Annotated in this window: 80 protein-coding genes, 2 tRNA genes and 2 pseudogenes (1 of these 84 running past the window's edge); 67 read left to right on the forward strand and 17 right to left on the reverse strand. The window is 44.0% G+C overall.

Going from position 1 to position 115,343, the window contains the following annotated elements; genetic code table 11:
* The 31 genes from HA044_RS01420 to rsmA all read left to right on the forward strand — a co-directional run.
* A partial coding sequence (locus HA044_RS01420; protein ID WP_187538583.1) for an SspB-related isopeptide-forming adhesin occupies window positions 1-4,242 on the forward strand: 4,242 nt, incomplete at its 5' end.
* Between the two features lie 520 nt (window positions 4,243-4,762).
* Window positions 4,763-5,629 (forward strand): ABC transporter permease, encoded by an 867-nt coding sequence (locus HA044_RS01425; RefSeq protein ID WP_187538585.1) that lies wholly within the window; start codon window positions 4,763-4,765, stop codon window positions 5,627-5,629.
* Entirely contained in the window at window positions 5,626-6,390 is a 765-nt protein-coding gene (locus HA044_RS01430) for an ABC transporter ATP-binding protein (RefSeq protein ID WP_187538587.1), read from the forward strand. Before HA044_RS01425 ends, HA044_RS01430 begins: the two co-directional genes overlap by 4 nt.
* 999 nt (window positions 6,391-7,389) lie before the next feature.
* Window positions 7,390-7,932, forward strand: a complete 543-nt coding sequence (locus tag HA044_RS01435; protein ID WP_187538589.1) for a hypothetical protein — start codon at window positions 7,390-7,392, stop codon at window positions 7,930-7,932.
* A gap of 205 nt (window positions 7,933-8,137) precedes the next feature.
* Window positions 8,138-9,796 (forward strand): ribonuclease J, encoded by a 1,659-nt coding sequence (locus tag HA044_RS01440; RefSeq protein ID WP_187538591.1) that lies wholly within the window; start codon window positions 8,138-8,140, stop codon window positions 9,794-9,796.
* 70 nt (window positions 9,797-9,866) lie between these two features.
* The gene (locus HA044_RS01445) at window positions 9,867-10,649 is read left to right on the forward strand and encodes an alpha/beta hydrolase family protein (RefSeq protein ID WP_187538593.1); all 783 of its coding nucleotides are present in this window, start codon (window positions 9,867-9,869) and stop codon (window positions 10,647-10,649) included.
* A 469-nt stretch (window positions 10,650-11,118) separates the two neighbouring features.
* Window positions 11,119-11,883 carry a (S)-acetoin forming diacetyl reductase gene (locus HA044_RS01450; RefSeq protein WP_187538595.1) on the forward strand — a complete coding sequence of 255 codons (765 nt, stop codon included), beginning with the start codon at window positions 11,119-11,121 and terminating at the stop codon, window positions 11,881-11,883.
* Between the two features lie 293 nt (window positions 11,884-12,176).
* Window positions 12,177-13,634 carry a glutamate--tRNA ligase gene (gltX, locus tag HA044_RS01455; protein WP_187538596.1) on the forward strand — a complete coding sequence of 486 codons (1,458 nt, stop codon included), beginning with the start codon at window positions 12,177-12,179 and terminating at the stop codon, window positions 13,632-13,634.
* Between the two features lie 259 nt (window positions 13,635-13,893).
* Window positions 13,894-19,536 carry an accessory Sec-dependent serine-rich glycoprotein adhesin gene (locus HA044_RS10090; protein WP_187538598.1) on the forward strand — a complete coding sequence of 1,881 codons (5,643 nt, stop codon included), beginning with the start codon at window positions 13,894-13,896 and terminating at the stop codon, window positions 19,534-19,536.
* A gap of 178 nt (window positions 19,537-19,714) precedes the next feature.
* Window positions 19,715-23,419 carry a KxYKxGKxW signal peptide domain-containing protein gene (locus HA044_RS01465; RefSeq protein WP_187538600.1) on the forward strand — a complete coding sequence of 1,235 codons (3,705 nt, stop codon included), beginning with the start codon at window positions 19,715-19,717 and terminating at the stop codon, window positions 23,417-23,419.
* A 218-nt stretch (window positions 23,420-23,637) separates the two neighbouring features.
* Entirely contained in the window at window positions 23,638-30,126 is a 6,489-nt protein-coding gene (locus HA044_RS01470) for an accessory Sec-dependent serine-rich glycoprotein adhesin (protein WP_187538602.1), read from the forward strand.
* 207 nt (window positions 30,127-30,333) lie between these two features.
* Entirely contained in the window at window positions 30,334-31,338 is a 1,005-nt protein-coding gene (locus HA044_RS01475) for a sugar transferase (RefSeq protein ID WP_187538604.1), read from the forward strand.
* Window positions 31,339-31,564: 226 nt separating this feature from the next.
* On the forward strand, window positions 31,565-32,782 hold the full coding sequence (gene secY2 / locus HA044_RS01480; RefSeq protein ID WP_187538605.1) for an accessory Sec system protein translocase subunit SecY2: 1,218 nt from the start codon (window positions 31,565-31,567) through the stop codon (window positions 32,780-32,782).
* Between the two features lie 8 nt (window positions 32,783-32,790).
* Window positions 32,791-34,380, forward strand: a complete 1,590-nt coding sequence (gene asp1 / locus HA044_RS01485; RefSeq protein WP_187538607.1) for an accessory Sec system protein Asp1 — start codon at window positions 32,791-32,793, stop codon at window positions 34,378-34,380.
* On the forward strand, window positions 34,373-35,917 hold the full coding sequence (asp2, locus tag HA044_RS01490) for an accessory Sec system protein Asp2 (RefSeq protein ID WP_187538609.1): 1,545 nt from the start codon (window positions 34,373-34,375) through the stop codon (window positions 35,915-35,917). The genes asp1 and asp2 overlap by 8 nt, the downstream gene beginning before the upstream one ends.
* Entirely contained in the window at window positions 35,914-36,384 is a 471-nt protein-coding gene (gene asp3, locus HA044_RS01495) for an accessory Sec system protein Asp3 (RefSeq protein WP_187538611.1), read from the forward strand. Before asp2 ends, asp3 begins: the two co-directional genes overlap by 4 nt.
* Before the next feature lie 24 nt (window positions 36,385-36,408).
* On the forward strand, window positions 36,409-38,793 hold the full coding sequence (gene secA2, locus HA044_RS01500) for an accessory Sec system translocase SecA2 (protein WP_187538872.1): 2,385 nt from the start codon (window positions 36,409-36,411) through the stop codon (window positions 38,791-38,793).
* Window positions 38,794-38,804: 11 nt separating this feature from the next.
* On the forward strand, window positions 38,805-40,319 hold the full coding sequence (gene gtfA / locus HA044_RS01505) for an accessory Sec system glycosyltransferase GtfA (RefSeq protein ID WP_187538613.1): 1,515 nt from the start codon (window positions 38,805-38,807) through the stop codon (window positions 40,317-40,319).
* A complete protein-coding gene (gene gtfB, locus HA044_RS01510) occupies window positions 40,303-41,658 on the forward strand; it encodes an accessory Sec system glycosylation chaperone GtfB (protein ID WP_187538615.1) in 1,356 nt (451 codons plus the stop codon). Before gtfA ends, gtfB begins: the two co-directional genes overlap by 17 nt.
* Window positions 41,642-41,842: an accessory secretory system protein Asp4 gene (gene asp4, locus HA044_RS01515; RefSeq protein WP_398588394.1), complete on the forward strand. Its 201-nt coding sequence runs from the start codon at window positions 41,642-41,644 to the stop codon at window positions 41,840-41,842. The genes gtfB and asp4 overlap by 17 nt, the downstream gene beginning before the upstream one ends.
* Window position 41,843: 1 nt before the next feature.
* A complete protein-coding gene (locus HA044_RS01520; protein ID WP_187538617.1) occupies window positions 41,844-42,068 on the forward strand; it encodes an accessory secretory protein Asp5 in 225 nt (74 codons plus the stop codon).
* 254 nt (window positions 42,069-42,322) lie between these two features.
* Window positions 42,323-43,222 carry a TDT family transporter gene (locus tag HA044_RS01525; protein WP_187538619.1) on the forward strand — a complete coding sequence of 300 codons (900 nt, stop codon included), beginning with the start codon at window positions 42,323-42,325 and terminating at the stop codon, window positions 43,220-43,222.
* Between the two features lie 18 nt (window positions 43,223-43,240).
* Window positions 43,241-43,921 (forward strand): CPBP family intramembrane glutamic endopeptidase, encoded by a 681-nt coding sequence (locus HA044_RS01530; protein ID WP_187538621.1) that lies wholly within the window; start codon window positions 43,241-43,243, stop codon window positions 43,919-43,921.
* 75 nt (window positions 43,922-43,996) lie between these two features.
* Window positions 43,997-44,338, forward strand: a complete 342-nt coding sequence (gene rnpA, locus HA044_RS01535) for a ribonuclease P protein component (protein ID WP_187538623.1) — start codon at window positions 43,997-43,999, stop codon at window positions 44,336-44,338.
* A 1-nt stretch (window position 44,339) separates the two neighbouring features.
* Window positions 44,340-45,155 carry a YidC/Oxa1 family membrane protein insertase gene (locus tag HA044_RS01540; RefSeq protein ID WP_187538626.1) on the forward strand — a complete coding sequence of 272 codons (816 nt, stop codon included), beginning with the start codon at window positions 44,340-44,342 and terminating at the stop codon, window positions 45,153-45,155.
* A 15-nt stretch (window positions 45,156-45,170) separates the two neighbouring features.
* A complete protein-coding gene (gene jag, locus HA044_RS01545; RefSeq protein ID WP_187538628.1) occupies window positions 45,171-46,109 on the forward strand; it encodes an RNA-binding cell elongation regulator Jag/EloR in 939 nt (312 codons plus the stop codon).
* Between the two features lie 77 nt (window positions 46,110-46,186).
* On the forward strand, window positions 46,187-46,816 hold the full coding sequence (locus HA044_RS01550) for a ribonuclease P (protein WP_187538630.1): 630 nt from the start codon (window positions 46,187-46,189) through the stop codon (window positions 46,814-46,816).
* 147 nt (window positions 46,817-46,963) lie between these two features.
* On the forward strand, window positions 46,964-47,098 hold the full coding sequence (rpmH, locus tag HA044_RS01555; protein ID WP_187538632.1) for a 50S ribosomal protein L34: 135 nt from the start codon (window positions 46,964-46,966) through the stop codon (window positions 47,096-47,098).
* A 124-nt stretch (window positions 47,099-47,222) separates the two neighbouring features.
* A complete protein-coding gene (locus tag HA044_RS01560) occupies window positions 47,223-47,993 on the forward strand; it encodes a TatD family hydrolase (protein ID WP_187538634.1) in 771 nt (256 codons plus the stop codon).
* Entirely contained in the window at window positions 47,965-48,549 is a 585-nt protein-coding gene (gene rnmV / locus HA044_RS01565; RefSeq protein WP_187538636.1) for a ribonuclease M5, read from the forward strand. The genes HA044_RS01560 and rnmV overlap by 29 nt, the downstream gene beginning before the upstream one ends.
* Before the next feature lie 52 nt (window positions 48,550-48,601).
* Window positions 48,602-49,477, forward strand: coding sequence for a 16S rRNA (adenine(1518)-N(6)/adenine(1519)-N(6))-dimethyltransferase RsmA (gene rsmA / locus HA044_RS01570; protein ID WP_187538638.1), 876 nt, complete (start codon window positions 48,602-48,604; stop codon window positions 49,475-49,477).
* Between the two features lie 238 nt (window positions 49,478-49,715).
* On the opposite strand, the pseudogene HA044_RS01575 reads toward rsmA, so the two are convergent.
* From HA044_RS01575 to HA044_RS01590, 4 genes and pseudogenes are all read right to left on the reverse strand, one after another.
* Window positions 49,716-50,012: pseudogene (locus HA044_RS01575) on the reverse strand (maltose acetyltransferase domain-containing protein); the annotation flags it as partial.
* A gap of 102 nt (window positions 50,013-50,114) precedes the next feature.
* Window positions 50,115-51,368, reverse strand: coding sequence for an AMP-binding protein (locus tag HA044_RS01580; protein ID WP_262407443.1), 1,254 nt, complete (start codon window positions 51,366-51,368; stop codon window positions 50,115-50,117).
* A 1-nt stretch (window position 51,369) separates the two neighbouring features.
* A complete protein-coding gene (locus HA044_RS01585) occupies window positions 51,370-52,473 on the reverse strand; it encodes a thiolase family protein (RefSeq protein WP_187538640.1) in 1,104 nt (367 codons plus the stop codon).
* Window positions 52,473-52,994, reverse strand: a complete 522-nt coding sequence (locus HA044_RS01590) for a MaoC family dehydratase (protein ID WP_187538642.1) — start codon at window positions 52,992-52,994, stop codon at window positions 52,473-52,475. Before HA044_RS01590 ends, HA044_RS01585 begins: the two co-directional genes overlap by 1 nt.
* Window positions 52,995-53,124: 130 nt before the next feature.
* On the opposite strand from HA044_RS01590, the pseudogene HA044_RS01595 reads away from it, so the two are divergent.
* Window positions 53,125-53,942, forward strand: a pseudogene (locus HA044_RS01595) (transposase); the annotation flags it as partial.
* Window positions 53,943-54,137: 195 nt separating this feature from the next.
* Here the strand turns inward: HA044_RS01595 and HA044_RS01600 are convergent.
* Window positions 54,138-54,226, reverse strand: a tRNA-Ser gene (locus tag HA044_RS01600).
* 4 nt (window positions 54,227-54,230) lie between these two features.
* Window positions 54,231-54,313: transfer RNA gene (locus HA044_RS01605), tRNA-Leu, on the reverse strand.
* A gap of 210 nt (window positions 54,314-54,523) precedes the next feature.
* Here HA044_RS01605 and rsgA point away from each other — a divergent pair.
* The 15 genes from rsgA (at window position 54,524) to glnA (ending at window position 69,627) form a co-directional block, all read left to right on the forward strand.
* Window positions 54,524-55,402: a ribosome small subunit-dependent GTPase A gene (rsgA, locus tag HA044_RS01610; protein ID WP_187538643.1), complete on the forward strand. Its 879-nt coding sequence runs from the start codon at window positions 54,524-54,526 to the stop codon at window positions 55,400-55,402.
* A gap of 9 nt (window positions 55,403-55,411) precedes the next feature.
* A complete protein-coding gene (rpe, locus tag HA044_RS01615) occupies window positions 55,412-56,071 on the forward strand; it encodes a ribulose-phosphate 3-epimerase (RefSeq protein ID WP_187538645.1) in 660 nt (219 codons plus the stop codon).
* Window positions 56,064-56,696 (forward strand): thiamine diphosphokinase, encoded by a 633-nt coding sequence (locus HA044_RS01620; RefSeq protein WP_187538647.1) that lies wholly within the window; start codon window positions 56,064-56,066, stop codon window positions 56,694-56,696. Before rpe ends, HA044_RS01620 begins: the two co-directional genes overlap by 8 nt.
* Before the next feature lies 1 nt (window position 56,697).
* Window positions 56,698-57,948: a DNA recombination protein RmuC gene (locus HA044_RS01625; protein WP_187538649.1), complete on the forward strand. Its 1,251-nt coding sequence runs from the start codon at window positions 56,698-56,700 to the stop codon at window positions 57,946-57,948.
* Window positions 57,938-58,882, forward strand: coding sequence for a 3'-5' exoribonuclease YhaM family protein (locus tag HA044_RS01630; RefSeq protein WP_187538878.1), 945 nt, complete (start codon window positions 57,938-57,940; stop codon window positions 58,880-58,882). The genes HA044_RS01625 and HA044_RS01630 overlap by 11 nt, the downstream gene beginning before the upstream one ends.
* A 131-nt stretch (window positions 58,883-59,013) precedes the next feature.
* Window positions 59,014-59,829, forward strand: a complete 816-nt coding sequence (purR, locus tag HA044_RS01635) for a pur operon repressor (RefSeq protein ID WP_187538651.1) — start codon at window positions 59,014-59,016, stop codon at window positions 59,827-59,829.
* Window positions 59,830-59,853: 24 nt separating this feature from the next.
* Window positions 59,854-60,390 carry a hypothetical protein gene (locus HA044_RS01640; RefSeq protein ID WP_187538653.1) on the forward strand — a complete coding sequence of 179 codons (537 nt, stop codon included), beginning with the start codon at window positions 59,854-59,856 and terminating at the stop codon, window positions 60,388-60,390.
* Between the two features lie 202 nt (window positions 60,391-60,592).
* Window positions 60,593-61,006 (forward strand): 30S ribosomal protein S12, encoded by a 414-nt coding sequence (gene rpsL, locus HA044_RS01645; protein ID WP_003003125.1) that lies wholly within the window; start codon window positions 60,593-60,595, stop codon window positions 61,004-61,006.
* Between the two features lie 19 nt (window positions 61,007-61,025).
* Window positions 61,026-61,496: a 30S ribosomal protein S7 gene (gene rpsG, locus HA044_RS01650; protein ID WP_003003105.1), complete on the forward strand. Its 471-nt coding sequence runs from the start codon at window positions 61,026-61,028 to the stop codon at window positions 61,494-61,496.
* Window positions 61,497-61,877: 381 nt separating this feature from the next.
* A complete protein-coding gene (gene fusA, locus HA044_RS01655) occupies window positions 61,878-63,959 on the forward strand; it encodes an elongation factor G (RefSeq protein WP_187538655.1) in 2,082 nt (693 codons plus the stop codon).
* Between the two features lie 539 nt (window positions 63,960-64,498).
* Complete coding sequence (gene gap / locus HA044_RS01660; protein ID WP_187538657.1) at window positions 64,499-65,509, forward strand: type I glyceraldehyde-3-phosphate dehydrogenase; 1,011 nt, start codon at window positions 64,499-64,501, stop codon at window positions 65,507-65,509.
* Window positions 65,510-65,699: 190 nt separating this feature from the next.
* Complete coding sequence (locus tag HA044_RS01665) at window positions 65,700-66,899, forward strand: phosphoglycerate kinase (RefSeq protein WP_187538659.1); 1,200 nt, start codon at window positions 65,700-65,702, stop codon at window positions 66,897-66,899.
* Window positions 66,900-67,280: 381 nt separating this feature from the next.
* Window positions 67,281-67,814, forward strand: coding sequence for an aromatic acid exporter family protein (locus HA044_RS01670; RefSeq protein ID WP_187538661.1), 534 nt, complete (start codon window positions 67,281-67,283; stop codon window positions 67,812-67,814).
* 67 nt (window positions 67,815-67,881) lie between these two features.
* Entirely contained in the window at window positions 67,882-68,241 is a 360-nt protein-coding gene (locus HA044_RS01675) for a MerR family transcriptional regulator (RefSeq protein ID WP_187538663.1), read from the forward strand.
* Window positions 68,242-68,280: 39 nt separating this feature from the next.
* Window positions 68,281-69,627, forward strand: coding sequence for a type I glutamate--ammonia ligase (gene glnA / locus HA044_RS01680; protein ID WP_187538665.1), 1,347 nt, complete (start codon window positions 68,281-68,283; stop codon window positions 69,625-69,627).
* A 357-nt stretch (window positions 69,628-69,984) separates the two neighbouring features.
* Here the strand turns inward: glnA and rnjA are convergent, their stop codons facing one another.
* Together rnjA and HA044_RS01690 are read right to left on the reverse strand one after the other, a co-directional pair.
* Complete coding sequence (gene rnjA / locus HA044_RS01685; protein ID WP_187538667.1) at window positions 69,985-71,667, reverse strand: ribonuclease J1; 1,683 nt, start codon at window positions 71,665-71,667, stop codon at window positions 69,985-69,987.
* 3 nt (window positions 71,668-71,670) lie between these two features.
* Window positions 71,671-71,901, reverse strand: a complete 231-nt coding sequence (locus tag HA044_RS01690) for a DNA-directed RNA polymerase subunit epsilon (protein WP_187538669.1) — start codon at window positions 71,899-71,901, stop codon at window positions 71,671-71,673.
* A 295-nt stretch (window positions 71,902-72,196) separates the two neighbouring features.
* Between HA044_RS01690 and tsaB the strand changes: the two genes are divergently transcribed.
* From tsaB to HA044_RS01730, 8 genes are all read left to right on the forward strand, one after another.
* Window positions 72,197-72,880, forward strand: coding sequence for a tRNA (adenosine(37)-N6)-threonylcarbamoyltransferase complex dimerization subunit type 1 TsaB (tsaB, locus tag HA044_RS01695; protein ID WP_187538671.1), 684 nt, complete (start codon window positions 72,197-72,199; stop codon window positions 72,878-72,880).
* Window positions 72,877-73,314, forward strand: a complete 438-nt coding sequence (gene rimI / locus HA044_RS01700) for a ribosomal protein S18-alanine N-acetyltransferase (RefSeq protein WP_187538673.1) — start codon at window positions 72,877-72,879, stop codon at window positions 73,312-73,314. The genes tsaB and rimI overlap by 4 nt, the downstream gene beginning before the upstream one ends.
* Entirely contained in the window at window positions 73,304-74,314 is a 1,011-nt protein-coding gene (gene tsaD, locus HA044_RS01705) for a tRNA (adenosine(37)-N6)-threonylcarbamoyltransferase complex transferase subunit TsaD (protein WP_187538676.1), read from the forward strand. The genes rimI and tsaD overlap by 11 nt, the downstream gene beginning before the upstream one ends.
* A gap of 508 nt (window positions 74,315-74,822) precedes the next feature.
* Window positions 74,823-81,710 carry a SpGH101 family endo-alpha-N-acetylgalactosaminidase gene (locus HA044_RS01710; RefSeq protein ID WP_187538678.1) on the forward strand — a complete coding sequence of 2,296 codons (6,888 nt, stop codon included), beginning with the start codon at window positions 74,823-74,825 and terminating at the stop codon, window positions 81,708-81,710.
* A gap of 131 nt (window positions 81,711-81,841) precedes the next feature.
* Window positions 81,842-90,508: an SIALI-17 repeat-containing surface protein gene (locus HA044_RS01715; protein WP_187538680.1), complete on the forward strand. Its 8,667-nt coding sequence runs from the start codon at window positions 81,842-81,844 to the stop codon at window positions 90,506-90,508.
* A 316-nt stretch (window positions 90,509-90,824) separates the two neighbouring features.
* Window positions 90,825-91,520, forward strand: a complete 696-nt coding sequence (locus HA044_RS01720; protein ID WP_187538682.1) for an AzlC family ABC transporter permease — start codon at window positions 90,825-90,827, stop codon at window positions 91,518-91,520.
* Complete coding sequence (locus HA044_RS01725; RefSeq protein ID WP_187538684.1) at window positions 91,507-91,833, forward strand: AzlD domain-containing protein; 327 nt, start codon at window positions 91,507-91,509, stop codon at window positions 91,831-91,833. Before HA044_RS01720 ends, HA044_RS01725 begins: the two co-directional genes overlap by 14 nt.
* Before the next feature lie 102 nt (window positions 91,834-91,935).
* Entirely contained in the window at window positions 91,936-92,598 is a 663-nt protein-coding gene (locus tag HA044_RS01730) for a hypothetical protein (protein ID WP_187538686.1), read from the forward strand.
* 372 nt (window positions 92,599-92,970) lie between these two features.
* Here the strand turns inward: HA044_RS01730 and HA044_RS01735 are convergent, their stop codons facing one another.
* The 5 genes from HA044_RS01735 to larA form a co-directional block, all read right to left on the reverse strand.
* Complete coding sequence (locus HA044_RS01735) at window positions 92,971-94,143, reverse strand: NAD(P)/FAD-dependent oxidoreductase (RefSeq protein ID WP_187538688.1); 1,173 nt, start codon at window positions 94,141-94,143, stop codon at window positions 92,971-92,973.
* A 133-nt stretch (window positions 94,144-94,276) separates the two neighbouring features.
* Window positions 94,277-94,990 (reverse strand): D/L-lactic acid transporter LarD, encoded by a 714-nt coding sequence (gene larD / locus HA044_RS01740; RefSeq protein ID WP_187538690.1) that lies wholly within the window; start codon window positions 94,988-94,990, stop codon window positions 94,277-94,279.
* 20 nt (window positions 94,991-95,010) lie between these two features.
* Window positions 95,011-96,312: a nickel pincer cofactor biosynthesis protein LarC gene (larC, locus tag HA044_RS01745; RefSeq protein ID WP_187538692.1), complete on the reverse strand. Its 1,302-nt coding sequence runs from the start codon at window positions 96,310-96,312 to the stop codon at window positions 95,011-95,013.
* Window positions 96,309-97,079, reverse strand: coding sequence for a nickel pincer cofactor biosynthesis protein LarB (gene larB, locus HA044_RS01750; RefSeq protein ID WP_187538694.1), 771 nt, complete (start codon window positions 97,077-97,079; stop codon window positions 96,309-96,311). The genes larC and larB overlap by 4 nt, the downstream gene beginning before the upstream one ends.
* Window positions 97,080-97,087: 8 nt before the next feature.
* Window positions 97,088-98,362: a nickel-dependent lactate racemase gene (gene larA, locus HA044_RS01755; protein ID WP_187538696.1), complete on the reverse strand. Its 1,275-nt coding sequence runs from the start codon at window positions 98,360-98,362 to the stop codon at window positions 97,088-97,090.
* A 160-nt stretch (window positions 98,363-98,522) separates the two neighbouring features.
* On the opposite strand from larA, the gene HA044_RS01760 reads away from it, so the two are divergent.
* From HA044_RS01760 to HA044_RS01775, 4 genes are all read left to right on the forward strand, one after another.
* Entirely contained in the window at window positions 98,523-99,188 is a 666-nt protein-coding gene (locus HA044_RS01760; protein WP_049474659.1) for a Crp/Fnr family transcriptional regulator, read from the forward strand.
* A gap of 1 nt (window position 99,189) precedes the next feature.
* Window positions 99,190-100,038, forward strand: a complete 849-nt coding sequence (gene larE, locus HA044_RS01765; protein WP_187538698.1) for an ATP-dependent sacrificial sulfur transferase LarE — start codon at window positions 99,190-99,192, stop codon at window positions 100,036-100,038.
* A gap of 3 nt (window positions 100,039-100,041) precedes the next feature.
* On the forward strand, window positions 100,042-100,566 hold the full coding sequence (locus HA044_RS01770; protein WP_187538700.1) for a DUF924 family protein: 525 nt from the start codon (window positions 100,042-100,044) through the stop codon (window positions 100,564-100,566).
* Between the two features lie 132 nt (window positions 100,567-100,698).
* Window positions 100,699-101,028, forward strand: a complete 330-nt coding sequence (locus tag HA044_RS01775) for a YbaB/EbfC family nucleoid-associated protein (protein ID WP_316250147.1) — start codon at window positions 100,699-100,701, stop codon at window positions 101,026-101,028.
* 87 nt (window positions 101,029-101,115) lie between these two features.
* On the opposite strand, the gene HA044_RS01780 is transcribed toward HA044_RS01775, so the two are convergent.
* From HA044_RS01780 to HA044_RS01790, 3 genes are all read right to left on the reverse strand, one after another.
* Window positions 101,116-101,709: a 3'-5' exonuclease gene (locus HA044_RS01780; protein ID WP_187538704.1), complete on the reverse strand. Its 594-nt coding sequence runs from the start codon at window positions 101,707-101,709 to the stop codon at window positions 101,116-101,118.
* A gap of 53 nt (window positions 101,710-101,762) precedes the next feature.
* Window positions 101,763-102,257, reverse strand: coding sequence for a DUF536 domain-containing protein (locus HA044_RS01785; protein WP_187538706.1), 495 nt, complete (start codon window positions 102,255-102,257; stop codon window positions 101,763-101,765).
* A 101-nt stretch (window positions 102,258-102,358) separates the two neighbouring features.
* Window positions 102,359-104,647: a Xaa-Pro dipeptidyl-peptidase gene (locus HA044_RS01790; RefSeq protein WP_187538708.1), complete on the reverse strand. Its 2,289-nt coding sequence runs from the start codon at window positions 104,645-104,647 to the stop codon at window positions 102,359-102,361.
* Between the two features lie 221 nt (window positions 104,648-104,868).
* Here HA044_RS01790 and HA044_RS01795 point away from each other — a divergent pair, with 221 nt between their 5' ends.
* The 8 genes from HA044_RS01795 to HA044_RS01830 all read left to right on the forward strand — a co-directional run bounded on the left by HA044_RS01795 (window position 104,869) and on the right by HA044_RS01830 (window position 113,713).
* Window positions 104,869-105,633: a CppA N-terminal domain-containing protein gene (locus HA044_RS01795; protein ID WP_187538710.1), complete on the forward strand. Its 765-nt coding sequence runs from the start codon at window positions 104,869-104,871 to the stop codon at window positions 105,631-105,633.
* A 10-nt stretch (window positions 105,634-105,643) separates the two neighbouring features.
* Window positions 105,644-106,585, forward strand: a complete 942-nt coding sequence (locus HA044_RS01800; RefSeq protein WP_398588395.1) for a serine hydrolase domain-containing protein — start codon at window positions 105,644-105,646, stop codon at window positions 106,583-106,585.
* A 426-nt stretch (window positions 106,586-107,011) separates the two neighbouring features.
* Window positions 107,012-107,890, forward strand: a complete 879-nt coding sequence (gene mvk, locus HA044_RS01805; protein ID WP_187538714.1) for a mevalonate kinase — start codon at window positions 107,012-107,014, stop codon at window positions 107,888-107,890.
* Complete coding sequence (mvaD, locus tag HA044_RS01810) at window positions 107,872-108,822, forward strand: diphosphomevalonate decarboxylase (RefSeq protein WP_187538716.1); 951 nt, start codon at window positions 107,872-107,874, stop codon at window positions 108,820-108,822. Before mvk ends, mvaD begins: the two co-directional genes overlap by 19 nt.
* Window positions 108,812-109,819: a phosphomevalonate kinase gene (locus HA044_RS01815; protein WP_187538718.1), complete on the forward strand. Its 1,008-nt coding sequence runs from the start codon at window positions 108,812-108,814 to the stop codon at window positions 109,817-109,819. The genes mvaD and HA044_RS01815 overlap by 11 nt, the downstream gene beginning before the upstream one ends.
* Window positions 109,816-110,820 (forward strand): type 2 isopentenyl-diphosphate Delta-isomerase, encoded by a 1,005-nt coding sequence (gene fni, locus HA044_RS01820; RefSeq protein WP_187538720.1) that lies wholly within the window; start codon window positions 109,816-109,818, stop codon window positions 110,818-110,820. Before HA044_RS01815 ends, fni begins: the two co-directional genes overlap by 4 nt.
* A gap of 411 nt (window positions 110,821-111,231) precedes the next feature.
* On the forward strand, window positions 111,232-112,893 hold the full coding sequence (locus HA044_RS01825) for a C69 family dipeptidase (RefSeq protein WP_187538722.1): 1,662 nt from the start codon (window positions 111,232-111,234) through the stop codon (window positions 112,891-112,893).
* Window positions 112,886-113,713, forward strand: a complete 828-nt coding sequence (locus tag HA044_RS01830; RefSeq protein WP_187538724.1) for a PrsW family glutamic-type intramembrane protease — start codon at window positions 112,886-112,888, stop codon at window positions 113,711-113,713. The genes HA044_RS01825 and HA044_RS01830 overlap by 8 nt, the downstream gene beginning before the upstream one ends.
* Before the next feature lie 440 nt (window positions 113,714-114,153).
* Here the strand turns inward: HA044_RS01830 and HA044_RS01835 are convergent, their stop codons facing one another.
* Window positions 114,154-115,343: the 3' portion of a hydroxymethylglutaryl-CoA reductase, degradative gene (locus tag HA044_RS01835; protein ID WP_187538726.1), read on the reverse strand. Its footprint extends 85 nt past the window's final position; 1,190 of the gene's 1,275 nt are visible here — the last part of the coding sequence; its start codon lies off the right edge, out of view; it ends in the stop codon at window positions 114,154-114,156.

A 115,343-nucleotide genomic window follows, 5' to 3' on the forward strand; every position in this document is an offset into this window, starting at 1 on the left:
CACGACGGTACAGCTAAGGCCCTTGTAGCAACTGTAGGTACAATCGCTGATAAAGAGTTCAACAACCGTGTCACTCCACCAACAGAACCTAAGTTCCAACCAGAGAAGTATGTATTGAATGCAGAGAAATTCTCAATCACTGATAACAAACTTCTTGATGATGATTCTGAATTGGCTGATAAGTACGCAGATACAAATGCCAACCCATATGTGGATGGTACTGCAAACAACGAAGCTGAAAACATCAATACTAAGACTGTTAACCGTGGCGACAAGTTGGTTTACCAAGTATGGTTGGATACAACTAAATTTGACGCTAACAACAAGGATAACATCCAATCAGTAGGAATCTCAGATGACTACGATGAAGCTAAGTTGGAACTTGACGCTACTAAGATTAAAGCGTATGACTCTGTAACAGGCGCAGATGTAACAACTAAATTCGATATCACTGTGAACAATGGTGTGATTACAGCTAACCTGAAAGATGGCTTCACGAAGTCACTTGGCGACGCTGAAAACACTCAAATCATTGATACAACGAAATTCGCATTTGGACGCTACTACAAGTTCGACATCCCAACAACAGTGAAAGCTGATGTTCCTGGCGGAGTTGATATCGAAAATACAGCGGCTCAAGTTGTAAACTACTACAACCCAACAACTAAGAAAGTTGAAAAACCAAGCAAACCAACTGAAAAACGTGTCAACAACGTACCAGTTGATGTGTCATTCAACTTCACTAAACGTTTGGAAGGCCGTGAACTGAAGGCTAATGAATTCAGCTTCGTGCTTAAAGATTCAACAGGTAAAGTTGTTCAAACAGTAAGCAATGATGCAGCTGGTAACGTTTCATTCTCACCACTCAGCTTCAAGAAGGGTGAAGAAGGTGTACACAACTACACTGTAGAAGAAGTGAAGGGAACAGACGCAACCGTTACATACGATACAATGAAAGCAACTGTAGCAATCACAGTATCACACGACGGTACAGCTAAAGCCCTTGTAGCAACTGTAGGTGCAATCGCTGATAAAGAATTCAACAACCGTGTGACTCCTCCGGAAGAGCCTAAGTTCAACCCTGAAAAATATGTTGTTTCTGAAGCGAAATTCGACGTAACAGGTACAAAACTCGTTGACGATGATAAAGAATTGGCTAATAAGGTTGCGGATACAAACGCTAACCCTTACGCTGATGATGCATCAAACAACGAATTGGAAAACTTGAATACTAAGTCAGTGAAACGTGGTCAAAAACTCTACTACCAAGTATGGTTGGATACTACTCAATTTGACGCAAACAACAAGGATAACATCCAAACAGTTGGTATCACAGATGACTTCGATGAAACTAAGTTGACTGTGAATGCTTCAGACATCAAGGCATACGATTCAGTATCAGGCGCAGATGTTACATCTAAGTTCGATATCTCAATCGCTAACGGTGTGATCACAGCTGACTTGAAAGATGGCTTCACGAAGTCACTTGGCGACGCTGAAAACACTCAAATCATTGACACAACTAAGTTCGAGTTTGGACGCTACTATAAATTTGATATTCCAGCAACAGTGAACGCAGACGTTCCTGGCGGTGTGGATATCGAAAATACAGCAGCTCAAGTTGTAAACTACTACAACCCAACAACTAAGAAGGTTGAAAAACCAAACAAACCAACTGAAAAACGTGTAAATAGTGTTCCAGTTGACATCGAATTCAACTTCACTAAACGTTTGGAAGGTCGTGAGCTGAAAGCCAACGAATTCAACTTCGTGCTTAAAGATTCAACCGGTAAAGTTGTTGAAACAGTAAGCAATGATGCATCTGGTAACGTTAAATTCTCTAAACTTGAATTCAAGAAGGGTCAAGAAGGCGTACACAACTACACTGTAGAAGAAGTCAAAGGAACAGACGCAACTGTCACTTACGATACGATGAAAGCAAATGTAACAGTAACCGTTTCACATGACGGAACTGCTAAACTTCTCGTAGCGAAAGTTGGCGAAATCGCGGACAAAGAATTCAACAATACTGTTCGTCCTCCGGAAGAACCTAAGTTCAACCCTGAAAAATATGTTGTTTCTGAAGCGAAATTTGACGTAACAGGTACGAAACTCGTTGATGATGATAAAGAATTGGCTAACAAGGTTGCGGATACAAACGCTAACCCATACGCCGATGATGCATCAAACAACGAATTGGAAAACTTGAATACTAAGTCCGTGAAACGTGGTCAAAAACTTTACTACCAAGTATGGTTGGATACTACTCAATTTGACGCTAACAACAAGGATAATATCCAAACAGTTGGTATCACAGATGACTACGATGAAACTAAGTTGACTGTGAATGCTTCAGACGTCAAGGCATACGATTCAGTTACTGGCGCAGATGTTACATCTAAGTTCGATATCTCAATCGCTAACGGTGTGATTACAGCTAACCTGAAAGATGGCTTCACGAAGTCACTTGGCGACGCTGAAAACACTCAAATCATTGACACGACTAAGTTCGAGTTTGGACGTTACTATAAATTTGATATTCCAGCAACAGTGAACGCAGACGTTCCTGGCGGTGTGGATATCGAAAATACAGCAGCTCAAGTTGTGAACTACTACAACCCAACAACTAAGAAGGTTGAAAAACCAAACAAACCAACTGAAAAACGTGTAAATAGTGTTCCAGTTGACATCGAATTCAACTTCACTAAACGTTTGGAAGGTCGTGAACTGAAAGCTAACGAATTCAGCTTCGTGCTTAAAGATTCAGAAGGTAAAGTTGTTGAAACAGTAAGCAACGATGCGGCTGGTAACGTTAAATTCTCTAAACTTGAATTCAAGAAGGGTCAAGAAGGCGTACACAAGTACACTGTAGAAGAAGTGAAGGGAACAGACGCAACTGTCACTTACGATACGATGAAAGCGAATGTAACAGTAACCGTTTCACATGACGGCACTGCTAAACTTCTCGTAGCGAAAGTTGGCAATATTGCGGATAAAGAATTCAACAATACTGTTCGTCCTCCAGAAACTCCTGATTTCAATCCAGAGAAATACATCTTGAACGAATCCAAATTCGATCTTACAGGTGTGAAACTTCTCGACGATGATAGTGAGTTGAAGAATAAGGTGGCAGACACAAATGCCAACCCATATGCGGACGGCACTGCCAACAACGAAGCTCAAAATATCAATACGAAGACACTCAAGAAAGGTGATAAAGTATACTACCAAGTATGGTTGGATACAACTAAATTCACTGAAGCACACAATATTCAATCTGTTGGTGTGACAGATAAATATGATAGCGAAAACTTGAATATCAACGTAGCAGATATTAAAGCATACGACTCTATAACAGGAGAAGATGTAACAGCTAAGTTTGACATCAAGCTTGAAAATGGTCTCATCACTGCAACATCTAAAGCAGATCTTACTAAGTCTCTTGGTGATGCAGAAAATACCCAAGTCATCGACACAACTAAGTTGGCCTTTGGACGTTACTACAAGTTTGAAATTCCTGCAGAAATTAAACAAAGTGCACAAGATGGTGTGGACATTGAAAATACTGCATCTCAAACAGTTCACCAATATGACCCAACTCATAAGACAGTGAACAAGCCAAACAAACCAACTGAAAAACGTGTTGTAAATATTCCAGTTAAGGTACAATTCCAATTCACTAAGAAATTGGAAGGACGCACATTGAAAGCTGGTGAATTCAGCTTCGTTCTAAAAGACGAAAAAGGCAATGTGATCGAAACTGTGAAGAATGACGCAGATGGTAAGATTACCTTCTCAAATCTTGAGTTCAAACGTGGTGAAGAAGGAACTCACCTCTACCATGTAGAAGAAATTCGTGGTACAGATTCTAGCGTTGTTTACGATAAGATGGTTGCGACCGTTGGTATCGTGGTGAATAAAGAAGGTAAGGTATTAGTGGCTACTACTAAGTTGCCAGAAGATACAGAGTTTAACAACACTGTTATTCCGCCAACAACACCACCAACACCGCCAACAACACCGCCAACTCCTCCAACACCACCAACAACACCGCCAACTCCTCCAACGCCACCAACAACACCACCAACGACTCCTCCAACACCACCAACACCAACAACTCCACCAGCTCCAGGACTTCCAAACACTGGTGAAGAACAATCAGTATCAGCTGCATTGTTAGGTGCTGCACTTGGTATGGTTGGACTTGCTGGACTTGCAAAACGCAAGAAACGTGAAGACTAAAATTGAGGAGACATCAACAATTTTGTAGATGAGGCGACAATTTTAGATCCAATACGAAGAGGCTTTGCTCGAAAGAGCAGGGCCTCTTTGTTATGGAAAATAAAAAAATATACAGGTAAATAGTGAAATTTTTTAGAAATTCTGTAACTAGTTTCAGAAAATTTTCATTGACTTGTAGGCGATAAAACAGTATACTAGAAAAGCAATTTGAAGTTTCAAACTGCCGGCAACAAGGGGAATGAATCTGCTTTGAATTGGAAAAGAGTAGGGTTTGGAGTGGAAGAACTTCACACCCTTATTGTCGTCAGTTACCCTATTAAATAAAGGTCTGTGATACAAACGCAGGCTTTTATTTTTTTGCATAATTATAAATGTTCACAGAATCCTTTTTTCGTCAGTTTCTCAGTATGATTCTCTTGATTTCGAAAAAGCAGATGTTTCAAGAAATATTGTGAATTTTTTATAGGCTCTCTTCCATATTTATGTTACAATAAAACTACTATTATCGAAGGGAGACACTATGATTAATTCAATTGTTTCACAAGGCTTGATCTGGGCCATTCTTGGTTTGGGGATCTTTATGACCTTCCGAATTCTAGATTTTCCAGATATGACGACAGAAGGTTCCTTCCCGCTGGGAGGAGCGGTGGCGGTGACCTTGATTACCAAGGGGGTCAATCCCTTGGTAGCAACCTTAGCTGCCATTGGAGCAGGGTGTCTAGCGGGACTCGCGACAGGACTTCTCTATACAAAAGGGAAAATCCCCACACTTTTATCGGGGATCCTCGTGATGACATCGTGTAACTCGGTCATTCTCTTTGTCATGCAACGGGCCAATCTGGGGCTTTTGGGTTATAAAAAAATCCAAGATTTTCTTCCCCTTTCCAGTGGTCTCAACGAAATCCTGGTTGGTTTGATCTTTGTGGGTCTCGTGATTCTCGGTTTGATTTTCTTCTTGGATACACGCTTGGGCCAAGCTTATATCGCGACGGGAGACAATCCTGATATGGCGAAAAGTTTTGGGATCAATACGGACCGAATGGAACTGATGGGTTTGGTGATTTCAAATGGAATTATTGCCCTTTCTGGTGCGCTAATGGCCCAGCAAGAAGGCTATGCGGATGCATCACGTGGGATCGGGGTCATCGTTATTGGACTTGCTAGCCTCATTATTGGAGAGGTTCTCTTTTCAAATGTCACCTTGACGGAGCGTCTGCTCAGTATTGCAATTGGTTCCATCGCCTACCAATTTTTGATCTGGGCTGTGATCGCCCTTGGCATCAATACCAGCTACATTCGAATCTTCAGTGCCTTGATCTTGGCTATCTGCCTGATGATTCCAACCTTTAAAGGAAAAATCATGAAAGGAGCGAAATTCAGTAAATGACAGCAGTTGTAGAATTAAAAAATGTAACCAAAGCTGTGAGCAATGGGATGAATGAAGAAAAAGTCATTCTGGATGATGTCTCCTTGGAAATTCGAGAGCATGATTTTATCACGATTTTGGGGGGTAATGGTGCTGGAAAATCAACCCTTTTTAATACGATTGCAGGGACCCTTCCAGTGAGCAGTGGCAAGATCTATATTTTGGGGGAAGATGTGACCAATTACTCTCCTGAAAAGAGAGCCAAGTATCTATCACGGGTCTTTCAAGATCCAAAAATGGGAACAGCACCTCGGATGACAGTAGCTGAAAACCTCTTGGTTGCCAAGTTCCGTGGAGAAAAACGGGGCTTGATTCCGCGTCACTTGGCAAGCTATAAAGAAGAGTTTCAAACAGTTCTTGCTAAGATCGGCAATGGCTTAGAAAAGCATATCGATACAGCGGTTGAATTTCTTTCAGGGGGACAACGCCAGGCGTTGAGTCTGTTGATGGCTACCTTGAAACGTCCAGAACTCTTATTGCTAGACGAACACACAGCCGCCTTGGATCCAAAAACGAGTCAGGCTCTGATGACTTTGACAGATGAATTTGTGAAACAAGACGCCCTCACAGCCCTGATGATCACCCACCATATGGAAGATGCTTTGAAATACGGCAATCGCTTGATTGTCATGAAAGACGGGCACATTATCCAAGACCTCAACCAAGAAGAAAAAGCTCAAATGAACATAGCAGACTACTATCAATTGTTTGAGAAAGAATAAGATACAAAGGGCGTAGCGGGTACAGTCAAAATAGGGAGTAGGACAGAAGCGATATGATTTATGAACGCTTCGTCGTCCTACCCCCACAAGGCTGATTAGGATTTCTTCTGAGCTAATCAAGCGAGAGAAGAAGCCAATCAGCTACTGCGTCTGGAATTTATTGCTATTATAGCTTGCGTTTTTTCACACAGCATTTAGGGCGTGTTCAATTCGTGTAACGGCAAGTACTATGGTACCTTGCCTACACGACCCACTAACTCCTCAGGTGGATGGTATCGATTCACCTTCGTCCTGTCTGTCGCATTCTGCTAAGATGCCGAAGCGGATACAGTCAAAATAGGGAATAGGACAGAAGCGATATGATTTATGAACGCTTCGTCGTCCTACTTCCTTTTTATTTTCTAAAAAACAAATGATAGCTTATAAATATACTATATGGATTGAACGGGTGCTTTATAAAAGGGGAATTCTTATAAATAGTGCTTTAAAAAACCGTATAAAAATAGAAACTAGTTTCAGGTGGAATCGCTTGCTAAAGAGAAGAAGGAGACGTATAATATAAATAGAAGGATAAAGAAGGGACTGGTCACCATGACTGATCAAGATTATTAGTGGTTACTTCGTTTTAGGTCTGTTTTTCTGACATTTGTTGATGCTCTTTTCTAAAAGAGTCGTTGGGCTGTGTATCGAATCGATTGGACAGTCGGGCAAGCCTGCTAAGTTTGTCGGATCATATGAGAAAACGTGGAAATAGTTGGTAGAAGCTTTTGTGAAGGTTTTCAAACTTCAATGTGTCCAATCGAACATTTATTGAAATGTAGGATTGCAAAGAAAACCTCTGGTATTTTACAAAAATACTATTACATGAAATAAACGTCAAAAAACATTGTTGTATTAGCCGAAAGGTTAATGGCACCATGTCGGAAAAACAGACCTGGCCTCTAGTCCCGTAAGACTGGAGGCCCTTCCTATTCGCAAACTCAAAAAGGAGGTGAGAGGATGGGATTGTCGTATGCACAAGACTACAGTTGCAGAGATCATTTTAGAAAGAGAGCGTTGGAGCGCTTTGGAGTGGATGATCAACACCTGAAACGTTGGATCAATCAACACCTGCCCTCTCTCTCGCCTTATGAGAGTGATGTGCTCCAACCTGCTGATACAAAAACTTATGTATCGAGTGATGGTGTTATTTTTGTCTGTAACATCAAAAGCCGAGAATTTATCACTTGTTTTAAGGCAGTGAATTACCAGGAAAACAGTGAGGAAGACGAGGCTTATACAGACATTCATGAAAGCAATGTCTCTGACTTTAAAAAGGATCTCACCCATTTGCTCAATCGCTACCGACTCAAGGAAGCCAAGGAGCTGTTTGAAAATATTGAGGATGATTTAGATGACTTTTATCATCTCTCTCAAGCGGTGAAGACGGGTCAATTGAGTGAGCGCAATTTTAAGCGTCTTGAAGAATTGCTCAGTAAGTTTCATGTGATCAAGGCTGCGATGCGGATCATTGAAAATAAGCGGGGAGATTATCATCTTTAGAGGGTCTTTTCCCCCTAAAAATTGGCGCCTAGAAGCCCTTTCATCTGTTTCAGATGAGGGGGCTTTTTGCTAGGGTGTGTTTTTGAAAAAAATAGAAAAAAATTGTATAATAGAATAGATATGCAAGAATTTGCAAAGCTGTAATTCGACTTGGGCAGCCAAGGACCGTAAGTATTAAAAAATCTATCAATTAAAGGAGAAAACAGTGAGTATTAAATTAGTCACTCTCGGTGGTGTTCGAGAAAATGGGAAAAATCTCTACATCGCTGAAGTAAACGATTCAATTTTTGTCCTGGATGCAGGACTGAAGTATCCAGAAAATGAACAACTTGGGGTGGACGTTGTCATCCCCAATATGGATTATCTTTTTGAAAACAAAGACCGTATTGCAGGCGTTTTCTTAACCCATGGGCATGCGGATGCCATCGGTGCCTTGCCTTACCTTTTGGCTGAGGCAAAAGTTCCTGTGTTTGGAACGGAGCTAACGATTGAGTTGGCCAAGCTCTTTGTCAAAGGAAATGATAGTGTTAAGAAATACAATGACTTCCATGTGATTGATCAAAATTCTGAGATTGAATTTGGAGATGCGGTTGTGTCCTTCTTTCAAACAACCCACTCCATCCCTGAAAGTATTGGTGTTGTCATTGGAACTTCTGAGGGAAATATCGTCTATACAGGCGACTTTAAATTTGACCAAACAGCGAGTGAGTCTTACGCGACAGACTTTGCCCGTCTAGCTGAAATCGGGCGCGAAGGGGTTCTTGCGCTTTTGAGTGATTCGGCCAATGCGGATAGCAAGGTACAGGTCGCTAGTGAGCAAGAAGTCGGCGATGAAATCTTAGATACGATTGCCAACTGGGATGGGCGTGTGATCGTTGCAGCCGTTGCCAGCAACCTTTCTCGGATCCAGCAGGTCTTTGATGCCGCAGCTGAGACTGGTCGCCGGGTCGTCTTGACAGGTTTTGATGTGGAAAACATCGTCCGGACAGCTATTCGCTTGAACAAGTTGTCCCTTGCCAATGAAAAACTCTTGATCAAGCCGAAAGAAATGAGCCGGTTTGAAGATCATGAATTGATCATTTTGGAAACAGGCCGGATGGGTGAGCCCATTAATGGGTTGCGCAAGATGTCGATTGGTCGTCACCGCTATGTGGAAATCAAAGATGGGGATTTGGTCTACATCGTTACAACACCTTCTATTGCCAAAGAAGCCGTGGTGGCTCGTGTGGAAAATATGGTCTACCAAGCAGGTGGGATTGTTAAGTTGATTACGTCTAGTTTGCGCGTGTCTGGCCACGGAAATGCGCGGGATTTGCAGTTGATGATCAATCTGCTTCGTCCGAAGTATCTCTTCCCAATTCAAGGAGAGTACCGGGAGTTGGATGCCCATGCACGGATTGCCATGGAAGTTGGGATTTTGCCTGAAAATATCTTCATTCCAAAGCGCGGTACAGTCATGGAGTATGAAAAGGGAGATTTCGTCCCTGCAGGGAGCATCTCAGCTGGAGATGTTATGATCGATGGGAATGCCATTGGGGATGTGGGCAATATCGTCCTTCGTGACCGTAAAGTCTTGTCAGAAGATGGAATCTTTATTGTAGCCATTACGGTAAACCGCAAAGAAAAGAAGATTATTTCCAAAGCGCACGTGCACACTCGTGGATTTGTCTATGTCAAGAAGAGTCGGGATATTCTCCGTGAAAGTTGTGAATTGGTCAACCAAAGCGTTGAAGACTACCTTGCACAGGACAACTTTGACTGGGGTGAATTAAAAGGATTGGTACGTGATCATTTGTCTAAATTCTTATTTGAACAGACCAAATGTCGTCCGGCGATTTTACCAGTCGTGATGGAAGTGAAATAATAAATGAGATTGAAACACTTGGTGGCCAGAGGCTTGCCGAGTGTTTTTGACAGTAGAAAGAGGAAAGTAAATGGCAGTTATGCAGATTGAGTATTATTCAGAGGCCTTGAAGATGGAGTGGGGTGTGTCCGTTCTTTATCCTGATGCGTCGCGCGTGGAAAATCCAGCAGATAAGGATATTCCAGTTCTTTATCTCTTACACGGAATGAACGGCAATCATCATTCTTGGCTGAAGCGAACCCATGTGGAGCGCATTTTGCGAAATACCAATCTGATCGTGGTCCTACCCAATACCAATAATGGTTTTTACACAGATACGCAGTATGGATACAACTATTACACGGCCATTGCGGACGAATTGCCAGAGACATTAGCCCGTTTCTTCCCTCATATGACTAAAAAACGGGAGAAAACTTTTATCGCAGGCTTGTCGATGGGAGGTTACGGCTCAATGCTCTTGGCTCTCAAGACCAATCGCTTTTCTCATGCGGCGAGTTTTTCCGGTGCCCTGAGTTTCCATGGGATGACCTTTGAAAAGAATGATCTGGAAAAACCGGCCTTTTGGAAGGGGATCTTTGGAGAGGTAAACGATTGGACGACGAGCCCTTACTCACTAGAGTCGGTTACTAAGAAGTTCTCCGATAAAAAGACCAAGCTTTGGATCTGGTGTGGAGAGCAGGATTTTCTCTATGAAGCCAATCAATTTGAGGCTAAGGAATTGGAGAAACTGGGTTTGGATGTCACTTATAGCCACAGCCCAGGCAAGCACGAATGGTTTTACTGGGAACGTGAGTTGGAGCACTTCTTACAAACCCTACCAATCGACTTTGAACTAGAAGAACGGTTAGAATAAGATACAAAGGGCGTAGCGGATACAGTCAAAATAGGGAATTCGACGTAGAATCCAAAAGATTCTAGGAGAATTCATCTTTTTGACACAATCCGCAGCCCGTGTTCAATTCGTGTAACGGCAAGTACTATGGTACCTTGCCTACACGCCTCACTAACTCCTCAGGTGGATAATATCGATCCACCTTCGTACTGTCGCATTTCGTTAAGATACAAAGGGCGTAGCGGATATAGTGAAAATAGGGAGCAGGATAGAAGCGCTTGAATGCAAGCAGGTTTCTATCCTGCTTTTTTGGTGCAACAAAGGGAATTAATTTTTCCTAATCTATTTACCTATAAAAGTCAAGGATTTTGCTTGACTTTTTCTTCACAAAGTTTTAGAATGATAGCGAAATCGTGAAAATGATTTTTGTTGTATGGTGAGTTAGGCCATTGAAGTTACTAACTTTTATAGTGCAATTGGAGGTACAAATATGTCTAAAGTTGCTATTGTTACAGGTGCAGGTCAAGGGATTGGTTTTGCAATTGCAAAACGTTTAGTTCAAGACGGCTTTAAAGTCGGAATCTTGGACTACAATGCAGAAACAGCTGAAAAAGCTGTTGCAGAATTGTCAGCTGAAAATGCTTTTGCTGTTGTAGCAGATGTATCTAAACAAGCAGAAGTTGCTGCGGCCTTCCAAAAAGTTGTTGATCACTTTGGTGATTTGAATGTTGTTGTCAACAATGCCGGTGTAGCACCAACGACTCCACTTGCTACTATCACAGAAGAACAATTCCATCGTACATTTAATATCAATGTCGGTGGTGTGATCTGGGGTGCTCAAGCTGCGCAAGCGCAATTTAAAGCCCTTGGTCACGGTGGTAAAATCATCAACGCCACTTCTCAAGCTGGTGTCGTTGGGAATCCGAACTTGACTGTCTATGGTGGTACTAAATTTGCGGTTCGTGGGATTACACAAACTTTGGCGCGTGATTTGGCTGACTCAGGCATTACTGTCAATGCCTACGCACCAGGTATCGTTAAGACTCCAATGATGTTTGATATTGCCCATGAAGTTGGTAAAAATGCAGGTAAAGACGACGAATGGGGTATGCAAACATTCGCAAAAGACATCACTTTGAAACGTCTGTCTGAACCTGAAGATGTGGCTGCTGCTGTTAGCTTCCTTGCTGGCCCAGATTCAAACTACATCACTGGTCAAACTATCATCGTAGATGGTGGTATGCAATTCCATTAATCAATAAAGAATAGCTAGTTCGCTTGAAGAGGATCCAGGCGAATGGGGGACTAAGATCTATTTTTAAAATAGCTCTCGGTCCCTTTTTTGCGGGGCACGTGATAAGGTTCTCCGTGATGAGGTGCTCCATGTTGAGAAGGTAGAGGGGTTTGTATGTTACTCTATAGGGTTCTGAATCAGCAAGGACTTTCTAAAAGGTCACTTATTCATTTTAGTCTGGCTGTCTTTGTGGTATAATAAGAACGATTGAATAAATGCGCTAGTGATAGCGAACAAGATTATAGGAGAGAAACATGGCAAAAGATATTCGTGTGCGTTATGCACCAAGTCCAACGGGATTATTACACATCGGAAATGCGCGTACTGCATTGTTTAACTACCTTTATGCACGTCATTATGGCGGTACCTTTATTATTCGGATTGAAGATACGGACCGCAAGCGCCACGTCGAAGACGGGGAACGTTCACAGCTTGAAAACCTTCGTTGGTTGGGGATGGATTGGGATGAAAGTCCTGAAACACACGAAAACTATCGCCAATCAGAACGGTTGCCACTTTACCAAAAATACATTGACCAACTCTTGGCGGAAGGGAAAGCCTATAAATCTTATGTAACAGAAGAAGAATTGGCAGCAGAACGTGAACGCCAAGAAGCAGCTGGAGAAACACCTCGATACGTCAATGAATACCTCGGAATGAGCGAAGAAGAAAAAGCAGCCTATGTAGCAGAACGTGAAGCTGCAGGGATTGTTCCAACCGTTCGTTTGGTGGTCAATGAAGCTGGTATCTACAAGTGGCATGACATTGTTAAGGGTGATATCGAGTTTGAAGGGGCTAATGTCGGTGGTGATTGGGTCATCCAAAAGAAGGATGGCTATCCAACTTACAACTTTGCCGTCGTCATCGATGACCATGAAATGAAGATTTCTCATGTTATTCGTGGAGATGACCACATTGCCAATACACCAAAACAATTGATGGTTTATGAAGCACTTGGCTGGGAAGCTCCTGAGTTTGGTCACATGACCTTGATCATTAACTCTGAAACGGGTAAGAAGTTGTCTAAACGGGACACCAACACCCTTCAGTTCATCGAAGACTACCGTAAGAAAGGGTACCTTCCAGAAGCAGTCTTTAACTTTATCGCTCTTCTTGGTTGGAACCCTGGTGGAGAAGACGAAATCTTCTCTCGCGAAGAACTCATCAAACTCTTTGATGAACATCGTCTCAGCAAATCGCCTGCAGCCTTTGACCAAAAGAAATTGGACTGGATGAGCAATGACTACATCAAGAATGCAGATCTTGAAACAATCGTCGCAATGGCGAAACCATTCCTCGAAGAAGCAGGGCGCCTAACAGACAAAGCTGAGAAGTTTGTAGAACTTTACAAGCCACAAATGAAGTCAGTGGATGAAATCGTTCCATTGACAGACCTTTTCTTTGCAGACTTCCCAGAGTTGACAGATGCAGAAAAAGAAGTCATGGCAGCTGAAACAGTACCAACCGTTTTGGAATCCTTCAAAGCAAAACTCGAAGCAATGTCAGACGACGAGTTTGTGGTAGAAAATATCTTCCCACAAATCAAAGCGGTTCAAAAAGAAACAGGCATCAAAGGGAAGAACCTCTTTATGCCAATTCGGATTGCCGTTTCTGGAGAAATGCATGGTCCAGAATTGCCAGAAACCATTTTCTTACTTGGCCGTGAAAAATCAATTGAGCACATTGAACGGATGTTGAAGAAGATTGCTTAAGCCTCTCTATACCGGGATTTGTATGTAGTTTATAAGGGATTGGAAATTAGTTTTCCAGTCCTTTTTTTCGTCTGTTAAAAAGCTCATTTTTTTCAAAAATTTGCCCCGGTTTGACAAAAATACTACTATGAAAGCGATTTCATTACTAATTAAGGGTAAGATTATAAAAAAATAGCAATAACTAATGATAATTGCTTCCAAAAACCTCCATGGTAGTCTATAATAGTAGGGCAATAAAAAATGTAAATAAGGAGACAACATGTTTTTTAAACGTTCAAACGGTGAATTCCGTGAAACCGATCGTGTCACTCGTTTTAAATTGATTAAATCAGGTAAGAACTGGTTGCGCGCGGCTACTTCTAACTTTGGTCTTTTGAAAGTGATCCGTGGTCAAGTTGAAAAGACTGTCGTGGCTGAAGTTCGTGAAGACGAAGTTTCTGCTACAGAAATGACTAGTCGTGGCTTGTTGAAAGGGATTGTAGCAGCAGGAGCTATTTTTGGTGCAGCTACAGTTGCCAACACTGCAAAGGCTGATGAAACTGGATCAGACGTAGTGACTGCTTCTGAGCTTTCTAGCCAAGCACTTGTAGAGCAAGGAAGTACAGTCCTTGGTACAACTTCAACAACTGAATCTCAATCTGAATCAACTACAGAATCAACTACTGAATCTACAACAGAATCAGCAAGTGCTTCTGCTTCAGTGAGCGCTTCAACTTCTGTTAGTGTATCCGCTTCTCACTCAGCTTCATTGAAGGAACATGCTTCAACAGAAGTTTCAACAGCTTCTAGTGAATCAGCTGTAGTAGCTGGATCTGAATCTGCTTCAGAAACTACTGCACCTGTAAAGACTGAAGACAAAGTTATTTTGGAACAAAATGCTTCAGAAGCAGTCTTGTTGAACAAGATCGCAAGCGACTACTCAGCGACAGTTTCAGTCCCTGAAAAGAAAGCAGCTCTTGATGCCGCAATTGCTAAAGTTCAAACAGAATTGACAGCAAGCAACAGCTTGATCAATGCCAATGCTTCTGCTCAATCATACGCAGACCAACGCGAACGCTTGAGCAAGTCAGTAGATGACATGATGGCAACCTTGACAGCGGCTGGATTTACTGGAAATGCTACTGTAGATGGTGCTCCAGCAGTTACTGCACAGTTGGCACCAATTTCAACAAGAACTAATGGAACGACAGTTCCAGTTATTACAGATGCAAACGGCGCAACAATTGAAGATACTGCCTTCAGCAAATCTGGTTATGCTTTGGATCCAAACGCTAATCGTTTCACTTTCGGTGTATGGCAATTCCTTAAAACAGATCATTCAACTGGGGCGAAAACAAACTTTGATTACTATGCTACTCTTGCAGTAGACCGTTCTGCCATCACTGGTAGCCTTTCAGCTAATCCAGATGTTCACTTGCGTATTGTGAAGAAATCTGATGGTTCAGAAGTCTTCACACGTACCATCCATGCTGGTGAAAGCAATATCTCACTTCCAAGCTACATCACTAATAATAACTCTGATGTAACTAACACCTTGACTTACACAGGTGCTAACGGAACTGATCCAGGTAACGTGACCTTCTCATTGGTGAACGCGAACCTTGAGTATGAGACACTTCAAATTCGTGATACAAACTACCCAGGTAATGAAAACGAAGACAAACCAAACGTTCAAACTTCTGTTCCTTATGCAACAGTTGATCAAACAACTCACTATAAGCTTATTCAAGGTAAGTCTACTCCAGGTCAACTTTACAAACCTACTGGAACTGAAACAGATCTAGCAAGCTACACACAAACAGGTCTTGCAGGACAACAATTTACAGCTTCAAACAACCGTGATATCCCTGGTTACAAGCATGTAGCTGCTACAACAGATTCTACTCAAAAAACATCTGGTATCCTTGGTAAGGGTGTTGTTGGTCAAAAATTGGTCGAACTTCAAGGTGGAGCTAACCATTACTACGTGAAACGTATTTCTGAAATCGTGGATACAAATGGTTCAACTGTAACGAAAATTTATGCTCTTGATCCATCACAAGTAAGCAACTTCAGTGCAAGTGATGTCGGTACAGAAGATGTATCTAAATATACACTTCTCTACACATCATCTGTAAATAAAGCTGGTGACACTTGGAAAGCTACTGAATCGAAAACGACTACTGTAAATAGCAAAAATGGAGATTACCATATTGATGTTGTCGAAACTGCAGGTAGCAACTCCCTAGTAATTACTGGTTGGCAGTCTAATACAGAAAAAGTTAACCTTACGCACGATGAAACCAAAGTGACTGAAGGATACGCAAAACCATTTACAGGGGCACCAGATGTATCATTAACACCAGCTGGTCAAGGAAATAATAAATGGAACTTGATTGCCGGACGTAATGCTGATATTGTTGCGAAGACAAAAGTAACAGATTCCACTGGTAAAGTTTCTTACACAGAATTGAAAGGTTTCTCTTCATTCTCAAATAACTACTCAATTCCAACTGCGATTAAACCATCAACTGATGTGAACTATTACTTCGAGAAATTGGGTGATTCTGAGTCTGCATCTCAATCACAATCATTCTCAAACTCTGCTTCAAACTCACAATCACTTTCAGAAGTAGTGTCTAAATCACAATCAGTATCGCAGTCTGAAGTAGTATCTAAGTCACAATCAGTATCGCAGTCTGAAGTAGTGTCTAAATCACAATCTGTGTCACAATCAACATCAGAAGTTGTATCTAAATCACAATCAGTATCGCAGTCAGAAGTAGTGTCTAAGTCACAATCTGTATCACAATCAACATCAGAAGCTGTATCTAAGTCACAATCAGTATCACAATCAGAGGTTGTTTCTAAGTCACAATCTGTGTCACAATCTGAATCAGAAGTAGTATCTAAGTCAGGATCTCAATCAGAATCTGATACAACATCAGCTTCTAAATCTGCATCAGAATCAGTATCTGCTTCGTTGAGCCAATCAGAAGTTGAATCAGCAAGTGTATCTGAGTCACAATCAGAATCTGCATCAACATCAGCGTCTGAGTCAGCAAGCACATCAGAATCTGTATCAGCATCAGCGTCTGAGTCAGCATCAACATCTGAGTCAGCAAGTGCATCAACATCAGAATCAGCATCATTATCAGCATCAGAATCAGCAAGTGTATCTGAGTCACAATCAGAATCAGCATCATTATCAGCATCTGAGTCAGCAAGCACATCAGGATCTGTATCAGCATCAGCGTCTGAGTCAGCATCAACATCTGAGTCAACAAGTGTGTCAACATCTGAGTCGGCATCATTATCAGCATCTGAGTCAGCTTCAACATCATTATCAGCATCAGAATCAGCATCATTATCAGCATCTGAGTCAGCAAGCACATCAGAATCTGTATCAGCATCAGCGTCTGAGTCAGCAAGTGCGTCAACATCAGAATCAGCAAGTACCTCAGTATCTGAATCAACAAGTGCCTCAGTATCTGAATCGACAAGTACCTCAGTATCTGAATCAACAAGTGCCTCAGTATCTGAATCGACAAGTACCTCAGTATCTGAATCGACAAGTGCCTCAGTATCTGAATCAACAAGTGCCTCAGTATCTGAATCGACAAGTACCTCAGTATCTGAATCGACAAGTACCTCAGTATCTGAGTCAGCAAGTGCCTCAGTATCAGCAAGTCAATCAGCATCGACATCTGCCTCAGCTTCAGTATCAGCAAGTCAGTCAGCATCGACATCTGCTTCAGCTTCAGCATCAGCAAGCCAATCAGTATCAGCGTCTGAATCAACTTCAGCATCAGCAAGCCAATCAGTATCAGCGTCTGAATCAACTTCTGTATCGGTAAGTCAATCAGTATCAGCGTCTGCCTCAGCTTCAGTATCAGCAAGTCAGTCAGCATCGACATCTGCCTCAGCTTCAGTATCAGCAAGCCAATCAGTATCAGCGTCTGAATCAGCTTCAACCTCAGTAAGTCAATCAGTGTCAGCATCTGAATCAACTTCGACCTCAGTAAGTCAATCAGTGTCAGCATCTGAATCAACTTCGACCTCAGTAAGTCAATCAGTGTCAGCATCTGAATCAGTATCAAACTCACTTTCTACATCTGTATCTGTTTCAGCTTCAAATTCTTCATCAATGTCTGAAAGTGAAACACCTAAACAAGGTGAAGTGATCATCACTTACATCCGTGAAAATGATGGTAAAGAAATCCAAAAACCTCGTCAAGATACACCAAACTCACCATATGACACACCATATAACACAACTGAGGAAGGTGAAAAACCTAACACGATCAAGACACCAGATGGTAAGACATACAAGATCGTTCCGAAAGGTGACTATCCAGTAGGTAAAGTTGACGGTGACGGACACCTTGAATCTTCTGACCCAATTAAAGGTAAAGTTGATAAACCTAAATCAACCATTACTTACGTTTACAAAGAAGTGAAGGGTAATGTTTACGTTCACTATGTTGATGTTAATGGTAACAAGATTAAAGACGATGTCACTGATGAAAAAGATCAACCAGTTGATAAAGACTACGATACAGTCGTTGACAACCGTCCACAAACAATCGAGTTCCAAGGTAAGACCTACGAATTGGTACCACAAGGTAACTACCCAGTAGGTCAAGTCGACGAACAAGGTCACTGGAATGGTGATGATGCTACAACAGGTAAAGTCATCGAAGGTGATAAGAATGTTACTTATGTATACAAACTGAAAGAAGATCCAACGAAACCTAAAGAAGGTGACGTTATCATCACTTATGTAGACGAAAAAGGTAAAGAAATCAAGAAACCTCGTCAAGATACGCCAAACTCACCATATGACACTCCATATAACACAACTGAGGAAGGTGAAAAACCTAAGACAATCAAGACACCAGATGGTAAGACATACAAGATCGTACCAAAAGGTGACTACCCAGTAGGTAAAGTTGATAAGGATGGACACTTGGAATCTTCTGATCCAACTAAGGGTAAAGTTGATAAACCACGTTCAATCATCACTTACGTTTACAAAGAAGTGAAAGGTGACGTTTACGTACACTACAAAGACACTGAAGGTAACACCATCAAGACTTCAGTAGTTGACGAAAAAGATCAACCAGTCGACAAAGACTACGATACAGTTGTAGACAACCGTCCAAAAGAAATCCAATACAATGGCAAGACCTATGAATTGGTACCAGCAGGTAGCTACACTGTAGGTAAAGTTGATGGACAAGGTCACCTTGAGTCATCAGACGCTACAACAGGTAAAGTTATCGAAGGACGTAAAGATGTTACATACATCTACAAGCTCAAAGAACAACCAGCACAACCTAAGGGTAACGTTTACGTTCACTACGTAGATGAAAATGGTAACACGATCAAACGTTCTGTTACAGACGAATCTAACCAACCAGTAGGTAAAGATTACGATACAGTTGTGGATAATCGTCCTAAGACAATTGTGACTCCAGATGGTAAAGTTTACGAATTGGTACCACAAGGTAACTACCCAGTAGGTAAAGTTGATGGTGAAGGTCACTTAACGACAACTGATCCAACTACAGGTAAAGTGATCGAAGGTGATAAGAACGTCACTTACGTCTACAAACTTGTGAAAACTCCAAACGTTCCAACACCAAATACTCCAGTACCACCAACTCCAACACCAAACACTCCAGTACCACCAACTCCAACACCAAATACTCCTGTAGATCCAACACCTAATAAACCAATGGATCCAACACCAAATACACCAGTGAACCCAGTTCCTGAGCAACCAGCTCAACCAGCTCCAGCTCTTGAACAACTTCCAAATACTGGTGAAACTGGATCTGTAGCAACCGCTATTCTTGGAGCAGTTGCAGGGGTTGCTGGCGTTGCAGCACTTGGACGTCGCAAAAAAGAAGAAAAATAATCTTCGACTACCATTTCATCCGGTCATTTCATGTATGTGGGACATGAAAAAGGATTCCAGAAAGAGAGCCTTCGGGTTCTCTTTTTGGCTTTTGTTCGCATAAAAATTAGTCTTAATTAGTTACTTTTTGATAAAATTGGTGTATAATAACTCGATATCTTATTTTTAGGGAGCAGGCATGTTTTTTAAACGTTTGAAAGGGGAGTTCCGCGAAACGGAGCGGATCACACGTTTTAAATTGATCAAATCGGGAAAAACTTGGGTGCGGGCGTCCATCTCGCAGTTAGGGCTTTTTCGTGTCCCTCATGCTACTACGTGTGAACCTTTCGAATCAGTATGCCAGCCTGCTCCTAGTTCTTTCTTGAAAGGAATTGTGGCTCTGGGTGCTCTTGCAGGGGCGACAACTCTTGCTAATCCAGTGGTTGCTGAGGAAAATGGTGGGGAAGCAGTGGTTGAATCTGAGACCAATTTATCAACTGGTCTAGTTGGTTCTGATAGCCTTGTCTTGGGGACGACCGCCACTTCGGAGTCATTGGCAGCGAGTCAATCAATGAGTGCATCTGTCTCGCTTTCAGAGACAACTAGCGAAAGCGGTTCTGTAACTCAGTCAGTTTCTTTGAGCGAATCTCACGTTACCAGTCAATTTTCATCTGAATTGCCTACGGAACCGATTGAGAACGTAGCTGAAGCACCAACTCAGCGTTCAGATGAGCAAGTGCAGCGTCTCCAAGCCTTGGCCTTGGATTTGTGCACCTATCGTGAGCAAGCTTTGGAAATCCCTGGGACGGAAACTGCGATTGAGAATGGTGATCTGGCTTTAGAAGCTATTCGAACAGGTTTGTCCAATCCAGCAATTCAAATGGATGCAGTGGAAAGTCAAGCAAAGATCGCTCGCAATCGCTTAGCCAATGCGGTGCTGCGTGCGACATCTGGTCAGCGTGACCCTCGGACAGGTAGCGTGATAACGAAAGAACATGCCTTTCGTGCACCATTTTTCATAAGTGGACCGGGAAATGATCATGTAATCACAGCTTATAATTCAGATCCTATCAAGCTGCAATATATTGTGAGAGAGCGTAATGGTAGCCTTATCCTGACTTATATGGGCTATGCTCCTAATAGTGAGCGGGTCGATGGTGTCTTGGTGCCAAATGCGACCTTGAAGTCTGCCTTTGCACCTATGTTGATTGAAGGGAGAGTAGGTAGTACCGAAATTGTGGAGCCTGGGAAAACCTATCGGATTACTGTTCGGTTCACGAACTCCAATAATCAGTTTATTGATCGCTCTTTCCGTATTAAAGTTTTGCCCCAAAATGATGGAATTCGTAACCCAATTAGGGCTGTGACGACAGAAGTCGTTGTCAATGATCCCAACAATCTGGACCAGGCTGAAAAAGATCAGGTGTGGGAAGCGTTTCGATCTTCCAATCCGAGAATCGTAGGCTCAAAAGATTTCAAGAGTTATTCAGTTTCAGCATCAGGTGTGGTGAGGATTACTTTTAAAGACAACACGGCTAGTGATATGCCGGTGCCTGTGAAAGGTTTACCAGCGCCAACAGTCATGACAAGATTGTTGGAAAAAGCTAATACCCAAACGCCTGTAACTGTAACGGGAGCGAAGCCTGGATCAACCGTTGTTTTGTACAACAATGAGGAAGCAGTCGGAACAGCAGTGGCTGACGCTTCAGGTCGGGCGATAGTGGTTCCTACCGTTCCCTTGCAGTCAGGAGGAGTGAATGCGAAAATTCAGGTCTTATATGGGGATCGTCTCGTCTATTCAGCTGCCAGTAATTATGTGGCGGTGACCATGGATTCGTCGGAATTCAGCCAATCAGTATCTCTTTCGACTAGTCAATTGGAATCGATTGCTACATCACAGTCGGCTTCAACCAGTACCATTGTCTCTCTCTCTGCCTCAGAATCTGTATTCATTTCTGAGTCAGTGAGAGCGTCCCTGTTGAACAGCCAGTCTGGTTCTGAATCTGCCTCAGTCTCCGAATCCCTTAGTGAATCAATTTCAGAATCTATTTTAAGGTCAGAATCGGCAAGTGCATCAGTTTCTGAATCCCAGAATACTTCGGTGATGGAGAGTGAAAGTCAGTCTAGTTCAACTTCTATTTCTGATTCAGTAAGCGCATCTATTTCAGGTTCGATTTCGTATTCCGAGTCAGTCTCATTATCTGAATCTGGAAGTGAATCCCATTCTGCGTCAGTCTCGGAATATCTGTCTGAATCAGTCAGTACATCAGTATTAGTAAGTACCTCAGAGTCGATTTCAAGTTCTGAATCTGTTTCAAATTCAGCATCATTGTCATCGTCAGAATCGATTTCAACCTCCGAGTCAGCTAGTGTTTCGGCTTCAGTGAGCGTCTCTGATTCAGGTTCAATCTCGCACTTCGAGTCAGTTTCAGTATCGGAATCTAGAAGTGAATCCCATTCTGCGTCAGTCTCGGAATATCTGTCTGAATCGGTCAGTACATCAGTATTAGTAAGTACCTCAGAGTCGATTTCAAGTTCTGAATCCGTTTCAAATTCTGTGTCATTATCAGAATCGATTTCAACATCAGAGTCAGCTAGTGTTTCAATTTCAGGATCTCAGAATACATCAGTTCTGGAGAGCCAGTCTAGTTCAACTTCTATTTCTGATTCAGAAAGCAAATTCGTTTCAGGCTCGATCTCGCACTCCGAGTCAGTCTCCAAATCCCTTTCAGCCTCAGTCTCTGACTCAGCACGTATCTCTGAATCGATTAGCATATCTTTATTAGTAAGTGCCTCCGAGTCAATCGTAAGTTCTGAATCCGTTTCAAATTCTGTGTCATTATCGTCGTCAGAATCGCTCTCTTATTCAGCATCAGTCAGTGTTTCAGATTCAGTAAGCGAATCTGTTTCAGGTTCGATCTCGCACTCCGAGTCGGTCTCATTATCTGAATCTGGAAGTGAATACGCTTTGGATAGTGCTTCAACCTCAGTAAGCTTGTCAGTTTCAGAGTCTCAGAGCACTTCTGTCCAGGAAAGTGAATCAATTTCAGTTTCGGTTTCTGATTCAGTGAGCGTCTCTGCTTCAGGCTCAATCTCGCATTCCGAATCGGTCTCAGTGTCTGAATCTAGGAGCGAATCCCTTTCTACTTCAGACTCAGAATCCCTATCTGAATCAGTCAGCATATCTGTATTTGTAAGCACCTCAGAGTCAATTTCAAGTTCTGCCTCAGCATCATTATCGTTGTCAGAATCGCTCTCTTATTCAGATTCAGCAAGTACATCTGCTTCAGTGAGCAGCTCTGATTCGGTCTCAACCTCAACTTTAGAATCGGTTTCAACATCTGAATCTAGAAGTGCATCGTTTTCTGAAAGAGTCTCGGAGTCTTTGCCTGTCTCAGAGTCAATGGTTGAATCTGTCCGGGCTTCAGCCTCAGTCAATGATTCAGTCTCAGTGAGCACCTCAGAGTCCATTTTGATCTCTGAATTCGCTTCAAATTCTGCGTCATTGTCCTTATTTGAATCGGCCTCAACATCGGCCAGTACTTCAGTCTCAGGCTCAACAAGCCATTCTATGTCAATTTCAGAATCTTTACCGTTGTCTGAATTGACCTCAACCTCTGACACAGTTAGTGCTTCTCAGTCACTTAGCCAATCACAACTAGTGATCGAATCATCGAGCAATGTTATCTCTTCTAGTGAATCAGTGTCTCGTACCTCGGATGCCCGTACTTCAGGGAACCTATCTTTATCAACAAATCAAGCGGGTGAAGAACTGCACCATCAGCACTCAGAAGCCCTGCTTCCAAAAACGGGGACAGTAGAGACGACTCACTTTGTAACAGGAGTAGTTGCCTTTCTTGCTGGTCTATCCCTTCTAGGCCTACGGAAACAAAAAGATGAGTAATCTAGTGGGTAAGTAACTCCAATTATCTAGCGAAGGTTGGACACTTGTCCAGCCTTTTTGAGTGCCTTGCAAAAGAAATTGAAAGAATGATGAAACTTTTCATGAAATGTGAAAGCGGATACAGAAATATATTTGCTTTTGGTAACAAATTACTTGAATCTGCATAGCATTCTTGTATAATAATAGTAACTAGATTATATGAGTACAAGGGGTATACCATGCAATTTAAGCGTGCAAAGGGAAACTTTCGGGAAACGGATCGTGTCGTTCGCTTTAAATTAATCAAATCAGGTAAAAATTGGCTTCGGGCATCAACTGCTGCTCTAGGACTCTTTCGTGTGGTTCGGGGGCAAGTAGAGGAGATGGTCAATGCCGAAGTTCCAGAAGATAGTGGTCGTCTTCATAAAGATGGCCAACAGTTATTAAAAGGCTTGGTTGCTGTAGGAACTGTATTTGGAGGAGCTGTTGTGGCTACGACGGCTCAAGCAGAAGAAGTGGCATCTCTTGCGCCGACTGTGTCTGAAACTAAAAAAGAGACATTGGTAGAAGCAGATAGCGTAATTCTTTCTAAGACATCCTCGCTAGATTCTGCCTCCGCTTCTCTATCAACCTCTACCAGTCTTTCTGAAACGACTTCTATTTCCATCAGTGGGCAAGAATCTACCAGTTTGTCAAGCGTTTCTAGTGAATCCACACAAGTTCTAGCTTCAGAATCTGCGGTAGATGAACCAGCGACTACAGATGAAGCTCCCCTACTGGAACAAAACGCTTCTGAAGCAGATCTGCTCCAACAAATCGCAGGGAAATACGCTGCTCAGATACCAGTGCCTGAGCGTAAGGCAGCTTTGGAAGCAGTCATCAATAAGCTACAATCGGAAGTAGCGACTAGCTATCGTTTGGTCCATACTAATGCCAGTGCGCAAGCTTATGCCGAGCAACGCGATCGCTTGGGCAAAGCAGTTGATGAGATGATGACCACCTTAACAGCTGCAGGCTTTGTAGGAAACTCCAATGTAAATGGGAAGCCAGCTATCTCAGCTCAATTGTCTCCAATTTATGAGGAAGTCTATACTGCACCTGATATTTTAGATATAAAACCCAATCCAGATGATCCAAACGGTGCCAGTGTAGAAGACCCCACTCTTGATACACCAGGTTATCTTAAAGATCCTCATCTTGATAAAGATGCTTTAAAGCTTACACCTGAAGAACTTAAAATGTATGCAGATAACCCCTACTTGCATCGCTATACATTTGGAATTTGGGAATTTGTAAATAAACAAGGAAACTCGCTCGGTTACTATGCGACCATGTCGATTGATACCAGTGAAATAGCCCCAGACAAACGAAAAGGAATGGATGTTTATTTCCGTATTGTTCGGAAATCAGATGGGGCAGAGATTTTTTCACAAACAGTATCTCCAAGTAGAACGGGAGAAGAGATCCAATTACCAAAAGAAGTATTGATTGGTGAAGCTCCACTTGGAAACTGGGTTTACAATTCGATACCTTCTGAAGATAACGCGACTTTTGGAATTGTGACGCAAGTTATTCCGGATCAAGCTGTCTTGTTCCGCAGTATTTATGATGTCATGGAGCCTTCGAATCAAGGAAAATTAATTCTAACGTATCCTCGTATCAAAATTCCCTCTATGGTAGGGCAACAATCAACATTTTATAGAGAAGTTGATCCCTATGCTTATCCCTACACTACAGAGTACCAACCAACGGGAAGAGAAAGAGCGTTAATGGAATATAAAATCTATGGGTTGGAAGGCCAACACTATACGGCTTCAAATCCGCGCGAATTCCCAGGTTACGTACAAGTTGCAGCAAGAAATATATCTCCAAATTGGAAAAGTGGGATATTTGATAATAGTAAGAATGGAAAGTCAACAATTGAATTACTAGGTGATGCGCGTGAGCATTTCATTAAAAGTGAAGTTGTCCAGTTGAATCAGAATGGTGATTATTCACTTCGCTACTATGTTTTAGATCCTTCTAAAATTCATGATGTTAGTAGTGGCGATTTAGGCAATACTCAAGTGACTAATGTTTATACACTTGTTTATGAAAAAGACTTTAATCAGGATCGTACGGATAATCTTACTGATTTAGGTGGAACCCGTAGGGTTGAAAGTCAAAACAAGGATTACTTCCTGAATGTGACACCAAGACGGATAGATGAACAACATTTAGAGTTGGATATTACGGGATGGTTCTCTACTAAGGAGACGGTTACTTATACAGATGAGAAAACAGGGATTGAATATACAGTTCCAAAACCATTCACGGAACTTCCAAGCTCACCGTCTGTTAGTAATAATTCAACCATGATTGTAGGAGAGGATGCGACGCCTCACGGAGCAGACGGCTTCTCTAACTTCAAACAAACAATCAAAAAATATGTAGTCCCATACCCATTAATCAGTACCACTTATTATTATCGGAGAATGACACCGTCAGAATCTGCCTCACAATCGCAAAGTTTCTCGACTTCAGCGTCTATCTCAGAGAGTGAGTCACCAACCTCTGAGTCTGCCTCTCGATCACAGTCAGAAGCTAATTCAAAAAATCAGTCGCTGGCAGTGAGTGAATCTTCTGAATCCTTATCGCTATCTGTCTCTACAAGCGAATCTACAGTGCTCGTATCACGATCTATTTCTATGAGCCAATCGGAGTCCTTGGTACAAGCTTCAGCTTCCGTAAGTCAATCTGAGTCGTTGGTGCAAGCTTCAATCTCAGCTAGTCGATCAGAATCGTTGGTCCAAGCTTCGCTTTCTGCGAGCCAATCAGAGTCACAAGTACAAGCCTCGGTTTCGGCGAGTCAATCCGAATCGCAAGTCCAAGCCTCAGTTTCGGCAAGCCAATCAGAGTCACAAGTACAAGCTTCGGTTTCTGCGAGCCAATCAGAGTCACAAGTCCGAGAATCGATTTCAGCAAGTCGATCAGAATCACAAGTCCGAGAATCACGTTCAGTGAGCCAGTCTGAGTCGCAGGTTCTAGCATCGATTTCAGCAAGCCAGTCAGAGTCGTTGGTTCAAGCTTCAACATCTGCGAGTCAATCTGAATCGCTGGTTAAAGAATCAATTTCCGCAAGCCAATCAGAATCGCAGGCTCAAGCCTCGACTTCAGCAAGTCAATCCGAATCGTTAATTAAAGCCTCGACTTCAGCGAGCCAGTCAGAATCGATGGTCCAAGCTTCGGCTTCAGTGAGCCAGTCAGAGTCACAAGTACAAGCCTCGACTTCAGCAAGTCAGTCAGAGTCGTTGGTTAAAGAATCAATTTCCGCGAGTCAGTCAGAGTCGCAAGTTCAAGTTTCGACTTCAGCAAGTCAATCTGAGTCGTTGGTTCAAGCTTCAATCTCAGCTAGTCGATCAGAATCGATGGTCCAAGCTTCGGTTTCGGCGAGCCAATCAGAGTCACAAGTACAAGCCTCGACTTCAGCAAGTCAATCAGAATCACAGGTTCAAGCTTCAGCTTCCGTAAGCCAATCAGAGTCGCAAGTTCAAGTTTCGACTTCAGCGAGTCAATCCGAATCGCAAGTACGAGAATCGATTTCGGCAAGCAAATCTGAATCACAAGTTCAAGCTTCGGTTTCGGCGAGTCAGTCAGAGTCGCAAGTCCAAACTTCGGTTTCCGCGAGCCAATCAGAGTCGCAAGTCCGAGAATCACGTTCAGTGAGCCAGTCTGAGTCGCAAGTTCAAGCTTCGATTTCGGTAAGTCAATCTGAGTCACAGGTTCAAGCCTCAACTTCAGCGAGCCAGTCCGAGTCCTTGGTTCAAGCCTCGGTTTCAGTAAGTCAGTCTGAATTACAGGTTAGAGAATCGACTTCAGCAAGTCAGTCAGAATCGCAAGTTCAATCTTCAATTTCCGCAAGCCAGTCAGAATCACAAGTTCAATCTTCAATTTCCGCAAGCCAATCTGAATCGCAGGTTAAAGAATCAGTTTCGGCAAGTCAGTCCGAATCGTTGGTTAAAGAATTGGTTTCTGCAAGCGAATCTGAATCGTTAATTAAAGTTTCGGTTTCAGCAAGTCAGGCTGAGTCGTTGGTTCAAGCTTCAATCTCAGCTAGTCGATCAGAATCGCAAGTCCGAGAATCGATTTCGGCAAGCCAATCAGAGTCACAAGTACAAGCTTCGATCTCTGCAAGCCAGTCTGAGTCACAGATTCAAGCTTCAATCTCAGCAAGCCAATCTGAATCACAAGTTCAAGCTTCGACTTCAGCGAGCCAATCTGAGTCACAAGTACAAGCTTCGGTTTCTGCGAGCCAATCTGAGTCACAAGTACAAGCTTCGACTTCAGCTAGCCAGTCCGAATCGCAAGTTCAAGCTTCGATTTCGGTAAGCCAATCTGAATCACAAGTACAAGCATCGATTTCAGCAAGCCAGTCCGAATCGCAAGTTCAAGCCTCAACTTCAGCGAGCCAATCTGAATCCCAAGGCCAAGCTTCGATTTCGGTAAGTCAATCTGAGTCACAAGTTAAAGAATCAGTTTCGGCAAGTAAATCTGAGTCACAGGTTAAAGCCTCGACTTCAGCGAGTCAATCAGAATCGTTGGTTAAAGCCTCGGTTTCAGTAAGTCAGTCAGAGTCGTTGGTACAAGCTTCGGTTTCGGCAAGTCAATCCGAATTGCAAGTTCAAGTATCGACTTCAGCAAGCCAATCTGATTCGTTGGTTAAAGAATCAATTTCCGCGAGTCAGTCAGAGTCATTGGTTCAAGCTTCGACTTCAGCGAGTCAATCCGAATCGCAAGTCCAAGCCTCGACTTCGGCGAGTCAGTCAGAGTCGCAAGTTCAAGCTTCGACTTCAGCGAGTCAATCCGAATCTCAAGTTCAAGCCTCGACTTCAGCAAGTCAATCAGAATCGTTAGTTCAAGCTTCAATCTCTGCAAGTCAGTCAGAGTCCTTAGTCCAAGCTTCAATCTCAGCAAGCCAATCTGAGTCGCAAGTCCGAGCATCGATTTCAGCAAGTCAATCTGAGTCACAGGTTCAAGCCTCGACTTCAGCAAGTCAATCTGAGTCGTTGGTCCAAGCTTCGGTTTCGGCAAGCCAATCCGAATCCCAAGTTCAAGCTTCGGTTTCAGCGAGTCAATCAGAATCGTTGGTTCAAGCCTCAGTTTCGGCAAGCAAATCTGAATCCCAGGTTCAAGCTTCGATTTCTGCAAGTCAATCTGACTCACAAGTTCAAGCTTCGATCTCTGCAAGCCAGTCTGAGTCACAGATTCAAGCTTCAATCTCAGCAAGCAAATCTGAATCACAAGTTCAAGAATCGGTTTCGGCAAGTCAGTCAGAATCATTATCTGATGTGGTATCTAAATCAACTTCCTTGTCCCAATCGCAGTCAACATCCGCTGTTGGATCGAAGGAAGTAGTTTCTCAACTTGTTTCTTTGTCTCAATCTACTTCGATGAGCGAGAAAATTTCTGAATCAGCCTTAGTGAGCCAATCTGAATCCTTGGTTCAAGCATCAACTTCAGCAAGTCAATCTGAGTCGTTGGTACAAGCTTCAATTTCAGCAAGTCAATCTGATTCACAAGTTCAAGCTTCAATTTTCGCAAGCGAATCTGACTCCCAAGTCCAAGCTTCAATCTCTGCCAGCCAGTCCGAATCGCAAGTTCAAGCCTTGACTTCAGCGAGTCAATCTGACTCACAAGTTCAAGCTTCGATTTCAGCGAGTCAATCCGAATCGTTGGTTCAAGAATCAATTTTGGCGAGTCAGTCAGAGTCACAGGATAAAGAATCGCTTTCTGCGAACCAATCCGAATCGTTGTCTGATGTAGCATCCAAATCAACTTCTTTGTCCCAATCGCAGTCGACATCAGCCGTTGGATCGAAGGAAGTAGTTTCTCAACTGGCTTCCTTGTCTCAGTCTGTTTCGATGAGTGAGAAACTTTCTGAATCGGCCTCAGCGAGTCAGTCAGAGTCGCAAGTACGAGAATCGATTTCGGCAATCCAGTCTGAGTCCTTGGTCCAAGCTTCGGTTTCGGCAAGCCAATCTGAATCCTTGGTTCGAGAATCACTTTCAGCAAGCAAGTCTGAATTGCAAGTCCAAGAATCGCTTTCTGTGAGCCAATCCGAATCGTTGGTTCAAGCCTCGATTTTAGCGAGCCAATCAGAATCGTTGGTTCAAGCCTCGATTTTAGCGAGCCAATCTGAATCACAGGTTCGAGAATCAGCTTCAGCAAGCCAATCTGAGTCACAGGTTCAAGAATCAGTTTCGGTAAGCCAGTCAGAGTCACAAGTCCAAGCTTCAGCTTCCGTAAGTCAATCTGAGTCACAAGTCCAAGCTTCAGCTTCCGTAAGTCAATCTGAGTCACAAGCCCAAGCTTCGGCTTCAGCAAGTCAATCTGAGTCCTTGCTCCAAGCTTCAATTTCAGCAAGTCAATCTGAATCGCAATCTCAAGCTTCAATGTCTGCTAACCAATCCGAATCACAGCCTGTTTCAAGATCTGTCAAGGTGTCTTATGCGAGAAACTTCTCAAGTAATAGGTCTGCTACGGAACTGGTAATGGCTTCCTCTAGCTTGTCTCACTCAGTTTCTGAGACAGAGACTGAACCAGCACGTCTGGCTTCTAGCCGAGACAAGGTGACTCCTTCTCTACCTGATACGGGAGGAAGAGCTTTGTCTGGTATTTTTGCCACAGGAGTTTCTGCCCTATTATCAGGATTATCTCTCCTAGGTTTCCGTAAAAAAGATAGCCGCTAGTCCATGTGAACTAAAAAGACCGTCTCTCATTGCCGAGAGATGGTCTTTTGGTTGTCGGAGATGTGAAAGAAGAGAGGGATGTGTTATAATGAATGAGGAAGTTTCTGTGAAATAGATGGAGAAGAATACAGGCCAAAGAGGATCGGAGCCCTTTTCTCCTCGTGATTTCACGAAATTTGAAATTGAACGAACAGTTAGAGGAAAGAGATGAAAATCCATTTTACAAATTTATTCGGGCAGTCTCCTCAGAGCGTAGCCTTGATGGCCCAAAACGATATCATGAATGTGGTGCGTGAATTGGGAGTGAACGAATTAGGGATTTATTTCTATGATCATAGCAATGAACCAGAGGGCGAACTGAATTCGCGAATGGATGGGATTTTGGCGAGTGTTGCTTTTGGAGATATTGTCTTTGTGCAATCTCCTTCATGGAATGGGATTGAGTGGGATCGCCGTTTAGTTGATAAGTTAAAACTTCTTCAAACCAAGCTAGTCATGTTCATCCATGATGTCCCACCACTCATGTTTGAAAGCAATTACGATCTTATGCCTGCATACATCGACATGTACAATCAGAGTGATCTGGTGATCGTCCCGTCAGAGCAGATGTACCGCCACCTGGTGTCAGAAGGCCTGATTGTGAAGAAATTTGTTGTACAAAAATTATGGGACTTGACCCACAGTTTGGATCTCTATACTCCCCAATTTGAGAAAAAACTAATCTTTTCAGGCAATCCTTCACGCTTCCCCCATATTATTGACTGGAAATATGATACACCGCTTCATGTCTATGCAGAGCCAGTTGAAGGAGTCGATTATACTAAGGTTCATATGGAAGGCTGGCGGACCAAGCAGGAGTTGCTTTTAGAGCTTTCCAAAGGTGGTTTCGGTCTTGTCTGGGGAAATTCAGAGCATCCGGAGGATGAGAGGGATTACTACAAGGAAAATATTTCCTACAAATTATCGACCTATCTATCAGCGGGTCTTCCGGTAGTCGTGCCAGATTATGTATCAAATGTAGACTATATCCAAGAAAAAGGGCTGGGATTTGTAGCATCTAGTCTCGAAGAAGCCAATCGTCTGGTCCAAGAATGTACAGAAGAAGAGTACGCTCAAATGGTTCAAAAAGCCCAATACACTTCTTACTTGATTCGCAATGGCTATTTTACAAAGAAATTATTTGTCGATGCCTTGATGGCTTTAGGGGAGTAAGATCATCTCAAACAAGATTCTTCAGATCATTATCTGGAGAATTTTTTATTGAAATCGGTACCAAATGGTTCATTTGAAATATTATCAAAGATTAGTGACAAATGAGTTTGGAAACGTCGCAAATTATGGTAAAATAAGTTGAGATAAAATGCCTGTACAGCATAGATTTAGAGGCTCATTTCCGAGATGGAGGAGTCAACGAGTGGAAGAGAAAGTTTAAAAAGAAATGTTAAAACGATCTGAAATAGGAAAGCGATTTTGTTGGACGATTTTTTTCGTCTTTATTTATGTTTTGGGAAGTAAAATTTCCCTGCCTTTTGTGGACCTGTCTAAGGCCTTGAGACTCAACGAAGGGACGGCAACTGGCTTGCAGCTCTCAAGTGCTGTGATGGGAGGAAATCTCCGTGGCATGTCTATCTTTTCGATCGGCCTTTCTCCTTGGATGTCCTCTATGATTTTATGGCGGATGTTTACCGTTTCAAAACGCTTTAACCTCGAAAAAACCAGCTCAGAGATTGTGGAGCGTCGAAAGATGTACGTGACCTTGGCGCTTGCGATTGTCCAGTCCCTGGCTGTGGCCATGTATTTGCCGTTGAAGACAGGCTTGAACTCTGGGCTTGTCATTACGGTCAATACCATGATTATGGTGGCAGGTGCCTTCTTTTTGGTTTGGCTATCCGATCTAAATGCGGCCTTGGGACTTGGAAGTTCGGTGGTCATCATGATGGCTGGTATGGTCCTCTACCTTCCAGAAGACGTGATGCAGACCCTTTCAAATGTCAATAATATCCCACCTATCGCCTATCTTGTCGCTGTGATTTTCCTCTTCGTATTTGTGTTTGTCGCTGTCCTTGTAGAGTACGCCAAGTATCAAATCCCTGTCAATAAATTGGGGATTCATAATGATCTCAAGAGTTATACCTTTTTGGATATCAAGCTCAACCCGGCTGGTGGCATGCCTTTCATGTATGCCATGACCCTGGTGTCCATTCCTCAGTATGCTATGCTCTTGATCTTGTCCATGGATTCCAATGCCAAATGGGCTGCTCAGTTGGCCAAGCACTTGGTGATGGGAGACCCGATGTGGATTCTTCTATACATTCTCATGATTGGAATTCTCTCTTTTGCCTTTGCTTTTGTCAATGTCAATGGTGAAGAAATTGCGGATAAAATGATGAAGGCTTCAGAGTATATCGACTATATCTATCCTGGAGCAGATACCCGCCACTATATCAATGGAATCGTGCTACGTTTGACGGTTTTTGGAACTCTGTATTTGATCCTCTTTACCGCCCTTCCTTTTTCTGTCTTGCTATGGGATAAGGAACTTTTGCGATTGACCATGATTCCAGGGACTTTTCTTATGTTTGTCGGAATGATTTACAATATTCGTGAAGAAATCCGTGCCCTTCGTGTCAATCAACGTTATACAAGAATATTCTAGGAGTCACCATGTATTATTTTGTACCAGCCTGGTATGGAACGGACCGCATCTGGCAGCAAACAGCTACCCCTTGGTACTGGATGCGAGAGTCCATTGAATTTGACGATACCATTAATCAAGTTCGTATTTTTCAAGAAGCAGGAATGGATCGGATCTTATTGTTGCCTCACTATAGTCCCCAGTTGCGCTATTTTTTACACCGTCAAGATTTGCTTGAGACAGATGTGCTCTCGATTTTTGATGACCTGCAAGGGGTCCCGTCCGATTTAGCCATGTGTCCTGTCCAGTTACAGGATATGGAATGGCCCCGTGAGACGACTTTTTCTTATACTCCTTTTTTGGCCCTTGCCTTTAAAAATGGCAAGCATCTTGCGTCGATGGAGATGGGGATCGATGGGAATATCCTCTCGCTAACCCGTTATAAAGAGGACAAGATCCTCTATATCGAGTACCTAGATGACCGTGGTTTTGTCTCCAGTAGGATCTACTACCATGAAGGACGGCCTTATTTCCAAGAGTACCTGCGTTTTGATGGACAATGGATCTTAAGAGAAATGCTGACAGAAGAAAGTCAGGCTGTCATGGTCAATGAAATCTTTTTCAATGCCTTCAAAAAAGAAAGCTATGCCAATATGGGCGAAGTTGTCGCTGAAAAGATGAAGGAGCGGTTGGCGAACTTGGTACCTGGACGCGACCAATTGGTCCTTGCAGCTCATCCAGCTAATCTCGCCTTTATCCAAGATACAGCCAGTAGCGTTAAGAAAGTTCTTTCTTTTTATGGAGATCGCCAGCCCTTGTCAGCCGAAGACTTTGCACTCTATTTTGACATGATTGATGCCCAGCTTTTGATTACGGATAGTGAAAAGACCAAGAAAGCGATCGTAGCCTTATCGCCCAGCCTGGCTCGAAAGACACACCGAATCACTTCGTTTGATTCTCGGCTTCGATTGGGTTCTAGTCAGGAGCGAAAGGAGTCAAAGATCTACTATTATGTGGATGCACAGGCCCTGCCAACTCGAAAACAACTAAAGAAAATCTTGGAAGTGTTGGCGCAACACCCCTTGTTTGAAGTGGTCTTTGCATTTTACAATGGGGCTGCTGAAAGAGTGAAGGAACTGGAGCAACAATTAGAAGAGCTCGTATCAAGCGAGACGGCCTTGCATACCGTTCAAACTCCAACTCAGCCAGCAGGCCTCGGGGAAAACCAGATCATTGATGAGCAGTCTGTACAAGACGCACCAGACTACCGTTTTGTGGTCAAGAATTTTTCAAATGAAAATGACATTATTCAGGAATTAGAAAAAACACGCTTGATCGTCGATTTAAGTGAGGAACCTAATCTCTACACGCAGATCGCAGGGATCTCTGCTGGGATTCCACAGGTCAACTGTGTCCAAACTGAATATGTGGATCACTTGAAAAATGGCTATGTCTTATCCAAAGGCGACAAGGAATTGGACAAGGCATTGACTCACTTTTTACTGGAATTAAAGCCTTGGAATGAAGCCTTGGTCTACTCGATCGAAAAAATTCAAGAATACACCGGTCAACGCTTGATCGAGAAGTGGGAAGGATGGATGAGAGAACGTCATGGATAGGAAACAACAATTAACCCATATTCTCCAAATCGGCTCGAGCAACTGGCAAGATCAAGTGGACCTTCCAGCTGGACTTGGCTGGCACTTTTTTCAGGTGACGGCTCTTCCATCGCTCAAAGACTATATGGAAGAAGAGGAAATCTCTAAATTTAAAGCCTTGATTCTAGAGAAGCCAGAAGATTTGTTGGCTTTAGGAGAAGACCTGACGTATTTTCAGCCTTATACTGTTTTTTATGACGAGAGCCATGGGCTAGAGGCGCCTTCTGCAGAATTGGCCCACCTCTTAACCCTTAAGCAAGCAAGACCATGGGATTTCTCAAATAAGCCCCAGTTTCTTTATGTTATAGAGCGCTTTTTATATGACAATCAATATGGGGATTCCTTTATGGTTGGTGATCTGCAGGTGAGACCTGACTTTGCTGGCCGGCAAACAGTCTTGGGGCAACATTTCCTTAAGCTTAATGGAGCATACGGGGAAGAGTTTACGCCGATTGCCCAGTGGGTCTATAACTATGTGTACGACGCTAGTCGCCCAATCAATTTTTGGTTGGAATACGAAAAAGACCCTAGCTGTCAGCTGCAATTGCGAATTCAATTTTACCGCAGGGGAGGTCTAGGGGATTGGGTCAAAGATGCCGTCTTTTCAGAAGAAGAGATGCAGACTCCGCTTGAATTAGACGGAGCAGAACCTTATTACCTTGCCTTCTCGTTGGAAGCAAAAGGAGAGGGGGCTCTTACGATTGGAGCTCTACACAAGCGCCTGTCCCATGGCCCTTTAGGAGGCATGACGGTAGGCGCTCAGACGCTGCGGGACCACAAGCGCCAAGAAATTTTTGCCTATTTTCATCCAGGTGATATGAAGCCACCTTTAAATATTTACTTTTCTGGGTATCGTCCGGCCGAAGGGTTCGAAGGCTTTAAAATGATGCGGGATATGGGCAGCCCCTTTATTCTCTTTTCTGACCCAAGACTAGAAGGAGGTTCCTTCTATATGGGCTCAAAAGAGCTGGAAGATCAGATTACTGCCTTTATTGATCAGCAGTTGGACTTGCTTGGCTTTGAACCCAAAGAGATGAATTTTTCAGGTTTATCCATGGGGACCTTTGGGGCACTCTATTATGGCGCTCTCTATTCTCCTCATGCCATCTTGGTTGGAAAACCCATTGTCAACCTGGGGGATGTCGCTGCCAACCTGAAATTTAGACGTCCAGATGAGTTTGGAACGTCTCTAGATATGATGCAGTTGATCATCGGTCAAGTGTCACAAGAAGGGATCAGACAGCTCAATCAACGCTTCTGGGATCGCTTCCATCAAGCAGACTTCAAGAATACGATTTTAGCTCTTGCTTATATGCGGGATGATGACTATGATCAAAAAGCCTATCCCGATATTTTAGAGGCCTTGTATGCATTGCCGGTTCGTATTATCAGTACTAGCCGTGCCGGTCGCCACAACGATGCGAGTGGTCCGATCATTGAATGGTTTGTGACCCAGTACAAAGAAATCATGGAAAGAGACTTTGGAAGAAACCAATGATAAACATCAAACAAAATGACAGTAGACGCATCTACTGGGGAGATCTCGTGTTAGCTGATTATCTCTGGGGGTCGACCATTCAGGCGACTGCCCAAGGAAGCGTTCAGTTTCAAAATTCCCTCATGCCGTCTGGTCAAGTGCTGAAAACCTGGTATTCGCAAACAAATTTCGGGAAGAACCGCCAAATTCCTAGTCTACCGCTGCTCAAAAGAGAGCAAGAGTATGAGATGGTGATCACGATGGAAGCGACTCCTTCTCATACCGTGATGGTAGAAATCATCTTCAAAGATCGCTTTGGAGAGGTTGTAGGCCGTCGCGTAACTGGAGAAGGACGCTTGTCCTTTATCTATCCAGATCAAGCCTACGCCTATGAAGTACGCTTACTTAGTGCAGGCTTACAAGAATTCACCTTCCACTATTTCACTATTCAACCAATATCGTCTGAGGGAGCAGAAGTTCTCGAATAGACGAACAAAACTGCAAAAAAGAGGATCACATTGGATTACGTTAAATTAAGAAACATCAAGAAAATCTTAAAAAAAGTCAATAGCTGGAAGGATGCGATCGCCCGCTTGACGGATCAGCAACTGCAGGAGAAGACTGTAGAATTTCGGGAACGTTTAGCAGAGGGCGAGACCTTGGATGATCTCTTGCCAGAAGCATTTGCGGTTGCGCGGGAAGCGGATAAACGGGTCTTGGGTATGTTTCCTTATGACGTCCAAGTCATGGGAGGAATCGTCTTGCACCAGGGCAATGTTGCTGAGATGAATACCGGTGAAGGAAAAACCTTAACAGCGACCATGCCTGTTTATCTCAATGCCCTAGAGGGCAAAGGGGTTATGGTCATTACGACCAATACCTATTTGGCAACCCGGGATGCGGAAGAAATGGGACAGGTCTATCGATTTTTAGGTTTGACTGTCGGCGTGCCTTTGAAACAATCCGAAGACGAAGAATTAGATCCAGAAGTCAAACGTGAGATTTACCAATCAGACGTCATCTATACGACTAATACTAGCCTAGGTTTTGACTATCTAACAGAGAACTTGACGGCTTCTGTTGATGGCCAATTTTTGGCAGACTTCAATTACGCCATTGTCGATGAGATTGATTCGGTGCTTCTAGATAGTGCTCAGACTCCCTTGATTATTTCTGGTTCTCCTCGAGTTCAATCCAACCTGTATGGAATTATTGATACCCTGATCCAGACTTTCAAGGAGGGGGAAGATTTCAAGTTTGACGAAGAAAAGAAACGGGTTTGGTTGACTCGAAAAGGAGCCCGCTCAGCGGAATCCTTCTTAGCCATTCCCAACCTTTATGATCCTCAATACCGCGATTTGGTCCGCCATATCAGCCTAGCCCTCCAGGCCAATAAAAACTTTATTAAGGACAAGGACTATGTCATCCACCCCAATGTCGAAGGGCAAGATGAGATTGTCTTGCTAGACCAGGCAACGGGGCGTCTGATGGAAATGACCCGCTTGCAAGGAGGGCTCCACCAGGCGATTGAGGCCAAAGAAGGTCTCAAGCTAACCCAGGAAACACGGGCCATGGCTTCCATTACCTACCAAAACCTCTTTAAGATGTTTCGAAAGTTAGGAGGCATGACAGGGACTGGGAAGGTCGCTGAGGCAGAGTTTCTTGATACCTATGCCATGTCAGTGATTAAGATCCCAACCAATCGCAAGAAAATCCGTAAGGATTTGCCGGATGAAATCTACCAAACCTTGCCGGAAAAAATCGTGGCTTCCTTGGACTATGTGAAGAAAGTCCACGAAAAGGGCAATCCAATTCTGGTCTTTGCCGGATCGGTTGAGATGTCGATTCTTTACTCGAATCTTCTCTTGCGCGAAGGGATTCCTCATAATCTTCTTAATGCCAATAATGCTCCTCGAGAGGCCCAGATCATTAAGGAGTCAGGCCGAAAGGGAGCCGTAACCGTAGCAACCTCAATGGCCGGTCGAGGAACCGATATCAAGTTGGGACCTGGAGTCGCTGAGTTAGGAGGCCTAGTGGTTGTCGGAACCGAGCGGATGATGAACCAGCGGATTGACCTTCAAATTCGGGGACGTTCAGGCCGCCAAGGAGATCCCGGTTTGACCAAGTTCTTCGTCTCTTTAGAAGACGATTTGATGAAAAACTGGGGGCCAGACTGGATCCAGGACACCTATCAAGACTATGATGTGGAAGAGCGCATTGGAGCTACTAAGGCTCTGACCAAACGCAAGTATAAAAATTTGGTCGAACGAGCGCAAAATGCTAGTGAAAGTTCTGGCCAAGCCAGTCGTCGGATGACGCTAGAATTTGCGGAAAGTATGAACATTCAGCGAGCGATCATCTACGAAGAGCGTGACCGCTTGATCAAGCAAGAAGGCCGCTTGGATAAGATCGTTGAAAAAGCCCTTCGTTCTGTATTTACTAGTGTAGTCAATGAGAAAGATTACAAGGATCCTGTAGCCTTTTACCGCTATATTTTGGACAATGTTAGTTACCAAGTCGATGCTCAAAAAGCGCGCCAAACCTTTAGAAGTAAAAATATGAAGGCAAATTTCTTGTGGGAATTGGCTAAAAGCGAACTGGAAGCCAAGTATGAGGTCTTAGGGACCGATGAGGTGATCGCGCAATTCCAACGGATGGCCATCCTAAAAGCCATCGATGAAAACTGGGTCGAGCAGGTCGACTATTTGCAACAGTTGCGGATGGCTCTGTCTGGTCAATACACCAGTCAGAAAAATCCTTTGGTAGAATTTTTCCAAGAAGCCTACCAATCCTTTGAACGGATGAAAGAGGCAGCCAAAAGACAAATGGTCCGCAATCTTCTACTAAGCCGCGTCGAAATCAATACTAAAGGGGAAATCGTCTTGCATTTCCCATAAAAGAGGACATTATGACAGTATACAATATCAACCTTGGAATCGGTTGGGCCAGCAGTGGTGTCGAATACGCCCAGGCCTACCGTGCCCAGTTGTTACGCAATATCCATCAACCAGCTAAGTTCGTCTTTATGGATATGATTCTAGCCGATAATATCCAGCATTTAACAGAAAATATCGGCTTTAAAAATGATGAAATCATCTGGCTCTACAGCCATTTTACAGATATAAAAATTGCACCAACGACCTATACCCTTGATCAGGTCTTAGCAGGTTTTGCCGGAAAACCGACTCGTGAAGAAGTCGATGGCAAGATCAAGCGCTTCTTTTATGAAGACCAGGACAATTTTTTGACCTGCTATTTGCGTTCTGAAAACAGTCCCTATGTGGAACGGTGTGAGTATGTGTCTAGAGGGATCTTGGTCCGAAAGGATTATTTCTCCTATACCCGCTATTGTACGGAGTATTTCATTCCTAAGAACAACCAAGCCAACTTGATTGAGCGCCGCTTTTACAATGAAGATGGGACTGTTGCCTACAGCATGCAGATGGCAGATGGACGCGAAATCTATCGTTTTAAAGATCGCTACATTGTTGGGCGCCAAGAATTGATCCGCTACTTCATGCAGACCCTGCAACTGACCAAACAGGACTTGGTGATTTTGGATCGCGAAACCAATATCGGTCAGCCCATCTTTGAAGAGGCGCAAAAAGCCCGTCTGGGCGTGGTGGTCCATGCCGAACACTTTAGTGCCAATAGTGTCGATGATCACTATATCTTGTGGAACAATTACTATGACTACCAATTCACCAATGCCGATAAGGTGGACTTCTTTATTGTTGCGACTGATCGTCAAAAAGAAATCTTAACAGAGCAGTTTGCTAAATACACCAAGCATCGGCCGGCCATCTATACCATCCCAGTAGGAAGTCTTGCCAGCTTGCCACAAAACGAAAATCGCACCCCATTTTCTATGATTACAGCCTCTCGTTTGGCAACAGAAAAGCATATTGACTGGTTGGTACGAGCGGTGGTTCGGGCCAAAAAAGAATTGCCAGAATTGTTCTTTGACATCTATGGAAAAGGTGGAGAAGAAGGCAAATTGCGCTCTCTGATTGATGAATTGGGGGCGGCGGACTATATCCAGCTTAAAGGTCATGCCAACCTCGAGGAAATTTATAAGAACTATGAGGTTTACCTGTCCGCATCGACCAGCGAGGGCTTTGGTTTGACCTTGATGGAGGCGATTGGTTCTGGTCTTCCGATTATCGGTTTTGACGTTCCTTATGGCAACCAAACCTTTGTCACAGAAGGGGAAAATGGCTATCTCATCCCACCTTCAGCTGACCAAGTGGTGGACCATATTGCTGCTGCCTTTGCTGAAAAAATCATTCAGCTCTACAAGAAAGATGATCTAGCCAGCATGCGTCAAGCATCTTATGCGCGTGCAGAAGACTTTTTGACTAGCCGAGTAGAAGAAGCTTGGGCACAATTGATAGAAGAGGTGACACATGCTGAACGTATTTGATACTTATTCTCGTGAAAGCCAAGACTTGCTCCACTCCATGCAGGAGTCTGGTTTTACCCATCCGACAGTTGTTTTGGAGCCAAATGGTTTCTTGCCCGATGGGGTCGAATCGCCCTTTCTCTATTTTTTAGGCCAGCCAAAAGGGGAGAAGCGCGGTCGCTACTTCAATGAAGTTCCAGTTCCTGATTTTTGGGAAATTTCTGGTGATAATAGTAGTGGTAAAGTGAACTATTACGGCCAAGAAAAGGCTCGGATTGCTTACCATGCAGCTTCTTATAAGCGCATTGTTGAAAGCGTGGAGTGGTTGGATGACACAGGGCAAGTGGTGATGATCGAGCGCTATGACCAATACGGCCGCAAGATCTCCGTCACAACCTGTGATGCACAAGGCCACCCCTTAGTGACGACATACTTTGAAGGGGATACCGAGCGCTTGACAGAAAATCATCAAACAGGGGATTTGATCTTGACCTTGGACCATCAACCCATGCGGATTTTCAAGAATCGCTTAGATTACTTCGTTTTTTATCTAGAGTATCGTGCTTTTAATCTGGATGGTTTGGTCTACAATACCCTTGCTACCTCCTTTAGCCTTAGCCTCCAGTTAGGCAATAAAGGCATCAAAGGGCGCGATGTCTTAGTATGGCAAGAACCTCTTCATGACAGCCTTCCAGGCAATATGCAATTGATTCTAAAGAGCCCAGAAATCCGGACCAATAAAATCCTCATTCCGCAAAATGCGACCTACCACCGTGCTCTCCAGTTGACCTCGCAAGACCAGCACGCCTCCTTTGGTCCTCTTGGCTACTTGTATGATTTCAAGGTCAAGGATGATATCCGCAAAGATGCCTTTGTCTTGACCAATTCGGATCAGATCGAAGCCTTGACCTATCTAGTAGAATCCTTGCCAGATGTGACCTTCCGTGTGGCGGCCTTGACAGAAATGTCTGCCAGCCTCTTGTCTATGGTCCGTTACCCAAATGTCGTTCTTTACCAAAATATCAGCCAAGAGCGGATCCAAGAGTTGCTCAAGATCTCCAGTATTTATCTGGATATCAATCACTATGCAGAGGTTCAAGGTATTGTCCGTAAGGCTTTCGAGCACCAGCAAGTCATCCTTGCCTTTAGCCATACCGTGCATGACCGCACTTACCTGGCACAGGCCAATATCTTTGAGCAAGGAAAAGAAGCAGATCTAGTCGCTCGTATCAAAGAAATTTACCAATCAGTCGATCGCTATAAAGAAGCAGTGTCCCAACAAATTAGCCAATCTAGTAGCATCGACCCAGCTGAGTTCAAGGCCTACTTACTAGAAGGGATCGGTGGACAAGGTGAGTGATCAAAAGAAAGATTTATTTTACAAAGAAGTTGAAGGACGGATGGAGTCGCTCAAACGCCGTCCTGTCGAGAAAGAAAAAACAACCCGTTCTGAAAAGATCAATGTTACCTTTAATGTGGTCATCGGCTTGGTGATCTTACTAGGAGTTATTTTTACACTCTTTAGAGTTTTGGGAGGATCCTGATATGGAAATGGTATTTGCGATCGGGATCGCCCTCTTGTCACTTGCTTTGGTGGTCCTTATCACCCTGCAGCCTCGCCAACAACAATCGCTCTCAACGGATGCAACCAGCAACCTCGGGAAACCCAGCTATTGGCGGTCTCACCGCGGACTTAAGCTTGCGACCCTTGCGGTTAGTATTGTCTTTCTGCTATCCTTGTTTCTCTATATGCTGATGGTGCAGGCTTAGTTGTTCGTAAAACAGATAGAAGAGGTTGGGACAAAAGTCCTAGCCTCTCAATTTTCTTTGGAGTGTAGAATAAGACGCAGTGGTTGAATGGGCTCTACTAGGCTGATTTCATCAGCTTTTACAGCCCTACTCAACTTTGCGGAGGTGGGACGACGAAATCGAATTCTAACGAATGACCGATTTCTGTCCCACTCTCTTTTTTTTCCTCTTGATTTTATGTTATACTGATAGCAATAGAAATGATGGAGGTTGCAATGAAAAAGATTCCCTTGGTATTTTCGGGCTGTCTTTTGGGGTTAGTAGGTGCTGGAAATCTGACGGCAGATAGCCTACCAGCTCTTTCTCATCTCTTTAGTCTGACAGGCCTATTCTTATGGTTTTTCTTTCTAGCCTATCACCTGATTCGCTGGCAAGAAACAAAGATGGAACTGCAACAACCTGCTCTTTTATCTGGAATGGCGACCTTTCCCATGGCTGGAATGATTCTCTCTACCTATCTCTTGCGGCTTTTCCCAGCAGTTGAAGGCCTTTCTCAAGTGGTCTGGTGGTCTGCTTTTCTTCTAGATGTCTGCTTGATCCTCTATTTTACCAAGACCCATGTCATGGTCCGTCCAAGAGTCACAGCCACTCCAAGTTGGACCGTTCTCTATGTGGGGATCGCAGTGGCAGCCTTGACCTACCCAGTTGTCGGCCAGCGGCTCATTGCCTATCTTGCATTGGTGGTTGGTTTTGGCTTGACCTTCCTACTTTATCCAGTTATCTATACTGATTTAAAGAAAAATCCCCTGCCTGCTCACTTGTTGGGCCAAGAAGGGATCTATTGTGCTCCCTTTTCCCTTCTTTTAGCGGCCTTAGTGCGGGTTGGTGGAGCCAGTCTTCCTAATTGGTTCTTATGGATTATGGTGCTCGCTTCGCAAGCTTTTTATTTCTTTGTTTTGACACGTCTCCCAAGGATGGTCAAAGCAGGCTTCCAACCTGCTTTTTCAGCCTTGACCTTTCCAACTGTCATCACAGCCACTTCGCTGAAAATGGCCCAAGGCCTCTTGCACCAGCCCCTTTTGGACTATCTGGTAGGGGCTGAAACCCTGCTTTGTCTCGTGATATTGCTGGCTGTGTTAGGAGGTTATGTAGCCTATCTCAGGGACAAGTGTTGATTCTTCAGAAAGGAAACTATGAAATTTATCAAAAGAAAGCTATCCTTCCTCTATCCTCTTTTTCTTCTCTTGTTTTACTTTTACATCCGCCCTCAATTTCCTCCCTTAGCGCAGTACCTATCCAATGTCCTAGCAAGCGCTGATAGTTATTATTTGGCCTTGTTGATGCTAGAGGGACTCTATGCAGCTTTTGCGGGCTTTTTGGTCTATCGATTTTCCAAAAAGGTTTCTTTTAAACTCGGTAAGAAGCCTCTGCAATCATTGATAGAAGCTGTCTTTGCAGCTTGTTTGATCTACTGGCTGGATTACTTCGTCAGTGGCTTTGTCCAAGGTCGAGGAGCGGTTTGGAGTCTCTTTCCTCGTGAAATTACGCCAACTGGCCTTGTGATCCTCCTTGTCATGATGGTGGTTGTGCGCCCAGTGACAGAGGAGCTGATCTTTCGGGGCGCCTTGGTGAATGCCTATTTCAAGGGCTGGTCACTTTACGCTGAGATTTGGCTACCTGCCCTTATCTATAGTGGCCTGCATTTTGTACACAGTCCATTTTCGCTAGGAGCCAGCATCATCTACCTTATTCCCAGCCTAATTTTTGGCCTCCTTTATTACAGGAGTAATAGCCTCTTCTATCCTATGTTGGGTCACATCTTACTTAATCTCTATTATACCCTTCCCTTTCTCCTTACGATTTTCAAAAAGTAACCGATCTCCTGAGTGAGATTGGCTTTTTTTGAAAATATGGTATAATAGAATAAATTTAAAAGAGGGAGTTGAGGTTTGAAAAAGAGCTACCGCGTCAAACGTGACCAAGATTTCAATGCTGTTTTTAAAAGTGGCCAAAATGTTGCCAACCGGAAATTCGTGGTTTACCGCTTGGACAAAGACCAGCCACACTTTCGTGTTGGCCTGTCTGTGAGCAAAAAACTCGGCAACGCTGTCACCCGAAATCGGATTAAACGTTTGATACGCCATGTTTTGATCAAACACCAAGGATTCCTTACGACCGATGATTTTGTCGTCATTGCTCGTAAAGGCGTCGAAGAGCTCGACTTCCATCAAGTAGAGAAGAATCTCCTACACGTCTTGAAATTAGCGCATATCTACCAAGAAAGGGATTAATGTGAAAAAGAAACTGAAATTAACTGGATTATTAGGAGCAGCCTTGCTCTTCTTGTCAGCCTGTGGGACCTCTCAAGTGACGGCCCAGTCGACAGGTGGTTGGGAACGCTTCGTCTATTTCTTTGCGGAATCGATCCGCTTCTTCTCCATCGGGGGCAATATCGGGATCGGGATTATCGTCTTCACCTTGGTCATTCGGACTGTTCTCTTACCACTGTTCCAATACCAAATGAATTCAACCCGCAAAATGCAGGAAATTCAACCCTTACTGAAGGAAATACAGGCTAAGTACCCAGGGAAAGATCTGGATAGCCGGGCCAAACTCTCTGAAGAAATGCGGGCCCTTTACAAAGAAAAAGGAGTCAAAACATCCTCTGCTTTCCTTCCTCTCTTGATTCAGATGCCAGTGTTGATGGCGCTGTTTCAAGCTCTGAGCCGTGTGGAATTCCTTAAAGTTGGCCACTTCCTATGGATGGACCTAGGAGCGATTGACCCGACTTACATCTTGCCTCTTCTTGCGGCCCTGTTCACATTTTTCAGCAGTTGGTTGACCAACAAAGCCATGCCAGAGCGTAATGGTAGTGCCACGACCATGATGTATGTCATGCCGGTGATGATTTTCTTCTTTGCTTTGTTCTCAGCCAGCGGGGTTGCTTTGTACTGGGTGACCTCCAATGCCTACCAAGTCGGGCAAACTTATCTCTTGAACAACCCCTTCAAGATTATCGCAGAGCGAAAAGCCAAAGAGCAAGCTTCTCGAGACATTGAAAAACAAAAACGTCGTGCCTTCAACAAAGCACAGAAAAAGAGAAAATAAGAAAGAGGTGGACATATGGTCCTATATACTGGAGCAACTGTAGAAGAAGCTATTCAACATGGCTTGAACGAATTAGATATTCCCCGTATGAAGGCGCATATTACGGTTGTAGCGCGTGAAAAGAAAGGTTTCCTTGGTTTGTTTGGCAAAAAGCCAGCCCAAGTAGAGATTGAACCGATCGCAGAAACAACGGTTGTGAAAGCCAATCAAAAAGCCGTCAAAGGTGTCCCAGATGAGATCAATGCGCAAAACGAGCCGGTTAAGACGGTGAGCGAAGCAACAGTCGATCTCGGCCGTGTCGTTGCAGCGATTAAAAAAGTCGAAGAAGAAGGCGAAGTCGTTTCTGAAGAGATTAAGACAGAAATCCTCAAGCACGACAAAGAAGCTGGTACGGTCCTCGAAGAACAAGGGCATGAACATATCCTTAAAAAAGTCAAAGAGCCTGCAAGCAAAGATTCAGGTTTTGCAGACCTTGGCATCGAAGTCGAAGAAAACTACAATATTGAAGAAGTTGTCGCAGATGTGACAGATTATGTTCAAAAAGTCGTCGATGAGATGGATGTCGATGCGACGATCTCAAGCGGACATAACCGCCGCACGGTCAACATGCAGATTGATACCAATGAGCCAGGGCGCGTGATTGGTTACCACGGAAAAGTCTTGAAAGCATTGCAACTCTTGGCGCAAAACTATCTTTACAATCGTTATTCCAAAAATTTCTACATCACCATTAATGTCAATGACTATGTAGAACATCGGGCTGAGGTTCTACAAAGCTATGCACAAAAATTAGCCAGTCGCGTATTAGAAGATGGGCAAGCACAACAGACCGATCCAATGTCCAATAGTGAACGCAAAATCATTCACCGGATTGTCTCTAAGATGGAAGGAGTCACTAGCTACTCTGAAGGAGAAGAACCAAATCGTTACGTGGTGGTGGACATCGAAGGATAATCTAGCGATTAGTTCTCATGGGGGAGAGACGGGACTGAACCGCTCTCTCTTTTTTAGTGGAATTAGAAAGGAAGCAAATGGCATTTGCAGTCATTCGAGAGTTTTTAAAACTTCAAGGGATGAAATATCAGGCACCATCAAAAGCAGGGAAATTAGCTCCAGAGATGGAGCAGTATCGTGCACTAGCACAAGCGGCTCGTAAGGAATTCACCAATTTAGTCTCAGCCTTTCAGCAGCGTCACCCCTATTTGGAGCAAGATCGGACCAGCCAGTGGATGAACCAGGCTCAAGTCTTGCGTCCTCATTTTTGGGCCTATCTAAAAGGAGAAGGAACGATGGCAGAGCCCATGTTTGCCTTGAGACTTTATGGAGACGCAGCTGATTTTGGAGTTTCCTTAGAGGTGAGCTTTATCGAGCGAAAAAAAGACGAGCAGAGTCTTGGGAAACAACACAAGGTTCTCACTCTCCCCATCTCTCAGCCAGTTTATTATTTCGCTCAGAAAAATGGAGAGAGTCGAAGGATCGAGGGAACAGAGAAGAATCGCCATGATCTGCTACAAGCAGTAGAAGAAGGAGCGGTTCGTAAGGTCCTTGTCAAATACGATGTGCCTCTATTCGAGGAGAGTTCCCTAGAGGATATCCTGGATCAGTTGCAAAAGGCGTTGATGGCGCTGGAACCCTATTATTTGGCAACCCGTCAGATGTAGAAAGGTTTTCTCCGACCTGTAATTGTAACAATTTTGCCATAGCTATTGACAAATAGAGCTGAATCCGATAGAATAGTAAAGTATGTTTAGTAACTGATCACAACTAGCCGGCTAAACGAATACAAAATCTATGAGGAGGTATTCATCGTGAAACGTACTTATCAACCAAGTAAAATCCGTCGTGCGCGCAAGCATGGTTTCCGTCACCGTATGGCAACTAAAAATGGTCGCCGCGTATTGGCAGCTCGTCGTCGTAAAGGACGCAAAGTTTTGGCTGCGTAATTCAGATAAAAAGCTAAAAACCAGTAGAAACTCGAGACTACTGGTTTTTGTTTTGCCAAAAGTGAATTTAGAGGCGCTTTCTGCTATAATAGAAAGAAGAAAAACACCGAAGAAAAGGAAGATCATGCAGATTTTTGATACCCACACCCACCTCAATGTGGAAGAATTCGCAGGAAAAGAACAAGAAGAGCTCAACTTAGCCAAGGAAATGGGTCTTGTAGCCCACAATATCGTTGGTTTTGACAAACCAACCATTGAGCGAGCTGTGGAGTTGGCAGATCAATACCCTGAACTCTATCTAACGCTTGGTTGGCATCCTACGGAGGCGGGCGATTATAGTCCTGAAGTGGAAGCCTATCTTCTTGAACGGTTGAAACATCCCAAAGTCGTTGCCCTAGGAGAAATCGGCCTAGACTACCACTGGATGACAGCACCAAAAGAGGTTCAAGAAAAGGTCTTTCGTCGCCAGATCCAATTGTCTAAGGACTTGGACTTGCCTTTCGTGGTGCATACGCGTGATGCTCTTGAAGATACCTATGCCATTATCAAGAGTGAAGGAGTTGGCCCACGCGGTGGGATCATGCATTCTTTCTCAGGTAGTCTAGAAGATGCCAAACGCTTCATGGATCTGGGAATGATGATCTCCTTCTCAGGAGTGGTCACTTTTAAGAAAGCCACAGATGTTCAAGAAGCTGCAGCTGGCCTTCCACTAGACAAGATCTTGGTTGAGACAGATGCCCCTTATCTAGCACCAGTTCCCAAACGTGGCCGAGAAAATAAAACAGCCTACACTCGTTATGTAGTAGACTTCATTGCAGGACTACGTGGCTTAACAACAGAAGAAGTGGCTCAGGCAACCTATGACAATGCAAGAAAGGTATTTGGCCTTGACTGAGAAAAGAAAAATACCAGAAGTGATTGTCGTGGAGGGCAAGGACGACACAGCCAATCTCCGTCGTTTTTATGAGGTGGATACTTATGAAACACGAGGCTCTGCTATCGATCAAGATGACTTGGAACGAATTGCTATCTTGCAAGAGTTACGTGGGGTCATTGTCTTTACCGATCCGGACTACAATGGCGAGCGGATTCGCAAGATCATTATGCAAGAAATTCCACAGGCCAAGCATGCCTTTTTAAACCGTGGTGAGGCAGTCCCAAAATCCAAGACCAAGGGACGTTCCTTGGGAGTAGAGCATGCCAGCTTTGAAGATTTAGAAAAGGCCCTGGCTGGACTCGTGGGCTCCTATGAAGATGAAACGTTCTTTGATATTACCAAGTCGGATCTGATGCGGCTCGGCCTGTTGATGGGGAGCGATAGTCGCAAACGCCGGGAATATCTAGGAGAAGCCTTGCGCATCGGCTACTGCAATGGCAAACAACTGCTCAAACGTTTGGAGTTGTTTGGGATTTGTTTGGCACAAGTCGAAGAGGCGATGGCCAGTTATTAAGACGGAAGTAGAGGGGACCCTTTACCCCTAAACTGATTAGAAAAGAGAAGATATGAGAATTGCAGATTATAGCGTGACCAAGGCGGTGCTGGAGCGTCACGGGTTTACTTTTAAAAAATCCTTTGGTCAAAACTTCTTGACCGACACCAATATCCTTCAAAAGATTGTGGACACTGCAGAGATTGATAAACAAGTCAATGTGATTGAAATTGGTCCCGGAATCGGTGCTTTGACAGAGTTTTTGGCGGAAAATGCCGCAGAAGTCATGGCTTTTGAGATTGATGACCGCTTGGTTCCCATTTTAGCGGATACCTTGCGGGATTTTGACAATGTAACGGTTGTCAACCAAGATATCCTCAAGGTAGACCTCAATCAGTACATCGCTGAGTTTAAAAATCCAGAGCTTCCGATTAAGCTAGTGGCCAACCTTCCATACTACATCACGACTCCGATCCTTATGCACTTGATCGAATCCAAAATTCCTTTCCAAGAATTTGTAGTTATGATGCAAAAAGAGGTGGCAGATCGCATCTCAGCGGAACCGAACACCAAGGCATACGGGTCTTTGTCCATTGCAGTCCAATACTATATGACGGCTAAGGTAGCCTTTATCGTGCCTCGCACTGTCTTTGTGCCAGCACCAAATGTCGACTCTGCTATCCTCAAGATGGTCCGTCGCGAAGAACCAGCAGTAACCGTCAAGGATGAAGATTTCTTCTTCTCCGTCAGCAAGGCTAGCTTTGTCCACCGCCGCAAAACGCTTTGGAACAACTTGACCAGTCGCTTTGGCAAGACTGAAGAAGTGAAGGCAAAACTAGAAGCAGGAATCCAAGCAGCCGGCCTGCAGCCATCTGTACGTGGAGAAGCTCTTAGCTTAGAAGACTTCGCCCGTCTAGCTGACGGTCTTCTAGAAGCAGGAATTAAATAATGAAAAGAGGCTGGGACAAAAGTCCTAGCCTCTCAATTAATTGGCTCTATAATTTCTGTAGTGGGTAAAACTACCATAATTCTGAACTGCACCCCAAAAGTTAGACAGAAAAAATCTAACTTTTGGGGTGCAGTTCAGAATTATGGAGCCGATTTTGTTGTAGAAAAAAAGCCCCATAAGAACTATAATGAAAAGCGACAAAACCATCATTAGGAAGAACTTATGGAACAATTAAATTGGCATTATCGCCAATCGTGATGGGACAAATATCCAGCATAGTCAAGTTCCCGTTAGAGTAAAAATTTTCACCAATATGAATATTAACACCGTAATCGGTAACGAACTGAGGGTTCATGGCAACATTTTCCCCAGTCGAACCAAACCAAGATTTGACAATTTCAGCCCTCTTGAGACGGTCAGGTTCCGCATTAAAGGCCATTTGCTTTTCTCTGGATCTAGCTGCTAGGGCACTTAACTCAGGGTCGCTAGGTTTATAAAACTCCCCCGCAATCATTTTTTCATATTCTGTCGGCATGGCCTTCTCCTTTTGTGGTTGTACTTATCTATTTTAGTATAGAATTGATGTCACCACAAGAGAAACTACAAAAAAATCCCAAGTGCTCTATGCAACTTGAGATTAATGAATCCTTTTTTGACAGAGCTCTTTCAAATACTGGACATCCACTTTAGAACTATCCATCAAGGGAATGGCATCTATAGTATGCCAGTATTTGGGCTGTTCAGTGGCTAGTAAAACACTAGAAATCGACTTCTTAGCTTCTGGTAAAGATATTCCGTCTTTTAGTACAAGAAAGGCATGCACTTCATCACCAGCCAGATGACTACTTAACTTGAGACAAAAGGCGTCCTTGACGAAAGAACAAGAGAGTAGTTTTTGTCTGATCCTTGGCAAGTACAACTTGGTGCCTGCATAATTAGCCCAATCAGATGGTCGCCCTTCTAAAATTAATCCTGCTTTTGAGAAATGACCATAGTCTTCTACCGTAAAGGGGCATCTTACTCCGACAGCTGCATAAGGAGTTGTAACATAAATTTTATTGTTTCTCAGCTTTATTTGGACATTTTTAAAAGCTCGACCAACCAAATTGGGATACTCTAAAACCTCTCTGCCCTTACACCAGCTGATGAAACTTAATTCACTAGCGCCATAAAAAACAATAATCTCGCAATTCGGTTGCCTGTCGTAAAGCTCACGAATCAGAGGAACTGGCAAGGTTTGAGAAGAACTGATGATATAAGACAAGTTAATCTTCCTACTGTTTAAATGACTTGCTAGAACTTGTAGAAGGCTTGGTAAGAGATACATGTGACTAACTTGGCAGATCTGGCATAATTGCACCCAACTTCTCGGAGATGGTTTATCACTTATAATCAATTGCCCACCTTCATAAAGGACAGCCAAGGCCATGTTAAGGTTCCCTGAAAAACTAAAATTGCCTTTTAAGAATAAAGCCGTTTTCTGATTAATATGGAAAATTCGATTTTGCTCAGCAAAAAAATCTACCCACGAGGACATGGTTCGCCACAAAATCTTGGGTTTTCCACTTGTTCCCGAAGTCAAGATTCCGAAATCTGCTTCTAAACGTAAATCGGAGGCACCTGCTTCAGACGCTAAGGCCTGTTGGATCTCTGGAGACAAATTAGGATGGCAAATAACAGGTTTTATGCCTAATGATACAGCTACTAAAAATGTCATCAACTGTTCAAGCGGACGGTGTTCTACGATAAAGCAAACATCAGATGACTTTGAATCAAGTGTTGTCTGATTCATCATTCTTAATAAATCGCCGTAAGTGTAAGATTTGTCATCAATTACCAAAGCCTGCCGACGAGGATTCTGTTGAGCCCAAGCTTTTATTTTTTGAATCATGTTAAACTCCCACCCTTTCAATGAGGAAAGATATACCAACTCCTCCAGCACCGGCAATGGCACAAAGTCCATACCGCCCCTTTTGTAAACGGAGCGCCTGCATTACGTGTAAAAGATTGATTGCCCCTGAACAACCATAAGGGTGACCATAAGCTAAGGCACCACCAAATAGATTATAGCGGTTTACAGCTTCTGGAAAATGCCTTTCAAAGATACAATCAATCACTGAAAATGCTTCATTCCATTCAACAGCATCTATATCTGACATTGAAAGATTGACTTTCTTCAATAATTTTAGAGTTGCTTTATAAACTAATTCGGGACTGAAACGAGGATCTCCTGCCACTTGAGCCATGTCACAAATCTTAAACTCCCCAACTTGATGGCTCAATAAAAGAAAAGCAGCACCGTCATGCGTTAAACAAGAGTTTGCAGCACTTGTCAGACTGCCTGGACCTAAGATTGGAGGAATTCGACTTAACAATTTTTCCGAAATCTTAGATCGGATACCCTCATCTTTTTTTCCAGGCATTTCTAGGATAATAGGAGATAGAGCCCCTACCTCCAAGGCTTTCTGAGCTTTAGAATGGCTCTTTAAAGTCCATTGATACAATTCTTTTTGACTCACCTGATATTTTTGAGCGACTCGCTCGGCCCCTCTTATCATAGCTAGAGAATCCGTACTATCGGGTGAAAACTGAGCAACGTAGTAACTCCCTGAACGATTATCCTTGTCAGCATAAGTCCGCAATGGTTGCAAGGATGAACTTTCAATGCCGCCTGCAATAATATTTTCTGATAAACCAGCTTTTATCTTAGCAAACGCAAAACCCAAGGCGGCACTTGCTGAAGCACACTGCATATCAATAGTAGTCGCAGGAACAGCTTCAGAATAATCAGACAAGAGACCAGTTAGTCGACCAATATTGCCACCTGTTCCAACAGCATTTCCACAAATAATGTCATCAATTTGACTTTCTGGATAACGCTTCTTTAAGGCATTTAAAATCGCAGCACCTAAATATTCTGGTCGCGTATTAGCGTATTGCTTTTGAAACAGTCCAATGGGTGTCCTTAATCCCGCTTGAATATAAACATCTACCATTAAACAATCTCTCCTTTCACGATGATAATATCCCCTTTGCACAGATAAAAATTCTTTTGATGACAATAAAGTGATAATCTATCTTGCGCATAAGCTGGAGCTAAAAAACGTAAGGATAAGGCAGAAGCTCTTTGTGGTAAGACCTGTCTTAAATAGTCTAAATAAAGACAGGCTGGAATTAAGAAGGGAGCTTGCTGGTGCAAAGGATTGTGATCTCCAATAGCTCTTACAAACTGCAGAATATCTGCCTTGGTAAATTGCACGTTCGATAGAAAAGTAGCTGAGGTTAGATCTAGTTTATCATGTGATTTCCTTCCAAAAGACGAGGGCCTCTTCAATAAAAAGGTTGCTCTTAATTCCTCTCCACCTTGTACGAGTAACATCTGCCGCAATCTTTTTTGATGTCTTAAAATGAGAGTTTGATCTACTGCATTCGTTTCTTGCCATCTTAGTTTTAGGAGTAAACTATCTTTGGGTAAATCAGCATTAGATGATATCAATAATGAAAATAATTTTCTCATCATCATTCTCCAGCAAAAGATTATTTGTAAACTTATTAAATTATATTAGTTAACTATTTTTATGGTATACAAAACAGGTCAAATTGTCAATGATGATTCAAAGGTGTAAATAGCAATGAGTCGAATGGCAGGTAAGATGAGCTTTATTGCACAGGACTACGATACAAGAAAGATTGTAGCTATCCTAGATAGACGGACTCAAGCAACTATTCGCAATCATTTCCTTCGATATTCTAGACAGGTGAGAAGTCGTATGAAAGTCATTACCATGGACATGTTTAGTCCCTACTACGATATTGCTAGAAAACTTCGCTTTCGAATTTCTAGGCTCAGGCTGAAACAGTCCCCCAGACTGTTTCACTCCCAAATGCAAAAATCGTTCTCGACCGCTTTCACATTGTCTAGCATCTCAGTCGAGCAATGAATCGCGTACGCATACAAATTATGAATCAGTTTGATCGGAGATCGCACGAATATAAAGCACTGAAACGTTACTGGAAACACATCCAACAGGATAGCCGTAAACTCAGTGATAAACGATTTTATCGACCAACTTTTCGGTCACACTTGACCAATAAAGAGGTTCTAGAAAAGCTGCTTTCATACTCTCAAGAACTTAGACGGCACTATAATCTCTATCAACTCCTACTCTTTCATTTTCAAGAGAAACAAACAGACCATTTCTTTAGTCTTATTGACGAAACAGTTTCTTCTGTAAATCCTATTTTTCAAACTGTTTTTAAGACCTTTTTGAAAGATAAGGACAAGATCATGAATGCACTGGAACTTCCCTACTCAAACGCAAAACTAGAGGCTACCAATAACCTCATCAAAGTCATCAAGCGAAATGCTTTTGGCTTCCGAAACTTTGAAAACTTTAAAACGAGAATTCTCATCACTTTGAACATCAAAAAGGAGAGAACCAATTTGGTCCTCTCCAGGGTATAGCTTTTCATCAACCCACTACAGTTGACAAAGAGCCAATTATTTTTGGATTGTCGAGCAAGACGCAGTGGTTGAGTGGGTTCTACTAGGCTGATTTCATCAGCTTTTACAGCCCTACTCAACTGTGCGGAGGTGGGACGACGAAATCGAATTCTAACGAATGACCGATTTCTGTCCCACTCTCTTTTGAGTCCTAAAAGGAAAGGACGGGATTTGAACCCGCGCGTGAAAAAAATCCACTTGCCGGATTTCGAGTCCGGTGCCGTACCAAGCTGAGCCACCTTTCCAAGATGCGGAGAAAGGGATTTGAACCCTCACACCCGAATGGGCACATGCGCCTGAAGCATGCGTGTCTGCCGTTCCACCACCTCCGCATAGTTCTATTATACACTTTTTAGGAAAAATGCCAAGGAAAAAAAGGAGACTCCTTCTTCCCTGTTCTGCTCTAAGATATCCCATACCAGGACCGTTGGTTTGCGTCTTTATCCAAATGGGATCTTTCCATTTCGTTTTTCTTACGGACAAACCAACCTTATTTCTTATTTTTTGATATAATAAAACTATTAAGCAAAAAGGAGTACGATTTGCAAGGAACAATCGTCAAAGCCCTGGCCGGTTTCTACTATGTGGAGTCAGAGGGCTCTATCTACCAGACACGTGCTCGTGGAAATTTTAGGAAAAAAGGACAGACTCCTTATGTGGGAGATCAGGTAGAATTCTCCGCTGAAGAGAATTCAGAAGGCTACATCTTGAGCATTGCACCTCGCAAAAATAGTCTGGTGCGGCCTCCGATCGTGAATATCGACCAAGCAGTGGTCATCATGTCAGCCAAGGAGCCCGATTTCAATGCCAACCTGCTGGATCGCTTTTTGGTCCTTTTGGAGCATAAGGGCATTCATCCGATTGTCTACATCTCCAAGCTAGACTTACTAGAAGATCTAGAGAATATCCACTATTACCAAGGGATCTACCAGGCGATTGGGTATGATTTTGTCTTGTCAATTGAGGAACTCTTGCCACTGTTGACGGCAAAAACCACGGTCTTTATGGGACAGACTGGGGTGGGAAAATCCACTCTACTCAATAAGATCGCTCCGGATCTGGAGCTTGAAACGGGTGAAATCTCAGATAGTTTAGGGCGTGGACGTCATACGACGCGTGCAGTCAGCTTTTACCATCTGAATGGTGGCAAAATCGCCGATACGCCTGGTTTTTCCTCCCTCGATTATGAAGTGGCAAGTAGCGAAGATCTCAACCAAGCCTTTCCAGAGATTGCGGATGTGAGCCACGCTTGCAAATTTCGTACCTGTAGCCATACCCATGAACCAGCTTGTGCAGTTAAGCCGGCTGTTGAAGCTAAGGAAATTGCGGCCTTTCGTTATGAGGATTACCTGCAATTTCTCAGTGAAATCGAAAACCGTCGTGAAACCTACAAAAAGGTTTCCAAAAAAATACCCAAATAGGAGACAACTATGAAAACAATGAAATTAGCACCCTCAATTTTAAGTGCAGATTATGCCAATTTTGAAAGCGAATTGAAACGCCTTGAAGCAGCTGGAGCAGACTACGCCCATATTGATGTGATGGATGGTCATTTTGTGCCCAATATTAGCTTTGGTGCTGGTGTCGTAGCCAGCATGCGTCCACACAGCAAATTGGTCTTTGATTGCCACTTGATGGTGACCAATCCAGAACACCATATTGAAGAATTTGCCCGTGCCGGTGCAGATATCATCAGTATCCACGTAGAAGCAACCCCTCATATCCACGGGGCTCTTCAAAAAATCCGTCAAGCGGGTGTAAAAGCTAGTGTTGTCATTAATCCAGGAACCCCTGTCGACAGTATCAAGCATGTCTTAAACTTGGTGGATCAAGTCTTGGTCATGACCGTTAACCCAGGTTTCGGTGGGCAAGCCTTCCTTCCTGAAACATTGGATAAGGTCCGTGAATTAGTAGCCCTTCGTGAGGAAAAAGGCCTGGCTTTTGATATTGAAGTCGATGGTGGCATTGATGGCCAAAGCATCTTCCAAGCAAAAGAAGCTGGAGCCAATGTCTTTGTGGCAGGTTCTTATGTCTTTAACGGAGATGTCAATGAGCGTGTGCAAACACTTAGAGATGCTGTCAATGGGTAACATTGCAATACTGGCAGGAGGTGACTGCACGCTCTTGCCAAGAGATCATGACGCATATGTAGGCGTTGATGGTGGCTGTTTGAAGTTATTGGAACAAGGCCTGCCTCTGGATATGGCTGTTGGAGATTTTGATTCCGTCTCTGAGACCGATTTGAACAACATCAAATCCCAAGCCAAGCAAGTGGTTCAGTCCGTCCCTGAAAAGAACGATACGGATTTGGAATTGGCCTTGAAAGCAGTCTTTGAAGCCTATCCAAATGCTGCTGCCACCGTTTATGGTGCCTTTGGTGGTCGCTTGGATCATTTCTTGTCTAATATCTTTTTGCCGACTGATCCAGACCTAGCTCCTTATATGCAGCAGATCCAATTAGTCGATGGCCAAAATCGGCTGCTTTATCGGCCGGCCGGTTGCCACGAGATTCAGCCAGATCCTACTATGTCCTATGTGGGTTTTATGCCTGTTGGAGGGGGTCACTTAGAAATCACAGGTGCCAAATACCCCTTACATCCAGAGAATTATTTTTTGAAGGCCATGTATGGCTCCAATGAATTTTTGGACAAACCGATTCAAGTGAGTCTTGATCGTGGCTATCTCGTCATTGTTTATAGTAAAGACAGAGGTTAATATGAATATCATGCTGCTTCTGATTGGCCTGCTCAATCTGGGTCTCCTCATCTATCTCTTGCAACGGTCAGATGATACAAAGCCAAATATTGGTGAGATGCTGGAAGACCACGAGGATCATTTGACAGACCAGTTGGACTACCGTTTTGAAAAAGAAAGACAGGCCAGTCAGATTGCCAATCAACAGTTAGAAATCGCGCTGACAGATCGCTTGACTGAGATGCGAGTGGAGATCCACCAGCAGACGACGGCTTTGCGCGCTGAGATGAATGAGCACTTTACCAAAAATCGGGATAAGACGGATGAACGCATGCGCCAAATCCAAGAGTCCAATGAAGTGCGGCTAGAGCAGATGCGCCAAACGGTGGAAGAAAAATTGGAGAAAACCTTGCAACACCGCTTGCAAACTTCCTTTGAGACCGTTTCAAAACAATTGGAGTCGGTCAATAAAGGCTTGGGAGAAATGCAGACGGTGGCGAGAGATGTTGGAACTCTCAATAAAGTTCTTTCCAACACCAAGACTCGTGGGATTATGGGCGAATTGCAGCTAGGACAGATCATTGAAGATATCTTGACCCCAGCCCAGTATGAGCGAGAGTTTGTTACCGTTCCCCAATCCAGTGAGCGCGTGGAGTATGCCATTAAGCTTCCAGGACAAGGAGAGGAGCCAGTCTATCTGCCGATTGACTCTAAGTTTCCTCTCGAAGACTATTACCGTCTGGAAGAGGCTTATGAATCTGGCGATAAAGAAGAGATCGAATGTTACCGCAAAGCCCTTTTGAACAGACTCCAACGCTTTGCAAAAGACATCCAGCAAAAATATCTCTTCCCACCTGCAACGACCAATTTCGGAATTCTCTTTTTGCCAACCGAAGGCCTCTATTCCGAAGTGGTTCGCAATCCAGCATTTTTCGATCGCTTGCGTCGGGACGAACAAATTTTAGTGGCTGGACCAAGCACGCTGTCAGCCCTTTTGAATTCTTTGTCCGTTGGCTTTAAAACGCTCAATATTCAAAAGAGTGCAGACGATATCAGTAAGGTTCTAGGATCGGTCAAATCAGAATTTACTAAATTCGGAGGCATTCTCGCTAAGACTCAGCGCCATTTAAAGAATGCTTCTAATAACATTGATGATTTACTAACCAGACGGACCAATGCAATCGAGCGGACGCTCCGCCAAATCGAAAGCAACGAGGACCTGCTAGAACTAGATGAAGAGACAACAGAGGGAGACGAGAATGATCAAAATTAGCCAAATGAAAAAGGATGAACTGTTTGAAGGATTCTATTTGATCAAAACAGCAGAGGTTCGCCAGACCCGTGCAGGGAAGAACTACTTAGCCTTTGTATTCCAAGATGAGACCGGAACCATCGAAGGCAAGCTATGGGATGCCCAACCTCATAATGTAGAGAGCTTCATAGCGGGACGCGTCGTCCATATGACTGGCCGCCGAGAAGTTTACAACAATACCCCGCAGGTCAATCAATTAACCATGCGTTTGCCCCAAGCAGGAGAACCAAGTAATCCAGCTGACTTCAAGGAAAAACCGCCTGTAGATCCCAAGGAACTACAAGATTATCTTTCAAATGTCCTTTTCAAAATTGAAAATCCAATCTGGCAACGAGTTGTTCGGGCCCTCTATAGCAAATACGACAAGGAGTTCTATAGCTATCCAGCCGCAAAAACCAACCACCACGCTTTTGAAGCAGGCCTCGCTTATCACACAGCGACCATGGTTCGCTTGGCAGATCGCATTGGCGACATCTACCCGCAGTTAAATAAGAGTCTGCTCTTTGCGGGAATTATGTTGCATGACTTAGCAAAAGTACTGGAACTTAGCGGCCCTGAAAACACCGAATACACCGTTCGAGGCAACCTCATTGGCCATATTGCTTTGATCGACGAAGAAATTACCAAAGTCCTTCAAGAATTAAAAATCGATGATCAAAAAGAAGAAGTCATTGTTCTTCGCCATGTGGTCTTGAGCCACCATGGTTTGCTAGAATATGGAAGCCCTGTTCGCCCCAAGATCATGGAAGCAGAGATTATTCACATGATTGACAATCTAGATGCGGAAATGATGATGATGACAACTGCTCTCGGCTTAGTCGGTCCTGGTGAGATGACTAATAAAATCTTTGCCATGGAAAATAGATCCTTCTATAAACCGAATCTCGATCAGTAAAGACAGCGATTTCTACGGGGAATCGAGGATCAAAAAGAAAAAAATCACGAAAAAACGACCTTCTTCCAATCAGAATGTTCGTTTTTTTCTGTTCTTATGGTATAATGATAAAAAAACTACATGGTGAAAATATGAAATTAAGAAGAAGTGAACGGATGGTTGTGATTTCAAATTACCTGATCAATCATCCTTATGAATTGACTAGTCTCAATACCTTTGCGGAAAAGTATGAGTCTGCTAAATCCTCTATTTCAGAAGATATCGTGATCATCAAGCGTGCTTTTGAAGAGATGGAAATCGGCCATATTGAGACGATCACAGGAGCAGGCGGAGGCGTCGTCTTTACACCCTCCATCTCAGATGAGGAATCCAAAGAAATCGTTGAGGAACTTTGCCAACAATTATCAGAAAGCAACCGGATTCTTCCAGGGGGCTATATTTACTTATCTGATTTGTTAAGCAATCCGAAAATTTTAAACAGCATCGGACGCATCATTGCCAAAGCTTTCCGCAATAAAAAGATCGATGCCGTTATGACCGTTGCTACCAAGGGCGTCCCTTTGGCCAATGCCGTAGCCAACATTTTGAATGTACCATTTGTTATTGTTCGCCGTGATTTAAAAATCACAGAAGGTTCAACCGTCAGTGTCAATTATGTTTCCGGCTCCAGCGGGGATCGTATCGAAAAAATGTTCCTATCAAAACGTAGCCTCAAAGCAGGAAGCCGCGTCTTGATTGTCGATGACTTCCTCAAAGGTGGTGGAACCATCAACGGAATGGTCAGTCTCTTATCTGAGTTTGATTCCGAATTGGCAGGAGTGGCTGTATTCGCGGACAATGCCTCGACTGAGCGCGAATTTTTTGAACACAAATCCTTGCTCCGCGTGACAAATATCGATGTCAAAGAAAATAAATTAAATGTCGAAGTAGGGAATATCTTTGATTAAGAGGCGAGAAAGGAGAAGCAAAAAGTGAAAAGAATCTTAGACCGATTTGATAACAGTCCTTTATGGATCCGTTTGCTGACTGTTCTGGCCCTGACCTTTATTTTGGTGGCGGGTATGTATACGGTGAAAAAGAATACAGCTGCTCAAGTAACAACAGAAATCCAGCCTGCTAAAAAAACAGGTTCTCTTCCCGTCAAAAAAGAAACAAAAGAAGAGAAAGAGAAAAAGGAAGAAAAGAAAAATACGGAAGCTGCAGAAAAAGCAGTTGTGCAAATGGAGACCAATCCTAGTCAAGACACTGTGAACGCGGCTCAAACTGCCGTCAAAAAAGTAAAGGATGAGACTCAAAAACAATCGCTCACAGCCCGTATCCAATACATTGCCAATTATTATGGTTTGACCTATGAAGGGGATGCTACAGCGACCCAACAAAATCAAACGGGTGCCAATGCCAATGCAAATGGTGGGGCAGGTGTTGCAACAGTCCCTGCTCAGCAGCAACAGTCAACTCCAGCAGTAGATGGAGGAGCACAAGCGCCGGCTGAAACAGCTCAACAATAGAGTTTTTGAAGTTAGGGAAAATATAAAAAAAGATCTTGCAATCAAAGTGCCGTCGTGTTATAATAATAGACGGTACTTTTTACTTTTGGTCTCTCAAGAGTGTACAGGGACGTGCTGACAAATGTTGCAAAAGTACACACGGATGGTAGCTGTCACCAAGTGTACCATCACCAAAAATAAAAAATTTCACAGGAGAATGTAGATGCCTACAATTAACCAATTGGTTCGCAAACCGCGTAAATCAAAAGTAGAAAAATCTAAATCACCAGCTTTGAACGTTGGTTACAACAGTCATAAAAAAGTTCAAACAAACGTTTCTTCACCACAAAAACGTGGTGTTGCAACTCGTGTTGGAACAATGACACCTAAGAAACCTAACTCAGCCCTTCGTAAATTCGCTCGTGTACGTTTGAGCAACCTTATTGAAGTGACTGCTTATATCCCAGGTATCGGACACAACTTGCAAGAACACAGCGTGGTTCTTCTTCGTGGTGGACGTGTAAAAGACCTTCCAGGGGTACGTTACCATATCGTCCGTGGAGCACTTGATACTGCAGGTGTAAACGATCGTAAACAAGGCCGTTCTAAATACGGTACTAAAAAACCAAAAGCATAAGGAAAGGGGATAAAGAGAAATGAGTCGTAAAAACCGTGCGCCTAAACGCGATGTATTGCCAGATCCGCTTTACAATTCACAATTAGTTACTCGTCTTATCAACCGCGTTATGCTTGATGGTAAACGTGGTACAGCTGCTTCAATCGTTTACGGAGCTTTCGAACAAATCAAAGAAGCTACTGGAAACGATGCTCTTGAAGTATTCGAAACAGCTATGGAAAACATCATGCCTGTACTTGAAGTACGTGCACGCCGTGTCGGTGGATCTAACTACCAAGTCCCAGTTGAAGTTCGTCCAGAACGTCGTACAACACTTGGACTTCGTTGGTTGGTAACAATCGCTCGTCAACGTGGTGAACACACTATGGTGGATCGCCTTGCAAAAGAAATCTTGGATGCAGCAAACAACACTGGTGCAGCCGTTAAGAAACGTGAAGACACTCACCGTATGGCAGAAGCCAACCGTGCCTTCGCACACTTCCGTTGGTAAGATTAAGATACTAAGGGCGTTAAAAAAGCGACTGAAAATTAGGAAGCTTGACGAAGAATCGAAGATTCTAGGAAAGCTTATCTATTTTCCGAGCTTTTAGCCCGGGTTCAATTATGATACCAAGAGCTGCAAAGGCCCAAGGCAAAAATAGGAAACTGATGCAGTGTTCCGTGAACACAAAGCAGTTTATCTTTTTTGCACCGGGCCTCGCTCAGGTTCAAATTAGCTAAAACGAATAGTATTAGCTATGATTCAACTCACCAACGAGTTGAAACCAACAAATCAAGAAACCAATGAGAACGGGTGGGTCCTGCCTATCCGTTTTTATTGAAATCGTGTTATAATAGAATAGAAATAAAAAATATAGGAGAAACAAACCTCATGGCACGCGAATTTTCACTTGAAAAAACTCGTAATATCGGTATCATGGCTCACGTCGATGCTGGTAAAACAACTACAACTGAGCGTATCCTTTACTACACTGGTAAGATTCACAAAATCGGTGAAACTCACGAAGGTGCGTCACAAATGGACTGGATGGAGCAAGAACAAGAACGTGGGATCACGATCACATCTGCTGCAACAACAGCTCAATGGAAAGACACTCGTGTAAATATCATCGACACACCAGGACACGTGGACTTCACGATCGAAGTACAACGTTCTCTTCGTGTATTGGACGGTGCGGTTACCGTTCTTGACTCTCAATCAGGTGTAGAACCTCAAACAGAAACAGTTTGGCGTCAAGCAACTGAATACAGAGTTCCACGTATCGTATTTGCCAACAAGATGGATAAAATCGGTGCTGACTTCCTTTACTCAGTAAGCACACTTCATGACCGTCTTCAAGCAAACGCTCACCCAATTCAATTGCCAATCGGTGCTGAAGATGACTTCCGTGGAATCATCGACTTGATCAAGATGAAAGCTGAAATCTATACCAACGACCTTGGTACAGATATCCTTGAAGAAGATATTCCTGCTGAATACCTTGAACAAGCGCAAGAATACCGTGAAAAATTGGTTGAAGCAGTTGCTGAAACTGATGAAGATTTGATGATGAAATACCTTGAAGGTGAAGAAATCACAAATGAAGAATTGAAAGCTGGTATCCGTAAAGCGACGATCAATGTTGAATTCTTCCCAGTATTGTGTGGTTCTGCCTTCAAGAACAAAGGGGTTCAATTGATGTTGGATGCAGTCCTTGACTATCTTCCAAGCCCACTTGATATCCCTGCAATCAAGGGTGTAAACCCAGATACAGACGAAGAAGAAGAACGTCCAGCATCTGATGAAGAGCCATTTGCAGCGCTTGCCTTCAAGATTATGACGGACCCATTCGTAGGTCGTTTGACCTTCTTCCGTGTTTACTCAGGTGTCTTGAACTCAGGTTCATACGTCTTGAACACTTCTAAAGGTAAACGTGAACGTATCGGACGTATCCTTCAAATGCACGCCAACACTCGTAAAGAAATCGAAACAGTTTACTCTGGAGATATCGCTGCTGCCGTTGGTTTGAAAGATACAACAACTGGTGACTCATTGACAGATGAAAAAGCTAAAATCATCCTTGAATCAATCGAAGTTCCAGAACCAGTTATCCAATTGATGGTTGAACCTAAATCTAAAGCTGACCAAGATAAGATGGCGATTGCCCTTCAAAAATTGGCTGAAGAAGATCCAACTTTCCGTGTTGAAACAAACCCAGAAACTGGTGAAACAGTTATCTCTGGTATGGGTGAGTTGCACTTGGATGTCCTTGTTGACCGTATGAAACGTGAATTCAAGGTTGAAGCAAACGTTGGTGCACCTCAAGTATCATACCGTGAAACATTCCGCGCTTCTACACAAGCACGTGGATTCTTCAAACGTCAATCTGGTGGTAAAGGTCAGTTTGGTGATGTTTGGATTGAATTTACTCCAAACGAAGAAGGTAAAGGATTCGAGTTCGAAAATGCGATCGTCGGTGGTGTGGTTCCGCGTGAATTCATCCCTGCAGTAGAAAAAGGACTTCAAGAATCTATGGCAAATGGTGTTCTTGCTGGTTACCCAATGGTTGACGTGAAAGCGAAGCTTTACGATGGTTCATACCACGATGTCGACTCATCTGAAACAGCCTTCAAGATCGCTGCATCTCTTGCACTTAAAGAAGCTGCTAAGACTGCACAACCAGCTATCCTTGAACCAATGATGCTTGTAACCATCACAGTTCCTGAAGAAAACCTTGGGGATGTTATGGGTCACGTAACTGCTCGTCGTGGACGTGTAGATGGTATGGAAGCACATGGTGCAAGCCAAATCGTTCGTGCTTATGTACCACTTGCTGAAATGTTCGGTTACGCTACTGTTCTTCGTTCTGCAACTCAAGGACGTGGTACCTTCATGATGGTATTCGACCACTACGAAGATGTACCAAAATCAGTACAAGAAGAAATCATTAAAAAAGCGAAAGGTGAAGCTTAATTCACTCACCTACAGAAGAGGCTGGGACAAAAGTCCTAGCCTCTTCTTGTTTTTGGATTGTCGAGCAAGACGCAGTGGTTGAGTGCTCAAAGCACTGCTTTGAGGTGGAGGATAGAACTTGCGAAGCAAGTATCCTAAGTCTTTGTTCGCTTTTTAAGCTTCAAAGATGCCCTATGTTGACGGAAACTATGTTTCCTTTATCTGCAACCTTCAACAGTCTCCCAGACTGTTGAAGCTGTGTGGAGGTAGGACGACGAAATCGAATTCTAACGAATGACCGATTTCTGTCCCACTCTCTTCTTTTTTTCCGACTTTGTGAATGAAAAAGAGACGAAAGACTGTCATCTAAATAAGAACTTTGTGAAATACAAGGATAGAAAAGGAAAACTTGAGGGATTTTCTCTTTCTTTTCGTTGGGAAATAGTTGCTTTTTAATGCAATAAAGTATATAATAGGAACTGTTAAAAGATGTTTGGCGCTGTGTCAAGTTACTCTTTTCACATAAAAATTTTTTGATTTTCATAAGGAGGAAATCACGAATGGTAGTTAAAGTTGGTATTAACGGTTTCGGTCGTATCGGACGTCTTGCTTTCCGTCGTATCCAAAACGTAGAAGGTGTTGAAGTTACTCGCATCAACGACCTTACAGATCCAGTTATGCTTGCACACTTGTTGAAATACGACACAACTCAAGGTCGTTTCGACGGTACTGTGGAAGTTAAAGAAGGTGGATTCGAAGTTAACGGTAAATTCGTTAAAGTTTCTGCTGAACGCGATCCAGAACAAATCGACTGGGCTAACGACGGTGTAGAAATCGTTCTTGAAGCAACTGGTTTCTTTGCTAAGAAAGATGCTGCTGAAAAACACTTGCATGCTGGTGGAGCTAAGAAAGTTGTTATCACTGCTCCTGGTGGATCAGACGTTAAAACAGTTGTATTTAACACTAACCACGATATCCTTGATGGTACTGAAACAGTTATCTCAGGTGCTTCATGTACTACAAACTGTTTGGCTCCAATGGCTAAAGCTCTTCATGACAACTTCGGTATCGTTGAAGGTTTGATGACTACTATCCACGGTTACACTGGTGACCAAATGGTTCTTGACGGACCACACCGTAAAGGTGACCTTCGCCGTGCTCGTGCTGCTGCAGCTAACATCGTTCCTAACTCAACTGGTGCTGCTAAAGCAATCGGTTTGGTTATCCCTGAATTGAACGGTAAATTGGACGGAGCTGCTCAACGTGTTCCTGTTCCAACTGGTTCAGTTACTGAATTGGTAGCTGTTCTTGAAAAGAACGTTACTGTTGATGAAGTGAACGCAGCTATGAAAGCAGCTTCAAACGAATCATACGGTTACAATGAAGATCCAATCGTATCTTCTGATATCGTAGGTATGTCATTCGGTTCATTGTTTGACGCAACTCAAACTAAAGTTCTTGACGTTGATGGTAAACAATTGGTTAAAGTTGTTTCATGGTATGACAACGAAATGTCTTACACTTCACAACTTGTTCGTACTCTTGAATACTTCGCAAAAATTGCTAAATAATTCAGGCGTATGATGAGAGGAGGGCAACCTCCTCTTTTTTGTACCTTTTTTTCTACTAATGGGGATACCAATCAGGTAAAGCATAGGGAATCCTGCTCAATAAGAGGGGGAAATCATCGAATTTTGCTATCTCTTTTACAGCTTTTGTGATATAATTATCATGTAATAAAAAAAGAAGGAGTCATATCTAATGGCAAAATTGACTGTTAAAGATGTTGACTTGAAAGGGAAAAAAGTTCTCGTTCGTGTTGACTTCAACGTTCCTGTAAAAGACGGTGTGATCACTAATGATAACCGTATCACTGCTGCTCTTCCAACAATCAAGTATATCCTTGAACAAGGTGGACGTGCAATCCTCTTCTCTCACCTTGGACGTGTAAAAGAAGAAGCTGACAAAGAAGGTAAATCACTTGCTCCTGTAGCTGCTGACTTGGCTGCTAAATTGGGTCAAGAAGTGAAATTTATCCCAGGTGTTACACGTGGTGCTGAATTGGAAGCAGCTGTTAACGCTCTTGAAGATGGACAAGTTCTCTTGGTTGAAAACACTCGTTTCGAAGATGTTGATGGCAAGAAAGAATCTAAAAATGATCCTGAACTTGGTAAATACTGGGCATCACTTGGAGATGGTATCTTTGTAAACGATGCATTCGGTACTGCTCACCGTGCACACGCATCTAACGTTGGTATCTCTGCAAACGTTGATAAAGCTGTTGCTGGATTCCTTCTTGAAAACGAAATTGCTTATATCAAAGAAGCAGTTGAAGCTCCAGAACGTCCATTCGTAGCGATCCTTGGTGGATCAAAAGTATCTGACAAGATCGGTGTTATCGAAAACCTTCTTGAAAAAGCTGATAAAGTCCTTATCGGTGGTGGGATGACTTACACATTCTACAAAGCTCAAGGTATCGAAATTGGTAACTCACTTGTAGAAGAAGACAAATTGGATGTGGCGAAAGCTCTTCTTGAAAAAGCAAACGGTAAATTGATCTTGCCAGTTGACTCAAAAGAAGCAAACGCCTTTGCTGACTACACTGAAGTGAAAGACACTGAAGGTGAAGCAGTAGATCCAGGATTCCTTGGCCTTGATATCGGTCCAAAATCTATCGCTGAATTCGACAAAGCATTGACTGGTGCGAAAACAGTTGTATGGAATGGTCCTATGGGTGTATTTGAAAACCCTGACTTCCAAGCAGGTACAATCGGTGTGATGGACGCTATCGTAAAACAACCTGGCGTTAAATCAATCATCGGTGGTGGTGACTCAGCTGCTGCAGCTATCAACCTTGGACGTGCAGACAAATTCTCATGGATCTCTACTGGTGGTGGTGCATCTATGGAACTCCTTGAAGGTAAAGAACTTCCAGGATTGGCTGCTCTTACTGATAAATAAGTCAATTTGAATAAATGAAGAGGCTGGGACAAAAGTCCTAGCCTCTCAATTATTTTTGGATTGTCGAGCAAGGCGCAGTGGTTGAGTGCTCAAAGCACTGCTTTGAGGTGGCGGATAGAACTTGCGAAGCAAGTATCCTACGTCTTTGTTCGCTTTTTAAGCTTCAAAGATGCCCTATGTTGACGGAAACTATGTTTCCTTTATCTGCAACCTTCAACAGTCTCCCAGACTGTTGAAGCTGTGCGGAGGTGGGACGACGAAATCAAATTCTAACGAATGACCGATTTCTGTCCCACTCTCTTTTTGCTGCCTTTCTATTTTTACTGGTTCTATCCTTTCTGAAAATATGGTAGAATAGTAGAAATAGAAAGATAGGTGACCATGGATTACTTTAAACGACACAAATTTGATTGGTCCAAATTCCGTTTGGGAATGAGAACCTTTAAAACTGGGATTGCCGTTTTTATTGTACTCCTGATTTTTGGGGTATTTGGTTGGAAAGGTCTTCAGATCGGGACCTTGACAGCTGTTTTTAGTTTACGGGAAGACTTTGATAAGAGTGTCCATTTTGGAGCTTCTCGTGTCATGGGCAATAGTATCGGAGGTTTTTATGCCGTATTGTTCTTCCTTTTAAAAACGTTCTTTCATGGGGCGTATTGGGTGACTCTGATTTTTATCCCCATTGCGACCATGTTAACCATTATGACCAATGTTGCGATGAATAATAAGGCTGGGATCATTGGGGGAGTTGCGGCCATGCTGATCATCACCCTCTCCATTCCTGATGGGGAGACCTTCTTGTATGTTTTTGCCCGTATCTTTGAGACCTTTGTGGGTGTGTTTGTAGCCATTTTGGTCAATTCGGATGTCGATCGGATACGGGACGCCCTCAGGAAACGTAAAAAACCTATGTAAGATTATATGACATTTGATCTTGACATAGATTTTTTTTGGGTTATAATAGAATAGAAAGAGGAATGGTATGAAGGAAAAGGAATTACGACGCTCGCTTGCGGTCTTTCCGATTGGGAGCGTGATGAAACTGACTGATTTGACAGCACGCCAGATTCGCTATTATGAAGATCAGGGCTTGATTTTTCCTGATCGTACAGAAGGCAATCGCCGTATGTATTCGTTGGACAATATGGACCGGCTCTTAGAGATTAAGGATTATATCTCTGACGGCTTGAACATTGCGGATATCAAGAGAAGATATGCGGAAAAAGAGCAGGTAACTACCAAAGCTGTCAGTCAAGAAGAGATCCGTAAGGCCCTTCATCGTGACATTGTTCAGCAAAGTCGCTTCACATCATCCCCATCGCCATATGATCCATTTCGTTGATCATTTCATTTCTTTGCATTTTATTTTAAGGAGACAAAAATGTCAATTACTGCTGCAGATATTCGCCGTGAAGTAAAAGAAAAAAATGTTACTTTTATTCGTTTAATGTTCTCTGATATTTTGGGAACGATGAAAAACGTCGAAATTCCAGCTACCGATGAGCAACTGGACAAGGTTCTTTCAAACAAAGCTATGTTTGATGGTTCTTCGATCGAAGGATTTGTTCGTATCAATGAGTCAGATATGTATTTGTACCCAGATTTGGATACTTGGACAGTCTTTCCATGGGGTGATGAAAATGGTAGTGTAGCTGGTTTGATCTGTGATGTCTATACAACGGAAGGTAAACCATTTGCAGGGGACCCTCGTGGGAATTTGAAACGTGCCCTTCGTCATATGGAAGAACTTGGATTCAAGTCCTTTAACCTTGGTCCAGAACCTGAATTCTTCCTCTTCAAGTTAGACGAAAATGGGGATCCAACGCTTGAAGTAAACGACAAAGGCGGCTATTTTGACTTGGCTCCAACAGACCTCGCAGATAACACTCGTCGTGAAATCGTTAATGTCTTGACTAAGATGGGATTTGAAGTGGAAGCCAGTCACCACGAAGTAGCCGTTGGTCAGCATGAAATCGACTTTAAATATGATGAAGTTCTTCGCGCTTGTGATAAGATTCAAATCTTCAAACTTGTCGTGAAAACCATTGCCCGTAAACACGGTTTGTATGCTACCTTTATGGCCAAACCAAAATTTGGTATCGCTGGTTCAGGAATGCACTGTAATATGTCTCTCTTTGACCAAGATGGCAACAATGCTTTCTTTGATCCAGAAGATCCAAAAGGCATGCAATTGTCAGAAACAGCTTACTACTTCCTTGGTGGCTTGATCAAGCATGCATACAACTTTACGGCGATTACCAACCCAACGGTTAATTCTTATAAGCGTTTGGTGCCAGGATATGAAGCACCAGTCTACATTGCCTGGGCAGGACGCAACCGTTCTCCACTTGTGCGTGTACCAGCGTCACGTGGAATGGGGACTCGTTTGGAATTGCGCTCAGTAGACCCAATGGCCAATCCATATGTAGCCTTGGCTGTCCTTCTTGAAGTTGGACTTCATGGTGTTGAAAATAAAATCGAAGCACCAGCTCCGATCGAAGAAAACATCTATGTGATGACACCAGAAGAACGCAGAGCTGCTGGAATTACAGACCTTCCTTCAACTCTTCATAATGCTTTGAAAGCTTTGACAGAAGATGAAGTCGTCAAAGCAGCCTTGGGTGAACACATCTACACCAGCTTTCTTGAAGCCAAACGGATCGAATGGGCTAGCTATGCCACCTTCGTATCGCAATGGGAAGTAGATCACTATCTAGACCTTTATTAAGCACCAAGAGCAAAGAGGCTGGGACAAAAGTCCTAGCCTCTTCTTGTTTTTGGATTGTCTAGTAAGACGCAGTGGTTGAGTGCTCAAAGCACTGCTTTGAGGTGGCGGATAGAACTTGCGAAGCAAGTATCCTAAGTCTTTGTTCGCTTTTTAAGCTTCAAAGATGCCCTATGTTGACGGAAACTATGTTTCCTTTATCTGCAACCTTCAACAGTCTCCCAGACTGTTGAAGCTGTGCGGAGGTGGGACGACGAAATCGAATTCTAACGAATGACCGATTTCTGTCCCACTCTCTTTTCGTTCTTCAAAACGTCACAATAAAACCAGTTGAGCTCAGGGTCTCAACTGGTTGTTTTTTTAATGTTCGTCATCAGGTGTGAGAATCATTGGGATAATGATGGGTTCACGCTCTGTGCTTTCGTAAAGGAATGGACGAAGAGCGTTGACAATCGCACCATTAACGGTTTGGATATTGGCATCTTTATTCTTTAATGCGATGCGGATCGCGTTAAAGAGTAGGCGCTGGCTTTCACGGATCAGGTCTCCTGATTCACGCATGTAGATGAACCCACGGCTCAAGATATCTGGGCCTGCTAGGATCATCTTGGACTTAAAGTCGACCGTTGCGACAGCCAGGACAACCCCATCTTCTGAAAGGTCTTTGCGGTCACGAAGGACTGCAGCACCGATTTCACCGATACGATTTCCATCAACATAGATGTCTTGGGCGTTAAAGCTTCCTGCGATCCGGGCAGAGTTGGCTGTAAGAGCGAGGACATCACCATTGCTCATGATAAAGATATTGTCTTTTTCAACACCCGTATCTTGGGCAAGTCCTGCATGGATTTTTTGCATCCGGTATTCACCATGGACAGGCATGAAGTATTTTGGTTTGATCAAGCGGAGCATGAGTTTTTGTTCTTGTTGCCCCCCGTGTCCAGAGGTATGGATGTTGTTGATCTTCCCGTGAATGACATCGACACCTGCTTCGGCAATCGTATTGATCAATTTATTGACACTGGTTGTATTTCCAGGAATTGGACTAGAAGAGAAAATCACAGTATCTCCTGGTTGGAGTTGCACTTGGCGGTGGGTTCCATTAGCAATCCGAGAGAGGGCTGCCATTGGCTCTCCTTGGCTTCCTGTACACATGATCAGGATTTCATTGGCCGCATAGTCTTTGATCTCATTTGGCTCGATAATGGTTCCAGGAGGGACCTTGATGTAGCCAAGCTCGATTCCGTTGACGATGGCTTTTTCCATGGAGCGCCCAAAGACGACGATCTTGCGACCTGTCTTGACAGCGGCCTCAGCTGCCTGTTGGAGACGGAAGATATTCGAGGCAAAGGAAGCAAAGATGATGCGCCCATGGATACCTTCGATGATCTTCATGATGGATTGGCCAACCACTTTTTCAGAGTTGGTAAAGGTTGGAATTTCCGCGTTGGTTGAGTCTGAGAGCAGACAGAGAACGCCTTCTTCCCCAAGAGCTGCCATACGATGGAGGTCAGCTGGTTCCCCAACAGGGGTAAAGTCAAATTTGAAGTCTCCAGTACAGACAATCTTACCTTGAGGGGTGTGAATCACAATCCCCAAAGGTTCTGGAATCGAGTGAGTCGTACGGAAGAAGGTTGCTTTCAGGTTTTTAAATTGAAGTTCAGTGTTTTGGTTGATTTCGTAGAGTTTGGCATTGCGAAGAAGGCCGTGCTCTTCTAATTTTCCACGGATCAAGGCAAGGGCCAAAGGTCCAGCATAGATCGGAACATTGGCTTGTTTCAAAAGGAAAGGAATCCCCCCAATGTGGTCTTCGTGTCCGTGGGTAATGAGGACCGCTTTGACGCGATCGATATTGTCTACGATATAAGAGTAATCCGGAATGACATAGTCGATCCCAAGGAGGTCATCTTCTGGGAATTTGATCCCGGCATCGACAATGATAATTTCATCTTGGTATTCGATCCCGTAGGTATTTTTCCCGATTTCTCCAAGTCCACCAATGGCAAATACACCGACTTCTTCAGGTTTTAAGGTATAAGCCATGGATTAGTACTCCGTCAATTCAAAGGCACCTGACTCTTTCTCATAAGCAAGGTGTTGCTCAGAAAGTGGTGTGATAAATTCGATATTGAAGTCGGTATTTTTTTCGACCAATTGACGGGCTTGGATGCGACCTTCGCGTTCATTTGGTGCGTCGATGTCAAGATACAGTGCATGTGTCGTTTCACGACGAGGGTTTCGGTCTTTTGTTTCCTGATAAAAAACTTTGTAAATCATGAAGTAATTTTCCTTTCATTATTTCGGTCCATTTTGTTGGTTGCTAAGGAGTGCAATCACTAGAGTTTCCTACTCGCAACTAGTAGACCTGATTCGATACAATTAATTATCATTATATCATAAATTCGCCTGTAAGTAAAAGATCCACCCGTCAAGACGAGGAAGGGGTGTCCCTATAATAGCTTGGTATTTCGATGGGTTTTTCTGTGATGCGATCCTTCCTTTCGGGAACAGTTTCACTGGGATTTGAAGGGAATTTGTAGTATAATATAATGCAGTTCAAGAGGAGTAGGAAATGAAATTATTAGCATTTGATACCTCGAGTAAGGCTCTTTCTGTAGCGATTTTAGAAGATGAGACTCTACTTGCAGAAACAACACTCACCATTAAGAAAAACCATAGTATGACCTTGATGCCGACCATCGATTTTTTGATGCAACAAATTGACTTGACACCCAAGGAGTTGGACCGCATCGTGGTGGCAGAGGGTCCTGGGAGCTATACAGGTCTGCGGATTGCAGTTGCGACCGCAAAGACGCTGGCTCACACCTTAAAGATTGACTTGGTTGGGGTCTCAAGCCTCTTAGCCCTCGTGCCGGAAGATCTGGAAGGCTTGGTAGTACCCATTATGGATGCTCGTCGGAACAATGTCTATGCAGGCTTTTACCAAGGAGATCAACTGATCGCACCAGAAGGGCATTTTCCGTTTGAAGAGGTATTAGAGCGTGCAGCGACGAGTGACAAGGTTACCTTTGTCGGAGAGGTCACAGCATTTGAGGAGCAGATTAAAACTCGCCTGCCAAAGGCTACTTTCTCTGAAACCCTGCCAGATGCTGTGAAAATCGGACGTCTCGGCCTCAAACAAGCACCTGCTAGCCTCCATGATTTTGTTCCCAATTATCTCAAACGGGTCGAAGCAGAGGAAAATTGGCTCAAAGACCACACGGAAACGACGACCTCTTACATTAAGCGTCTATGATGAAAGGAACAATCAAGAAAGGGAGCGTCCAGGATGCAGTCGCCATTCTCGCTGTGATGGAAGATGTCTATGGCCACAGTCCCTGGAAGCTAGAGCAGATTGAAGCCGATATAGAGCAGGAATCGACCTCCTATTTCCTAGCTATGGATGAGGGACAAGTCCTTGGGTTTGTCGCTCTTCAAGAGACACTCTATGAAGCCGAGGTCTTGCAGATTGCGGTTAAGCGCGCCTTTCAGGGGCAAGGCCTAGCTCAGCAGTTACTCGCGCAGTTACCGGATCAAAAAGAGATTTTCTTAGAAGTGCGCGTGTCCAATCAACCGGCCCAAGGCCTATACAAAAAAATGCATTTTGAAGAAATTGCGCGGAGGAAAAATTACTATCACGATCCCATAGAGGATGCCGTGATCATGAAGAGGAACTCAAATGAAAGATAGATATATTTTGGCTTTTGAGACATCGTGTGATGAGACCAGTGTGGCTGTCTTGAAAAATGACGACCAACTCTTGTCCAATGTCATTGCCAGTCAAATCGAAAGTCACAAGCGTTTTGGTGGAGTGGTACCTGAGGTAGCTTCCCGTCACCATGTAGAAGTCATCACCGCTTGTATCGAAGAAGCCCTAGAAGAAGCAGGGATTACAGAAGATGAGGTCACGGCTGTAGCTGTTACTTACGGCCCAGGCCTGGTTGGTGCTCTTTTAGTCGGCTTGGCTGCAGCTAAGGCCTTTGCCTGGGCCCATGATGTCCCTTTGATTCCAGTCAATCATATGGCGGGGCACTTGATGGCTGCTCAAAGCGTCGAGCCCTTAGAATTTCCGCTCTTAGCTTTGCTAGTGAGTGGAGGACATACAGAGCTGGTCTACGTCAGTGAAGCGGGGGATTATAAGATCGTCGGAGAGACCCGTGATGACGCCGTAGGAGAAGCTTATGACAAGGTAGGGCGCGTGATGGGCTTGACCTATCCAGCAGGTCGTGAGATCGATCAGCTAGCCCACCAAGGATCTGATATCTACGATTTCCCACGAGCCATGATCAAAGAAGACAATCTGGAATTTTCTTTCTCAGGGCTCAAATCAGCCTTTATCAATCTGCACCATAATGCGCAACAAAAAGGAGAAAGCCTCTCAAATGCAGACCTGTCAGCGAGCTTTCAGGCCGCCGTCTTAGACATTCTCATGGCCAAGACCAAGAAGGCTCTGGAAAACTATCCGGTCAAAACCCTAGTCGTTGCAGGTGGAGTCGCAGCCAACCAAGGCCTTCGTGAACGCTTGGCTTCTGAAATCACGGATGTCAAGGTCATCATTCCCCCTCTGCGCCTCTGCGGGGACAATGCAGGGATGATTGCCTATGCCAGCGTCAGCGAATGGAACAAAGAAAACTTCGCAGGCTGGGATCTCAATGCCAAACCAAGCCTAGCCTTTGAAGGAATTGAATAAGTGTATGCTAGCCATTTGGATGAAAGAATCTAGATGGCTTTTTTGTTGTAATCTCACCAACTAGTAGCGGATTTGCGATTGGCAAGAAAATTCGGTATGATAGAGGGAATAAAAGATTGGTGGAAGAGAGGGAGTTGAAAGAAACAGGATTGGATCAAGTTTGGGGTTGCTTATAACAATAGGAATCTGGACTGAGAATATGTTATTTATAACATTAACCATTTTTGGAAGGTTTAGTTGGAGTCAACTAGGCCTTTTTTGTTATCTTGGATAGCAAGTGAAGGGATTCAGCTGGCTCGGATTTTTCTACTGAGTGGGACTTTCTATCAATTGATCGATTTCTCATTTTTTATACCATTTAGTTCTTGCAAGATATACAATATTTTGATATATTAATGGTGCTAATGTATTTGGATGTTTTATCATGTAAGTGGTGCCATGTGTGAGGAAGGAGTATGGCTGCGGCAGAAAATGCAACCGCTTACTTTTGAAATGAAAGGGAAAGCTAATGAAAAAATGTTTTTTTGAAAGAAGATGCAAATACAGCATTCGTAAATTTTCGTTGGGTGTTGCATCTGTAATGATTGGTGTGGCTCTATTTGGAGCAGGAACAGCACTTGCGGATACGCCTACGTCGGGTTCTATTGACAACTTACCGCCTGACTTGGCGTCTGCTTTGGCAAGTGCCGAGGATCATGGACGAGAAGTTGAGATACCAAAAGCTGAGGAGCCTCAAGCTTCTCCTGAGGTGGTGGAAGCTCCAAAAACGGAAAACATAGCTGAAAAGGAAGCTACACCAACACCTGCTTTAGACAAACTCCCCGAAGAAGTTCGTGGAAAGCTAGAGAATGTAGAAGACCATGGCCGAACAACCTCCAAAGAGGATTTGGCAAAAGAGGACAAGGGGTTAGTGCCAGACGATGTCGCAAGAACCAAGAATGGGGAATTAAACTACGGAGCAACCGTTGAAATCAAGAGTGCTGCTGGGACAGGAAGTGGAATTGTCATTGGTAAAAATCTTGTTTTGACTGTTTCGCATAACTTTATCAAGGATGTTCCGGATGGAAATAATCGTAAGGTAGCCGATAATATCGATCGGGATGGGGATGTGTATCGCATTTCCTATGAAGGGGTGCCAGACGTCGCATTTAGCAAAAATGATGTCCATCACTGGGATCGTGAAGGTTTCCTAAAGGGCTATAAGAATGACTTGGCAATCGTTAAGCTCCGTTTGCCTCTAGCCAATGCGCCTGTGGAAGTCACAGACCAACCGGCAAAGACAAAAGTCGGAGATAAGGTTCACGTCTTTGGCTATCCTACTGGGAAACTCTCTCCAATCTTGAATACGACGGTTGAAGCGTTGAATGATTATGGAGAAGGAGTTCGTGGAATCAGCTATCAAGGTAGTGAACCAGGTGCGAGTGGCGGTGGTATCTTTGATGAAAATGGAAAATTGATCGGTGTTCACCAAAATGGTGTGGTTGGGATTCGTAGTGGAGGAATTCTCTTTTCACCAGCCCAGCTTGAATGGATTCACAATTTTATCAAGGGAATTGAAACTAGTAAACCAGCGGGTCTAGACGCTATGGATAAACAGGTTGAGGATAAGAATAACAAACCAAAAGTGGACAAGCCAACGGAAGAAAAACCGAGTGAGTCGAAGCCTGTGACGAACCAACCAACTCCATCTAAGGTAGTGACACCCGAGTGGAAGACGGTCGAAAAGAAAGAGCAACAGGGAACCGTCACCATTCAGGAAGAAAATGGTGTTCGCTACAATCAGCTTGCCTCTACAGCACAAAATGACAATGCGAAAAAACCAGCCTTGTTTGAAAAAGAAGGCCTCTCAGTGGATGCCAATGGCAATGCGACGGTTGATTTGAACTTCAAAGAAGAATCTGAAACTGGGAAAGCACGTTTTGGAGTCTTTATGAAGTTCAAAGATACGGAAAACAACGTGTTTGTCGGTTATGATCAGGGCGGATGGTTCTGGGAATACAAGACGAACGGGAGTGGTCTTTGGTACCAAGGAAGCCGTGTAGCTGCTCCAGTTAATGGTTCTAGCAACCATTTGACCATCAGTCTTAAGTCAGACGGCCAGCTCAATGCAAGCAACAACGATGTGAAATTGTTTGATACGGTGACCTTGCCTTCTGCTGTCAATGACAAGCTAAAGAGTGAGAAGAAGATTCTGCTAAAGGCTGGAACTTATAACGCAACTGAAAGAACGATTGTTAGCGTCAAGACAGACAATCAAGAAGGAGTGAAATCAGACCAGGCTCCGGCCAAAAAGGAAACGGGTGATCCGGTTGATGATCAGCATGTAGCCTATGATACCATTGCTTCAAGTGTGCTGAAGGCAGTGATCGACCAAGCCTTTCCACGGGTGAAAGAATACACACTGAATGGTCACACACTTCCAGGTCAAGTCCAACAACTCAAGAAAGTCTTGATCAACAATCATGAAGTGACTCCAGAGGTAACGTATAAGAAGATCAATGCAGAGACTGCTGAATACGATATGAAGCTCCGGGATGAGGAGAACCTGATCAATGCGGATCTGACCGTTTGTTTGCAAGTGGTGGACAATCAGTTGCATTTTGATGTGACAAAGATTGTGAACCACAACTCAGTGACGCCAGGTCAAGCAATTGATGATGAACGAAAACTCCTTTCTTCCATCAATTTCCTTGGGGATGCCTTGGTCTCTGTGTCGAGCGATCAAGCTGGAGCTAAGTTTGACGGGGCAACCATGTCAAATAACACCCACATCAGTGGAGATGACCATATTGCTGTTACAAATCCGATGAAAGCTCTGGCTAAGGGGTACATGTATGGCTTTGTTTCGACGGATAAGTTAGCTGCAGGTGTCTGGAGCAATTCTCAAAATAGTTATGGTGGTGGATCCAGCGACTGGACCCGTTTAACAGCCTTTAAACAGACGGTTGGAACGGCCAATTATGTTGGAATTCAAAGTTCAGAGTGGCAATGGGAAAAAGCTTATAAGGGCATTGTTTATCCAGAATATACTAAAGAATTACCTAGCGCAAGGGTTGTCATCACTGAAGATGCCAATGGGGATCAGAAGGTAGACTGGCAAGACGGAGCGATTGCTTATCGGAGTATTATGAACAACCCTCAAGGTTGGGAAAAAGTTAAAGATATTACAGCTTATCGGATTGCCATGAACTTCGGTTCACAGGCTCAAAACCCATTTTTAATGACACTTGATGGCATCAAGAAAATCAATCTAAACACAGATGGTCTCGGACAAGGTGTACTGTTGAAAGGGTATGGTAGTGAAGGCCATGATTCGGGGCATTTGAATTATGCGGATGTTGGAAAGCGGATCGGTGGGGTTGAGGATTTCAAAGCCTTGATTGAGAAAGCAAAGAAATATGGAGCTCATTTGGGTATCCATGTGAATGCTTCTGAAACCTATCCTGAGTCGAAGTACTTTAGTGAAAATATCCTTCGTAAGAATCCTGATGGTAGCTATAGCTATGGTTGGAACTGGTTAGACCAAGGGATTAATATTGATGCTGCTTATGACTTAGCCCATGGTCGTTTGGCCCGCTGGGAAGAGTTGAAGAAAGAATTAGGTGACGGTCTAGACTTTATCTATGTGGATGTCTGGGGCAATGGTCAATCTGGTGATAATGGTGCCTGGGCAACCCATGTGCTTGCAAAAGAAATTAACAAGCAAGGCTGGCGCTTTGCGATTGAGTGGGGCCATGGTGGCGAATACGACTCGACCTTCCAACACTGGGCAGCGGATTTGACTTATGGTGGCTATACCAATAAAGGAATCAACAGTGCGATTACTCGCTTTATCCGCAACCATCAAAAAGACTCTTGGGTGGGGGATTACAGGAGTTATGGAGGTGCTGCAGATTATCCACTTCTAGGTGGCTACAGCATGAAAGATTTTGAAGGTTGGCAAGGACGGAGTGATTACAATGGCTATGTGACCAATTTGTTTGCTCACGATGTCATGACCAAATACTTCCAACATTTCACTGTTAACCAATGGGAAAATGGAACACCGGTGACGATGACGGATAATGGTGCGACTTACAAGTGGACACCGGAAATGAAAATTTCCTTGGTTGACGCGGATGGTCATCAAGTCGTGATCACGCGCAAATCAAATGATGTCAATAGCCCGCTTTACCGTGAACGGACGGTCACCCTCAATGGTCGTGTGATTCAAGATGGTTCAGCTTATTTAACGCCTTGGAACTGGGATGCAAATGGTCAGAAGCTTCCTGCTGATAAGGAAAAGATGTACTACTTCAATACAGAAAATGGTGCAACAACCTGGTCACTTCCGAGTGATTGGGCAAATGGCAAAGTTTACCTTTACAAACTCACGGATCAAGGTAAAACTGAAGAACAAGAAGTAGCTGTGAAAGATGGTAAGATTACCCTCGATCTACTGGCCAATCAGCCTTATGTCCTCTACCGCTCCAAACAAACTAATCCAGAAATGTCTTGGAGTGAAGGAATGCATATCTATGACCAAGGATTTAACAGTGAATCATTGGATCATTGGAAGATTACTGGCGATGCTTCTAAGGCTGCCATTGTCAAGTCTCAAGGGGCCAATCAAATGCTGCGCATAGGGGGCAATACGAAAACAGTGAGTCTAACGCAAACATTGACCGACTTGAAACCAAATACGAGATATGCCGTGTATGTCGGTGTGGACAACCGGAGTGATGCCAAAGCCAGTCTCACAGTCAATACGGGTGAAAAAGTGGTCACAAACTACACCAACAAGTCACTCGCCCTCAACTATGTGAAGGCCTACGCTCACAACACTCGCAGGGACAATGCCACTGTGAATGATACCAGCTATTTCCAAAACATGTATGTCTTCTTCACCACAGGTAAGGATGTCTCCCACGTGACCTTGACACTGAGTCGTGAAGCTGGTAGCGAAGCGACTTACTTCGATGAAATCCGGACCTTTGAAAATCAATCCAGTATGTATGGGGATGGTCATGATACGGCGACAGGTGTCTTCAAGCAAGACTTTGAAAATGTAGCTCAAGGAATCTTCCCATTTGTCATAGGAGGAATCGAAGGGGTCGAAGATAACCGGACCCACTTATCTGAAAAACATGAACCATATACCCAACGTGGTTGGAATGGTAAGAAAATAGATGACGTCATCGAAGGTCACTGGTCTCTCAAGACAAATGGCCTGGTCAGCCGACGCAACTTGGTCTATCAAACCATTCCTCAAAACTATCGCTTTGAAGCTGGTAAGACTTACCGGGTTAGCTTTGATTACGAAGCGGGCTCTGATAATACCTATGCCTTTGTCATCGGTCACGGTGAATTCCAATCGGGTCGTCGTGGCACGAAAGCTAGTGAGTTGGAACTCCATGAACTAGCCAATTCTTGGACGGATTCAAAGAAAGCGAAACGGGCTACCTTCCTTGTCACTGGTGCAGAAACAGGCGATACTTGGGTCGGTATTTATTCGACTGGAAATCCAAGTAATACCCACGGAGATGCTGGTGGCAATGCCAACTTCCGTAGCTACAATGACTTTATAATGGATAATCTTCAAATCGAAGAAATTACTTTGACAGGCAAGATGCTGACAGACAATGCTCTCAAAAACTATCTGCCAACGGTGGCTATGACGAACTATACCAAAGAAAGCATGGATGCTTTGAAAGAGGCAGTCTTCAACCTCAGTCAAGCAGATGACGAGATTAGTCTTACAGAAGCTAAGAGTGAAATTGCCAAAGTTCAGGCTCTGAAGGATGCCTTGGTCATGAAGAAGACATCTCTTGTTGCAGAGGATTTTGAAAGTCTAACAGGTCCAGCCCAAGATGGTGAGGGTCTTGAAAATGCCTTTGATGGCAATTTATCAAGTCTCTGGCATACTTCTTGGAGTGGTGGAGATGTTGGAAAACCAGCGACCATGGTTTTGAGAGAAGCTACAGACATTACGGGCTTCCGTTATATTCCACGCGCTTCTGGTTCAAATGGAAACTTGAGAGATTTAACGCTTGTGGTAACAGATGAAACTGGCAAGGAACATTCTTTCACAGCTAGTAATTGGGCTGATACGAACAAACCGAAAGAAATCACCTTTGGTCAGACCATTAAAGCAAAGAAAATTGTCTTGACGGGAACGAGAACCTATGGTGATGGTGGCAATCAGTACCAATCAGCAGCGGAACTGGTCTTCATGCGTCCTCAAGTTGCAGAAACACCTTTAGATACAGCACCTTATGATGCTGCTCTAGCCAAGGCCCAAACCTTGACGGATAAAAGTAAGCAAGAAGAAGTAGCCAGTGTCGTTGCGAGTATGGCATTTGCAAGAGAGCACCATCTCCTAACCAGTCGAATGGTAGACTATTTTGCAACTTACCTCAATCAATTGCAAGCTCCTATGAGCAGCAAGGGAGATGAAGCAGCACCAGTGGTTGAGATCCCAGCATTCACGGGTGGAGTCAATGGTGCTGAAGCAGCCGTCCACGAAGTCCCAGCCTATACAGAAACAGTTGGAACCGTGGGAGAGGAAGCCGCACCAGTGGTTGAGATCCCAGCATTCACAGGTGGAGTCAATGGTGTTGAAGCAGCTGTCCACGAAGTTCCAGCCTATACAGAAGCAGTCGGAACAGTGGGAGATGAAGCAGCACCAGTGGTTGAGATCCCAGCATTCACGGGCGGAGTCAATGGTGTTGAAGCAGCCGTCCACGAAGTTCCAGAGTTCAAGGGAGGCGTGAATGCGGTCCAAGCAGCACAAAACGATCTTCCGGCCTACACAGGTGGTGCCAATGGCCTTGAAGCAGCCGTCCTTGACTTGCAAGCTTACAAGCAGCCTGAAAACGAATCGTATCAAAGCAATCTCACATCCCCTAAACAAAACTTGCACTTGTTGAATGATCCTGCAACAGGTGTGATGGTGATTGGTCGAGACAGTGAATTAGGAACAGCTACTAAAGTCCATGTTCAAAGAGTGATGGATCAAGCCTTGCAAGGCAAACGCTATGATGCCTATGCGATCCAACTGCTTGACCCAACGCATACCCGTGTGGAACCAACTGGTGCTGTTCTAGTCCGTTTGCCGCTTACTGGAGCTGTTGAAGCCCTTTACGATCTGACAACAAACGAGACTGTGGGCTTCACGCTGAAAGGTGATTGGCTGGAATTTACAACGACTCATTTAGGAACTTATGCGGTGGTCTACAAAGAAATGACAACCTCCATGACAGGTGAATCTTCACCAAGCCTTGCTACAGAGATGAAAGGAGAAGACAAGGCGATGCTTCCAGCAACAGGTGAAGCAGCCTCCTCTGCCCTCTTCCTAGCAGGCCTGAGTCTAGGAGCAACGGCCCTCTTTATGGCCAAGACGAAAAAAGAATCTTAGGAGAATCTAGGATTCGAAACAGGGAGCGAGGCGAATCCAAATCTCGATTCGTTCTGTCCCGCTCCCTTTTTGAAATATAAAAATGATAGCGCTTACGATACCTTGCTATTCTGATGAAAGGTGATGGAAACATGAGTAAAAAGGGATTTGAAAAACGATGCTATTATAGTATTCGCAAATTTGCAATCGGTGCAGCCTCTGTGATGATTGGGGCTAGTTTCTTTGGTGTTGGTGTGGTAGAGGCAGCAGAAACTCAAGCCAGTCCTGAAACAGAAGGGACGATCACACAGGTTCAACCGATGGAGACGTTGCCTTCTGAAGTCGCTAACTTACTAAAAAAAGCTGATTCTGAGGCAACTCAGGGGAATCCCACGTCTTCTGAAACTAAAGACCAGGCTGACAGTCCAACAACGGAAACGCCACAAGAAACACCAAAACCTGTGGTGAAACCAACTGAAACAGTTAGCCCAGTAGCATCTGTAGCAGCACCTGTTACCCCTCCGGTAGTGAGCCCAAGTCAGCCAACTGTCACAGATCTAGAAGATCGTCCAGACCGGAATCATCTAGAAGGGGCGCGGGCAACTGCTAGCAATCACGAAACTGGAACCAACTTCACAGCGGATAAGGCAGTCGATGGCAATAGCGATACACGCTGGGCTACCGACCGAGATGCAAAAAATCCAAGTATCGAGCTTACCCTTCCTAAGACAAGTTTGATCAAGCATGTGGAAATTGACTGGGACCGGCGCCTCAGAGGAGGACAAAACGATCCAAATATCACTTCTTGGAATCTCTACTATGCTGGTGTTGATGATGTCAATGATCATGGTGAAAAACGCTGGCAACTGGCCCATCAAAAAACAGGGAATCCTGTCTTAGATGAAAAGGTAGATTTGAAAACACCGATTTTGGCCAAGTATCTCAAACTGGAAGTGACGGATTACCAAGCTGGTAGTATGCAATGGAAAAATGTAGGGATCCAAGAAATTCGTGCCTATTCCAATATTCCTGACCAAAGCAGGCCAACCAGTATTCGGCAAGTAAATGAACTTAGCCTAGCAGAAAATGGTCATTCCTTGGTTTTGCCAACCCTTCCAGGCCAAGTTCGCCTGATTGGTAGTAACAAGCAGGGAGTGATTGATCTTGAAAATAAGATCTATACACCATTGACAGATCAACACGTCAAAGTGATGGTGGAACAAACAAACGAAGGACGTACCCTGACCAAAGAATTTGAAGTCGTTGTTAAAGGCTTGCATCAAAATGAAGGTGTGGGTGTAAAACCGACAGTAGCACCAGCAGTACAACAATGGTTTGGTAGAGAAGGAAAAACGTCTATTACAGCAGATACGGTGATCTCAGTGGGGGATTCTGGATTTGCTGAGGAAGCAAAATTCTACCAAGCGGACCTTGAAAGTCGTGGACTTGAACTGGCAACAGGCGATCAAGAAACTTCCAAACGCATTGTCTTTAAAAAAGTAGAAGACAAGGGCTATGGCAAGGAAGGGTATGGCATCACTATTCAGGATGGTGTGATCACTGTAGAAGCTGCCGACAAGGCAGGAGCTTTTTACGCCACTCGGACACTGCTTCAAATGGGGGAAAAAGACCTACAAAATGGGGAAATCCGTGACTTCCCAAGCTACAGCTACCGTGGTTTTATGCTGGATACAGGTCGCAAATTTATCCCTTATGATACAGTAGTAGATATCATGCTCAACATGGCCTACTATAAGATGAACGACTTGCAATTGCACTTGAATGACAACTATATTTTCCTAAAAGATCATCTGGCTGGTAAACATCTGAGCCCAGAAGAAGAGTTGAACTATGTCTTAAAAACTGCTAAGACAGGTTTCCGAGTTGAGACAGATATTGTAGGTGCCAATGGGGAAAAACTCACTTCAGACCAGCACTATACCAAAGAAGAGATGCAACAGTTGATTCAACTGGCCAAAGCCTTGCATATCAACCTCGTACCCGAAATTGACACGCCCGGTCATGCTTTGTCCTTTGTCAAGGTTCGGCCAGACCTCATGTATAAGGGTAGTTTGAGTGATTACAGGGGCAAGCACAATGTAGAACGTGTGGCTATGTTGGATTTGGATAGCAAATATGATGAAACCCTAGCTTTTGTCAAATCCGTCTATGACAAGTTGCTGGATGGAGAAGATGCACCACTTCACGGGGTGTCAACCGTTCATATCGGGACAGATGAATATTACGGAAATCGAGAAAGTTATCGTCGGTATGTCAATGATTTGATCCAATACATCAAATCTAAAGGCTATACCCCACGAATTTGGGGATCTCTCAGTGCCAAGAGAGGACACACGCCAATAGACTTAAATGGTGTTGAAGTGGACATTTGGAGCATCGGTTGGCAACAACCGAAAGAAGCGATTGCCCAAGGTGCCAAGGTGATTAATATCACAGATATTCCAACTTACAGTGTCCCAAATGGGAACAACCAGCAAGGAGCTTATGGAGATTATGCCAACTATGAACTCCAATACAACAGCTGGACACCAAGTGACTTCAGGACTGGCCATGGCCCATTGTTAGAGGCCTCAAATCCAAGCATTCTTGGTGGAGGTCATGCACTTTGGAATGACAATATTGACCTTCGTGAAACAGGTCTCACGTCTTACGATCTCTTTAAACGCTTTTTCAAGAGCATGCAAACTACTGCAGAGCGTACGTGGGGATCCGATCGTGCGAGTGCAAGCTATGCTGAACGAGTCCTACCAGCCAGTATCTATGCACCACAAACCAATCCTGATAAGACCGTAGAAGCAGGTGCCCTCTTTAACATCACACCAGAAACGATTGAAAACTATGCCAGTAAGAAAGTGTCGACCCATAATGATGGCTTAGCCTTTGAAAAAGATAGTCGGATCAATGGTTTAGCTGGGGATGTTGGTCCTAGTCATGTCTTGAAATTCGATGTGACAGTGACAGGAGATGGTGAGCAAACCTTCTCAAGTAGTGGGGACAATAAGATCTACCTCGCAGACAAGGATGGCTATCTGGCTTATACCTTTGAGCAATTCCATATTCAATTCAACAAAAAACTGGAAAAGAATAAACGTTACCAGATCGCTGTGGTTACCAAACCTCAATTGACCGAAGTATATGTAAATGGTGAACAAGTAGAACGCTTGGCTGATCCAGCTGCACCTCGCTTAGCTTACAATAGCTTGGTCCTTCCTCTTGACACCATTGGTGGCTTCAAGGGCATCTTGCACAGTGCAGAGTTGACGGATGAAGCCTTTGTCAATCCACGCTTGATTCCAAATGATCACTTGACAGTGACTGCAAGCAGTCAAGAATTGCCTGGTACCGAAACAGAAGGGGCTATTGAAAAAGCCTTTGACAATGATCCAACGACCTTCTGGCATTCGAAATGGGCAGGATCTCAAGCCCCATATACGGTTACAATGAAGCTGAAAACAGCTGAAATGGTAAATGGGTTGACCTATCTTCCGCGTCCAAACGGGGGCAATGGAGTTGTCACTTCCTATGAAATCTATGCCCAAAAAGAAGGCCAAATGGTCAAGGTAGCTTCAGGAACTTGGGACACCAATGCCAAAGAAAAAACAGTCTCATTTGAAGCAGTTGATACTGATAAGGTAGAATTTAAGGTCCTAGCAGGTGTCGCAGGATTTGGCAGTGCTGCTGAAATCCATTTGCTCAAGCCACTTTCTAGTAGCAAACCAGAAGAGCCTGCTAGCCCAGAAAAACCTGAAACTCCAGAAAAGCCTAAAGTTGAGGAAATGGGTGATGGTACAACCGAACTCGCTGATAGTTTTGTAGCTAAGAAGCCAGCAAGTGATGAAGCGATTGCTGCTGCTGCCCAAAGTCAAGACTATCTCAAGAAAGAATACAAGGTCTTTCCAACCCCACAAAAAGTTACTTATGGTGAAGGCGTTACCAAGCTTCATCAACAAGTCAATCTTGTCATGGGGAATCAATTGGATATCTATACGCGCAACCGCTTGAAGAGTGTCTTGCAAACTCATCAAATCTCTTACACAAGTAGTCCAGCAGCAGTGGCAGGTGCAACGAACATCTACCTTGGTGTGCATGGGCAAAATTCCCAAGCCGAAAAAGAAATGCCAAATCTGTCTCAAGGACTCTTTGATAAGATTGATGCCTATGCCTTGTCTATCAAAGGAAATAGCATCTCGATCGTCGGTAAAGATACAGATGCTGTCTTCTATGGTTTGACGACTCTCAAACACATGCTGAATGAAAGTACAGCACCAGTCTTGCGCAATGTAACCGTCGAAGACTATGCTGACATTAAGAATCGTGGCTTTATCGAAGGCTACTACGGAAATCCATGGTCGAACGCTGATCGTGCAGAACTCATGCGCTATGGTGGTGACTTGAAGTTGACCCAATACTTCTTTGCACCAAAAGACGATCCATACCACAACAAGAAATGGCGTGAACTGTATCCAGAAGAAAAACTAGCTGAAATCCGTGAATTGGCGCGTGTCGGAAACCAAAACAAGACACGTTATGTCTGGACCATCCATCCATTTATGAACAACCGGATTCGCTTCGGAAATGATGCTGACTACCAAAAAGATCTGGAAACCATTAAGGCCAAGTTCACCCAGCTGATGGATGTCGGTGTTCGTGAATTCGGTATTTTGGCCGATGATGCGCCAAGTCCAGTAGGAGGCTACAATAGCTACAACCGCTTGATGAAGGACATGACTGACTGGTTGACTGAAAAGCAAGCGCGGTATGCAGGCCTTCGTAAGGATATGATCTTCGTACCTGCTCAATACTGGGGCAATGGCCGTGAAGCGGAGTTGCATTCACTCAATGAAAACCTTCCTGCCTCTACCACCATGACCCTTACTGGAGGTAAGGTTTGGGGAGAAGTATCAGAAGCTTTTCTATCCAACCTCAAGAACAACCTCACAGCGGGTGGCAAGACCTATCGTCCAGTGGCTCTATGGATCAACTGGCCATGTACAGACAACTCGAAACAACACTTGATTTTAGGTGGCGGTGAGAAATTCCTGCATCCAAATGTAGATCCTAGTCTCCTTTCAGGCATTATGTTGAATCCAATGCAACAATCTGAACCTTCTAAGATTGCCCTCTTCTCTGCAGCGCAATACGCATGGAAACAATGGAAGTCTGAAGAAGAAGCGAAGAAAGTAAACGATATGGCCTTTAACTTTGTTGAAACTGGTCAGTTTACAGAGAGTGATACCTCTAAAGCCTTCCGTGAACTCGGAAAACACATGATCAATCAAAATATGGATGGTCGTGTTGTGAAATTGGAAGAATCTGTAGAGTTGGCACCAAAACTAACTGCCTTTATGACCAAGTTACAAGCAGGGCAAGATGTTCGTGCAGAACGGGAGGAATTGCGTGGAGAATTTGCCAAACTAAAAGCCGCAGCGCAACTGTATAAAGCCTCTGGTGATAAAAAGATGGTAACTCAAATCCATTATTGGTTGGATAATACAATTGATCAGATGGATGCTCTGGGTGCCTTCCTTGATGGAACAGAAGCCATTTCAAAAAATGATGCTGCAAAACTTTGGGATAGTTACTACAAGGGCTTGAAGCTCTATGAACAATCCCAAACCTATACCTTCCACTATGTTGACCATGATGAAAGAGCAGAGTTAGGTGTTCAACATATCCGTCCATTCTTGCTTGGCCTCCGTGAAATCTTGGCATCAGAAGTTCAAAAAGCTCTGCACCCTGACCAAGTAATGAGTACCTTTATCACTAATCGTACAGGTGTAGAAGGTGGACTAGCAGAAGTGACAGATGGAGATCTAAGCACACATGCCTTGATCAAATCACCAAATAGTATCCAAACTGGCGATTACATTGGTCTGAAATTCAACAAGGCTGTGCCAATTCATACCTTGACCTTTGCAATGGGAACTCAAGCAAATCCACGTGATACCTTCAACGATGCCAAGGTTGAGTATCTCAATGAAAATGACCAATGGGTAGCACTGACAGATCCTCGCTACACTGGTAATGAGCCTCTCCTTCAATTTGAGAATCTCAATCTCAATGCCAAGGCTGTCCGGATGGTCGCTACTTCCGATCGAGACAATACTTGGTTTGCTGTGCGTGAAATTGCAGTTAACCGACCAGTCGAAGTGCATCGTAGCAAACAGAGTGCTACAGTGACGATTAGTCCAAATCTCATGTACAAGTACAATACGACAGTTGCTCAGATCACAGATGGCCGGGATAATACAGAAGCCATGTTTGCCAATGCCGATCGGACAGATACCACACCAGTGGATGCTTGGGTTCAGCTCGACTTGGGTGAAGTCAAACCAGTGACTAAGGTGCGTCTCGTTCAAGGTTCAAGCGATAAATTAGCCAGTGGTCTTTTGGAATATTCTACAGATGGCCATACATGGCAAGAATTGGATCGTTTATCAGGTGAGCAAACCAAAGAAATCGAAACTCCAATTTCAGCTCGCTACGTCCGTGTTCGTAACACCAAGAGTACCAATCTATGGTGGCGTATCGCTGACTTCTCCCTTGAAACCCGTTCTGGCAACAGCGAATTAACAGATACCAACGTTGCAAGTTTGAAATCCATTCCGGTATATGATAGCCTCGGCCGTTATGACCTGAAAATTCCAAGTGGTACCAAACTACCAGCCCATAGCTATTTGGGAATGAAACTGGATCGTCTTCATCAAGCTGAAAGTATCCAAGCAATCGGAATCGAAAATCCAGCCCTCCGCGTCGAGTACTCTCCAAATGCTCAAGAGTGGTATCCGGCTAGCCAAGTGACCGATCAGTCCTTGGTCCGCTATGCTCGTTTGGTCAATCAAACCGACCAAGAACAAGCAGTGACAGTAACTTCTCTACTTGTGAAGACCAAAGAAGTAGAACCAACCACACTAGATTCGACTTCTATGGGAATTGATGCCACTTACGGAAGCAATGACGTGCGCAAGCTCAAAAATTTGGACCAATTATTTGATGGTGTTTACAATAACTTCGTTGAATTCTCAGATTATGCCCATAAAGGTGGCCATATTACCCTGAAGCTTGGTAGCCAACGGGATATCAAGAAAATTCGAGCCTACATCCAAGACGGAACTCAAAACTATCTTCGAGATGGTAAGATCCAAGTCAGTCCAGATGGCAAGACTTGGACCGATGTTGTCAGCGTTGGAGATGGCCTTGCCAATGAAACAAGAGATGATTCCTTGACAGATGGCTGGACCCATGATTCTAAGATGCCAGGAAATCGCTACATCGAAGGAGAACTCACAAGTCCAGTCAAAGCCAACTATCTTCGTGTCCTCTTTACTGCTGATTACGATGCTCGCTTTGTCGGCTTTAGCGAATTAGTGATCAATGATGGTGAATTTGTAAAACCAATCAACGACCCAACCGTCCAAGGAAATAGTGGAGAAAGTCGAGGTAACCTCTACACCAATCTTGTTGATGGTAAGGTTTTGACGAGCTACAAGGCTGAAAAAGACCAAGGCGAACTGATTTACCACTTGTCAGAACCAACAGCTGCCAATCATATCCGCCTCGTTTCAAGCCTTCCTCAAGAGGTGGTAGCGCATGTACTGGCTCGGACTTTGAAAGAAGATCGGACCGGAGCCTGGACAGATTTGGGAGCCATTACCACAAGCTTCCAAACCTTTGCCGTGCGAGACAAGGCGCCTTTGCTGGATGTCAAGCTCACATGGCAAGGAGGCAAGCCTGAGTTCTACGAATTAACGACCTTCCACCAAGACTTGACCGATCAACCGGTGGAAACTACCCCAGCTCCGAAACCTGAGTTCCCTACGAGCAGTAAGGGAGATGAAGCAGCACCAGTAGTAGAAGTTCCAGAATTCACAGGCGGAGTCAATGGTGTTGAAGCAGCCATCCACGAAGTCCCAGCTTATACAGAAGCAGTTGGAACAGTGGGAGATGAAGCAGCTCCAGTGGTGGAAATTCCAGCATTCACAGGCGGAGTCAACGGTGTTGAAGCAGCTGTCCACGAAGTTCCAGCCTATACAGAAGCAGTCGGAACAGTGGGAGATGAAGCAGCACCAGTCGTTGAGATCCCAGTATTCACAGGAGGAGTCAACGCTGTTGAAGCAGCCGTCCTTGAAGTCCCAGAGTTCAAGGGAGGTGTGAATGCGGTCCAAGCAGCGCAAAATGATCTTCCGGCCTACACAGGTGGTGCCAATGGTCTTGAAGCAGCCGTCCTTGACTTGCCAGCTTACAAGTTACCTGAAACTGAGTCTAGTTCAAGCAATCTCAAATCCCCTCAACAAAACTTGCACTTGTTGAATGATCCTGCAACAGGTGTGATGGTGATTGGTCGAGACAGTGAATTAGGAACAGCTACTAAAGTCCATGTACAAAGAGTGATGGATCAAGCCTTACAAGGCAAACGCTATGATGCCTATGTGATCCAACTGCTTGACCCAACGCATACCCGTGTGGAACCAACTGGCGCTGTTCTAGTCCGTTTGCCGCTTACTGGAGCTGTTGAAGCCCTTTACGATCTGACAACAAACGAGACTGTGGGCTTCACGCTGAAAGGTGATTGGCTGGAATTCACAACGACTCATTTAGGAACTTATGCGGTGGTCTACAAAGAAATGACAACCTCCATAACAGGTGAATCTTCACCAAGCCTTGCTACAGAGATGAAAGGAGAAGACAAGGCGATGCTTCCAGCAACAGGTGAAGCAGCCTCATCTGCCCTCTTCCTAGCAGGCCTGAGTCTAGGAGCAACGGCCCTCTTTATGGCCAAGACGAAAAAAGAATCTTAGGAGAATCTAGGATTCGAAACGAGAGTGGGACAGAAATCGGTCATTCGTTAGAATTCGATTTCGTCGTCCCACCTCCGCTCAGTTGAGTAGGGCTGTAAAAGCTGATGAAATCAGCGTAGTAGAGCCCACTCAACCACTGTGTTTTGATCGACAATCCAAAAACAATTAAGAGGCTAGGACTTTTGTCCCAGCCTCATCCCCAAGAGGCTGGACTAAAACTGTCCAGCCTTCTTTTATCACAAAAGTCTTCTCTTGCCTTCTTTTTCTTATGCTATAATAGAAGTCAGTATGTTGTGTCTAGAAAAGGAGTGAGAGTATGGAAAAAGATTTTTGGCAGGGGGTGAGGGATGCGCTGCCGACAGCTCTAGGCTATATCAGTATCGGCCTGGCTTGCGGTGTGGTAGCGTCTCCCTATCTTTCTCCTTTGGAGATGGCCTTGATGAGTATTCTAGTCTATGCAGGCGCGGCTCAGTTTGCAATGATCTCTCTGATTGCAGCTCATTCTTCGATCCTCAATATGGCCCTGACGGTTTTTTTGATCAATCTCCGCAATATGTTGATGAGTCTGCATACCTCCTCTGACTTTAAGAATGCCAGTCTCGCTCATACCATTGGAATTGGAAGTCTCCTGACCGATGAGAGTTATGGGGTCTACTTGAGTGAGAAATTAAAGACAGATACCATCACAGTGCCCTGGATGCATGGAAACAATTTAGTAGGCTATGTAGCTTGGATCAGTGCCACTGTCCTTGGAACTGCCCTAGGATCTCTCCTGCCAGATCCAAAGGCCTTTGGACTTGATTTTGCCTTAGTAGCTATGTTTATTGGGATTTTCGCAGCCCAGTTTCAAGGTATGCAACTGACAGAAAAGACCAAGACCCTGCTCTTGGTGCTCTTAGCAGTAGCAGTGAGTTTCTTTCTCTTGCTCTTTGTGGTTGCCCAAGCTATTGCTGTTCTAGTTGCGACCTTGATTGGCTGTTTTGTGGGGGTGATTTGTGATGCACGTGAATAATGTTCTCTTTTTAGCCATACTCGTCTCAGCCCTAGTCACTTGGATTCCTCGGATCTTGCCCTTTGTCTTGGTCAAGTACAAGGGCCTGCCAGATCCTGTGACTCGCTTTCTCAAATACCTGCCCATTTCCATTATCTTTGCCTTGGTCCTATCAAGCCTAGCCACCGGGAAAATCGGTCACCTGCCCCAGTTCCACTGGTTAGAAATAGCGGTGACACTGCCCTGTCTTTATGTAGCTTTTCGTTCTAAAAATCTTATGGGAACCGTCTTGTTTGGAATTGTTCTCATGGCCCTCTTACGATTGGCATTTTAAATAGAAAAATATGTTACAAAAAAATTACAATTATTACAAAAAAACTTGATTTTTGTAATAAACGGAGTATAATGGGAATCAGAAAGAGAAAGAGGTGATCTTATGAAAAAAACAATCTTCCGTTGGGGTGCCGCTGTTCTGGTGGCTGCGTCACTTGGTTTGTCCCTGAGTGGCTGTGGATCAAAGGATCACAAAACATCCGCGTCCTCCTCGAAAGCATCGAGTAGCAAGGTTGTCAAAAAAACAAAAAGTAGTAGCAAGAAAGCTACAGAAGCTTCTTCCAAAGCAACAGAGACCAAGAGTTCATCTAGTCAAGCCAATGCTAGCAGCCCTGCAAAAGAGGCTAGCAAGACTGAAACCACACCTACCCCAAGCCAAGCCCCTGTCCCTGCAGAACTGGTGGGAACTTGGGTTGGATCTAGCCCACAAGCGGATGCGATTAAAATGACTGTCGATGCAAATGGGAATGTGACAACAGTGGTTAGCTTCAAAAATGATAGTGAACCAACTCGGACAGCGACCTATACAGCAAGAGCTGTCCAAGCAACTGGAAATATCTACTATTGGGATTCAGAAGGATTAGATGGAGCTGATGCCTTGCTTCCAGGGATCACAGGTCTAGGCGTAGCCAATTTCCGACTCGAACCTGGTTTTGTATTAGAAGAAGGTCACTATACACCGGTTGTGTTCACAGCACCTGTCAATACTCCATTTGACTACAACAAATACAATGATTTCCGCTTTTCATTAACTAAAGAACAATAAAAAGACGAACTCGATGGAAAATCGAGTTCGTTTCAGTTTTAAGACAAAGTCATTTTAAAAACTTTCCTTAGGTGAGTACGGACGTCAGCGAACTTCAAAGAAGTTCCATGACTAATTATTGAGCCTCTTCGCTCTTTAATTTCTGGGCTCAGGCTAAAACAGTTTCCCAAACTGTTTTACTCTCAATAATTCCGAGTGCCTGAAACAAAAAGTTTCAGGCACTTTTCTCACAGCGGAAAGTTTCGGCATTTTCTTGATTCATTCTAAGAACTGGACCACATTTATATTTCTTTGTAGAATTACTTGACTTATTTTACTTTAAAATAGTTTGTCATCATTCTAAGACGAGCTCGAACAAATCGAGTTCGTTTTTTAGTAATGAGGACTACCTGCTACCCAACCGGTACAGAGGGCGGATGTGATATTAAAACCGCCTGTATGGGCATTGATATCGAGGACTTCCCCAGCAAAGTGAAGACCAGAAACCAACTTACTTTCTAGGGTTTTCGGATTGATTTCTTTAAGACTGACGCCCCCTTTCGTCACAAAGGATTTGGCGAGAGACATCTTTCCAGTGACTTGGATGGGCATGGCTTTGATCTTTCGGATCAGCTCATCTTTCTGGGCAGGAGTCAGCTGCTTTACCTTTTCAGGGAATCCTTGTGCTAAGAAATCTGCTAGACGCTCAGGTAGCAAGGACTTAAGGGTATTTTTTATAGACTTTTCACGATGCTCTTCAAGAAAATCTATTAAATCTTGAGAAGAAGTAGTTGGCAGGAGATCCAGAGATAAGATCTCTCCGCCTTTAACAAAACTAGACATCCGAAGGGCTGCAGGGCCAGAAAGACCGAAATGCGTAAAGAGCAGGTCATGAGTGATCATGTGTTTGTCATAGCTCAGTGTGATATCTGTCAGCGAGATTCCTTGCAAGGCCTTATGGGGGAAATCTGTCAACAGAGGGCTCTCCGCTGCTTCCAGATCAGTAATGGTGTGCTTGAAGTGACGGGCAATCTCATATCCATAACCCGTAGAGCCAGTCGATGGGTAGGATTTACCCCCAGTTGTAACGACTAGCTTGTCAGCTGTCCACGTATGCTCAGAAGACTTGACGATAAAGACGTCCTCGGGCTTAGTGACAGATACCACCTCGCAGTTGTTCATTAGATTAGCACCAAGCTCCAGGATTTTATTTTCCAAGGCTTGAATAATAGTGCGAGATTGATCACTCGTAGGAAAGACCCGACCATGATCTTCGACTTTTAGCTTGACACCATTATCGGTGAAAAATTGGATGATATCTTGATTATCAAATTGGGAGAAGACACTGTAAAGGAAGCGGCCATTTCCAGGAATACCAGCCATCAGATCCTCTAAGGTCCCGTTGTTCGTGACATTACAGCGGCCTCCTCCGGTACCAGCGAGCTTCTTGCCCAGCTTTTTATTCTTTTCGATCAGCAGGGTGGATTGGCCATAAGATGCGCTGGCAATGGTCGCCATCATCCCAGCAGGACCGCCTCCAATGACAATAGTCTGATAGTGAGTCATATCAATCTTCTTTCTCTTTTTTTCATGATGTGCTTTGTCCATTATATCATTTTATAGAGGTCTTCGGAAAATGAAGGGATCAAAAAAACAAGCACCCGCAGATGCTTGTTTTTTCATAGGATTGATCTTCCGATTACATGATTCCAAGGAAGTAACGGATGAAGAAGAAGGCAAGGACAGCACCAACAAATGGAGCAGTACCTGGTACAAGAAGACCATATTGCCAGTCGTTGTTTACTTTATCTTTGATTGGTAAGATTTGGTAAGCAAAACGAGGTCCAAGGTCACGCGCTTGGTTCATGGCGAAACCTGTAGTACCACCAAGACCCATACCGATAGCCCAAACGATCAAACCAACAGTGAATGGAAGCATTGCTTCGTTGGCGTGTTCAGCAGCCATGATTGATGTCAAGAAGATAAATGTTGCGAACGCTTCGACGAAGTAGTTACGTGGAAGGTTACGGCAGTTTGGGTTAGTTGAGAAGATGTTACGGATAGCAACACCATCAATTTGACCTTCAGAAGCTTTAAAGTGATCAGCATACATAAAGTAAGCAATCAAAGCTCCAAGGAAAGCACCGATCATTTCAGCGATAGCGATTGGGAAGAATTGAGCAATAGTCAATTTACCAAGAAGGACTTTCAACAAAGCCATAGCAGGATTCATTGAAACGCCGCCAAAGACAACCAAGCAGACAGTGATACCGAATGCCCATGTAGTGATCGCGAATAAGTGTCCAGTTCCAGCATATTTTGTTTTCTTCAAAACGTCGTCACAGTGTACGCCAACCCCGAAGATAATCATCAAAGCTGTACTCATAACTTCTGCAAGTAATTGATGTGTCATGTTAATAAATGTCTCCTAAATTAATAAATATATTTTTGTAATTGGTGATAAACTTCTTGAATCGGCAACTGCATCTCCTTAGCAATACGCTGACAGTCTTCGTATTCAAGCGTCTTCTTAGTGATGGATCCGTACTGATTGATTTTAACCGTAACGGTTCCAAATTCTGTATCGATTTGTTCAAATCGACGTTGCATGACCTTGCGGTCAACTTGTTGGTATCGAAAACCAATGGTACTGGTTTCTTTGAACAAGAGGGTTGAAAAATCTTCCAGCTGGCTATTTTGAATCAAAAGCGTTAACTCAAAACCAGGACGATTCTTTTTCATAACGATGCTACGATAGTAGACATCCAAAGCGCCAGCATCCAAGAACCGATTGAGAATATAAGCCAGTTGTTCTGGTGTTTGATCATCAATCGTTGTGGTGATTTCAACGATGCGATCATCGGTGTGATGAACGATGGTCGTGCTATGTGAGGCGTCTTCCTTCAATAGCGAACCGCGTAAAGCATTGAATTTTCCGGTATCTCTTTTACCAAATCCGTAGCCGACACTTTGGATGGCAAAGTGGGATGGGATCGGTTCAAAGATCGGGTCCAATGCTTTCAAGAGGGCTAACCCTGTTGGGGTGATCAACTCTGTTTTGACGGTAAAGTCTTGAGTGATCGGAATGGTGGTTTCCTTTCTCAACTGCATGACAGCAGGAACTGGAACCGGCATTTCCCCATGGGCGACTGAGATCGTTCCACTTCCCTCTGTGAGAGGAGTGGAGTAGACTGTGTCGATTCCGAGCGATTCCACTAGGATGAAAAAGCTAACGATGTCGACGATCGAGTCAATGGCACCGATCTCGTGAAAATGGATCTGCTCAACAGGCATGTTGTGCACAGCTGCTTCAGCCTTTGCAATGTCAAGAAAGACTGCAAGGCTCTTTTCTTTCACAAAAGGACTCAACTGAGAAGCGACAATCAAGTCGTGGATGTCTGCATAACTGCGGGCATCTGCATGGGAATGTCCATGCTCATGATCGTGATGATGTTCGTGATCGTGATGGTGTTCGTGCTCATGATGATGTTCGTGATCATGAGCAAAATCGCCTTCAATCCCCGTATCTTTCTCCCCGTGGTGAAGGTGAACATCAAAATCAGTTCCCCAGATAGCGCTTTTAGCGATGCGATCAACGTGAAGGTGGAAACCATCGACTCCCAGTTTTTCGAGTTCGGAGCGAAGCAAGGTGACGTCTCCCCCAAGGTCAATCAATAGACCATTGAGCATATCGCCACTTATTCCAGAAAAAGGTTCTAAAAATAGACTGGTCATTCGTTTTCCTTTCGATTGTGGTTGAGTCGGTTGATCATACAAGCTGAATAAGCTGCACCAAATCCGTTGTCAATATTGACGACGGTGACTCCAGAAGCACAGGAAGTCAGCATACTCATCAAAGTCGTGAGTCCTTGAAGATTGCTTCCGTATCCGATACTAGTCGGTACGGCAATCACAGGCACATCCACAAGACCTCCAACAACGCTGACAAGAGCTCCTTCCATTCCAGCGATAACAATGACCACACTGGCTTTTTGGATCTCATCTAAGCGTCTGAAGAGGCGATGAATACCGGCAACTCCTACGTCATAGATCCGGTGGACCGCGTGGCCAAAGGTCTCTGCCGTTACGGCAGCCTCTTCGGCAACAGGAACATCACTGGTCCCTGCCGTCACAACGGCAATGTAGTGCTCCGCATCTACCTCTTCTTTTTGAGAGTTGAGAACGAAGCAGCGAGCTTCTGGATAATAGTGGCCGTTAGGAAAGAGCTGAGAAAGAGCCTCTCCCTTTTGGAGAGAGACCCTAGTTGCAAGGATCGGCAATTCCTTTTGTAGGAGGAATTGCATGATGCCTTCCATTTGCTCAACTGTCTTTCCTTCGCCGAAGATGACTTCAGGGAAGCCATTGCGGCGTTGCCGGTCAGTATCAATTGCTGCATACCCTAGTTCTTTCACGCCGTTAATTTGCTCCAGCGCATCCTCTACAGAGAGGTGGCCAGCTTGCAAGTCACGGAGTGTTTGTTCTAGATTTGGTTGAAAATCCATGGTCGATTTTATTCAACAACGACAGAGAGTCCGTCGCGGATAACGGTTACTTTCGCATCTTTTCCTTCACGAGCCAAGGCTTTTTCAAGTGCTTCGTCAAATGAAGTTGCAAGTTCCATATGCATACCTGTGATCAAAGCAGGGTCGACAAGGTCAGATACAAAGATAACATGGTGGTGTACCAAGATACGAGCCAAGATTTGAGAAGTCCATTGGTCTGGAACAGTTTCCAAACGAGGTGTATTGATGGCTTGTTCCAAGAATTCTTTTGGATCTTCTACCTCAGCAAGGTTACGATAGAATCCTTCTCCACCGTGACCATCCGCACATCCAGCAATCATGATGATCGTTCCGCCTTCTTTGTTTGAAGCTTCAGCAGCTGTCATCCCTTTAACGGCTTGGTAGATGTTTTGGTCAAGTGGGAAACCACCGTTTGTTGAAATCGTAATGTCGCTTTCGATCTTAGACACGTGTGCCAAGTCTGCAACAAATTCACAACCAACTTTGTGGGCTTCAACCATGTCCCCAGCGAAAGATCCGATGATGTGTTTTTCGCCGTCCAAGACAACATTGACGATGAAGGCCAATTTTGCAGTACGAGCAGCGTAAAGCATATCTTCGTGGATTGGGTTATGGTCAAGGTTACCAGTACGTGCTTTATCAGAGTTGATGAAGTCACCTGAGTGGTTCGCCATGATAGTCTTGTATGAAGCAATACCTGGAAGGACTGATTTACGTCCACCTGAGAATCCAGCAAAGAAGTGAGATTCGATGAATCCTTCTGCTAGCAACAAGTCAGCTTCAGCAGCAATCTTGTTGATGATACAATCCCCACCTGAAGGAAGTTGACCGATTTTAACCATGTCATCATCGTTTGTTGAAATGTGCATAACGATTTCTTCATTGTCAACGATTTCTTGGCCGTATTTGTTGATCAATTCTTCACGAGTTGAAGGACGGTGGAAACCAGTAGCAACCAAGATACGCACGCGTGCATCAGGGTTAACTGAGCGAATACGACGCAAAATGATTGGGGTAATGATATGAGAAGGTACAGGACGAGTGTGGTCAGAACTGATCAACACGATGTCTTTTTTACCTTTAGCGAGTTCTTCCAAAGATGGGCTGCCGATAGGGTTATCCAATGAACGTTCAACAGTTTCTTCTTCAGACAGTGGGTTATGGAAGTTTTCCGCTTTTGACTCTAACAAACCAGCAAAGTTTTCATCTGGAATCTTTGCAACAATCGTCTTTTTGTCGTACGGTAATTTAATTTCTACCATTATTTGCGATCTCCTTTATTAATACTGATACTTATAGTATAATTCTTTTTTAAAAGAGGTGTGTACTGTTTGTTGTTAACAAATGATAACATTAAATAACGAAAATGGGTGTATCATTAGTGTGACTTTGAGAAAGAGCAGATGGGGAGGAAAAAACGTCGTGAATTCAGAATTTTTAGTGAAATTTTTGGAAGAGAGGCGAACGCCGATCGTCAAGAAAAAATACCATAGTTACCTCTCCTATCGTGGGATCAAAGAGGATTACATCTACATCTTGAAAGAAGGTGTAGTCAAGACCAGTGTCATCATGCGCGATGGGCGTGAGTTTAACTTTTCCTATCTAAAAGCCATTGACATTGTCTCTTTGATTCGTGATGAGGTGTCCAACTATACAGACTCGCCTTTTAATGTGCGAGTGGAGACAGAAGAAGCGAGTTTTTATCGCATTCCTCGGGTCAAATTTTGGAATTTTGTCAAAGAACAAAAAGAACTGCAGGACTATGTGAGAGACTATTATCGCAATAAACTGTCTGAAAGTATGGAATCTCAGCAGTACATGATGATGAATGGCAAAAAAGGAGCGGTTTGTTTTCATTTGCAAAAACTCAGCAGTTTGTTTGGTGTGGAGCAAGAAGATGGCGTCTTGATTGATTTCAACATTACCAATGAAGATATTGCCGGCTTTTGTGGGATTTCGACGCGAAACAGTGTCAATCGCATTCTCAATGAATTAAAACGTGAAGGTGTTTTGGATATTCGACAGCAAAAGATTGTGATTTTGGATAATGAACGGATTGAAGAATTTATCGGAAGGGAGCTATTCTAAGATGGCAACAGAAGCACAAATCAGAAAAGAAAAAGAAGAAAAATTACAAGATATTTTACGCAAAATCGGGAAGGTAGCCATTACCTATTCAGGTGGGATTGACAGTTCTTATCTCTTGAAGGTGGCCTTAGATACCTTGGGACCTGACAATGTTATTGCGGCTGTTGTGAATTCTGAGATGTTTTCAAATGAAGAGTTCGATCTAGCACTCGACTTGGCCGATCAGCTAGGTGCACCTGTACTTGGTCTGGAAATGAGAGAATTGAGTGACCCACGGATTGCTGCCAATACGCCCAATATTTGGTATTACACCAAACAATTGATGTACCAAACCATTAAGGATTCAGTTACAGAACTGGGCTTTAAGCAATTGGTGGACGGTATGATTATGGATGACATCGACGATTTCCGCCCTGGGATCAAGGCTCGGGACGAAGCAGGTGTCCGCAGTGTCTTGCAAGAAGCGGGTCTCTATAAGACAGAAATTCGTCAATTGGCCAAGGAAAGAGGGGTCTCCAATTGGAATAAGGTGCCATCTTGTAGCGTGGCCTCACGCTTCCCATACGGGGTGAAAATCACTTCAGAAAATGTCCAACGGGTCTTTGAAGGGGAAGAGTTCCTTGTAGGGCTGGGCTTTGAGCAAGCTCGTGTGCGTGTCCATGGAGACTTGGCGCGCATCGAAGTGGAAGAAGACCATCTGCTTGAAGCCATCCAACTGCATGACAAGATCAATGACTATATGAAGAAAATCGGATTTACCTATGTGGCCTTGGATTTGGCTGGATACAAGTATGGTCGGATGAATGATTCATTGGATGAAAAAACAAAAGAAAAAATTATGGCAGGTTAAGCAATGAAGGAAGTGATAAGCTTCTGGTTTGAAGAGTTGAAGCCAGAGGATTGGTTCAAAAAATCAGATGCACTGGATCAAGAAATGCGCGTGCGCTTTGAAGAACTTTATTGGAAGGCCAGTCGTGGGGAATTGTTCAGCTGGCGCGCGTCAGCTGAAGGGCGCTTGGCAGAGATTTTGCTCTTAGACCAGATCCCTCGCAATATTTTTCGAGGGACGGCCCAAGCCTTTGCGACCGATTCGCTTGCCTTGGTCTTGGCCCAAGAAGGCCTAACACAAGCCCAAGAATTACCAGTTGTACAAAGAGGCTTTTTCTACATGCCCTTTATGCATTCGGAATCCTTAGACATTCATGAAGAAGCCCTGCGTCTATTTGATCAACCGGGCTTAGAAAAGCGTTTGAAGTATGAGAAGATGCATATGGAGATTCTTCAACAATTTGGCCGTTATCCACATCGGAATGCCATCTTAGGACGGCCTTCGACCAAGGAAGAAGAGGAGTATTTGAAAGAACATGCAGGCTTTTAAAAGAAGATGAGGCCCACAGATTTTAAAACCCTTTTCTCTCTTCATGAAATTGTCTGAAACAACAGACGTGAGATCAGAGTTCCCTCACCAAAGCTTTTCCAAGCGTCTAAAAAATGGTATAATGAACTGTAAATTTCACAATTTGGAAGGAATGTTATTGCTATGATGAATATGCAAAATATGATGAAGCAAGCTCAAAAATTGCAAAAGCAAATGGAGCAAAGCCAAGCAGAACTAGCTGCAACTCAATTTGTAGGGAAATCTGCTCAAGAGTTGGTAGTGGCAACTCTTACAGGTGATAAGAAAGTCGTTTCCATCGATTTCAATGCCGCAGTGGTCGATCCTGAAGATACAGAAACACTTTCGGATATGACGGTGCAAGCCATCAATGCTGCCATTGAAGAAATTGATGCAGCTACTAAGAAAAAACTCGGTGCTTTCGCAGGGGAATTGCCATTTTAAGCAAAGAAGATGTTCATAAACTCAAAAGGAGAGTGGGACAGAAATCGAATTCTAACGAATGACCGATTTCTGTCCCACTCTCTCTTTTTATTCATCAAAAAATCCGGATAAGTCCAAGCCTCCAAAGGGGTTGGTGGAGAAGTCCTCTTGTTCTTCAAGGAGGGTGCGGCCTTGATCAAATTCGAGAAATTGTTGATAGACCAGGGCGGTCATACGGGCGTCCTCTAAGCTATCATGTGATCTTCCTGCGACCCCCAGGAATTCTGCAACAGTGTGGAGTTGGAGATTTTTAATTCCGTGGAGGTCAGATGGACGGCGCTCGAAAGCTTGGTCAAAGACATCGACGGCATACTGGTCCTCTAAATCTAGCCCATTTTCAAGCAGGATGGGAAGGTCGCTCTTTTTAGCATTGTAGCCGATCAAGGGCCGGTCTCCAACGAAGGTCTTGAATTCACTGAGGACCTGCTCGAGTTGAGGGGCATGTTGGATCTTGTCTTGGGTAATGCCTGTGAGGCCGTTAATAAAGCTTTTTAGAGGCTTATCGGTGTAGACGTAGGAGTCGTAGTGGTCGACTTCTTCACCGTCCTTAAAACGCACGGCAGATACCTGGATGATCTGGTAGGCGCCTTCGTATTGGTTAAATTCGAGATCGAAGGCGATATACTCTTCTAATGCTTTCATGGGAAATCTCCTTTGGTGAGACAGAAAAGGGACTGGTATGATCCAGCCCCAGATTATCGACGGAAAACGCGCGCCCAGAAACCTTTGCTTTCTTGCTCTTGAACTTTTTCATTGGCTTGTTCGAGTTCAAGTTTCAAGGTATCGCGGTCGTTCATTGCTTGTAAGGTCAATTGTTGTTGTTGGTCCAATTGCTTGTCTTTCTCAGCAATCTGCACATCTTTCACGCGCAATTGTTCATCTTTTTTTGCCAACTGCTCGTCTTTGGCCTTGAGTTGCTCGTATAGACGGACAATTTCAGAATTTTTTTCATCTACCAAAATCTCCATCAATTCGCGCTGTTTGGTATCATCGCTGACCGGCTCATCTTCAAAAATGGTTTTTTTGTAGATTTCTTCGAGCTTGATCAAGCCACTACGGGTTACAACGGTAACCCCTTTTTCGTTTTTTTCAGTATCTTCTGGAGCGAGTGCCTTGACACGGTTGTTGACCGCCTGGCGGCTGACTCCTAAAATTTCAGCAAGTTCGCTGACAGTTTTTTCAATCGCCATAACTTCCTCTACTATCTTTTTCTATGAAATACTCTATTAGATAGTATCACAAGTAGGCTAAGCTGTCAAATGAAGCAAAGAAGACAAGGCTTGAAATGAGCTTAGTGAGACGTTGTCATTTCAGGAAGGCTGAGACTTGATTGAGCAAGATCGACGGTGAGTTGGTAATCGGTTTGATCGCGCACCGTGATCTCAAAGTCTGTCGTGTAAAGGACCAGGCGAAGAGTTGTGCCTTTTTCGAGCTTGTAGATGGTTGGTTGGAGTTCAAAGTCAAATTCCATCCACTCGCCTGGCGTTACGGCCTCAACCTCTAAGAGGTCCTGCCGGTTTTGGAGGTTGAGATAACCTTTAGAAATCACTCGTTGGCCAGCTTCTTTGAAGGGCAACTCTGTCAGGTTGTCTAGCATGTGGTAGCGACCATTATCCAGCGTACGAACCGACAAGACAGCAGGATAAGGTTGGAGGTACTTCTTACTTCCAAGCTCTAAGAGTTGGGCTGAGAGCAGGCCTTTATTGGTGCTGGATTGGACCCGCAGGTGAAGGCGAGCTTTCCCGTTGAGGTGCAGGTCTTCTTCGATCGGAAGATCAATGGTTACTTGTTGAGCCTTATCTTGGTAGAGGTCCGTTAAGAAGGTTGGATAAGCCTTGCCATAGCGCTCGTAATCCTTTGTTTCGTAACGGTTTTGGATGACTTTTTCGCTGTCTCCCAGTGAGAAGGTCCGCTGATTTGTTTGGTTACCAAAATCTTCCAAGGAAGTCCAACTTTGTTCTCCTGTATTGTCCTGCCAGATGACCGTTGGCAATTCATAGCTTGAAGCATAGCCTAGCAATTTTTTCGACAGGAGGGCGTTCATGCTTTCACGAAAGTCAATGGATTGCCAGTTATTGAGGTAGACATGGGCCCCATTGTGGAAGAAGAGGTGTTTTTTGATAGTTGCTGGAAGGGCTTGGAACATATTAAAGACATGAAGGGGTTTGACGTTCCAGTCTTGCGAACCATGAGTGAAGACCACCTCTGCCTTGACCCGATTTGCATTTAAGAGATAATTGCGATCGTGCCAGAATTGATTGTAATCTCCAGAAGCTCTATCCAGTCCTTTTTTCACCATGTCTAGATCGGCTTGGTGGGCAGCATTGTGATGCAAATAGTCTCCACCTAGAAGGTTGCGCGAGTAGGTTAATTCGGCTAGGGAATCAAAGTCTTCACCAGGATAGCCACCAGGGCTTGTGACGAGACCATTTTCACGGTAGTAGTTGTACCAAGAAGAAATCCCAGCCTCTGCAATGATGACTTCTAGGCCGTCCACGCCTGTGGTCGCTAGGCCGTTAGACATGGTTCCAAGGTAGGAGATCCCTGTTGTTGCGACCTTTCCATTAGACCAATCAGCCTTAACTTGGCGTTTGCGTGTGTGATCTGTAAAGGCACGGCAACGACCATTGAGCCAATCGATGACATTTTTATAGGCTTCTATTTGTTGGTAATTTCCGTTGGTCATCAGGCCTTGCGAATCTTTTGTTCCCACTCCAGATACGTAAAGATTGGCGTATCCGCGTGGAAGCAGGTAGTCGTTGAGGGTGTAGCTGGAGTTGATATGGGTTAGGAGCTCTTCAGCCTTATCCACCTCTTCAGCTTGACCGACCGGTTCGACTAGATTTAATTGAGGTTCTTCTAGTTGGATGGTATGAGGTTCTTTGACCTCCAGGTCGACATTCATATTGTAGAGGGCCTTGTCACTAGCTTTATCATTAGTCCCTTGGTGGTAGGGGCTAGCCGTCATAACAGCTGGGATTTTGCCTTCATAGCGAGGACGGATGATGCTGACCTTGACCAAGTCTGGCAGGCCATCCTTATCGGTATCGACCCGGCTTTCGACATAAACGACCTCGCGAATAGCATCTTGACTGGTAAAGGTGGCGAGACTCTTGCCATTAAAATAGTGATACTGGTTGGTTTCAGGGATCAAACCATCACTGACCAACTGATCGATCAAGCTATTGCCCCGTTTGGTGCGGGTATTAAGGAGTTGGTAGAGATTTTCAAGAAGCGTGCCATAGGTGATGGGGAAAGCTGTTTCCTTGCGAAATGCTTGACTGTCATCAAAATCGACAAAAAAGCTAAAGCCCAGTAGTTGAAAGGCAACCGCATAAAAAACATCTGCCGTTAAGGCTTTATCAGACTTGAAAAAGGCTAGCAAGTCCGTGCCTTTATCAGCCACAAGAGTGGATAAGGCGTAGTCTGTGTTCTTGTATTGGAAGAACGCTTGGCGGACAAATGCCTCTAGCATGGCCTTTGGATCAGGCTCTTCTTGGAAGGTAAAGCCAAGCCCAGCCAGCTCTTCCTTCATGGTAGCAGTAGCCGTAGGGATATAGCTAAATTGATTAAATTTCATTGTAGATTCTCCTATCTAAATCATATCTCGATGTGAGTGAGCAGTCGCATCAGCGCTGTCATCGTTCCAATTTCTATTATACTGGATCCGAAAGGGATTGTCTAAAGAAAATGGGGAAAGAGCGGATCAAAAGCAATTTTCAGAAATCTGCTCTCATTTGCGCAAAATTTCTTGTAAAAAGTCAGAAAATCTTTTACAATAAAATGAGCGTGGAGGAAGTTATGACAACAAATCAGATCGTAAGAGTTATCCCAGTCTTAAAAGTAAACAACCGCAATGTCAATCAAGACTTTTATGAAGAAACATTGGGAATGAAAGTATTGGTAGAAGAAGGTGCCCTTTTATCCTTGGGGGATGCTTCAAACGTGGAAAAAATCGTCTTGGAAGAATCACCAAGCATGCGCTCGCGCAAGGTTGAAGGGCCCAAAAAATTGAAACGCATCGTGGTCAAAGTCGGCGAGGCTCAAGAAATTGATTACCTACTGGCACGGAAGCCCCAAACAACGGCTCTCTACCAAGGTGCCAATGGTCGTGCCTTTGAAGTGGTGTCTCCTCAAGGAGATCGGATCCTGGTGCATGCAGAAGAAGAGCTCGACAGTCTAGAACCTCTGGAGGAAGCCCCTCTAGTCGTGGTTCCAGACGACTTCACGGGTTTGACTGCCTTTGAAGTGGCCTTTCTTGAGGTCAATGTACTGGATCCTGCTCAAGCCAAGAAATTGTACGAGACTGCTGATCTTACAGGCTTTGTTCATGTGAAGAAAGCGCAAGGAGAAGATCTTCAGCTGGAAAATAATGTGACTTGGGATTTAAGCACCATCAAGGTCGAATTGGCTGCGTTTGATGTGGAGGCTTTGAGGGAAAGTCTAGGGGATGCTGTTGAATTTGTACACCGTAAAGGATCGTTTATGATTGCTAAGGATACTAGCCGGATTGAGCTCTGGTTTGAGGGCAAGCAAGGACGCGTCCATATTTCTTATGAACCCTAAGAATGGAGAGATAGGTGTGAATCCAATCATCGAAAAAATCAAGCAACAAATCCAAGAAGGCATCTATCCAGGTGCCTCTCTTGCGCTTTACCGCAAGGGTCAGTGGAGTGAGCATTATCTAGGGCTCGCAAACCCTGAAATAGGAGAGCCGGTATGTGCGGGTCTAGTCTATGATTTGGCCAGCGTTAGTAAGGTTGTCGGAGTCGCTACGATCTGCGCTTTCTTATATGCGAGAGGAGAACTTCCGCTGGATCAATCCTTTAAAGAGCTTTATCCGCCTTTTGCCCATGAGAAGACGACCATCCGGGAACTCTTGACCCATACTTCTGGGCTCGATCCCTTTATCCCCAATCGGGATCAGTTGGATGCCAGACAATTGAAAGAAGCTCTTGAAAATTTGCAGTTGAAAGAAGACAAGAGTTTTTATTACACCGATGTCAATTTTCTTCTATTGGGATTTTGGTTAGAAAACGTATTCGGCCAACCCTTGGATGCTTTATTTGAGGAGAAGATTTTTGCACCTTGGAAGATGACAGAAACACAGTTTGGACCAGTTGACCAGGCGGTGCCAACGGTGCGCGGAGTCACTTCTGGCTCTGTCCATGATCCCAAGGCCCAGGTCTTAGGCCATCATGCGGGTAGTGCCGGACTTTTTTCAACTGTGAGGGACCTCGAGTGTTTTTTGGAACATTACCTCAAGGACGATTTTGCGCGGGATCTATCTCAGAATTTTGCGCGTGAAGCGGGGAAAACACGCTCTCTGGGCTGGAATCTGGAGGGCGACTGGCTAGACCATACAGGCTATACAGGGACCTTCATCATGTACAATCGCACCAAGCAAGAGGCGGTGATTTTCTTGTCCAACCGGACCTATGAGAAGGACGAACGCGCTCAATGGATTCAAGACCGCAATAGTTTGATGGACCTCATCAAGCAAGAATTTGAAAGTTAAACAGGATAGAGAGTGGGACAGAAATCGGTCATTCGTTAGAATTCGATTTCGTCATCCCACCTCCGCACAGCTTCAACAGTCTGGGAGACTGTTGAAGGTTGCAGATAAAGGAAACATAGTTTCCGTCAATATAGGGCATCTTTGAAGCTTAAAAAGCGAACAAAGACTTAGGATACTTGCTTCGCAAGTTCTATCCGCCACCTCAAAGCAGTGCTTTGAGCACTCAACCACTGCGTCTTGCTCGACAATCCAAAGACAATTGAGAGGCTAGGACTTTTGTCCCAGCCTCTTTTCAAGTTCCTTCATGAGCGAGAAGTCAATGGGGGATTCTTTTAACTCCGTCTTAGGTTGGATTTCCTTCAAAACCATCGCTTTTTTGGCTGATTTATATTAAAATAGTAATGACCTTAATAGAGCGAGTTGAATATGAACAAAGAAATAGGCGTCGGAAGGGCGCATAGTAAAATTATCTTAATTGGTGAGCATGCAGTGGTTTATGGCTATCCGGCCATTGCCTTGCCTCTCCATCATATTGAAGTGACCTGCCAGATCGTTCCAGCAGCTAGTCCATGGGTTTTATTTGAAGACGATACCCTGTCCATGGCAGTTTTTGCGTCTCTTGAACACCTTGGGATTCGTGAGGCTAGGATTCGTTGCAAGATCCAGTCCATGGTTCCGGAAAAACGGGGGATGGGGTCCTCTGCGGCGGTTAGTATCGCAGCCATTCGAGCAGTTTTTGACTACTACCAAAAAGAGTTGGACGATGAGACCTTGGAAATTTTGGTCAATCGGGCAGAAACCATTGCCCATATGAATCCAAGTGGGCTTGACGCCAAGACCTGTCTGAGTGATCGAGCAATTAAATTCATTCGAAATGTCGGTTTTTATCCGATGGAGCTGAATGTAGAAGCGAATTTGGTGATTGCGGATACAGGGATTCATGGCAATACCCGCGAAGCCATTCAGAAGGTTGAAAGCAAGGGTCAGGAAGTCTTGTCTCATTTTCATGAGATCGGCCAGTTAACCCAAGCGGTAGAAACCGCTCTGAAAGAAAAAAACAAAAGAGCTCTCGGAGAGGCTCTGACGACTTGCCACGAGCATTTAAGAGCCGTCGGTGTCAGTTGTGAGGAAGCAGACCATCTCGTCGCTGTAGCCCTTGAAAATGGGGCTTTAGGCGCTAAAATGAGTGGAGGTGGTCTCGGAGGGTGTGTGATTGCCCTCGTCAAGGATCCTCGTGAAGCGGAAAGAATTGCACATACATTAGAAAGAGAAGGAGCGCACCATACATGGATCGAAAACCTGTAACGGCTAAGTCCTATGCCAATATCGCAATTATCAAATACTGGGGAAAAGACGATGCCAAAAAGATGGTCCCTTCGACCAGTTCGATTTCCTTGACCTTGGAGAATATGTATACGGAAACCAGTCTCTCCCCTTTGCCAGCTGATGCGACAGCGCATGAATTTTATATCGATGGGGAATTACAACATCCAGCTGAGCAGGCCAAAATTGGAGCTGTGATTGATGACTTGAAACCAGCAGATGAAGCAGGCTTTGTCCGGGTGGATACGACCAACAATATGCCAACCGCAGCAGGTCTATCCTCTAGCTCAAGTGGCCTCTCTGCTCTCGTCAAGGCCTGCAATCGGTATTATGATTTGGGCTTGAGCCAGGAAGAATTAGCTCAAAAAGCCAAGTTTGCTTCGGGCTCTTCTTCACGGTCTTTCTTTGGTCCCTTAGCAGCCTGGGACAAAGAAAGTGGCGACATTTATAAGGTTCAGACAGACCTAAAACTGGCTATGATTATGCTGGTCCTGAATGACAAACAAAAGCCCGTTTCTAGCCGCGAAGGGATGAAACGCTGCATGGAGACCTCGACCAATTTCAAAGAATGGGTGGAAGACTCTCGACAAGATTACAAGAACATGCTGGCCTATCTAGCTGCCAATGATTTTGAACAAATCGGTCAGCTGACAGAGCGCAATGCCCTGGCCATGCATGCGACGACCAGGACAGCTACACCAGCCTTTAGCTACTTAACAGAAGAAAGTTACAAAGCCATGGATTTTGTTCGTGAGCTCCGTGCAGTAGGCCATGCTTGTTACTTTACCATGGATGCAGGACCAAATGTTAAAGTCCTCTGTCTAGAAGAGGACTTGGATCAGCTGGTGCCTTTATTTGACGCCCGCTATCGGACCATCGTATCGAAGACCAAGGACCCTCAAGATGAAGAATAAGTATCAGGTACAGACCGGAGGCAAGCTCTATTTAGCCGGAGAATACGCTGTGCTAACGCCTGGGTATGGGGCAGTGATTCAGTTTATCCCTATTTATCTGTCAGCTACCATTCAAGAAGCTAACACTTACCAGTTGGTCTCCGATCTTTTTGGCTATAGTGTGGATCTGACTCCAAATAAGGACTATGGCTTGATTCAAGAGACCATTCGGCTCATGGAAGAGTGGCTGGTAGACCAAGGCCTAGATCCAAAGCCCATAGCGCTTCACATTGCTGGAACGCTAGGAGAAAAGGGTAAGAAATATGGAATTGGTTCTAGCGGGAGTGTGATCTTACTCGTCATCAGGGCGATGGCTGCTCTGTATGAAGTAGACCTCAGTCCGGATCTGCTCTTTCGCCTAGCAGCAGTTGTCTTGGTGCAAAGAGGAGACAATGGTTCCATGGGGGATCTGGCTTGTATCGCCTACGAGGACTTGATTTATTACCAATCCTTTGATCGAGCTTGGTTGCATGAAGTCTTGACTTCCCAACCCCTTTCACAAGTTTTAGCTTTGGATTGGCATTACCAGATCCGAGTAATCCAACCAGCAATCTCTTATGATTTTCTAGTCGGTTGGACCAAGGAACCAGCGATTTCAAGTGATTTGATCCGCCAGATCAAGGGGGCGATCAAGGAAGACTTTCTCAAGGAGAGTCAGACTGCAGTGAAGAATCTTGAAAAAGGTCTCCGTGAAGGAAATCAAAATGAGATCGAGGCCAGTATCCAACGTGCAGATCAGAACTTAAAGGCCTTGAATCCCTTGATCTATACACCAGCACTAAAAGAACTGCAGCAGGCGACAGATGGACTTTCAGCCTGTGCCAAATCCAGTGGCGCTGGAGGGGGAGATTGTGGGGTTGCCCTTAGTTTTGACCCCTTAGAAACTCAGACCTTGATAGAACGCTGGACAGAAAAGAAGATCGAGATCATTTACCAAGAAAGGATAGGAGATTCGTGAGCGAAAATCGAAAAGACCAACATATTCGCTATGCCTTGGAGCAAAGCTCCTCATATAACAGCTTTGATGAGATCGAGCTGATTCATCGATCCCTGCCTCTGGTCGATCTGACAGAGATTGACTTGACGACCCATTTCGCAGGACGTGATTGGGAGACCCCTTTTTATATCAATGCCATGACAGGCGGGAGTGAGCGGGCCAAAGAGATCAATCAAAAGTTAGCGACAGTGGCAGAAGCCTGTGGGATTCTCTTTGTAACCGGCTCTTACAGTGCGGCACTGAAGGATCCGGGCGATCAATCGTATGCCGTTAAAAAAGACCATCCTCATCTCCTATTAGCGACCAATATTGGCCTCGATAAAGAGCCAGAGCTGGGCGTGAGAGCAGTAAAAGAGCTGCAACCTCTTTTTCTTCAAGTTCATGTGAATCTGATGCAAGAGTTGCTCATGCCAGAAGGGGAGCGGATTTTCCACACTTGGAAAGACCATCTGAAGGCTTATGGAAAGGACTTTCCCGTACCGGTTATCCTAAAAGAAGTCGGCTTTGGTATGGATCCCAAAACGGTTCAGATGGCACTAGAAGCCGGAATCAAAACAATTGATATCTCAGGCCGTGGTGGCACTAGCTTTGCCTATATTGAAAATCGTCGTGGTGGCAATCGCGCTTATCTGGATGATTGGGGGCAGTCAACTGCGCAGTGTCTCTTACAGTTACAAGATCAGATAGATCGGGTTGAGATCCTCGCTAGTGGTGGCATCCGTCATCCTCTTGATATGGTCAAGGCCTTGGTCCTTGGAGCACGTGGCGTAGGACTTTCCCGCGTTTTTCTTGAGATGGTAGAGACCAAGAGCATCGAAGAAGTGATTGCCATTGTCCAAGAATGGAAAGAAGACCTTAGGTTGCTCCTTTGTGCGCTCGGTTGTCAGAACCTGAAAGAGCTACGCGAAGTCGACTATCTCCTCTATGGAAAATTGTGGCAAGCGAAGCAACAGAGAAAATGAAGAAAAATCATTCTAGAAACTTTCCTTAGGTGAGTACGGACGTCAGCGAACTTCTACGAAGTTCCATGACTTAGTTTTGAACCTAAGGTTTCAAAACTCCTGAGTGCCTGAAACAAAAACGTTTCAGGCACTTTTCTCACAGCGGAAAGTTTCAGTATTTTTGAATCGATTTAAAAATTGGAATGCATTTTTATTTCTTTGCAGAATCGCTTAACTTATTTTACTTTAAAATAGTTTATCTATATTCTAATGATTGACTTTGTAAAACCGATCCTATTTTTGAAAAAGTGTTTTCCCTCAAAAATTCTGATAGTTTACTAGTTGTTTACAAATGATGTAAACGCTTGCAAAAAATAGCTGTAAAAGGGTATACTAAATAAGTAAAAAGATTTTATAAAAAAGGAGTTTAGGATGAAGAAGCACTATTTTCGATCAGCTGTAGCAACCTTGCTTCCGCTCTTGTTGATTGCTCAACCTGTTGAGGCTTGTACAGGGTTCATCATCGGGAAGAAACTGACTGCCGATGGCTCTACCTTGGTAGGGCGTACCGAGGATTTAGAGCCCAACCATAATAAAAATTTTGTGGTCAGAGAGCGACGCTATAATAAAAAGGGGGCTATCTTTGAGGATGCAGCCAACGGTTTTCAATATCCTTTGCCAGAAATCAGCTATAAGTATACAGCGGTCCCAGATGTAACGCCAGACCAGGGAATCTTTGATGAAGCTGGATTTAATGAATATGGTGTTTCCATTTCTGCCACTGTATCTGCTTCAGCAAATGACAAGATCCAAAAAGTGGATCCCTATGTCAAGGATGGCCTCGCTGAATCAGGCTTAACCAGTATCGTTCTCCCTAGTGTGAAAACCGCAAGAGAAGGGGTTGAACTCATAGCTAAAATCGTCGAAGAAAAAGGAGCGGCTGAAGGAAATATTGTGACCATTGCCGATAAAGAAGGTGTCTGGTATATGGAAATCCTATCCGGTCACCAATATGCAGCCATTCTCTTCCCAGAAGACCGCTTTGCAGTCTTTCCAAATACCTTCTTCTTAGGCCATGTCGATCTATCAGATACAGAGCGTACGATTGCATCAAAAGATCTTGAAAAAGTCGCCAAAGAAGCAGGGAGCTATAAGGAAGTGGATGGACAATTTCATGTGTCTCAATCCTACAATCCTCCATTACAAGAGGCAGATCGTTCGCGGGTTTGGTCAGGTATCAAATCTCTAGACCCAAGTTCTCCTGTTAAGTATGATGATGCTTCCTTTGATCTACTTCATACAACGGATCGAAAATTGACTCTACGAGACGCTATGAATCTCCAACGTAACCGTTTGGAAGGAACCAAATATAAACCACTGGATCAAATGGAGTTAGATGGAAAAGGTATTCCGAAAAAAGGTGAGTTTGATGCTGTCTATAAGTATCCTATCTCCAATCCAAATGTTATGGAAGCTCATATTTTCCAATTGAAAGATGAGATACCTGCTAGTGCTGGTGGTGGAACCATGTGGTTATCCATGGGAAGCCCACGAAATGCTCCTTACCTACCTTATTATGGGAATATTACCAATACCTATCAAGCCTACCAAGAATTAGGTGATCATTACAATGAGAAGTCTTGGTATTGGACTATTTCCAGAATTAATGATCTTGTAGCTAAGTATCCGGACTTGTTTGAGGATGGGGCCATTCGGACCGAAATGGAACGCTTAGAGTCTCAGTGGATGCAGGAACAAAATCTGAGTGATAAAGAGCAGATAGCTCTTGCTTCTCAGCCTGATGAAGCTAGTGCAAAGGCAACGCAGGAAAGTATAGATAGGGCAGAGAAGACCTTTGAGCGTCTACAGGAAATTCGAAAAGAAGCAGAAAAGAAAGTCGCTGATGAGCACGGAAATAGTGCCATTCAAGACCTAGATGATGAAGAAGATGCAGCCTACGAAGAGAAAATTGATTTAGAAAAATTTGACTACGACTTCCTCATCGCTGGAAGCTTATTTGGCGCAACTCTTATCGCGATCATTGTTTATCTGATTCGCTCAAAGAAACAAAAGGGAGGAAAACAAGATGACTAAAATTCAAAGAGCCTCTATCTATCTCTTTTTACTATTTGCAGGAATCGGCTTGGAGTTTGAACTTGGTCATCTTTCCCAGGAAGAATTTACTCAGTCAGCAGGAAGAGATCTGGTCTTAAATTTATCCGTTTTAGCTGCTATTATCATTCCGCTTTATCTCTTTTCAAAACACCTGGCCATTTCTTTGACGGTTTCACGATACATATTGTGGATTGCGATGTTTGGAGGCGCCTTTATAGCAGGTTGGTTAAGCTTCGCAGGAAATAGTCTAATTGATATCCTAAATAGCCATATTATAAAAGACCCTGCAATCTTCAACAAATGGACGGATGCTCTGACAGCTCCATTCTCAGAGGAATTCTTTAAAGCTCTGGTTGCTTTTTGGGTTGTATTAATGGTCGGTAAAAAAGATTTGAAATCAGTTCTCATTGCAGGATTGGGCGCTGGTTTCGGTTTTCAGATTATTGAGGATCTAGGCTATGTTGCACGCCAAACTCAAAGCAGTCAATTGGCAGCTATCACCGAAACTATTAACCGTATATCTGGAGGCTTAGCTTCACATACTCTCTATACAGCTGTTGTGTCTGTAGGTATTTTCCTCATGCTTTCACAGGTTACTCAGAAAAAAGAAAAAATCTTTGGCCTCTGGTGTGTGGTATCTACAGTAGTTAATCATTTCTTGTGGAATTCCCCATTTTATGAAACAGACCATCGGATCAATCTTCTTGTAGGACTTCTCTTTGCAGTCCAAGTAGGAACCTTTATTGAAGTGGTGCTCTACACCAAGAAAAAGCCGGATTTGCCATTCTTAAAACAATAAGGAAATTTTTCAGATTTAAGACAAAGTCATCTTAAAAACTTTCCTTAGGTGAGTACGGACGTCAGCGAACTTCTTCAAAGTTCCATGACTTAGTTTTGAGCCTAAGGTCTCAAAACTCCCGAGTGCTTGAAATGATCGCATTTCAAGCACTTTTCTCACGGCGGAAATTTTTTATATTTTTGATTTATTTTAAAAAATTAGGACATATTTCGACTTCTTTTGTAGAATACTTTACTTATTTTAGTAAAAAATAGTTTGTCTACATTCTAAAAAGAGGCTGGGACAAAAGTCCTAGCCTCTCAATGGTCTTTGGCTTGTCGAGCAAGACGCAGTGGTTGAGCGGGCTCTACTTCGCTGATTTTATCAGCTTTTACAGCCCTACTCAACTGTTCGGAGGTGGGACGACGAAATCGAATTCTAACGAATGACCGATTTCTGTCTCACTCTCTCTTTTGGTTTTTCATCTCTTCTAAGAGTGTTTGCGCCTTTTCAAGATTAAACGGTTTGTTTTTGAGGAGTTGGTGGACTAGTTGAGGAACTTCTTCCTCTTTAGCGCCTGCTAGGAGAGCTAAAGAACGCGCTTGTAATTTCATGTGTCCAGCCTGAATTCCTATAGTGACGAGGGCTTTGAGGGCAGCGAAATTCTGCGCCAAACCGAGTGACGCGATGATACCTGCTAATTCAACAGCAGTAGGCTCCCCAAGCAACCGATGGCTGACATGGACCGTAGGATTAAGGCCGATTGAGCCCCCCTTTGTCGCAACTGGCATAGGAAGGGTGATCTCTCCATAAAGTTTTTTCTCATCAGGAAGACTTTTCCATTGGCTCAAGCCTTTGTATGGGCCACTTTGCGCTGCATAGGCATGGGCTCCTGCTTCGATGGCTCGCCAGTCATTTCCTGTAGCAAGGACCAAGGCGTCAATCCCATTAAAAATCCCTTTGTTGTGGGTCGCTGCACGGTAAGGATCCACTTGAGCCAGTTGACTAGCTAACTCCATACGCTGGGCAATAGCAGTGGCTTCCTCAGGATCCCGACTCAGTGCTTTAAAATCGATGGCACAACTTGCACTCACCAAAGAGCGGGTGGCCAAATTGGACAAAATTGCCATCAGGACCTGTCCTCCAGAGAGTTTCTGGATAGGCTCCGTCAATGCTTCCAACATGGTGTTGAGCATATTGGCTCCCATGGCTTCTTTGGGGTCGACTGCCAAGTAGACAATGAGAAAGTCACCTATTGATTCTACCCAGAGATCCCGTGCCCCACCTCCTCGCTTGACGATAGAAGGATAAGCCTCATTTGCGAGTCGCAGAAGCTCTTCTTTGTCCTCTACAACCCGTTTGCTGGCTGCTTGTCTATCTGCAACAGAAGAAAGAGCAATTTCCCCAATCATTTGGCGTTGGTGAATCTTAGTAGTAAAGCCACCTGATCGTTGGATGATCTTTGCTGCATAGCTAGCTGCAGCAACGACAGATGGTTCCTCTGTGACCATAGGAAGCACATAGTCTTGGCCATTAATCAGAAAATAAGGGGCCAAGCTAAAAGGGAGATCAAATGTGGACAGAACATTTTCCGTTAGTTGATCTGCAATGGAAAGAGGAAGTCCCTGTTGTTCTTTTAATATCTGAGCTT

The organism is Streptococcus sp. IMAU 99161, from assembly GCF_014435245.1.
Taxonomy (GTDB): domain Bacteria; phylum Bacillota; class Bacilli; order Lactobacillales; family Streptococcaceae; genus Streptococcus; species Streptococcus lactarius.

What these genes read in the sequence shown, in the direction of transcription:
- HA044_RS01690 (WP_187538669.1), bottom strand. Translation starts at nt 71,901, where the DNA reads ATGATTTACAAAGTTTTTTATCAGGAAACAAAAGACCGAAACCCTCGT.
- HA044_RS01830 (WP_187538724.1), top strand. Translation starts at nt 112,886, where the DNA reads ATGACTAAAATTCAAAGAGCCTCTATCTATCTCTTTTTACTATTTGCA.
- HA044_RS01530 (WP_187538621.1), top strand. Translation starts at nt 43,241, where the DNA reads ATGAAATTTATCAAAAGAAAGCTATCCTTCCTCTATCCTCTTTTTCTT.
- larC (WP_187538692.1), bottom strand. Translation starts at nt 96,312, where the DNA reads ATGACCAGTCTATTTTTAGAACCTTTTTCTGGAATAAGTGGCGATATG.
- HA044_RS10090 (WP_187538598.1), top strand. Translation starts at nt 13,894, where the DNA reads ATGTTTTTTAAACGTTCAAACGGTGAATTCCGTGAAACCGATCGTGTC.
- asp1 (WP_187538607.1), top strand. Translation starts at nt 32,791, where the DNA reads ATGTATTATTTTGTACCAGCCTGGTATGGAACGGACCGCATCTGGCAG.
- gap (WP_187538657.1), top strand. Translation starts at nt 64,499, where the DNA reads ATGGTAGTTAAAGTTGGTATTAACGGTTTCGGTCGTATCGGACGTCTT.
- HA044_RS01770 (WP_187538700.1), top strand. Translation starts at nt 100,042, where the DNA reads ATGAAGGAAGTGATAAGCTTCTGGTTTGAAGAGTTGAAGCCAGAGGAT.
- gtfA (WP_187538613.1), top strand. Translation starts at nt 38,805, where the DNA reads ATGACAGTATACAATATCAACCTTGGAATCGGTTGGGCCAGCAGTGGT.
- fusA (WP_187538655.1), top strand. Translation starts at nt 61,878, where the DNA reads ATGGCACGCGAATTTTCACTTGAAAAAACTCGTAATATCGGTATCATG.
- HA044_RS01675 (WP_187538663.1), top strand. Translation starts at nt 67,882, where the DNA reads ATGAAGGAAAAGGAATTACGACGCTCGCTTGCGGTCTTTCCGATTGGG.
- asp3 (WP_187538611.1), top strand. Translation starts at nt 35,914, where the DNA reads ATGATAAACATCAAACAAAATGACAGTAGACGCATCTACTGGGGAGAT.
- rpe (WP_187538645.1), top strand. Translation starts at nt 55,412, where the DNA reads ATGAAAACAATGAAATTAGCACCCTCAATTTTAAGTGCAGATTATGCC.
- HA044_RS01520 (WP_187538617.1), top strand. Translation starts at nt 41,844, where the DNA reads ATGGAAATGGTATTTGCGATCGGGATCGCCCTCTTGTCACTTGCTTTG.
- HA044_RS01665 (WP_187538659.1), top strand. Translation starts at nt 65,700, where the DNA reads ATGGCAAAATTGACTGTTAAAGATGTTGACTTGAAAGGGAAAAAAGTT.
- rpsG (WP_003003105.1), top strand. Translation starts at nt 61,026, where the DNA reads ATGAGTCGTAAAAACCGTGCGCCTAAACGCGATGTATTGCCAGATCCG.
- HA044_RS01725 (WP_187538684.1), top strand. Translation starts at nt 91,507, where the DNA reads ATGCACGTGAATAATGTTCTCTTTTTAGCCATACTCGTCTCAGCCCTA.
- HA044_RS01475 (WP_187538604.1), top strand. Translation starts at nt 30,334, where the DNA reads ATGAAAATCCATTTTACAAATTTATTCGGGCAGTCTCCTCAGAGCGTA.
- HA044_RS01720 (WP_187538682.1), top strand. Translation starts at nt 90,825, where the DNA reads ATGGAAAAAGATTTTTGGCAGGGGGTGAGGGATGCGCTGCCGACAGCT.
- HA044_RS01785 (WP_187538706.1), bottom strand. Translation starts at nt 102,257, where the DNA reads ATGGCGATTGAAAAAACTGTCAGCGAACTTGCTGAAATTTTAGGAGTC.
- larB (WP_187538694.1), bottom strand. Translation starts at nt 97,079, where the DNA reads ATGGATTTTCAACCAAATCTAGAACAAACACTCCGTGACTTGCAAGCT.
- HA044_RS01795 (WP_187538710.1), top strand. Translation starts at nt 104,869, where the DNA reads ATGACAACAAATCAGATCGTAAGAGTTATCCCAGTCTTAAAAGTAAAC.
- mvk (WP_187538714.1), top strand. Translation starts at nt 107,012, where the DNA reads ATGAACAAAGAAATAGGCGTCGGAAGGGCGCATAGTAAAATTATCTTA.
- rnjA (WP_187538667.1), bottom strand. Translation starts at nt 71,667, where the DNA reads ATGGCTTATACCTTAAAACCTGAAGAAGTCGGTGTATTTGCCATTGGT.
- HA044_RS01710 (WP_187538678.1), top strand. Translation starts at nt 74,823, where the DNA reads ATGAAAAAATGTTTTTTTGAAAGAAGATGCAAATACAGCATTCGTAAA.
- glnA (WP_187538665.1), top strand. Translation starts at nt 68,281, where the DNA reads ATGTCAATTACTGCTGCAGATATTCGCCGTGAAGTAAAAGAAAAAAAT.
- jag (WP_187538628.1), top strand. Translation starts at nt 45,171, where the DNA reads ATGGTCCTATATACTGGAGCAACTGTAGAAGAAGCTATTCAACATGGC.
- HA044_RS01465 (WP_187538600.1), top strand. Translation starts at nt 19,715, where the DNA reads ATGTTTTTTAAACGTTTGAAAGGGGAGTTCCGCGAAACGGAGCGGATC.
- rimI (WP_187538673.1), top strand. Translation starts at nt 72,877, where the DNA reads ATGATGAAAGGAACAATCAAGAAAGGGAGCGTCCAGGATGCAGTCGCC.
- HA044_RS01715 (WP_187538680.1), top strand. Translation starts at nt 81,842, where the DNA reads ATGAGTAAAAAGGGATTTGAAAAACGATGCTATTATAGTATTCGCAAA.
- HA044_RS01790 (WP_187538708.1), bottom strand. Translation starts at nt 104,647, where the DNA reads ATGAAATTTAATCAATTTAGCTATATCCCTACGGCTACTGCTACCATG.
- HA044_RS01425 (WP_187538585.1), top strand. Translation starts at nt 4,763, where the DNA reads ATGATTAATTCAATTGTTTCACAAGGCTTGATCTGGGCCATTCTTGGT.
- asp2 (WP_187538609.1), top strand. Translation starts at nt 34,373, where the DNA reads ATGGATAGGAAACAACAATTAACCCATATTCTCCAAATCGGCTCGAGC.
- HA044_RS01430 (WP_187538587.1), top strand. Translation starts at nt 5,626, where the DNA reads ATGACAGCAGTTGTAGAATTAAAAAATGTAACCAAAGCTGTGAGCAAT.
- HA044_RS01625 (WP_187538649.1), top strand. Translation starts at nt 56,698, where the DNA reads ATGAATATCATGCTGCTTCTGATTGGCCTGCTCAATCTGGGTCTCCTC.
- HA044_RS01550 (WP_187538630.1), top strand. Translation starts at nt 46,187, where the DNA reads ATGGCATTTGCAGTCATTCGAGAGTTTTTAAAACTTCAAGGGATGAAA.
- mvaD (WP_187538716.1), top strand. Translation starts at nt 107,872, where the DNA reads ATGGATCGAAAACCTGTAACGGCTAAGTCCTATGCCAATATCGCAATT.
- HA044_RS01825 (WP_187538722.1), top strand. Translation starts at nt 111,232, where the DNA reads ATGAAGAAGCACTATTTTCGATCAGCTGTAGCAACCTTGCTTCCGCTC.
- gltX (WP_187538596.1), top strand. Translation starts at nt 12,177, where the DNA reads ATGGCAAAAGATATTCGTGTGCGTTATGCACCAAGTCCAACGGGATTA.
- HA044_RS01445 (WP_187538593.1), top strand. Translation starts at nt 9,867, where the DNA reads ATGGCAGTTATGCAGATTGAGTATTATTCAGAGGCCTTGAAGATGGAG.
- HA044_RS01620 (WP_187538647.1), top strand. Translation starts at nt 56,064, where the DNA reads ATGGGTAACATTGCAATACTGGCAGGAGGTGACTGCACGCTCTTGCCA.
- tsaB (WP_187538671.1), top strand. Translation starts at nt 72,197, where the DNA reads ATGAAATTATTAGCATTTGATACCTCGAGTAAGGCTCTTTCTGTAGCG.
- HA044_RS01735 (WP_187538688.1), bottom strand. Translation starts at nt 94,143, where the DNA reads ATGACTCACTATCAGACTATTGTCATTGGAGGCGGTCCTGCTGGGATG.
- HA044_RS01730 (WP_187538686.1), top strand. Translation starts at nt 91,936, where the DNA reads ATGAAAAAAACAATCTTCCGTTGGGGTGCCGCTGTTCTGGTGGCTGCG.
- HA044_RS01590 (WP_187538642.1), bottom strand. Translation starts at nt 52,994, where the DNA reads ATGAGAAAATTATTTTCATTATTGATATCATCTAATGCTGATTTACCC.
- HA044_RS01435 (WP_187538589.1), top strand. Translation starts at nt 7,390, where the DNA reads ATGGGATTGTCGTATGCACAAGACTACAGTTGCAGAGATCATTTTAGA.
- HA044_RS01815 (WP_187538718.1), top strand. Translation starts at nt 108,812, where the DNA reads ATGAAGAATAAGTATCAGGTACAGACCGGAGGCAAGCTCTATTTAGCC.
- HA044_RS01585 (WP_187538640.1), bottom strand. Translation starts at nt 52,473, where the DNA reads ATGGTAGATGTTTATATTCAAGCGGGATTAAGGACACCCATTGGACTG.
- larE (WP_187538698.1), top strand. Translation starts at nt 99,190, where the DNA reads ATGGCAACAGAAGCACAAATCAGAAAAGAAAAAGAAGAAAAATTACAA.
- rnmV (WP_187538636.1), top strand. Translation starts at nt 47,965, where the DNA reads ATGCAAGAAAGGTATTTGGCCTTGACTGAGAAAAGAAAAATACCAGAA.
- HA044_RS01450 (WP_187538595.1), top strand. Translation starts at nt 11,119, where the DNA reads ATGTCTAAAGTTGCTATTGTTACAGGTGCAGGTCAAGGGATTGGTTTT.
- HA044_RS01670 (WP_187538661.1), top strand. Translation starts at nt 67,281, where the DNA reads ATGGATTACTTTAAACGACACAAATTTGATTGGTCCAAATTCCGTTTG.
- gtfB (WP_187538615.1), top strand. Translation starts at nt 40,303, where the DNA reads ATGCTGAACGTATTTGATACTTATTCTCGTGAAAGCCAAGACTTGCTC.
- HA044_RS01560 (WP_187538634.1), top strand. Translation starts at nt 47,223, where the DNA reads ATGCAGATTTTTGATACCCACACCCACCTCAATGTGGAAGAATTCGCA.
- rpsL (WP_003003125.1), top strand. Translation starts at nt 60,593, where the DNA reads ATGCCTACAATTAACCAATTGGTTCGCAAACCGCGTAAATCAAAAGTA.
- rsmA (WP_187538638.1), top strand. Translation starts at nt 48,602, where the DNA reads ATGAGAATTGCAGATTATAGCGTGACCAAGGCGGTGCTGGAGCGTCAC.
- HA044_RS01525 (WP_187538619.1), top strand. Translation starts at nt 42,323, where the DNA reads ATGAAAAAGATTCCCTTGGTATTTTCGGGCTGTCTTTTGGGGTTAGTA.
- HA044_RS01780 (WP_187538704.1), bottom strand. Translation starts at nt 101,709, where the DNA reads ATGAAAGCATTAGAAGAGTATATCGCCTTCGATCTCGAATTTAACCAA.
- HA044_RS01470 (WP_187538602.1), top strand. Translation starts at nt 23,638, where the DNA reads ATGCAATTTAAGCGTGCAAAGGGAAACTTTCGGGAAACGGATCGTGTC.
- tsaD (WP_187538676.1), top strand. Translation starts at nt 73,304, where the DNA reads ATGAAAGATAGATATATTTTGGCTTTTGAGACATCGTGTGATGAGACC.
- purR (WP_187538651.1), top strand. Translation starts at nt 59,014, where the DNA reads ATGAAATTAAGAAGAAGTGAACGGATGGTTGTGATTTCAAATTACCTG.
- HA044_RS01580 (WP_262407443.1), bottom strand. Translation starts at nt 51,368, where the DNA reads ATGATTCAAAAAATAAAAGCTTGGGCTCAACAGAATCCTCGTCGGCAG.
- secY2 (WP_187538605.1), top strand. Translation starts at nt 31,565, where the DNA reads ATGTTAAAACGATCTGAAATAGGAAAGCGATTTTGTTGGACGATTTTT.
- larD (WP_187538690.1), bottom strand. Translation starts at nt 94,990, where the DNA reads ATGACACATCAATTACTTGCAGAAGTTATGAGTACAGCTTTGATGATT.
- larA (WP_187538696.1), bottom strand. Translation starts at nt 98,362, where the DNA reads ATGGTAGAAATTAAATTACCGTACGACAAAAAGACGATTGTTGCAAAG.